General features: G+C 56.1%; 93 protein-coding genes, 1 tRNA gene and 1 riboswitch (2 of these 95 running past the window's edge). Of the genes, 47 read left to right on the top strand and 47 right to left on the bottom strand.

Annotated features, from left to right (window positions below; genetic code table 11):
* The 4 genes from wzzE to trxA form a co-directional block, all read right to left on the bottom strand.
* Nucleotides 1-476, bottom strand: the 5' portion of a protein-coding gene (wzzE, locus tag LH22_RS01530; protein ID WP_038643813.1) for an ECA polysaccharide chain length modulation protein. It extends 574 nt beyond the left edge of the window; 476 of the gene's 1050 nt are visible here — the first part of the coding sequence; it begins with the start codon at nt 474-476; the stop codon falls past the left edge of the window.
* Nucleotides 477-512: 36 nt separating this feature from the next.
* The gene (wecA, locus tag LH22_RS01535) at nt 513-1589 is read right to left on the bottom strand and encodes a UDP-N-acetylglucosamine--undecaprenyl-phosphate N-acetylglucosaminephosphotransferase (protein WP_038649742.1); all 1077 of its coding nucleotides are present in this window, start codon (nt 1587-1589) and stop codon (nt 513-515) included.
* 278 nt (nt 1590-1867) lie between these two features.
* Nucleotides 1868-3127, bottom strand: coding sequence for a transcription termination factor Rho (gene rho, locus LH22_RS01540; protein ID WP_034827837.1), 1260 nt, complete (start codon nt 3125-3127; stop codon nt 1868-1870).
* A gap of 343 nt (nt 3128-3470) precedes the next feature.
* Nucleotides 3471-3803 (bottom strand): thioredoxin TrxA, encoded by a 333-nt coding sequence (gene trxA / locus LH22_RS01545; RefSeq protein ID WP_003851963.1) that lies wholly within the window; start codon nt 3801-3803, stop codon nt 3471-3473.
* 116 nt (nt 3804-3919) lie between these two features.
* On the opposite strand from trxA, the gene rhlB reads away from it, so the two are divergent.
* Together rhlB and gppA are read left to right on the top strand one after the other, a co-directional pair.
* A complete protein-coding gene (gene rhlB, locus LH22_RS01550) occupies nt 3920-5215 on the top strand; it encodes an ATP-dependent RNA helicase RhlB (RefSeq protein ID WP_038643814.1) in 1296 nt (431 codons plus the stop codon).
* Nucleotides 5216-5222: 7 nt separating this feature from the next.
* Nucleotides 5223-6707: a guanosine-5'-triphosphate,3'-diphosphate diphosphatase gene (gene gppA, locus LH22_RS01555; RefSeq protein WP_038643815.1), complete on the top strand. Its 1485-nt coding sequence runs from the start codon at nt 5223-5225 to the stop codon at nt 6705-6707.
* A gap of 158 nt (nt 6708-6865) precedes the next feature.
* On the opposite strand, the gene rep is transcribed toward gppA, so the two are convergent.
* On the bottom strand, nt 6866-8887 hold the full coding sequence (gene rep / locus LH22_RS01560; protein WP_038643816.1) for a DNA helicase Rep: 2022 nt from the start codon (nt 8885-8887) through the stop codon (nt 6866-6868).
* A 196-nt stretch (nt 8888-9083) separates the two neighbouring features.
* Here rep and ppiC point away from each other — a divergent pair, with 196 nt between their 5' ends.
* Nucleotides 9084-9365 (top strand): peptidylprolyl isomerase PpiC, encoded by a 282-nt coding sequence (ppiC, locus tag LH22_RS01565; protein ID WP_034827827.1) that lies wholly within the window; start codon nt 9084-9086, stop codon nt 9363-9365.
* Here the strand turns inward: ppiC and LH22_RS01570 are convergent, their stop codons facing one another.
* Both LH22_RS01570 and pdeH read right to left on the bottom strand, forming a co-directional pair.
* Nucleotides 9366-11426 carry an AsmA family protein gene (locus LH22_RS01570; RefSeq protein ID WP_038643817.1) on the bottom strand — a complete coding sequence of 687 codons (2061 nt, stop codon included), beginning with the start codon at nt 11424-11426 and terminating at the stop codon, nt 9366-9368.
* A 61-nt stretch (nt 11427-11487) separates the two neighbouring features.
* Nucleotides 11488-12261: a cyclic-guanylate-specific phosphodiesterase gene (gene pdeH / locus LH22_RS01575; protein WP_038643818.1), complete on the bottom strand. Its 774-nt coding sequence runs from the start codon at nt 12259-12261 to the stop codon at nt 11488-11490.
* Between the two features lie 284 nt (nt 12262-12545).
* Between pdeH and LH22_RS01580 the strand changes: the two genes are divergently transcribed.
* Both LH22_RS01580 and LH22_RS01585 read left to right on the top strand, forming a co-directional pair.
* Nucleotides 12546-13478 carry a sugar kinase gene (locus LH22_RS01580; RefSeq protein ID WP_038643819.1) on the top strand — a complete coding sequence of 311 codons (933 nt, stop codon included), beginning with the start codon at nt 12546-12548 and terminating at the stop codon, nt 13476-13478.
* 422 nt (nt 13479-13900) lie between these two features.
* Complete coding sequence (locus LH22_RS01585; RefSeq protein ID WP_038643820.1) at nt 13901-14773, top strand: alpha/beta hydrolase; 873 nt, start codon at nt 13901-13903, stop codon at nt 14771-14773.
* A 280-nt stretch (nt 14774-15053) separates the two neighbouring features.
* Here the strand turns inward: LH22_RS01585 and LH22_RS01590 are convergent, their stop codons facing one another.
* The 6 genes from LH22_RS01590 to bcsE all read right to left on the bottom strand — a co-directional run bounded on the left by LH22_RS01590 (nt 15054) and on the right by bcsE (nt 23894).
* Entirely contained in the window at nt 15054-16568 is a 1515-nt protein-coding gene (locus tag LH22_RS01590) for a M16 family metallopeptidase (protein ID WP_038643821.1), read from the bottom strand.
* Nucleotides 16569-16813: 245 nt separating this feature from the next.
* Nucleotides 16814-18094: a dicarboxylate/amino acid:cation symporter gene (locus LH22_RS01595; RefSeq protein WP_038643822.1), complete on the bottom strand. Its 1281-nt coding sequence runs from the start codon at nt 18092-18094 to the stop codon at nt 16814-16816.
* A gap of 230 nt (nt 18095-18324) precedes the next feature.
* Nucleotides 18325-20337, bottom strand: a complete 2013-nt coding sequence (hmsP, locus tag LH22_RS01600; protein ID WP_205624991.1) for a biofilm formation regulator HmsP — start codon at nt 20335-20337, stop codon at nt 18325-18327.
* A gap of 181 nt (nt 20338-20518) precedes the next feature.
* A complete protein-coding gene (bcsG, locus tag LH22_RS01605; RefSeq protein WP_038643824.1) occupies nt 20519-22159 on the bottom strand; it encodes a cellulose biosynthesis protein BcsG in 1641 nt (546 codons plus the stop codon).
* A complete protein-coding gene (gene bcsF, locus LH22_RS01610; RefSeq protein WP_038643825.1) occupies nt 22159-22347 on the bottom strand; it encodes a cellulose biosynthesis protein BcsF in 189 nt (62 codons plus the stop codon). The genes bcsG and bcsF overlap by 1 nt, the downstream gene beginning before the upstream one ends.
* On the bottom strand, nt 22347-23894 hold the full coding sequence (bcsE, locus tag LH22_RS01615) for a cellulose biosynthesis protein BcsE (RefSeq protein ID WP_038643827.1): 1548 nt from the start codon (nt 23892-23894) through the stop codon (nt 22347-22349). The genes bcsF and bcsE overlap by 1 nt, the downstream gene beginning before the upstream one ends.
* A gap of 193 nt (nt 23895-24087) precedes the next feature.
* Here bcsE and bcsR point away from each other — a divergent pair, with 193 nt between their 5' ends.
* The 5 genes from bcsR to bcsC are packed head-to-tail and all read left to right on the top strand — an operon-like array spanning nt 24088 to nt 33404.
* Entirely contained in the window at nt 24088-24282 is a 195-nt protein-coding gene (bcsR, locus tag LH22_RS01620) for a cellulose biosynthesis protein BcsR (protein WP_038643828.1), read from the top strand.
* A complete protein-coding gene (gene bcsQ, locus LH22_RS01625) occupies nt 24282-25013 on the top strand; it encodes a cellulose biosynthesis protein BcsQ (RefSeq protein WP_038643829.1) in 732 nt (243 codons plus the stop codon). The genes bcsR and bcsQ (LH22_RS01625) overlap by 1 nt, the downstream gene beginning before the upstream one ends.
* A complete protein-coding gene (bcsA, locus tag LH22_RS01630) occupies nt 25010-27625 on the top strand; it encodes a UDP-forming cellulose synthase catalytic subunit (protein WP_038643831.1) in 2616 nt (871 codons plus the stop codon). Before bcsQ (LH22_RS01625) ends, bcsA (LH22_RS01630) begins: the two co-directional genes overlap by 4 nt.
* 9 nt (nt 27626-27634) lie before the next feature.
* Complete coding sequence (bcsB, locus tag LH22_RS01635; RefSeq protein WP_081946705.1) at nt 27635-29938, top strand: cellulose biosynthesis cyclic di-GMP-binding regulatory protein BcsB; 2304 nt, start codon at nt 27635-27637, stop codon at nt 29936-29938.
* Nucleotides 29931-33404 (top strand): cellulose synthase complex outer membrane protein BcsC, encoded by a 3474-nt coding sequence (gene bcsC / locus LH22_RS01640; protein WP_038643834.1) that lies wholly within the window; start codon nt 29931-29933, stop codon nt 33402-33404. Before bcsB (LH22_RS01635) ends, bcsC begins: the two co-directional genes overlap by 8 nt.
* 100 nt (nt 33405-33504) lie before the next feature.
* Here bcsC and LH22_RS01645 read toward each other — a convergent pair whose 3' ends face one another.
* The 18 genes from LH22_RS01645 to LH22_RS01730 form a co-directional block, all read right to left on the bottom strand.
* The gene (locus LH22_RS01645; protein WP_038643835.1) at nt 33505-33807 is read right to left on the bottom strand and encodes a BrnA antitoxin family protein; all 303 of its coding nucleotides are present in this window, start codon (nt 33805-33807) and stop codon (nt 33505-33507) included.
* A complete protein-coding gene (locus LH22_RS01650) occupies nt 33788-34087 on the bottom strand; it encodes a BrnT family toxin (protein ID WP_038643836.1) in 300 nt (99 codons plus the stop codon). Before LH22_RS01650 ends, LH22_RS01645 begins: the two co-directional genes overlap by 20 nt.
* Before the next feature lie 216 nt (nt 34088-34303).
* Nucleotides 34304-35308, bottom strand: a complete 1005-nt coding sequence (locus LH22_RS01655; RefSeq protein ID WP_038643837.1) for a glycosyl hydrolase family 8 — start codon at nt 35306-35308, stop codon at nt 34304-34306.
* 9 nt (nt 35309-35317) lie between these two features.
* Nucleotides 35318-35764 (bottom strand): cellulose biosynthesis protein BcsD, encoded by a 447-nt coding sequence (gene bcsD, locus LH22_RS01660; protein ID WP_038643838.1) that lies wholly within the window; start codon nt 35762-35764, stop codon nt 35318-35320.
* Entirely contained in the window at nt 35765-39568 is a 3804-nt protein-coding gene (locus LH22_RS01665; protein ID WP_038643839.1) for a cellulose biosynthesis protein BcsC, read from the bottom strand.
* An 11-nt stretch (nt 39569-39579) separates the two neighbouring features.
* Entirely contained in the window at nt 39580-42123 is a 2544-nt protein-coding gene (gene bcsB, locus LH22_RS01670) for a cellulose biosynthesis cyclic di-GMP-binding regulatory protein BcsB (RefSeq protein ID WP_038643840.1), read from the bottom strand.
* A complete protein-coding gene (bcsA, locus tag LH22_RS01675; protein WP_052059330.1) occupies nt 42120-44225 on the bottom strand; it encodes a UDP-forming cellulose synthase catalytic subunit in 2106 nt (701 codons plus the stop codon). The genes bcsB (LH22_RS01670) and bcsA (LH22_RS01675) overlap by 4 nt, the downstream gene beginning before the upstream one ends.
* 62 nt (nt 44226-44287) lie before the next feature.
* Entirely contained in the window at nt 44288-45088 is an 801-nt protein-coding gene (gene bcsQ, locus LH22_RS01680) for a cellulose biosynthesis protein BcsQ (protein WP_038643842.1), read from the bottom strand.
* A complete protein-coding gene (gene bcsO, locus LH22_RS01685) occupies nt 45079-45855 on the bottom strand; it encodes a cellulose biosynthesis protein BcsO (protein WP_038643843.1) in 777 nt (258 codons plus the stop codon). Before bcsO ends, bcsQ (LH22_RS01680) begins: the two co-directional genes overlap by 10 nt.
* 476 nt (nt 45856-46331) lie before the next feature.
* Nucleotides 46332-47339: a dipeptide ABC transporter ATP-binding subunit DppF gene (gene dppF / locus LH22_RS01690; protein WP_038643845.1), complete on the bottom strand. Its 1008-nt coding sequence runs from the start codon at nt 47337-47339 to the stop codon at nt 46332-46334.
* Nucleotides 47329-48315: a dipeptide ABC transporter ATP-binding protein gene (gene dppD, locus LH22_RS01695; RefSeq protein WP_038643846.1), complete on the bottom strand. Its 987-nt coding sequence runs from the start codon at nt 48313-48315 to the stop codon at nt 47329-47331. The genes dppF and dppD overlap by 11 nt, the downstream gene beginning before the upstream one ends.
* Before the next feature lie 12 nt (nt 48316-48327).
* Nucleotides 48328-49230 carry a dipeptide ABC transporter permease DppC gene (gene dppC / locus LH22_RS01700; protein WP_034827779.1) on the bottom strand — a complete coding sequence of 301 codons (903 nt, stop codon included), beginning with the start codon at nt 49228-49230 and terminating at the stop codon, nt 48328-48330.
* Nucleotides 49231-49240: 10 nt separating this feature from the next.
* Complete coding sequence (dppB, locus tag LH22_RS01705) at nt 49241-50260, bottom strand: dipeptide ABC transporter permease DppB (RefSeq protein ID WP_038643849.1); 1020 nt, start codon at nt 50258-50260, stop codon at nt 49241-49243.
* Nucleotides 50261-50583: 323 nt separating this feature from the next.
* Nucleotides 50584-52194: a dipeptide ABC transporter periplasmic-binding protein DppA gene (dppA, locus tag LH22_RS01710; RefSeq protein WP_038643850.1), complete on the bottom strand. Its 1611-nt coding sequence runs from the start codon at nt 52192-52194 to the stop codon at nt 50584-50586.
* A 1322-nt stretch (nt 52195-53516) separates the two neighbouring features.
* Nucleotides 53517-53593: transfer RNA gene (locus LH22_RS01715), tRNA-Pro, on the bottom strand.
* A 125-nt stretch (nt 53594-53718) separates the two neighbouring features.
* Nucleotides 53719-55410, bottom strand: a complete 1692-nt coding sequence (eptB, locus tag LH22_RS01720) for a kdo(2)-lipid A phosphoethanolamine 7''-transferase (protein ID WP_038643851.1) — start codon at nt 55408-55410, stop codon at nt 53719-53721.
* A 259-nt stretch (nt 55411-55669) separates the two neighbouring features.
* Nucleotides 55670-56098 carry an organic hydroperoxide resistance protein gene (locus LH22_RS01725; RefSeq protein ID WP_038643852.1) on the bottom strand — a complete coding sequence of 143 codons (429 nt, stop codon included), beginning with the start codon at nt 56096-56098 and terminating at the stop codon, nt 55670-55672.
* A gap of 97 nt (nt 56099-56195) precedes the next feature.
* Nucleotides 56196-56660, bottom strand: a complete 465-nt coding sequence (locus LH22_RS01730; RefSeq protein ID WP_038643853.1) for a MarR family winged helix-turn-helix transcriptional regulator — start codon at nt 56658-56660, stop codon at nt 56196-56198.
* A 61-nt stretch (nt 56661-56721) separates the two neighbouring features.
* Here LH22_RS01730 and LH22_RS01735 point away from each other — a divergent pair, with 61 nt between their 5' ends.
* Nucleotides 56722-57315, top strand: coding sequence for an HD domain-containing protein (locus tag LH22_RS01735; RefSeq protein WP_038643854.1), 594 nt, complete (start codon nt 56722-56724; stop codon nt 57313-57315).
* A 43-nt stretch (nt 57316-57358) separates the two neighbouring features.
* Here LH22_RS01735 and LH22_RS01740 read toward each other — a convergent pair whose 3' ends face one another.
* The 7 genes from LH22_RS01740 to LH22_RS01770 form a co-directional block, all read right to left on the bottom strand.
* Nucleotides 57359-57655: an HTH-type transcriptional regulator gene (locus LH22_RS01740; RefSeq protein WP_034827767.1), complete on the bottom strand. Its 297-nt coding sequence runs from the start codon at nt 57653-57655 to the stop codon at nt 57359-57361.
* A 369-nt stretch (nt 57656-58024) separates the two neighbouring features.
* The gene (gene uca, locus LH22_RS01745; RefSeq protein WP_038643856.1) at nt 58025-61624 is read right to left on the bottom strand and encodes an urea carboxylase; all 3600 of its coding nucleotides are present in this window, start codon (nt 61622-61624) and stop codon (nt 58025-58027) included.
* An 80-nt stretch (nt 61625-61704) separates the two neighbouring features.
* Nucleotides 61705-62340 carry an urea amidolyase associated protein UAAP2 gene (locus LH22_RS01750; protein WP_038643857.1) on the bottom strand — a complete coding sequence of 212 codons (636 nt, stop codon included), beginning with the start codon at nt 62338-62340 and terminating at the stop codon, nt 61705-61707.
* A complete protein-coding gene (locus LH22_RS01755; protein ID WP_038643859.1) occupies nt 62340-63047 on the bottom strand; it encodes an urea amidolyase associated protein UAAP1 in 708 nt (235 codons plus the stop codon). Before LH22_RS01755 ends, LH22_RS01750 begins: the two co-directional genes overlap by 1 nt.
* A gap of 11 nt (nt 63048-63058) precedes the next feature.
* Entirely contained in the window at nt 63059-63820 is a 762-nt protein-coding gene (locus tag LH22_RS01760) for an ABC transporter ATP-binding protein (protein WP_038643860.1), read from the bottom strand.
* Nucleotides 63821-63834: 14 nt separating this feature from the next.
* On the bottom strand, nt 63835-64647 hold the full coding sequence (locus LH22_RS01765; RefSeq protein ID WP_034827756.1) for an ABC transporter permease: 813 nt from the start codon (nt 64645-64647) through the stop codon (nt 63835-63837).
* 14 nt (nt 64648-64661) lie between these two features.
* The gene (locus LH22_RS01770) at nt 64662-65720 is read right to left on the bottom strand and encodes a putative urea ABC transporter substrate-binding protein (protein ID WP_038643862.1); all 1059 of its coding nucleotides are present in this window, start codon (nt 65718-65720) and stop codon (nt 64662-64664) included.
* Between the two features lie 63 nt (nt 65721-65783).
* A riboswitch (guanidine-I (ykkC/yxkD leader) is annotated at nt 65784-65878 on the bottom strand.
* A gap of 409 nt (nt 65879-66287) precedes the next feature.
* On the opposite strand from LH22_RS01770, the gene LH22_RS01775 reads away from it, so the two are divergent.
* From LH22_RS01775 to LH22_RS01830, 12 genes are all read left to right on the top strand, one after another.
* Complete coding sequence (locus LH22_RS01775; protein WP_038643864.1) at nt 66288-67010, top strand: FadR/GntR family transcriptional regulator; 723 nt, start codon at nt 66288-66290, stop codon at nt 67008-67010.
* Entirely contained in the window at nt 67007-68002 is a 996-nt protein-coding gene (locus LH22_RS01780) for an ABC transporter ATP-binding protein (RefSeq protein WP_038643865.1), read from the top strand. The genes LH22_RS01775 and LH22_RS01780 overlap by 4 nt, the downstream gene beginning before the upstream one ends.
* On the top strand, nt 67999-69060 hold the full coding sequence (locus LH22_RS01785) for an ABC transporter ATP-binding protein (RefSeq protein WP_038643866.1): 1062 nt from the start codon (nt 67999-68001) through the stop codon (nt 69058-69060). Before LH22_RS01780 ends, LH22_RS01785 begins: the two co-directional genes overlap by 4 nt.
* Nucleotides 69061-69078: 18 nt before the next feature.
* Nucleotides 69079-70596 (top strand): ABC transporter substrate-binding protein, encoded by a 1518-nt coding sequence (locus LH22_RS01790; RefSeq protein WP_052059332.1) that lies wholly within the window; start codon nt 69079-69081, stop codon nt 70594-70596.
* 17 nt (nt 70597-70613) lie between these two features.
* Nucleotides 70614-71555, top strand: coding sequence for an ABC transporter permease (locus LH22_RS01795; protein WP_038643868.1), 942 nt, complete (start codon nt 70614-70616; stop codon nt 71553-71555).
* A gap of 2 nt (nt 71556-71557) precedes the next feature.
* The gene (locus LH22_RS01800) at nt 71558-72439 is read left to right on the top strand and encodes an ABC transporter permease (protein WP_038643869.1); all 882 of its coding nucleotides are present in this window, start codon (nt 71558-71560) and stop codon (nt 72437-72439) included.
* Between the two features lie 9 nt (nt 72440-72448).
* Complete coding sequence (locus LH22_RS01805; RefSeq protein ID WP_038643870.1) at nt 72449-74047, top strand: gamma-glutamyltransferase family protein; 1599 nt, start codon at nt 72449-72451, stop codon at nt 74045-74047.
* A gap of 274 nt (nt 74048-74321) precedes the next feature.
* A complete protein-coding gene (locus tag LH22_RS01810) occupies nt 74322-75035 on the top strand; it encodes a DUF3053 domain-containing protein (protein WP_038643872.1) in 714 nt (237 codons plus the stop codon).
* A gap of 478 nt (nt 75036-75513) precedes the next feature.
* Nucleotides 75514-77448, top strand: a complete 1935-nt coding sequence (locus LH22_RS01815) for a PTS mannitol transporter subunit IICBA (RefSeq protein ID WP_038643874.1) — start codon at nt 75514-75516, stop codon at nt 77446-77448.
* 94 nt (nt 77449-77542) lie between these two features.
* Nucleotides 77543-78691, top strand: coding sequence for a mannitol-1-phosphate 5-dehydrogenase (gene mtlD / locus LH22_RS01820; RefSeq protein ID WP_038643875.1), 1149 nt, complete (start codon nt 77543-77545; stop codon nt 78689-78691).
* A gap of 76 nt (nt 78692-78767) precedes the next feature.
* Entirely contained in the window at nt 78768-79301 is a 534-nt protein-coding gene (locus LH22_RS01825; RefSeq protein WP_038643876.1) for an MltR family transcriptional regulator, read from the top strand.
* Between the two features lie 88 nt (nt 79302-79389).
* A complete protein-coding gene (locus LH22_RS01830) occupies nt 79390-79752 on the top strand; it encodes a YibL family ribosome-associated protein (RefSeq protein ID WP_038643877.1) in 363 nt (120 codons plus the stop codon).
* 7 nt (nt 79753-79759) lie between these two features.
* Here LH22_RS01830 and LH22_RS01835 read toward each other — a convergent pair whose 3' ends face one another.
* From LH22_RS01835 to LH22_RS01845, 3 genes are all read right to left on the bottom strand, one after another.
* Nucleotides 79760-80764: a VirK/YbjX family protein gene (locus LH22_RS01835; protein ID WP_052059334.1), complete on the bottom strand. Its 1005-nt coding sequence runs from the start codon at nt 80762-80764 to the stop codon at nt 79760-79762.
* Nucleotides 80765-80955: 191 nt separating this feature from the next.
* A complete protein-coding gene (gene sodA / locus LH22_RS01840) occupies nt 80956-81573 on the bottom strand; it encodes a superoxide dismutase [Mn] (protein WP_038643878.1) in 618 nt (205 codons plus the stop codon).
* 187 nt (nt 81574-81760) lie between these two features.
* Nucleotides 81761-82786, bottom strand: a complete 1026-nt coding sequence (locus LH22_RS01845; RefSeq protein WP_038643879.1) for a LacI family DNA-binding transcriptional regulator — start codon at nt 82784-82786, stop codon at nt 81761-81763.
* Between the two features lie 294 nt (nt 82787-83080).
* Here LH22_RS01845 and LH22_RS01850 point away from each other — a divergent pair, with 294 nt between their 5' ends.
* From LH22_RS01850 to alsE, 4 genes are read left to right on the top strand one after another with little or no spacing between them, the layout of a single operon-like run.
* The gene (locus LH22_RS01850; protein WP_038643880.1) at nt 83081-83521 is read left to right on the top strand and encodes a PTS sugar transporter subunit IIA; all 441 of its coding nucleotides are present in this window, start codon (nt 83081-83083) and stop codon (nt 83519-83521) included.
* A gap of 18 nt (nt 83522-83539) precedes the next feature.
* A complete protein-coding gene (locus tag LH22_RS01855; RefSeq protein WP_034827725.1) occupies nt 83540-83806 on the top strand; it encodes a PTS sugar transporter subunit IIB in 267 nt (88 codons plus the stop codon).
* Between the two features lie 29 nt (nt 83807-83835).
* Nucleotides 83836-85098, top strand: coding sequence for a PTS ascorbate transporter subunit IIC (locus LH22_RS01860; RefSeq protein WP_034827723.1), 1263 nt, complete (start codon nt 83836-83838; stop codon nt 85096-85098).
* Between the two features lie 51 nt (nt 85099-85149).
* Nucleotides 85150-85830, top strand: a complete 681-nt coding sequence (gene alsE, locus LH22_RS01865; RefSeq protein ID WP_038643882.1) for a D-allulose 6-phosphate 3-epimerase — start codon at nt 85150-85152, stop codon at nt 85828-85830.
* Nucleotides 85831-85939: 109 nt separating this feature from the next.
* On the opposite strand, the gene LH22_RS01870 is transcribed toward alsE, so the two are convergent.
* On the bottom strand, nt 85940-87280 hold the full coding sequence (locus LH22_RS01870; RefSeq protein WP_038643884.1) for an aspartate aminotransferase family protein: 1341 nt from the start codon (nt 87278-87280) through the stop codon (nt 85940-85942).
* A gap of 172 nt (nt 87281-87452) precedes the next feature.
* On the opposite strand from LH22_RS01870, the gene LH22_RS01875 reads away from it, so the two are divergent.
* A complete protein-coding gene (locus tag LH22_RS01875) occupies nt 87453-88229 on the top strand; it encodes a DeoR/GlpR family DNA-binding transcription regulator (RefSeq protein ID WP_038643885.1) in 777 nt (258 codons plus the stop codon).
* Here the strand turns inward: LH22_RS01875 and fdhD are convergent.
* On the bottom strand, nt 88226-89008 hold the full coding sequence (gene fdhD, locus LH22_RS01880) for a formate dehydrogenase accessory sulfurtransferase FdhD (RefSeq protein WP_231638497.1): 783 nt from the start codon (nt 89006-89008) through the stop codon (nt 88226-88228). The genes LH22_RS01875 and fdhD overlap by 4 nt on opposite strands.
* Nucleotides 89009-89313: 305 nt before the next feature.
* On the opposite strand from fdhD, the gene fdnG reads away from it, so the two are divergent.
* The 9 genes from fdnG to LH22_RS01930 all read left to right on the top strand — a co-directional run bounded on the left by fdnG (nt 89314) and on the right by LH22_RS01930 (nt 99469).
* Nucleotides 89314-92361 (top strand): formate dehydrogenase-N subunit alpha, encoded by a 3048-nt coding sequence (gene fdnG, locus LH22_RS01890; protein WP_156102772.1) that lies wholly within the window; start codon nt 89314-89316, stop codon nt 92359-92361.
* 10 nt (nt 92362-92371) lie between these two features.
* Nucleotides 92372-93271 (top strand): formate dehydrogenase subunit beta, encoded by a 900-nt coding sequence (fdxH, locus tag LH22_RS01895; RefSeq protein ID WP_038643888.1) that lies wholly within the window; start codon nt 92372-92374, stop codon nt 93269-93271.
* Nucleotides 93271-93912, top strand: a complete 642-nt coding sequence (gene fdoI / locus LH22_RS01900) for a formate dehydrogenase cytochrome b556 subunit (protein ID WP_038649757.1) — start codon at nt 93271-93273, stop codon at nt 93910-93912. Before fdxH ends, fdoI begins: the two co-directional genes overlap by 1 nt.
* Nucleotides 93912-94838: a formate dehydrogenase accessory protein FdhE gene (gene fdhE / locus LH22_RS01905; RefSeq protein ID WP_038643889.1), complete on the top strand. Its 927-nt coding sequence runs from the start codon at nt 93912-93914 to the stop codon at nt 94836-94838. The genes fdoI and fdhE overlap by 1 nt, the downstream gene beginning before the upstream one ends.
* Nucleotides 94839-94967: 129 nt before the next feature.
* A complete protein-coding gene (locus tag LH22_RS01910) occupies nt 94968-95579 on the top strand; it encodes a glutathione S-transferase (protein WP_034827706.1) in 612 nt (203 codons plus the stop codon).
* Between the two features lie 13 nt (nt 95580-95592).
* The gene (selA, locus tag LH22_RS01915; RefSeq protein ID WP_038643890.1) at nt 95593-96972 is read left to right on the top strand and encodes an L-seryl-tRNA(Sec) selenium transferase; all 1380 of its coding nucleotides are present in this window, start codon (nt 95593-95595) and stop codon (nt 96970-96972) included.
* Complete coding sequence (gene selB / locus LH22_RS01920) at nt 96969-98819, top strand: selenocysteine-specific translation elongation factor (RefSeq protein WP_038643891.1); 1851 nt, start codon at nt 96969-96971, stop codon at nt 98817-98819. The genes selA and selB overlap by 4 nt, the downstream gene beginning before the upstream one ends.
* A 109-nt stretch (nt 98820-98928) precedes the next feature.
* Nucleotides 98929-99213, top strand: a complete 285-nt coding sequence (locus tag LH22_RS01925; protein ID WP_038649760.1) for a type II toxin-antitoxin system ParD family antitoxin — start codon at nt 98929-98931, stop codon at nt 99211-99213.
* Nucleotides 99179-99469, top strand: a complete 291-nt coding sequence (locus LH22_RS01930; RefSeq protein WP_038643892.1) for a type II toxin-antitoxin system RelE/ParE family toxin — start codon at nt 99179-99181, stop codon at nt 99467-99469. The genes LH22_RS01925 and LH22_RS01930 overlap by 35 nt, the downstream gene beginning before the upstream one ends.
* Before the next feature lie 50 nt (nt 99470-99519).
* On the opposite strand, the gene glyS is transcribed toward LH22_RS01930, so the two are convergent.
* Both glyS and glyQ read right to left on the bottom strand, forming a co-directional pair.
* On the bottom strand, nt 99520-101589 hold the full coding sequence (glyS, locus tag LH22_RS01935; RefSeq protein ID WP_038643893.1) for a glycine--tRNA ligase subunit beta: 2070 nt from the start codon (nt 101587-101589) through the stop codon (nt 99520-99522).
* Nucleotides 101590-101598: 9 nt separating this feature from the next.
* Entirely contained in the window at nt 101599-102510 is a 912-nt protein-coding gene (glyQ, locus tag LH22_RS01940; protein WP_034827699.1) for a glycine--tRNA ligase subunit alpha, read from the bottom strand.
* 342 nt (nt 102511-102852) lie between these two features.
* Here glyQ and LH22_RS01945 point away from each other — a divergent pair, with 342 nt between their 5' ends.
* From LH22_RS01945 to LH22_RS01990, 10 genes are all read left to right on the top strand, one after another.
* Nucleotides 102853-103245, top strand: coding sequence for a RidA family protein (locus LH22_RS01945; protein ID WP_038643895.1), 393 nt, complete (start codon nt 102853-102855; stop codon nt 103243-103245).
* Entirely contained in the window at nt 103245-104216 is a 972-nt protein-coding gene (locus LH22_RS01950) for a D-2-hydroxyacid dehydrogenase (RefSeq protein ID WP_038643897.1), read from the top strand. Before LH22_RS01945 ends, LH22_RS01950 begins: the two co-directional genes overlap by 1 nt.
* Before the next feature lie 86 nt (nt 104217-104302).
* A complete protein-coding gene (locus tag LH22_RS01955) occupies nt 104303-105199 on the top strand; it encodes a transporter substrate-binding domain-containing protein (RefSeq protein WP_038643898.1) in 897 nt (298 codons plus the stop codon).
* A 76-nt stretch (nt 105200-105275) separates the two neighbouring features.
* On the top strand, nt 105276-106802 hold the full coding sequence (locus LH22_RS01960) for an amino acid ABC transporter permease/ATP-binding protein (RefSeq protein ID WP_038643899.1): 1527 nt from the start codon (nt 105276-105278) through the stop codon (nt 106800-106802).
* The gene (locus tag LH22_RS01965; protein ID WP_038643900.1) at nt 106789-107829 is read left to right on the top strand and encodes an alpha-hydroxy acid oxidase; all 1041 of its coding nucleotides are present in this window, start codon (nt 106789-106791) and stop codon (nt 107827-107829) included. Before LH22_RS01960 ends, LH22_RS01965 begins: the two co-directional genes overlap by 14 nt.
* Nucleotides 107829-108752, top strand: a complete 924-nt coding sequence (locus tag LH22_RS01970) for an ABC transporter substrate-binding protein (RefSeq protein ID WP_038643901.1) — start codon at nt 107829-107831, stop codon at nt 108750-108752. The genes LH22_RS01965 and LH22_RS01970 overlap by 1 nt, the downstream gene beginning before the upstream one ends.
* Nucleotides 108752-110128 carry a dihydroorotase gene (locus LH22_RS01975; RefSeq protein WP_038643903.1) on the top strand — a complete coding sequence of 459 codons (1377 nt, stop codon included), beginning with the start codon at nt 108752-108754 and terminating at the stop codon, nt 110126-110128. Before LH22_RS01970 ends, LH22_RS01975 begins: the two co-directional genes overlap by 1 nt.
* 14 nt (nt 110129-110142) lie before the next feature.
* Nucleotides 110143-110904, top strand: coding sequence for a GntR family transcriptional regulator (locus LH22_RS01980; protein WP_038643904.1), 762 nt, complete (start codon nt 110143-110145; stop codon nt 110902-110904).
* A 36-nt stretch (nt 110905-110940) separates the two neighbouring features.
* Nucleotides 110941-112056 (top strand): mandelate racemase/muconate lactonizing enzyme family protein, encoded by a 1116-nt coding sequence (locus tag LH22_RS01985; protein WP_038643906.1) that lies wholly within the window; start codon nt 110941-110943, stop codon nt 112054-112056.
* A 312-nt stretch (nt 112057-112368) separates the two neighbouring features.
* Complete coding sequence (locus LH22_RS01990) at nt 112369-113364, top strand: acyltransferase (protein WP_038643908.1); 996 nt, start codon at nt 112369-112371, stop codon at nt 113362-113364.
* Here the strand turns inward: LH22_RS01990 and LH22_RS01995 are convergent.
* Nucleotides 113349-114281 carry a GlxA family transcriptional regulator gene (locus LH22_RS01995; protein ID WP_038643909.1) on the bottom strand — a complete coding sequence of 311 codons (933 nt, stop codon included), beginning with the start codon at nt 114279-114281 and terminating at the stop codon, nt 113349-113351. The genes LH22_RS01990 and LH22_RS01995 overlap by 16 nt on opposite strands.
* A 231-nt stretch (nt 114282-114512) precedes the next feature.
* Nucleotides 114513-115343 carry the 3' portion of a xylulokinase gene (gene xylB, locus LH22_RS02000; protein ID WP_038643910.1) on the bottom strand. 612 nt of this gene lie beyond the right edge of the window, so only the last 831 of its 1443 coding nucleotides appear in the window; its start codon lies off the right edge, out of view — the gene reads right to left on this strand; its stop codon occupies nt 114513-114515.

The following is a 115343-nucleotide window of genomic DNA, read 5'->3' on the forward strand; positions in this document are numbered from 1 at the left end:
ATCAGCTTAATGTTATCCAGTGTGTTATGCGCCGCATCCGCTGGTGTGAACTGAATATTGGTAATCAAATCGTCCAGCAAAGCCGCATCGTTGTGTGTATTGCCACTTTTGCGGCTTTTGAAGTAATCGGTCTGCTGCCAGAAATCACGGCGCGTGTCCCAGGAGGCCAGTTGCATGGTGAACTCCTGATAGACCTCATCCATCACGGTGGGTGCGGGCGTGTTGAGATTGAGCGTGTTGTTACGCACATCAAGGTTATTAAGGAATTGCTGCTGCACGAAGAAGTCACCCAGCATATTCACCGTCGGGCGATCGGTCGTCGCGGTGGTGCTCCATGCCTGTTTCATCAGCATCGAGGCAAGCCATGCCAGTAAGGCAAACAGCAGCGCAAAGCCGATAATCCAACGCTTACCGCGCCAAAGCGTGCAGCCCAGGCCGCGCACATCCAGTTCGTTCTCCACAACGACAGAGGTCATAACAAAAGTCCTTATCAGGGTACTGATCGGGGTAACTTATTTTTTATCTTCGCCACTGCTTTGCCAGCGGCGTTTAATGCGACGGATTTTGCGCGCCACACGCCACGCGTGTTTCAGGCAGTAGCCGTAAAGGAAAAACGCCATCAGGAATAACACCAGCATCACCCACTCGGGGATGAAAGCAAGGTACTCGCCCAGCACGCCGATACCGGCTAAAAGCGCAGCAGCCACGGTGATCAGTACAAAGGCCTGGCGGGAGGTGAAGCCGGCACGCATGATCAAATGGTGAATATGCTGGCGGTCAGCTGAGAACGGACTCATCCCCTTACGCAGGCGGCGATACATAATCGCCACCATGTCCATCAGCGGAATGGCAATCAGCCAGAGTGCCGTGACCGGCGTAATCGGATGGCTCAAACCCTGGGTGGTTTCCAGCAGGATCCAGATAATGGTGAAGCCAATCATGGTGCTGCCGGCATCGCCCATAAAGACCTTGTAGCGGCGACCAATCAGACCCAGGTTAAGCAAAATGTAGGGGATGGTGGCGGCAATCATGGCAAAACACCACATAGCGAGGCTGGTCTGACCGTCGAAATAGAGGATGATGCCCATGGCGGCGAAGGTCACACTGGCCAATCCACCCAACAGGCCATCAATACCATCGACCATGTTAAAGGCGTTAATGGCCGCCCAAACGGCGAACAGTGTAAGTACGTAGCCAAATGGCCCAACAACCAATTCCACCGGACCAATGATAAATCCGAGGCTCAGCAGATACAGTTTTGCGCCGACCATCATCACGATGGCCACCGCCGCTTGTACTAATGCGCGGATTTTAACGCTGATATCGAACCGATCGTCCAGTGCACCCACCAGCACCAGCACCCCTGCGCAGCAGAGGAAAAGTGCCGCGTGAGGCAAATAATAATCTGAAATAGCGAAAGCAAAGCAGATCCCCGCATATACGGAGATTCCACCCACTAACGGAATGGCGCCATGGTGTCGTTTTCTTAAATTAGGTGTGTCTACCAGCCCAATTTTTTTAGCGGCTTTACGGGCAAAAAATAGGAACACTAAAGTAAACAGAAAAACAAAACCAAGCTCAGTACTCATAGTGAGTAAATTCACGTTAACGCTCTCAGCTAAAATCATCGACAACAATAAGCAAGATTCTTGCCATTGCCGTATATCCCTTGTCCGAATTCTGCCCGGGAAAAATCTTATTGCTGAAAAAATCAGCACATTTCTGGCACAATCATTATATTTCTTCCTGACTGGGCTAATCCTAATGCCCATAAAAAAAAAACGCCACGTTAAGACGTGGCGTTAGCAATAAATCCTGGCAAATTGTGCGAAAGAATCGCTTCGCTTAGCGATTCAATTTCGCCAACTTACGAACGCTTCATCATATCGAAGAATTCGTCGTTGGTTTTGGTCATCGCCAGCTTATTGATGAGGAACTCCATCGCATCAATTTCACCCATTGGATGGATGATTTTGCGCAGGATCCACATTTTCTGCAGCTCTTCCTGCGTGGTGAGGAGTTCTTCTTTACGGGTACCGGAGCGGTTGTAATCGATCGCTGGGAATACGCGTTTTTCAGCAATTTTACGCGACAGGTGCAGTTCCATGTTACCTGTACCTTTAAATTCTTCGTAAATCACTTCGTCCATCTTCGAACCGGTATCAACCAGCGCAGTCGCGATGATGGTCAGGCTGCCGCCCTCTTCCACGTTACGTGCTGCACCGAAGAAACGCTTCGGACGATGCAGGGCGTTGGCGTCCACACCACCGGTCAATACTTTACCGGAAGCCGGTACCACGGTGTTGTAAGCACGCGCCAGACGGGTGATGGAGTCAAGCAGGATAATAACGTCTTTCTTGTGCTCGACCAGGCGCTTAGCCTTCTCGATCACCATCTCAGCGACCTGAACGTGGCGTGAAGCCGGTTCGTCGAAGGTGGATGCGATGACTTCGCCTTTCACCAGACGCTGCATCTCGGTCACTTCTTCCGGACGCTCGTCAATCAGCAGCACCATCAGCACGCAATCCGGATAGTTGTACGCAATGCTCTGTGCGATGTTCTGCAGCAGCATGGTTTTACCGGCTTTCGGTGGTGCCACGATCAGACCACGCTGACCGCGACCAATCGGCGATGCCAGATCCAGTACGCGAGCGGTCAAATCTTCGGTTGAGCCATTACCGCGCTCCATACGCAGACGATTGTTTGCGTGCAGTGGCGTGAGGTTTTCGAACAGAATCTTATTACGCGCGTTTTCCGGCTTGTCGTAGTTAACTTCGTTAACTTTCAACAGCGCAAAGTAACGTTCACCCTCTTTTGGCGGGCGAATTTTACCAGAAATGGTGTCACCAGTGCGGAGGTTGAAGCGGCGGATTTGGCTGGGAGAAACGTAGATATCATCGGGACCGGCGAGGTAGGAGCTGTCTCCAGAGCGGAGGAAACCAAATCCGTCCTGCAATATCTCCAGCACACCATCACCAAAGATGTCTTCGCCACTTTTCGCATGCTGTTTAAGGATAGAGAAAATAATATCCTGTTTACGCATACGTGCCTGGTTTTCCAGACCCATATTTTCGCCGAGGGTAATCAGCTCAGAAACCGGCGTGTTCTTTAATTCGGTAAGATTCATAGTGAGGGTTCTTAAACTCGGGGTAATTCTCGAAATGATTGTCGTGGGTGGTATGGCAAAAATTCCATGCCGTTAATGGCTCTTTTTCAACTCTGCTCGACGATTATCGTCTGATGTGGCGATAGGAAACGAAGAGATGGTCGAAAGGTGATGCCGAATGTGCTAGTCATCAGATTGCCAAACCACGATAACGTTCAATGCGAGCAGGGTCTGACAAGGGAAAACTTTAGATGCAAACTACAAGGTAAGTGCGTAATGCAGTGAGGTCAACTTAACACGCCTGAATGGAGACGTCCAGCAGTGGCGAAAAAATTCACCACTGCGGAACAACACCGCGCCGGGCTTAGGCCAGGTTAGCGTTCAGGAACTCTTTCAGCTGACCTTTAGACAAGGCGCCTACTTTGGTCGCAGCCACTTCACCGTTCTTGAACAGCAGCAGTGTCGGGATACCACGAATGCCATATTTAGGCGCAGTGCCCGGGTTGTCATCAATGTTCAACTTGGCGATGGTAAGCTTACCGTCGTACTCTTCTGCGACTTCGTCGAGAATTGGGGCGATCATTTTGCAAGGACCACACCATTCAGCCCAGAAATCTACCAGAGTGACACCGTCGGCTTTCAGCACGTCAGTGTCGAAACTGTCATCGGTCAAGTGAACGATTTTATCGCTGCTCATGTTTAACTCCAAAGATTGTGCCTGGCGAATTGGCGTAAAATATACCAACGTAGGTTGACTTTATTTCATCGGATACGCTTTCGTAAAGCGCTAGTAAGCTGATATTCTACCACACTATGAGCAAAACACACTTAACTGAACAGAAGTTTTCCGACTTCGCCCTGCACCCACAGGTGGTTGAAGCCCTTGATACCAAAGGCTTTTCTAACTGCACGCCTATTCAGGCGTTGGCACTGCCTTTTGCGCTTTCAGGGCGTGATGTTGCGGGTCAGGCGCAAACCGGTACCGGCAAAACGATGGCGTTCCTGACGTCAACGTTTCATCATCTTCTTTCTCATCCAGCCGCTGAAGGCCGCCAGATTAATCAGCCGCGTGCGCTGATCATGGCCCCGACGCGTGAACTTGCTGTGCAGATCCATGCCGATGCAGAGCCGCTGTCGAAAGTCACGGGTCTGAAACTGGGTCTGGCTTATGGCGGTGACGGCTACGACAAACAGCTAAAAGTGTTGGCCGATGGCGTCGATATCCTGGTGGGCACCACCGGTCGCCTCATCGACTATGCGAAACAAAATCACATCAACCTCGGCGCCATTCAGGTCGTGGTTCTGGATGAAGCGGATCGCATGTTCGATCTTGGCTTTATTAAAGATATCCGTTGGTTGTTCCGCCGCATGCCGCCGGCCACCCAGCGTCTGAGCATGTTGTTCTCGGCTACCCTCTCTTACCGCGTACGTGAACTGGCGTTTGAACATATGAATAACGCTGAATACGTGGAAGTGGAACCGGAGCAGAAAACCGGCCACCGCATCAAAGAAGAACTTTTCTACCCTTCGAATGAAGAGAAGATGCGTCTGCTGCAAACCTTGATCGAAGAAGAGTGGCCCGACCGCGCCATCATCTTCGCCAACACCAAACACCGCTGTGAAGATATCTGGGGCCATCTGGCCGCGGACGGTCACCGTGTAGGTCTGCTGACGGGCGATGTGGCACAGAAAAAACGTCTGCGTATTCTGGATGACTTCACCAAAGGTGATGTGGATATTCTGGTCGCGACCGACGTTGCGGCGCGAGGTCTGCACATTCCTGCCGTGACCCACGTGTTCAACTACGATCTGCCTGACGACCGTGAAGACTACGTGCATCGCATCGGTCGTACTGGCCGCGCGGGTGCCAGCGGACACTCCATCAGCCTGGCGTGCGAAGAATACGCACTCAACCTGCCAGCGATTGAAGAGTACATTGGTCACGGTATTCCGGTGAGTAAGTACAGCAGCGAAGCACTGATGAGTGAGCTGCCTCCGCCGAAACGTCTGCAGCGCAGCCGTTCTGGAAACGGCCCACGCCGTGGCGGGAACAACAGCAACCGTCGTAGCGGCGCGCCGCGCAATAACAACCGTAAACGTTCGAGTTAAGCACACCATGCTGAGCGCATCGTCACTTTATGCTGCGATTGATTTAGGCTCTAACAGCTTTCATATGTTGGTGGTGCGCGAAGTGTCCGGCAGTATTCAGACCATTGCGCGTATAAAGCGCAAGGTGCGTCTGGCTGCCGGTCTGGACAAAGCCAATCACCTCTCCGCCGAGGCGATGCAGCGTGGCTGGCAATGTCTGAAACTCTTCTCTGAACAGCTGCAAGATATTCCCCCCGAGCAAATCCGCGTGGTCGCCACGGCTACGCTGCGTATTGCTGAAAATGCCCAGGACTTCCTGACTCACGCCGAAGAGATCCTTGGCTGCCCGGTGAATGTCATCAGCGGCGAGGAAGAAGCACGCCTGATTTATCAAGGTGTTGCTCATACCACTGGGGGTTCCGATCAGCGCCTGGTGGTGGATATCGGCGGCGGCAGCACCGAGCTGGTCACCGGCGAGGGTTCGCACGCGACCACGTTGTTTAGTTTGTCGATGGGTTGCGTCACCTGGCTGGAACGCTACTTTGGCGATCGTCACCTGGCGAAAGAAAATTTCGAACAGGCTGAATTAGCGGCCCGCGACATGATTCGTCCGGTCGCGGCTGCACTGCGCGAAAAAGGCTGGCAGATCTGCGTCGGCGCTTCAGGCACCGTGCAGGCATTGCAGGAAATTATGGTTGCGCAGGGCATGGATGAACGCATCACCCTGAGCAAGCTGCAGCAGCTAAAACAGCGGGCGATTCAGTGCGGCAAGCTGGAAGAGCTGGAAATCGAAGGATTGACACTCGAGCGCGCGCTGGTGTTTCCCAGCGGCCTGTCGATTCTTATCGCTATCTTCCATGAACTTAGCATCGACAGCATGACGCTGGCCGGTGGCGCACTACGTGAGGGGTTGGTGTACGGCATGCTGCATCTGCCGATTGACCGCGACATTCGTAGCCGCACGTTGCAAAACGTCCAGCGCCGCTTCTCTATCGATGTGGAGCAGGCAAGCCGCGTGCGTCAGCTGGCTGAAAGCTTTTTCCGCCAGGTGAGCACGGCCTGGAAGCTGGATAACCGATGTCGCGATCTGCTACTGAGCGCCTGTTCGATTCACGAAATTGGCCTGAGCGTTGATTTCCGCCAGGCACCGCAGCACGCCGCTTACCTGATTCGCCATCTCGATCTTCCCGGCTTTACACCTGCACAGAAAAAAATGCTCGCCTGCCTGCTGCAGAATCAGAGTGGCAGTATCGATCTCGCTTTACTGACGCAGCAGAACGCTGTGCCACCACGTATGGCGGAACGCTTAAGCCGTTTACTGCGTCTGGCGCTAATCTTCTCTAGCCGACGTCGTGATGACACGCTGCCTGCGGTACGTTTACAGGCGGATGATGATGCGCTGCACCTGACACTCCCCGCAGGCTGGCTGGACGCGCATCCGCTGCGTGCCGAGTTGCTGGAGCAAGAGAGTCATTACCAGTCTTATGTGCACTGGTTGCTGACTATCTCTTGATCAAAGCTGCTGCGCTTGCTGATGCTGCGTTGAAAAGCTCCCGCCAAATGCTCATTTACGGCATGTAAACGCCGCTTTGCCGGGAACTTTTCGCCTTGCCTCCGCTACGCTCGCAACGGTTCTCGCCAGAGGCCTGGCCTGAACGAACGGCGGGGGATTTACCCCTTCTTCGCATTCTCCAGCATCGCACGTAAACCCGCGACGCGCGTCTGCCCGGTTTTCACCCGCTCCTCGGCGCTGATCACTTTTTTCTCGCGCTCCCACACCACATCATCCTGAGGTAGCTCCATCAGGAAGCGGCTCGGTTCCGGGCGGACCAGTTCACCATACTGACGACGTTCACGACACAAGGTAAAGGTCAGCTCTTTTTGCGCGCGGGTAATGCCCACATAGGCCAGACGGCGTTCCTCTTCGATGTTGTTCTCATCAATGCTGCTCTGATGCGGTAACAACCCCTCTTCCATACCGACCAGATAAACATACGGGAACTCCAACCCTTTGGAGGCGTGCAAGGTCATCAGCTGTACCTGGTCGCTCTCCTCATCGCTCTCACCGCGTTCCATCATGTCGCGCAGCGTGAAGCGCGTCACCACCTGCGCCAACGTCATCGGCTCATTCAGCTCATCGCCCTCCAGCATCTCCGTCATCCACTGGAACAGCGTGTTGACGTTTTTCATGCGCATCTCGGCGGCTTTGGGGCTTGGCGAGGTCTCAAACAACCAGCTTTCATAATCGACACCGCGAATCAGATCGCGTACCGCATTCACCGGTTCGCGTTCTGTCAGCTGGATAATCTCATTCAGCCATTGAGTAAAACGCTGCAGATGCTCCAGTCCGCGCCCGCTCAGCGTCTGTTCCAGTCCCATATCGAAGCTGGCATTGAACAGACTTTTATTGCGCAGGTTGGCCCATTCACCCAGCTTCTGCAGCGTGGCGGGGCCAATCTCACGACGCGGAGTATTGACGATACGCAGGAAGGCACTGTCGTCTTCCTGATTGGTCAGCACGCGCAGATAGGCCAGCAAATCTTTGATTTCCGGGCGCGAGAAAAACGAGGTGCCGCCAGAAATACGATAGGGGATACGGTTTTGCATCAGCTGCTTTTCAAAGACGCGCGACTGGTGGTTGCCGCGATAGAGAATCGCATAATCTTTGTAGGCGGTTTTGTTGACGAAGTGGTGGGCAATTAACTCACCGGCCACCCTCTCGGCCTCATGATCTTCATTGTTGGCACTCAGCACCTTCAGCTCGCTGCCCTCGCCCAGCTCAGAGAACAGGCGCTTCTCAAACACATGCGGATTATTGGCAATCAGGATGTTAGCTGACTTCAAAATGCGCTGGGTTGAGCGATAGTTCTGCTCCAGTTTCACCACTTCCAGCGCCGGAAAGTCCTCTTTCAGCAACACCAGGTTTTGCGGCCGCGCGCCACGCCAGGAGTAAATTGACTGGTCATCATCACCTACCACGGTGAAACGCGCCCGCGCGCCCACCAGCAGTTTCACCAGCTCATACTGGCTGGTGTTGGTATCCTGATACTCATCCACCAATAAATAGCGAATACGCTGCTGCCAACGCTCGCGCACTTCCTGATTGCGTTGCAGCAACAGCGTCGGCAGTGCAATCAAATCGTCGAAGTCCAGTACGTTGCAGGATTTCAGATGCTGGTCATACAGCTGATAGCAGTGGGCAAAAATCTGGTCGCGCTGGGATTTGGCCAGGCCAGCCGCACCCTGCGGATCGACCAGGTCATTCTTCCAGTTGGAAATGGTGGAAATCAGCTGCTGCAACAGCGTTTTGTCTTCCTCCAGCCACAGTTTAGTGAGGTCTTTCAACAGCGCCAGCTGATCCTGATCGTCGAACAATGAGAAGCTCGCTTTCATCCCTAACGCTTTGTATTCACGTTTAATGATCTCCAGTCCCAATGTGTGGAAGGTGGAGATCATCAGGCCTCGCGCCTCTTTGCGTCCGAGCGTTTGCGCGACACGCTCTTTCATCTCGCGCGAGGCTTTATTGGTGAAGGTGACTGCAGCGATATGGCGCGCCTGATAGCCACACTCGCGGATCAGGTGGGCGATTTTATTGGTGATGACGCGGGTCTTACCCGAGCCTGCACCGGCCAGCACCAGGCAGGGACCGGTGACAAATTCGACAGCACGTTGTTGGCCGGGGTTTAAACGCATAACGGAATATCACTCAACTAATGAAAAGGAGATCCCCTGACGATTTCGCATGGCAGGAATATGGACAGGTGAGCGACTCCCGGAAACTGACTCAATCAGTCACCGTATCAAGCATACGCAGCCAACGCACCTGCAATTTGAAGTAGGACGGGGATATAATGCGCCGAACATTATACATACATACAGAGACACCAACATGGCGAAAACCGCGGCAGCTTTGCACATCCTCGTCAAGGATGAAGCGCAGGCCAAATCCCTGCTGGCCCAGCTGGAAAAGGGCGCAAACTTCCAGCAGCTGGCAAAAAAACACTCCACCTGCCCATCAGGGCGTAACGGTGGCGATCTGGGCGAATTCCGCAAAGGCCAGATGGTGCCCGCCTTTGATAAGGCGGTGTTCTCCTGCCCGCTGCTGCAGCCTTACGGGCCGGTGAAAACCGCCTTTGGGTATCACATCATCAAAGTGCTGTGGCGTAACTGATCACTTTTTACTTTTCATCTGCTGCAGCACATTACTGCACTGATTGGCATCAGTATCACTGGGTGAAATCAGTGCCAGCAGGGCTGCGGCCGGTGCCACCACCGCGCCCAGCGCTACTGCGGCGGCGCCACGTGCGATCAGCGGCCCGGCTTTCACGCCGGCATCCGGATTTTTGAAGGTGCCACGCACATACAGCGGCGAACGCAAGGTGATGATACGAATGCCTTTGCTCTCTGGATTAATAGATAAATCCAGCCCTTCATTGGCAAAGTTAACGTTGCCGGTGACATTAATCACCGCATTCTCCGTATCCAGCACAAACACTTTCGGCGTGGCGAGACCCTGACGGATAGTGAGGTCGGTGGCGGCACAGTTGATGCGCACCTCATCATCGCCAAACAGTTTGCCGACCACATAGTTACCGACATTCAGGCCGGCAATTTCCATCAGACTACGGCTGATCAATCCATCATTCATCAGCAGTTTCAGTTCACCGTTGCTGGTCCCCAGAATATCCGCTACCGAGTTGCCGGTACCGCTCAGGCTGGCATCGCCGTTTAACTGACCCAGGCTGCGCTGCATCGCCGTGACATTCGGGAACAGTTGACGCAGTTGCAGCTTACGCGCATGCAAATCCGCGCGACCGCGCATCGGGCTTTTATCCCCTTCCAGATGAATGGTGGAGTTGATACTGCCGCCCGCCATGCCGAAGCGCAGCGGATCGAGCAGCAAGTCACCGTTTTTCAACTGCAGATGGGTATAAAGGTCGCTAAGCGGCAGCTTGCTGCTGTGTTCGATGCGTTTTCCGCTGAATTTCACATCCGCATCCATCACGTCCCAGCTTTTGGTATCAAACTTGTCATGCGGCAGCACGCGATCGGCCGGTTGAGTCGAAGCGTCACCGCGCTGGGCTTTGGCCTGCTGGGTTTTCTCACTGCCCTTGCCCGAATTCACACCAATCAGCGGGCCTAAATCCGCCATGCGCAACTGGTTCGAGGTTAATTCTCCGGTCAACGTTGGGCGCGGTTTCACCTGGTGATAAGCCAGCGAACCGTGAATATCGCTATCGCCAATATGACCATTGAAGTTTTCGTAGCGGAACAGCGGCCCTTTCTCTTCATTGAAGCGCGCGATCAAATGGCCGTCAGTTTCGTACGGCGGCGTATCAGGCAGCAGCACGCCAGTTAAACCGTACAGATTCGCCAGCGTATCGCCAGCAAAGCGCAGACGCACATCCAGCCCGCCGAGATTTAAAGGATCCTGCAACGTCCCGTCAACGCGCACGCGCGTGGTGCCGTTGCGCACATCCACCTGCAGTGGGAACGGTGTGGTTTTGCTGCGCAACGAGAGCATGCCGCCGATCTTACCGTCGCCAGTCAGTTTCTGATTGTTGTAGGTTCCATCCGCCTGCCAGCCAAAGACAAAATCGCCCGCGCCTTTCTGCTGGTCGTTACCGCCCGCTACCTGCGCGTAAGGCACCGGTTTACCCAGTGGATTAAGGGTGACGGTCACATCGGCTTTATTGATGGCATCGCGATAACGAATCTGGCCTTTATCGAAGAGAATATTATCGAGGCGGAAAGACCAGGCAGAAGGCGGCGCATTGGCATCGCTGCTCTCGCTGCTGGCTAAGTTAAAGGTCCAGTTATTCTTTTTATCCGCCGTCTGCACCAGCCGCGCATCGGGCAGCTGCATTTTAATCCATGGCAGATAAACCTGTTTATGCAGGAGCGCCAGCGGCGCAAGCGTGGCTTCAACGCGCTGCAAATGCACCATGGTGACATCGGGAATATTCGGCGGATTGCCCAGCATAATGTCATCGGCATGCACCTGCGGCCAGGGCACCCAACTGCGCCAACCGGGTTCTTCGCGATTGCGCACCCAGGCAACACCCAGATCGCCACGAATGGCGAAAGGCCGGTTTAACTCAGTGGAGACTTTTTGGTTGATGGTTGGCTTCAGGCGGTTCCAGTCAAACGTGGCGATAATCACCACCACCACCACAACCAACAACAATAAAATCCCGAACACCCAACTCAGGACTTTTCCCGTACGTGACATTCTGCTTCCTCCTTGCCCTCAACGTCTCACATAACTGTAGTCGAGACGTTGCGGATCGGGATCAGGGAAGCTCGAGCGCCAGGGATTCCAGCGTGCTGAAGGGAACAGGTCGCGAGAAGAAATAGCCTTGTGCCGCCATCGCAGGCGAATTACGCACCTGCTGCCACTCCTCTTCGGTCTCCACGCCTTCAACAATAACGCCGTTGCAATAGCGATTGATCAACGCCAGCAGCATGGAGAACAGCGAGCGACCTTCATCGGTAGAGCGCAGCAGCATGAACAGTTCGCGCGACAGTTTAATGTAGTCATAGCGCAGCTCAGTCAGCGCAGAGAAGTTTGCCATGCCTGATCCAAAGTCATCGAGCCACAGCGGCCCCAGCTCAGGCATCTTCGCCACCATCTCTTCCTGCGGCAATGCATGGTGCTCCGTGAGTTCAAAACGCACCCAGGGGAGCTGCGTAATCAACTGGCGGATATCGTCATGCTGCTCAATGGCCAACAGCGTCGGACCATCAATATTCACCGAGGCCACCAGCTGACGCTGACTGAAAAAGTGTGACCACTGTAATAACAGCTCAAGCTGTTCCTCGACGACATCAAGGCGCTGCGCGATAGTCAGCGCATCAAAATAGGTTTCGGGCGACAACCTTTTCTCTGGTGCGGAGGGGTGTGTCACCGCAGTCAGTAATTCAATAGCCAGTAAACGGCCGGAGACCTGGTAAATCGGCTGGAAAGTATAGAATCGTTGGCACTGCTGCCAGAAGAAACGCGTTTCCTGTTGTTGCTCCAGTTCAATTGAAATAGGCAGCCGATGACTTAAATTGTTCATCACCATGGTTTTTTCCTGGTAGGTGGTGGGTGCCTGCAAATTGTTTCTCAGCGGCAAGTATCGGCGAGTAACACGATAACTTTATTGGTCTCAGCCACCTCACGAGCAGTTGAGTGTATCAGCGCGTTTCAGGCTTAATCGGCAAAACAAGCGGCGCTTTGTCCGTTAAATCGCCGTGGAGAGAGGGTTCAGGCACCTTAAGTTAAATTAAAACGTCGTTTTAAAAACCATTGACAGCTGCCATACCAGACGCGAGACTCGAGGGCAGAATTCACTACAGGCCGAAGACCATGACGCAGAAGAACATTGCCATCATTGGCGAATGCATGATTGAGCTATCCGAAAAAGGTGAGAACATCAAACGTGGCTTTGGCGGTGACACGCTAAACACAGCGGTTTATCTGGCACGCCAGTCAGATAGCCAGCAGCTGCGGGTGGACTATGTCACCGCGCTGGGCACAGACAGTTTCAGTGACCAGATGATCGCTGCCTGGCAGCAGGAGCAGGTTCACACCCAGCTCATTCAGCGCCTCGACAATAAAATGCCGGGCCTCTACTTCATTGAAACCGACGAACACGGCGAACGCACCTTCTGGTATTGGCGCAATGATGCCGCTGCACGCTTCTGGCTGGATGGCCCAGAGTCTGACGCAATTTGCGCCCAGCTGGCCCACTACGATTACCTCTATCTCAGCGGTATAAGCCTGGCGATTCTGCCAGCCACCAGCCGGGAGAAACTGATGGCACTGCTCAGCACCTGTCGCCAGAACGGTGGCAAGGTCATTTTCGATAACAATTACCGTCCACGTCTGTGGGCAGACAAATCTAGCGCGCAACAGGCTTATGCCGAGATGCTGCATCATACCGATATCGCCTTCCTGACGCTGGATGATGAGCACCTGCTGTGGGGTGAGCAGCCGCTGGACGCAGTGATTGCACGCACGCGCGAAGCCGGTGTGCAGGAGATTGCCATCAAACGCGGTGCCGATTCCTGTTTAGTGGCGATAGGCGATGAGCCGCTGCGTGAAGTGCCCGCCATCAAGCTGGCTAAAGAGAAGGTGATCGACACCACGGCCGCAGGCGACTCTTTCAGCGCCGGTTATCTGGCCGTGCGTTTAGCCGGAGGAAGTGCAGAAGATGCGGCCGCGCGCGGTCATCTCACCGCCAGCACGGTGATCCAACATCGTGGAGCCATTATCCCTTTAAGCGCTATGCCGCAGTAACCCTCCTGTCAGCATTTTCCAGCGGCGCTATTTCAGGCACGACGCCTGGCGCCGCTGGATATCTGTTGGCGCCAGGCGTTCACTTTGCCGCTGTTGATTTGATAATCACGACTTACGCAATGCACAGGATAATTTGTCTTAAACCACGACATTACACTGCGAATTTCAACTAACCTCGCCAGCGATCCATCTTTGGCTCATATCCGCCCTCGCCAGTTTAGCAACTCTTACCATATCAATTTAAATTCAATAGATTACGGACAGAAATCGGGCCGCCAGGCATAGTCCGAAACTGCAGAAATGGTGGGTTTTCGGCTGGACGCCAGCGCGAAAACAGACCATGTTTTAATCAATAACAGCAGGACGCTGTTAATCCGGCCGCGAACAAAATAATGACAACACGACTCGCTCAGGACTGATTTATGCACACAGAAATCATTAATATCTGGCCACACGGTGATGCGCCAGGCGCGAGTGATTCGCGCGCTCAGCCGCAAATCGTCGATCTCGCCAAAGAGTACGAACCCTATGACCGCGCCGCGACCGGCGTGCGTTGCCCTGAAATGGCGATCTGGCACCCGGAAACCTCCAACGGCATTACGCTGCTGGTCGCGCCCGGCGGCGGCTATCAGCGAGTGCTGATTGACCGTGAAGGCAGTGCCCTCGCCACGTTCTTCACATCGATGGGTTATACGCTGGCAGTGATGACTTATCGCCTGCCCTACGATGGCCACCACGAAGGTCCCGATGCCCCGCTGGCCGATGCACAACGTGCGGTGCGCGTGTTGCGCGATCGTGCGCAGCGCGGCATGAACGGTAAATATATTGTGATGATGGGCTTCTCAGCGGGTGGGCATGTGGCTGCCAGCCTGGGGACGCGCTTTGGTGAGAAAATTTATCCGGTGCAGGATCAGGCCGACAGCTTCTCGCCGCGCCCGGATGCCATGGTGCTACTCTACCCAGTGATCAGCATGCGCGAGGGTTTGGCACACGAAAGTTCGCGCACTCGCCTGCTCGGCGCATGGCCGGATCAGAGGTTGATTGATGCGTATTCAATGGAAACGCGCGTACATGCGCAGACACCGCCAACGCTGCTGATTCACGCTACTGATGATGAAGCGGTTTCGGTGAACAACAGCATGGTGTTTTTCAGCGCCCTGCGTGAACACAAGGTGCCGGTGGAAATTCACTTTTATCAGAAAGGCGGCCATGGATTTGGCATTCGCGGCGTCGACGATCTGCCCCTCGCCAGTTGGCCGATGCTGGTCACCGAATGGCTACGCGCTAAGACCTAATCCCCTTCATACTTTGCACTGCAGCGGCGTTGGCCGCGCGCGTTCGCCCCAGTCACTGGCTTAAGTCAGCGCCTGGGGATGAACACACTTGCCGCCTTGCTGCAGCTCAAATTATTTCGGGGATAATTCATGCCCTGAAACGCAGCTACGATGGCTGCATGGATGCGCTGTTCAAAAGCACCCCAAGGCGCTTTTGTGCTGCCACTCAAATTATTTTGGCGATCTCATGTGCCATGAATTATAAGACTCGATAACTCGACCATGAATGATAAAACCTGTGTCATGACGATGGTTGAGCCGGGTCGGTCGCGCTCGCGCTGCCGTTACTTTCCGGTTTAGCTTCATCAGAAGCCGCCGGTGCTGCAGGAGCATCCGGTACCTTCATCACTTTATCCCAGCCGTCCTGCAGCATCTTCACGTTGGTCTCAGCTTCACCTTGTGGTTGAATCAGCACCATCGTCAGTTCCTGCGTCAGCTGCTGGCGCAATTCCTGATTCAGCTGATCACGCGTCAACCCACTGAGAAACGCCTGACGCAGCTTTTGATACTGCTCCGGCGCAATATCCACCACCGCATTCTGCTGCGAGCGCAGACGCTGCCCCATCAAGATATCGGTATCCGTGCGCGCATAGGTGGCGAACAGCTTATTCAGTTCCAGCAGCTTCTGCGCCATCAGCGCATCGAACTCATCCTGCGGTAAACCTTTATCTCGCACTGCCGCCAGTTCTTTCGCCACCTGGTTCATGTTCTGCGCCAGCGATGCGTTCGGGCTGTCCATGTTGATGGAACACTGCGCACGCTGGTACAGCACGCGGCAATCAAAGCCCACCTGCACGCTCTGTGCTTTGCTGTCCGCCAGTGCGCGTTGCACATGCCAGAACAGCGCTTCACGCGCCAAATCACTCTGCCAATAGTGCTGTAAGTTTTGCGAGTCACGAATCGGTTGCCACGGCGTATCCCAGACCAGCGACAGGCGATCCTGACTCATCCCGCCATTGACCAGGTTGACGGGCTGATGTGGCAAAGGAGACAGCGTAGGCAGCGCTGCGGGCGCCACCCGTTTACCCTTCAGCACGGAGAAGGTTTTGTTGATTTGTTCTGCCATGCTGCGGCTGTCAACGTTGCCCACCACATACAGGGTCATGCCATCCGGCGTGTACCACTGCTGATAGAAGCTGTTGAGCTGTGCAATATCGACCGGCGCGCGCGGCTGTTCGCCCGGATCGTGCGCCAGCATCGCGGAACCCTTGAGACGGTAACGCCACCAGACATCCTGGGTATTTGGCGGCCAGGTGGCGATGGGATCGGTCGCGGTCAGCGCGGTTGATACCACCTGCTCATTGATGGTCATTTTCCCTGCGGTTGCCGCCAGCCAGTTCAGCGCTTCTTTCAGCAGCTCCGGGCGGTTGTTAGGCAAGCTCAGGTTGTATTGGGTGTAATCGTACGACGAGATCGCTGGCGGCAACGGGCGTTGCGGATCCATGGCTTGCTGCCACAGTGCACGCTGCTGATTGGTATCCAGCGCGGTGTTGTGCACCATTGCCAGACGCGGTATCAGATGGCTGAAACCGGTTTGCTGAGCGCTCTCCACCAGTGAACCGGTGTTAACAATCAGACGTAATTCAATACGATCGCTTGGACGTTGTGGCGTGGTGAGTAACTGCCAGCTAAAACCATTGTCCAGTTTGCCTTCCTGCCACGCGGGATCGGGCTGGAGTGTCTCGGCGTGCGCGCCAAAGCCGGATGCCGCAAGGATTAATCCGCCAACCAAAAGTCGAATTCTGGTGCCCTGCATGTGAACCCCTACATAAACAGATCAACGCTCGTTATCGCGACATGTGCGGTCACATCTTTGGTGACCGGCGCGGCCATTAGCCGCCACGTTTAATGAAGAACAGACTCTTTGACCACAGGAAGGTCAGGATGTCGCGCAACGAGGTAAAAAATCGGGAAAAAAATCAATGGGGTTTATTATGCAAATGCCCGCTGTCAGGGCAAGCGACAGCGGGCATTTCTCGGGAAATTAACGCAAATAGGCGATCAGACGCTGGTTTGTGAGGCGTTATTGACCTTTTTCGCTGAAGAAAGCGTCGCTTTCATCTGCTTCTCATCCAGCTGACCGACCCACTTCGCCACGACAACCGTCGCCACGCCGTTACCCACCAGGTTGGTCAATGCACGCGCTTCAGACATAAAGCGGTCGATACCCAGAATCAGCGCCAGACCTGCTACCGGCAAATGTCCGACTGCAGACAAGGTGGCCGCCAGCACGATAAAGCCACTGCCGGTCACGCCCGCTGCGCCTTTTGAGGAGAGCAGCAACACCACTAACAACGTGATCTGGTGGAAGATATCCATGTGCGCATTGGTGGCCTGGGCAATGAATACCGCCGCCATGGTCAGGTAAATCGAGGTGCCATCAAGGTTAAAAGAGTAACCCGTTGGAATAACGAGACCCACCACCGATTTCTTACAACCCAGCTTCTCCATCTTGTCGAGCATACGCGGCAGCGCAGATTCAGATGAAGAGGTACCCAGCACGATCAGCAGCTCTTCTTTGATGTAGGCAACAAATTTGAAGATGTTGAAGCCGGCCCAGCGTGCAATCAAACCTAACACCACCACCACAAACAGCACGCAGGTGATGTAGAAGCAGATGATCAGCTGACCGAGCTGCACCAGTGAGCCCACGCCGTATTTACCGATGGTAAACGCCATGGCACCGAAAGCACCGATAGGCGCGAGGCGCATAATCATGTTGATCACGCCGAAGATCACTTTCGAGAAGCTCTCAATGACGTTAAACATCACGGTTCCGGCGTTACCCAAGCGATGCAGGGCGAAACCAAACAGGATGGCGAACAACAGCACCTGCAAGATGTTACCGCTGGCAAAGGCACCGATCACGCTACTCGGAATGATATCGAGCAAGAAGGCAATAACGCCCTGATCCTGTGCTTGCTGGGCGTAAACCGCCACGGCTTTGGCATCCAACGTCGCGGGATCAACGTTCATGCCCGCACCCGGCTGCACCACGTTAACCACCACCAGGCCAATAATCAGCGCGATGGTGCTGACAATTTCAAAGTAGAGCAGCGCGACTGCGCCAGTCCGTCCAACTGCTTTCATGCTCTCCATGCCGGCAATACCGGTCACCACCGTACAGAAAATCACGGGGGCGATGATCATCTTGATCAGCTTAACGAAACCATCGCCAAGCGGCTTCATTTGCGCGCCTAACTCAGGATAGTAATGGCCCAACAGAACGCCGATGCCGATGGCAACCAGCACCTGAAAGTAGAGGCTTTTGAACAGTTTCATAACAGGTGTCCAGGTATAGACGGAATTCACCGCCGTTATTATGGAGAACGCATGCGGCAAGCCGCCTGGAAGCGAAAAACCTTACCGATTGCGGGAAAATAACACTCCATTAACAGGATTAATATACCCTTACATTCCTTACAAAAGTTACAAAACTCTAACTATGAACTGAAACGCTTCAGCAAACCGCTTGATAGCAATTTCGTGAGTAAAATCAATAAACAATGTGATTATTCAGGATGTGACGAGCTGTCAAGCCAGCGTTGGTTGAAGACGTTGAGAGAGAGCGCTTCAGCGTATAAGTAGCCTTGCCCTATCGTAATTCCGCGTGCCAGCAGCCAGTCTCGCTGCTCATCGGTTTCCACGCCTTCAGCAATAACATCAAGATGAATGATGTCCGCAATCGCCGCGACAATACGCACCATGGTGTCATCATCCGGTAGCGCCGCAACAAAACTGCGGTCCATCTTCAGCTTGTTCACCGGCAGCGCTTTAAACTGATGCAGGTAATTGAGATTGGAATAACCCATGCCAAAATCATCCAGCGCCACGGCCACGCCGGTTTGCTGCAGTGAACGCAGCAGCGAAATCGCTTGCTCGGCATCGCCAATCTGCGCGGTTTCGGTAATTTCCAGCACGAAATTGCCAGGTGCAATACGATGGCGCTCCAGCAAGCCCTGCAAATGGCTCACCATGCTGGGGTCACGCAACTGCACTGCCGAAATATTGACGCTCAGCGGAATATTGATACCCAGCTTCTGCCACGCGGCAAGGATGCGGCAGGCTTCTTCAAACACCCAGCGCCCAATCGCGGAAATCACCCCAATCTCTTCCGCGCTGGCAATAAACTCTTCTGACAAACCATAGCTGCCATCCGGCATACGCATACGCAATAGCGCTTCCGCACCCGCCAGCTCACCGGTTTGCATATTGATTTGCGGCTGCAGGTAAAGTGCAAATTGACCATCCTGCAACCCCTGCAGGATATCGTGCTCCTGCGTCAGGCGTTTTTGCGCCCGCTCAGTCAGCGCCGGATCAAAGAACAGAATCTGGTTTTTGCCCTGATGACGCGCCGACATCATTGCCGAGGTCGCGCGGTCGAGTTGCTCGCTGGCGCTGACAACGCTGTCATCATGCAGCGCCAGACCAATACTGGCGTTTGGGCGCAGTTGTAACTGATGTAAATTCACCGGCTGGTTGATGCGAATCATCAGGTTACGCGCAAGGCGCATGGCGCGGAACGGGTTGTGCGCACGCTTCATCAGTAGCGCGAAATCACTGGGTCCGGTTTGCGCCAGCAGGGTGTGATCGTCAACGGTGCTGCGAATCTTCTCCACCAGCGTCAGCATCAGGGTATCGCGCTGTTCATCACTCAGTACACCGTTGGCTTCCTGCAGCGTTTCGATACGAATCACCATCAATCCCCACGGCTGACGGCTATGGCGATGGCTGGCGTGCTGATCCAGTAACGCAAGGAACAGGGCACGGTTGGGCAGGTCGGTCACAGCAAAATGGGTGGTCATGCGACTCATTTCATCATGAATCGACTCCAGCACCTGCTGATTGCGATTGTAACTGCGAATCAGCATACCGATTTCATCGTCGCGATGATTATTCGGCAGATCGAGCTTGTGCGTGAGGATGGCCTGCGGCGGCAACTCCTGCAAATCACGCGACAGATTACGTAACGGGTGAACAATCAAGCGATTGATACACCAGCTAATCGACACCGAGAGGATCAGCGCCAGCAGCAAATAGGTGGTGATCATCGTCGATAACGTGCTCAGCAGAAACTGATAAACGCGCGACGAGTCAGCCTGCAGCACCAGATAGGCAATCGGTTTGGGCAGCCCGGTGCGTTCAACTGAATAGAGCGGTAGGGTAATTTGCACCGGCAGCTCAAACAGACGCGCCACAAAACGCGGCACCGGTTTTTCCGGCACAAAATCGGCGTGCAGCGCCTGAAACGCATTCGGCAATACCACATCGGCACGAGACAGGATGCCCGCCGGTTTCAGTGTATTAAGGATGCGTTCGGCTTGCGGAATATCGCCTTTCAGAACGGCTTCTGACAGCGGTTGGCGCACCGTGTGCGCGATATTTTCCATCTGCTGGGCGTAGTCAATCCTGCGCTGCTGCACAAAGTGGAATAACTGGATGACGATAAAAATGCTGATGGTCACCATTGCCACGGCGGACACCGTTGCCATCTGTTTTATCGTTAACGAGCGACTAACGCGCAACAAAAACCTCTCCCGGCGGCTAAAGCCGTGTATTTAGATGAAATGCGCAGCGAGTATATCGCAGGTGAGCATTGTTATGCGCCGGGATAAAGTCGAAAAAAGGCAGGAAGGGCGAGATAAAGTGGTGATTAGGAATTGTGCACGTTAAAGTCGCGGCGCAAAGTTTGCGCCGCGACCCCAACTATTGCGGATAAGGCACCCAATCGCCGCCGTTCAGACGAATCCAGGGTTTACCCTGATACATCATCACCACCGCATTATCATTCTCGGACACCACCGGTGATTGCGGCAAATTATCCGCTAACATCGACATATTGACGTTCGGGGCGTTAAATACCTGACCATCCACCACACGGGAAATGATTTCGGAAATCGCCAGCAGGCTGGTTGGCGTATCAATGCTCAACGGCTGCCCCTGATGCGGCGCTTTCATCCCGACAAATTTAATGCCCACCGGTACATGCGTAATGCCTGGGCTGGGAATATCACGCAGACCGGACATCTGCATTTTATCGCCCTGCAGTGCAGCACCGTGCTCCGGCACCACCAACACCATCACGCGGCGACCCGATTTCTCCAGATTGGTCAGGAACGTATCCAGCTGATCAAACAGTACTTTAGCGCGCGGTTGCCAGTCAGCGGTACGCGTGCTGCCGAGCTCGCGCGTGCCGTCATGCAACGGAATCAGGTTGTAGAAGGTGGCACTGCGCGCATCGCTGCTTTTGGTGCGATCGTCGAGCCAGCGCTGCATCAATTGACCGTCATTAAACACCGGCGAACCATCAAACGAAGTCAATTCTGGTGCTATTCCCGCTTGTGACATCAGCGGTGCCTGCAAATTGCCCTCTTCACGTAACTCTTTGAGATAGTTACCAAACACGCCGGTATGATCCATCATCAGTTCCTGCTTAAAGCCCAGCTTCGCCAGATTATCAAACAGATAGCAGCGCTGGTCGGTGGCCTTATACAGATTGGAGTGTGAAGTCTGGCCGCAGCTGGCACGCAATAAACGGATCCCCGCCGGACCGCTGTAGCCGGTGGCTGAGTTGTAGTTGTTCAGCAGAATATCGAAGTGTTTCCACAAGGGATGATCACGCAGCTGGGCCACATCCATATCCGACCAGGACAGCGAACAGATGTTGATCACTAAAATATCAAACGGCTGCGAGTCCGCGGGTAGCGCATCCGGGAAATGGGTCGCGCGCTGGCGCTCACTGTCGTAGAAGCGATTGAGCCAGGACGTCAGATTGGCGCTGGTCGGCGGTGCTGACTGGTCCAGGCCATCCGGTGCTTTGGTTGCCGCAGGTGGGTTGCTCAGTCCCACTTCCGGGGTCGCCGCTTTGGTTGGCAGCAGATTCATCGCCGGTCCGGCAATGGTCAGCACGTTAAGCCAGATCAGCATCAGTGACACCAGCACTGTGATGCGAATCCACTGGGCGACAAACAGGTACAGCACCAGCAAGACAAAGCCTGCACCGATCATCTGCCAGTTAATAAAGCGCTCCAGTAGATCGAGCAGATAAGCAGAGGAGAAGCCCGCAACCTGGCTGCCCTGGCTCATGATTGATTCCAGCCCCGGCAGCCAGGTGTCATGCCAGAACAGCGCGAAGCCAATCGGCAGCGAAATCCAATGGCGCACACGGTGCAAACGACGTGACGGCAGCGGGAATAGCAGCCAGGCCAGGAACACCAGATTGCTCAGCGCATGAAAATTCAGGTAGCCGTACCACAACAGACCAAATTTGATCAGGAAGTAGAAATTCCAGCCGCCGAGACCGCGCCACCACGAAGCGTGCAGCGTCGAAGGTTTGTTATCACTCATTACGGTTTGGTATCCGTTTTCGCAGATTTGCGTTGCCACTGCCCTTCCGACTTCAGCGCACGCGGTGGCAGCAGACGCATCAGCAGGCTGGTGCTACTGCGCGGTAACCAGCGCACGAACAACGATTTCAGGAACAGTAAAATTAATAACAGCAGGATCGCCACCTGCACCCAATCCATCAGTGTCATTAGCGGCGATCTCCATCGAGGTTGAGAATAATGGGCTGCGGGGTTTGCGCCCCACGCAGGTTAGCAGCGGACACCTTATTCGCCTGAGGGACTTCAATGGGCGCCATCGGCACTTCACGCTGCGCCACGGGCGTCAGCTGACGAATCTTGTGCACTTCCGATAAAATCTGGTTGTCCTCAAACCACACCACGCGATTACTGAACAGCTCATCGTGCGGCAGCGAGAAAATCGATTTCAGCGCGATATCCAAATCGTTGAAGCGACAAGATGACAGGAACAGATAGATGCGATCGTTAATCAGCGTCACCAAATCACCGAAACGACGCGGCTTGCACAGCGTCAAAATTTGCTCGGGTTTCAGCTGTGGCACCGGACGCAATGCCACCATCAGCCCTTTGTCGTTTTCCGGCAACAGCGTATTGCTCATCAGCTGCTGCACCGCCGCGCAGAAAGACTCCAACTGCAGATACCCTTTTTGCTGCAGCGGCTGGAGTGCCTGCATCAGCGCGGGCAAGTTGGCCGGAACATGACGCGTAAACTGCTGGCCCTGAATCCCTTCCAGCGTGGTGAGAAAGCGTGACAGCGTTTGAGCGCCGGGCACGATGGCATTCACGCCACACGCCAGCAACAATCGCTCATCGCTATACCTAAGACTGGTACTGATTTCGCGCACCACGATCTTTAATGCGTTGCCGCGCGAACGGCGCAAACTGTGGACCATTTTTGCCAGGGCATTAATGTCCTGGTTATGGGCCAGACTAAAAATGACCGTGGCGGCGTTGGCCTGTTGTGCACGCGAGAATACGCTTTCATTATCGCTAAACAGTTGCCACTGGCTGGAGAGTGGCGGTGCGCCTTCCAGCACCCCTTCTTGTGCCAGAAACTGATTTTCATCATTAAGGCTAAGAGGGGTGGTTTGTTCAACGTCATTAATGGCAATGAATTGATTCTCATTACAACTCAAGCGAATCGCACGGTCAGCCAGTAATTTGTCTGCGGAGTACCACCAGTTAATTCGATATTGCCAACTATCCTGTCGGAATTCTAAATGTGCGACACCATCAAGTTGGCGAAAATAACGCTGTAGATGGTTACGCAGATGAATAATTGACGCCCCCGAGGTGATCAATAACAGCGTGATTTGTTTTTTGATCAACAACCGCCGCATGCGTTTAACCCAGAGCGTCAGCTCATCCTCGGATAATTTACTCCACTGCGCAGCGTTGCTGTAAAACAGCACTAAACCACTTCGGCTATTCAGCACACGCGCGAAATCATTCTCCAGATGCTGCAAGCTGGCTTTATTGGCCGGCAGCGAAAATAAGGGAATGCGCGCCGGTCCTGTCAGTGGGTCCGGCGTCAGTAATGACTGAGGCTTCTCATCTGAACTGACCAGGGTTGCCGCCTGTTGATGGCTCACCACCTGACGCAGCAGTACCCGCGCGTCTTCCTGACGCTGACTGGTAATCCAATAAAACCCCGGATTTTGCAGGGTAACTAATTCCTGCTGAACCTGTTGTAGGCCAAGCGCATAGCGATTTTTCATATTTGTTTCGCGATCAGAACAATCCAGGCTAGTTTAATATAGACGGCGACCATTGGAACTGCTGAAATAAATAAAACCTGCGCTATCTCAAATGATATCGATTTTTGCATAGTCTGCGCATTTTGCCGGGTTTAAACTTAACAAAAAATAGAACCACAATTCATCCATTGCTGTTTTTTGGTGGCAAAAAGTAATGAAAACAGAGAATGCCTTTTCGCTGATCGCGTCAACTACTGAAGATCAGGATGACATTAATACCCTGAGCGAAGCCTTTTCACTACAGGCATTTCGCTACATTGATATTGCCCGCGAAGAGCGACTGAATAGTCTGCTGACACGCTGGCCGCTGCTGCGTGAATTATCTGCCGCTCAGGAGCCAGAACGCTAATGCCGGTTATTGCCTTACAAGGTTTGCGCGGCGGTTGTGGCGCAACATCACTCAGTGCGGCGCTTGGCTGGGCGCTTAATGCCTTACAGGAGTCGGTGCTGGTCATAGATTTTTCCGCCTCGAATCAACTGGCCGCCCATTTTAATCTAGCGCTCAATCACACCCAGGGCTGGGTTCCCGCACTGCTGGAACAGCAGCCGTGGCAGCAGTGCGCGCAGCGCTATCAAACCGGTCTCGATTTCCTGCCGTTCGGCGTGCTAACCCCTCAGCAGTGCTTAAGTCTGCAAAATGCCGACGAACAGCTTGCTGCGCCGTTGCTGAAGGCGCTGCCGGCCCTGAAATCACACTATCGCTGGGTGATCTTCGACCTTCCAGCGGATCTACTGCCGTGGCAACGATCCTTCGCCATTCACGCCGATCGTCTGTTGCAAGTGCTATCGCTGGATGCCAACTGCCAGTTGCGGTTGCACCATCCGCGTTTTTTGCCGCATACGCTGTTTTTGATTAATCAATTCAACGCCAACAGCCAGCTACAACAGGATCTGCATCAACTGTGGCTGCGCACGCTGAAGAACCTGATTCCGCAGGTGATTCACCGCGATGAAGCACTGGCAGAAGCATTGATGATGAAACAACCGGTGGGCGAATATCGTCCTCATGCACTGGCGAGCGAAGAAATCAATACGCTGGCGAACTGGCTAATACTGAACGTTGCGGGTGGTGCGGCGTGAATCCGTTGCGCTGGCTGCTGGTACCTCAGGCCTGGCAGGCGCTACAAAGCCGTGCCCGCGTGGCTCGCCAGCATGGCGCGGGCCGCTTAACCGTGATGTTGCATCTGCTCTGGTGCGTGCTCGCCTGGTCGCTGCTGCGGCTGGAAACGCCCGGCTGGCAGCGCTTGTTGCAACAGCGTCAGCGATACTATCCGCAAATCTCACCGCTGCGTCCTCGCCCGTTAGACGTTCTGCGTTACGCCATGCAGAGCCTGTGGCTGATGCTGGTGTTACCGCTCGATAACAGCGCACGCAGCGAGCGTAAACGGTTTAACGCGTTTGGCCCACTTTTCCGCTGGCGTCAGCAGTGTTATCAATGGCTGGGAGCGCTTCCCGCACGCATGGCGAAAACGGGCGTTCATCTGCGTACCGGACAGCTCTTGCAGAAACTGCCACCGCGTATACGCCAACTGCTGTTTATTGTCGCGGCGATTGTCGCCAGCCTGCTGGCGCTGTTGTGTATTTCACAGCCGTTTGGCATCACCACGCAATTTGTCTTCGTACTTCTGCTGTGGGGCCTGGCAATGATGGTGCGCCGCGTGCCGGGCCGCCTCTCCACCATCATGCTGATTGTGCTGTCGCTCACTATTTCATGCCGCTATTTGTGGTGGCGCTACACCGAGACCCTGAACTGGGACGATCCGCTGAGTCTGACATTCGGTCTGCTGCTGATTGGCGCTGAAACCTATTCGTGGACGGTATTGGTGCTGGGTTACTTCCAGACGCTGTGGCCACTGAATCGCCAGCCCGTTTCAATGCCGCCGGAAATCACTTCCTGGCCCAGCGTCGATATTCTGGTGCCGACTTACAACGAGCCGCTGAGCGTGGTGAAACCGACCATTTATGCCGCAATGGGCATCGACTGGCCGCAGGACAAGCTCAACATCTATCTGCTGGATGACGGCACCCGTGAGGAGTTTCGCGAATTTGCCGCCAGCGTGGGCGTCAATTATGTGGTGCGCCCCACCCACGAGCATGCCAAAGCGGGCAACATCAACCATGCATTGAAAGTGGCCTGCAGCAGTGATTACGTGGCGATTTTTGACTGTGACCACGTGCCGACCCGCTCCTTCCTGCAGCTGACCATGGGCTGGTTCCTGAAAGACCACCGCCTGGCGATGCTGCAAACGCCGCACCACTTCTTCTCACCCGATCCGTTCGAGCGTAACCTCGGTCGCTTCCGCCAGACGCCGAATGAAGGCTCGCTGTTCTACGGCCTGGTGCAGGACGGCAACGATACCTGGGATGCAGCGTTCTTCTGCGGCTCTTGCGCCGTATTGCGCCGCACCGCGCTGGATCAGATTGGCGGCATTGCCGTTGAAACTGTGACCGAAGATGCGCACACCTCGCTGCGTCTGCATCGTCAGGGATATACCTCTGCCTATATTCGTATTCCGCAGGCGGCGGGCCTTGCCACCGAGAGTTTGTCCGCGCACATCGGCCAGCGTATTCGCTGGGCGCGCGGCATGGTGCAGATTTTCCGCCTCGACAATCCACTGATGGGCAAGGGCTTAAAGCTGGTACAGCGGCTGTGCTACGCCAACGCCATGTTGCACTTCCTCGCCGGGATTCCGCGCCTGATCTTCCTGCTGGCTCCGCTGGCGTTTCTGCTGTGCCACGCCTACATCATCTACGCGCCCGCACTGGCGATTGCGATCTATGTGCTGCCGCACATGGTGCACACCAGCCTGACTAACTCACGCATTCAGGGACGCTGGCGTCACTCATTCTGGAGTGAAGTGTATGAAACGGTGCTGGCGTGGTATATCGCGCGTCCCACCACCGTCGCGCTGTTTAACCCGCACAAAGGCAAGTTCAACGTCACGGCGAAAGGCGGCCTGGTCGAAGAGCGTCATCTCGATTGGGTGATCACCAAGCCTTATATGATGCTGGTGCTGTTGAATATTGCGGGTATCGGCATGGCGTTCTGGCGCATGGCGTATGGCCCAGCCAACGAGATGCTCACCATCTGGGTGAGCCTGGTGTGGGTGGTATACAACATGATTATTCTCGGCGGCGCCGTGGCGGTTTCAGTGGAAGCGCGCCAGATTCGCGAAGCACATCGCGTCGAGATTGCCATGCCCGCCGCCATTGCACGTGAAGATGGCCATATGGTGCCGTGCACCCTGCGTGACTATTCAGATGGCGGTGTGGGTGTCGAACTGCGTGAAGCGGATGCGCTGAAAGAGGATGAGCCCGTGTGGCTGCTGCTGCGCCGTGGCCAGCAGGAATTCAGCTTCCCGTGCCAGGTACAACGCGTATTCGGCCGACGCGCCGGTATTCGCCTGCATCAGCTCACCACTCGCCAGCATATTGAATTTATCCAGTGTACCTTCGCCCGTGCCGATACCTGGGCGCTGTGGCAGGACGGCTTCCCGGAAGATAAACCGGTGCAAAGCCTGGCCGATATTATGGTGCTGGGTTTCAAAGGTTACCTGCGTCTGGCGGAGTATGGCCCTGTCCCATTGCGCCGTCTGTTCCGGGCACTGACTTCCCTGGTGAGCTGGCTGGCGACACTGCTGCCACAGGGCATTGGCCGCGCACCTGCGGCAATCAAAACCGATTTTTCATAAGTTGATGATATGACCATGACGAGAAAACTGAGCTGGTTTACTGCCCTGCTGCTGGGCACCGCAACGCTGGCACAGGCCGCGCCGCAGCCTTCCGCTCCTGAAGCGCCGCGCACCAGTGCACAGATACCGCTGCCAACAGTCAGCCAGCCGCTGGATGCCAATGCCCCGCTGCGCGACAGCCAACTGCTGTTTAATCAGGTCGCGCCTCCGCCAGGCAGCATGACACTGCGCGGCACGGAGCCCACCAGCCAGATTGAGTTCGGCGTGCGCAGTGATGAAGTGGTGACTCGCGCCTTGCTGACGCTCAGCTATCGCCCTTCACCCGCGCTGATCCCGACGCTGTCGCAGCTCAAGGTCTATCTCAACGATGAACTGGTGGGGCTGGTCACCGTCACCGCCGATCAGCTGGGCAAAGAGAATCAAACCCAGTTGCCGATCGATCCGCGTTTTATTGGCGATTTTAACCGCGTGCGCCTCGAACTGGTGGGTCACTACGCCAACGTGTGTGAGAACCCGGCCAACAGCACCATCTGGATGGATATCGGTAAAGAGAGCAAGCTCGATCTGACGCTGCAAAAACTGCCGCTGAAGAACGACCTGTCACACTTCCCGGAACCGTTCTTTGATGCGCGTGACAGCCGCCCGTTGCAGTTACCGATGGTGTTCAGCAATCAGCCTAACCTGCTGCAGCAGCGCGCGGCGGGTATTTTGGCTTCGTGGTTCGGCAGCAAAGCGCAGTGGCGTGGTCAATCCTTCCCGGTACTGTATAACCAGTTGCCGAAAGAGCAGCATGCGGTGGTGTTTGCCACCAATGACCATCGCCCTGACTTCCTGAAAGATCTGCCACCGGTGGAGAAACCCACGGTGGAAATGGTGAGCCAGCCGGACAATCCCTACGAAAAAATGCTGCTGATCCTCGGCCGGGATGACAACGATCTGCTGACTGCCGTCGAAGGCATTGCCCAGGGCGAACTGCTGCTGCGTGGTGATACCTCGACCATCGACAGCGTGAAAATGCTGGCACCGCGTCAGGCCTATGATGCGCCTAACTGGGTGCGCACCGATCGCCGCACCACATTTGCTGAACTGACGCAGTATCAGAACCAGCTGCAGGCCGATGGTTTACAACCGAATCCCATCAGCCTGACGCTGAACCTGCCGCCCGACCTGTTCCTGGTGCGCGCGCGCGGCATCGACATGGATCTGATTTACCGCTACACCTCGCCGATCCAGCAAGATGGATCGCGTCTGGCGGTGCATCTGAACAATCAGTTCATGCAGGATTACCCGCTGACGCCGAAAGACACGGCAGGTCAGCAGATCATGCACATTCCGCTGATGCAGGGCCTGCAAGACAGCAACCGCCAGCTGACCATCCCGGCGCTGCGCCTCGGCGTCGTCAACCAACTGCGCTTCAGCTTTGATTACGCTAACACCTTTATCGGTGGCACCGCCGACGGTCGCTGCGAAACCGTCACCGCTGTAGGCCATCATGTGGTGATCGATGACAACTCCAGCATCGACTTCTCCGGCTATCGCCACTACATCGAAATGCCTTCGCTGGGTGCTTACGCCAACGCCGGTTTCCCTTACAGCCGCTACGCCGATCTGGCGCAGACGCTGGTGTTAGTGCAACCGAAACCTGCCAACGGTGAAGTCAGCACCATGCTGAACGCGCTGGGCGCTATAGGTGCACAGACCGGCTATCCGGCGCTGCGCGTGCAGATGAGCGATGACTGGAAACAGGCAAAAGACAAAGACGCTGACCTGCTGATGATCGGCGGCATTCCGCAGGATCTGCAGGACGATAAGAAGATCAACCTGCTGGTGAATGCGGCGCGCAGTTGGATCAACATGCCATCGCGTCCGATTACCGCGCAGAACGTGCCGGTGTCCGCCAGCGATCGCGCGGTTGAAAGCCAGACCGGTATCAGCTCACGTGGGCCGATGGGGGCGATAGTCGGCTTCCAGTCGCCGTTTAACGATCAGCGCAGCGTGGTCGCACTGTTAGCCGACAGCCCGCGCGGCTGGGATTTGCTGAACAATGCCTTGCTCGACAGTGGCAAGCGCGCCGCTGTGTTCGGGTCTGCCACCATCGTGCGTGAATCGGGCGTCACCAGCGTGCGCGTCGGCGATACTTACTTCGTCGGCCATCTGCCATGGTGGGAACGTTTGTGGAACCTGCTGGCGACCCACCCGGTATGGCTGGCGATTTGTGCCGTCGTGGTGGTGATTCTGTTTGCTCTGATGGCATGGCGCCTGATGCGCATGGTGAGCCGTCGCCGCCTGGCCGAGCTGGAAGACGATGAATAAACTGCCACTCGGGCTGCTGATTGCCAGTATCCTGGCGGGCTCCGGCATGGCTGCCGAGGGTCCGCAGGTGTCACCGGTGGCATGGCTGCTGATGCAGATTCGCACCGGTGAATCCACCAACAAGTATGATTTGGTGCAGCAGTCGCTTTATCGTCTGGAAAAAATCGACCCTGATAACCCGCAGGTGCTGGCCGCGCAAATCCGCATGGCGCTGCGTCAGGGCGATCAGGCTAAAGCGCAGACGCTGCTCGATGAACTGAAGAAAGTGGCGCCCAATGACGTGGCAACGCGTGAATCGGAAACCGGCCTGCGGCTGATGAGCGCTGAAGGGCGCCAGCAACTGCAGCAGGCGCGTTTACTGGCCACGGCAGGCCGCGTAGAAGAAGCCAAAACGGCCTGGGATGACCTGTTCCACGGCGTGTTCCCGGATGTGAATACCGAACTGGAATACTGGCGGCTGGTGGCGCGTTTACCCGGTCAGCAGCCCACCGCTTATCGCCAGTTGCAGGCGCTGGAAGCACGTTATCCCGGCAACATCGGTGTAGAACTGCAGCTGGCGCGCATGGCGTTTGATAACAATCAGCCCGGCGAGGCGCTGGTGCAGCTGCGTCGTCTGGCCAATCGTGACGGCGGACGTGATGCCGCCTCCGAACTCTGGCTGCAGCAGATTCAAAATCAGCCGGTGTCAGAGGGCACGGTGGCCACTTTGAAGCAGTATTTGCAGGTGTTTACTTCCGGTGATGCGCAACAGCGCGGCGAGGAAGAGCTGGCAAGACAGCAGAAGCTGCTGGCCGATCCCGCCTATCGTCAGCGCATGCGCGGGCTGGCGCTGGTGGATGCCGGCGGTGGCGCGGGTGCCATTGCGTCACTCAACGCCGCGCTAAAAGCCAACCCGAATGATGCCGAGCTGATGGGCGCGATGGGTCAGGCGCAGGCGCGAGCGAATAACCGCGCAGCGGCGATCAGCTGGCTGCAGAAAGCGATTCAGGCCGGGCAGGCCAGTACACAAGTGGGCAAATGGCAGTCGCTGTTGCAAACCAATCGTTACTGGCTGGCGATCAATAACGGCGACGATGCGCTGAAAAAGGGTGATTTAGCGAGCGCGGAACGCCAGTATCGCAGCGCGCAGGCCATTGATAATCGTGACAGTTGGGCGTTGATTGGCCTCGGTGACGTCGCTCAGGCGCGAAAAAATGATCCCCAGGCAGAACAGTACTGGCAACAGGCACTGCGCCTTGATCGCAGCAATACCACCGCCGTGCGCCGACTGGCTGCGCTGTATCAGCAGCAGTCCCCTGCCCGCGCCATGGCGTTTATCAATGCCCTGCCCGCCGCGCAACAGCGGTCACTGGCCGAGACGTTGCGATCGCTGCGCAGCGACAGCCTGCGTGCTGAAGCGGATGCGCTGGCGCAGCAAGGTCAATGGCATCAGGCGGTGGTGAAATACCGCCAGGCCACACAGGACAACCCCAACGATATCTGGCTCTCTTACCGTTTAGCCGGCGCGCTACGCAGCAGCGGCGAAGAAGCCCAAGGCGCTCAGGTGATGGATGCTATGGTGCGTCAGCACGCGCAGGAACCCGCCGCGCTCTATGCCTGGGCGCTGTGGCTCTCGTCCGGCGATCAGGATGATGCTGCGCTGGCGGCACTGCATCGCCTGCCGGAAACGCGTTGGGACAGCAATATGCATGAGCTGGCGGATCGCTTAACGCAGGATAAAGTGTACGCCCGTGCCAGCGAGCTGCACGCCAACGGCAATGAATCTGCCGCGCTGGCACTGTTGCAACAGCAACCGGCCTCAACGCGACGTGATATCACCCTGGCGGATTGGGCACTGGAACGCGGCGACGCGAAAGCGGCGCTGGCGAGTTACCAACGTGTACTGCAGCAGGATGCGACCAACAATGATGCAGCACTGGGCCGTATCGAAGCACTGATCGCCCTGAAACGCCCAGACGAAGCTCGTCAGGCGCTGCAGGCTTTACCCTCCAGTGTAGCGCAGCAAAATATCAACAGCGGACGCCGCGTGGCGCTGGCATGGCAAAACAGCGGCGACACGGCGCATGCGCAGCAGCTTTTCAACGATTTAAAAACGCGCGCCGCCAAAGAAGCCCCCTCGCAAAGCAAAGCGTTGGTCTATCGCGATGCGGCACGTCTGGAAACTCAGCAGCAACAGCCTGATGCGGCGCAGCAGGACTATCGTCTGGCAATGACGGCCAGCGGTATCAGCGCCGACGCGCCGCAAGATAATGACAGCTACACCCGTTTGACGCGTAACGACGCCAGCGATGACTGGCTGAAGCGCGGTATTCGCAGCGATGCCGCCGATCTCTATCGCCAGCAGGACACCACCTTCACGCTCGAACAGGATTATTCGCGTGATAAAGGCACCGGCGGTATCTCCGATTTCACCGCACATACCACCATGATGCAGGCGGAGACACCGCTGGCCGACGGGCGCAGCTTTGTGCGCGTCGATCATGTGCTGGTATCAGCGGGCACCTTCTCCACCAGCAATGGCAGCCACAGCGAACGCTTTGGTAGCTGCAATGATGATAACTCCGGTGGCTGTAGCCGCGACTTTACCCAACGTGATGAAGGCACGGCGATAGGCGTTGGCTGGCATAACGATCGCTGGTCTGGCGATATCGGCACCACACCGCTCGGCTTTGAAGTCACTAACTGGGTAGGCGGTCTGAGCTGGAAAACCGACGTTGATGATATTGGCGTGACGTTCACCGCTTCACGCCGACCGATCTCCAGCTCGCTGCTGGCCTATGCTGGTGCACGCGATCCGGCGGCCAACGGCGGCAAAACCTGGGGCGGCGTAGTGGCAACCGGTGGTTCGGTGGGGCTGAGTTACGATCAGGGCGGCGCGAATGGCGTATGGGCCGATATCAGCGCCCACCAAATTACCGGGGAAAATGTCGCAGATAACAGCCGTGAACGCCTGATGGCCGGCTATTACTACAAACTGATCAACGAAGATAATCGCCGCGCCACCGTCGGCCTGAACAGCATGCTGTGGCATTACCAAAAAGACCTTAGCGACTACACCTTCGGCCAGGGCGGCTACTACAGTCCGCAGCAGTATTTCTCGCTGGCGGTGCCGGTCACTTATCGCCAGCGCACTGAGAACTGGTCGTTTGATCTGGGCGGCTCGGTCTCCTGGTCACAATCGCAAACCGACGGCCAGCAGCGATATCCGGTCAATCCTGGCTTTATGCTGGCTTCCAACCCGACCTCCGACAGCAGCTCCGGCAACGGTTTCGGTTACACCCTGCAAGCCGTGGTAGAACGCCGCATCACGCCACACTGGTCAGTCGGTCTCGCCATGGATATTCAGCAAGCCAAGGATTACACCCCAAGCCACGGCTTGATCTACATGCGTTACTCAATGGGCGGCTGGAACGGCGACATGGATATGCCACCACAACCGCTTGAGCCGTATGCGGATTTTAAATAGTTGACCCGACTCAATGTTGACTGAATGATGCACCCGGTTCGGTAGCCATCATGGGGGTGACTAAAGTTCACCACCATGATGTGCCGAATCCATCGCGTGGCTATTTGCTTTGCAGCTCTCGCATCATGGCGGCGCGCAAAATCGCATTCAAGCGCGTCTGGTAACCTTTCCCTGGCGCTTTCAGCCATTCCAGAACATCGGCATCAATCCTCACCGAGGCTTGCGTTTTTACCGGACGATAGAAGCGGCCGCGCGTAGCTGTGCTCCAGAAGGCGTCGTCTAACGGCGCAATGTCCTCAAAATCAATGTCTCCGTCCGCTTTTTGACTCAACGCTTCCAGTTCCAACTGCTGTTTATCTGTAAGCGGCGGCAGTTCACTGCGTTTAACTCTGATTTTGCTCATATCGCCTCCTCTCATTTCGCGTTGCAGAACGAGCACTGATGATCCTGACAATCTCGGTACCCTGTTCAAATCTGACCGTATGGGCAACCAATACGATGAGATAACCCGACACACTACCCAACGTCTGCCAGCGATATTCGCCGTTTTCAACGCGATCCTGACTAGCGATGTGATAAGGGTCATCAAAGACTCTGGCTGCAATTTCAAAGCTGATGCCATGCTTGCGGATGTTGGTTTCCGCTTTGATGGTATCCCATTCAAACTCCAATTCCGTTTGCATTTTAGCATACACTTTTGTCTATACATTTTAGCATGACAAATTCACATGTTGGTTTATGGCTCAGCATTGATCAAGATCAACGCGCTTCAGGTTATTGTCTTGAAAAAGATAAACAATGTGAGCTGCTACGTGAAATTTAGACATAAAAAAAGCCGCACTCCATCAATGAAGTACAGCTTTTAAAATGTGCGTCCTCGCGACGCAACCCGAGATTGGCTAACGCTTTTCCTGATACGCCAGCCAGGTCAGTAACTGCAAGCTGGCGGAGAAGTAGTTCTGATCCGGCGCCAGACGATCGCTGAGATAACCGGTTTGATTCAGGGTCAGATCGCGAACCGCCAGCAAACCGCCTTCCATATTGTAAGGCGCAGGGGTGTTGGCGAGCACGTCAAACCAGGCCGGTGTCGTCTGGCGATCATAACCCTGCCAGACGCGCTGGAATGGCACAAGACGCAGGCTCTGCGGGTCATACCACCAGATGTTGAGTGGAACGCGTATGGCATCGTAGCTAAAGCGATTGGAATAACCCACCGCCGGTGCCACCGAACCATCGGCATTCAACGCCACCCAATCCAGCGGCAGACCGGTTTTGCCGAAGTGCATATCACCGAGCAGTTCCATGCCGTCGTCGATCAGGTTATTCCATACGCGCAGATGGCTACGATCGGCAAACGCCTGCCAGGCGGCAAACAGGAAATAAGAGGGATTCAGCACCACATAGCTGTTTTTGTTGAAGCCCTGTGCTCCAGGCAACATCACCGTGTGGCCGCCAAACGTGATGACGTTTTGTTTGACGATGGCGCGCTGAATACGGTCAGAAGTTGACTGATAATCACCGCCCCACTTTTGGCCTGCGCGCTGCAGTGCCCACGCAATCAGCACATCGCCATCAGAGGCATTGTTCTTGTCGGCAATCGGGTCTGAAGCACCCGGCGTGTAACGCCAGTAGAACAGATCGTTTTGCGGATTACGCAGATGGGTACGCGTCCACTTCCACAGCAGATCAAACGTGGTGCGGTCGTCGTTCGCGACCGCCAACAGCATGCCATAACCCTGACCTTCGGTATGACTGACATTGTTGTTGGCCGTATCACTGATACGTCCATCGCCGCTCATAAAGCGGCCTTTGAAGGTGCTCCAGCCATCTGCTGCAGCCTGGGCGCTGAAAAACATCACCATGAAACACAGCATCCATAGACGCCAGAAGCGCATGACTCTCATCAAACAATCCTATTGATATCGGTAATGCAGCGTGTTGCCGTCATTCTTCTCGAAGGTGACCGGCGCCACAGCGCTGCCGCCCTGTGCCTGCAGCCACTGTGAATAAACACCGGCCAGCACGGCGCTCATCGCCAGCTGCCAGCGCTCTGCACCCACCTTGCTGTCGCCCTGCGGCAGCGCATGGTGCTGAATCAGAATGGCATTTTCCAGCGGCTGAAGCTGGGTGAAACCCCAGCTAAAGCGCGCCAGTTGCAGATTCATCTCGCGTTCCAGATCCTGCACGGTGCGCGCTTCCGCTAAAGGATAGCGCGCTGCCAGCGATGCGCCCACATTGTTGAGAAAGCCTTCGGCTTCCTCGCCCGCGTTGTCCAGCATCCCTTCAATCATCACGCTGACCAGATCAAACCAACCCGGCTGATGCGGATGGCTGACGCGCGCGGTTGCCTGCTCACTCATTTAGTTGTCTCCGAACAGATAACGGAAGTACAGATTCGCTGTGCTTTCGTTGTAATCGCCAAAGGTGTCGTAGCCTAATTGCCCACCCACAGTGACATCTTTGTTGATCTTATAATCCGCACCGGCGTGCAAGTTATAGCCAATGCCATTCTTGCTCTCGCCGCTGTAATACGCGCTCTTCACGTAACCCTGATCGGCCAGGCTCTGCATTTGTGCCTGGTAAGTCGGATCGTTCGGGAAGTAGGCGCTCTTATCCTGGCTGTAGGATTGATAACCCACCGAACCACCCACGTTCACTTTCAGATCGTCGAACTTGCGGGAGAACTCGATCGGGAACGAGACCGATGCATAGTTCTGCGGGCTGAAGTAACCGCCCTGACCGTAGCTGAAGTAACTCAGGTTTTTCGAGTAATCCATCCACGACAGGCTCATGCCCACTTTCAGTTCGCGGTCGTCGTAGTGGAACGGACGCACATACGCACCGGCAGTCGCCTGCACGCTGTTGTTACTCGCCACGTTTTCGCCAATGTAGCTGTACGCGCCACCGCCGACATAGAAACCAGCATCGCCGTTATCATAGCTCAGTAAGGCATTACCGCCGTTTTTGGTCACGCGACCCCAGCGCTTACCGCTGGTTTTATCTTCCACGCCCACATAGGAGAGCAGGCTGTCGGTCATCGCGCGACGTTCACCGGTGAGGATCAGCGTCAGGAAGTCAGTGAGTTTCGGTGACCACTGCACGCCTCCCACCAGGGTACTCAAATCCTGTCCGAGTGGCGTACTGCCGAGGTCAATCTTGTAGCTGTCGCCTTTCAATGCCAGGTTCAGCTCAACACCCGTAGCTTTCTGCGAATCAGTGGATGAAGACGGAACATCGTCAATTTTGGCATCGCCTGACGCCACCACATTACCCTGCACCAGGGCATTGGTGCCGAAACGACGCCACGCATCGCCCGCCGCACTGCCCGCCGTGAGCGAGACAGGTGTCATAGTAAAGTCAAAGCGCGATTCGCCAAACGGGACGGTGGAGAACGTCAGTGGCGCTTTGGCTTCGGTCAGTTTGCTCAGACCCGATTCGCCGTCACGACCACGTATCTGCATGCCGCCCTGAATCCAGGTGCCGGTTTTCTCTTGCAGATCGTCCATCATACTGTCGATCTGGCGCAGCGTCTGGCTCTGCTGGATAGCGGGGGTATTGCTGGCCAGCGTGGTCCCCGTTGCGCTGCTGGTGACATCCGGTGACGATTGCCATGGCATCACCGCGCCATAGGCAGACGGAGAACGTCCCACCGGCGAAGTACCACGGTTGATGAACGGGTTATCCGCCAATGCCAGACCACCCACGCTTGGCGTATCACCATTAGTGGCGCCCTGCAGACCAATCAACTGGCCGCGCGCGCTGCGCAGATAGCTCATGGCCTGGCTGTGATTGCCGTTGGCTTCGGCCACGCGCGCCAGTAACAGCTGGCGATCCGGTGACTGCTCATTGTTCAGGCCTCGTGTCAGGGTATTGGCTTTATTGACGTCATTGTTGGCCAGTGCCACGTTGATGGCACCGGTACGCGCATCTTGCGTTGGCGTATCCTGGGTCATCAGGTAGTCATACACCACACCCGCTTCTTTGTTCATCTTGCCGGACTGATACAGTCGCGCCATGGCGAACATCAGATCGCGGTTCTGTGGATCGTGCTGCAATGCACCCACCAGCTTGTCGTAAGCCGCGGCGTACTGCTTCTGCTCACGCAGACGATCCACTTCGTTGATCACGTAACCGTTGCGAATACCCGCCAGCTGCGTGGGCGTACTGCGCGCCTGCAGCTCCGGGCTGCTGAGGAAGCTCTGCGCTTCGGTATTCAGACCCGCCTGGTTGAGCACCGCGACCTGTGCAGCGTAATCACCGGCGTTCCCCTGAATACCGCGCTGCATATTGCTGCGCACCACAGAGACAGCGGTGGTGAGATCGCCCGCTTTCGCCAGCTTCTGTGCCAGATTACCGGCATCCACCGGGTTGGACGGAGGTGACGAGGCCAGCGCACGCAGGGTATTCGCCGCTGCAGCATTGGAACCCTGCGCCAGATACTGATCGGCGGTGGTCATCTGCAGGTTGAAGTTCACACGCTGCGCCAGTTCGCGCATATCGCTGCTCTTGCTGCCGTTCGGTATGCGTGACAACAGCAAACTCGCCTGCTGCCAGGCGCCGCTTTCGCTGGCGTTCAATGCGCCGGCATACAGCTCTGCCGTGCTGGCGCCGCTGCGCATTGACGGCTGCATGATATTGGCGGCCATCATGCTATCGCCCTGCGCACGATAAATACGCGCCAGGTCGAGTCGCAGCCAGCCATCGTTGGGATAACGCTGAATCCCGCTGTTCAAAGTGGCAATCGCCGCACTGTTATTGCCTGCCGCCAACTCACGCTTGGCCTGCGCACGGATTGGATCGGTGCTGCTGCCGCGCGGAGCCACACTCTGGCGTACGCTGTCCGGCAGTGATGCCAGCAGCGTGTTCGCTTCGGCGCTGCGGTTCTGCTGACGCAGCACGTAGAACAGGCCTTCTTTGGCGTTGCGGTTATTCGGGTCGCCTTGCAGGATGGAACGATAGGTTTGTTCCGCCTGGTCGAGTTGATTGCTGCGACGCTGCACGTCCGCGCGGAACAGCTTAGCTGAAACGCCTTTCTCGCCATCGGCCTGCGCCAGGGGTTCACTCAAGGCTAATGCCTGCGCGCTGTCACCGTTTTTCAGCGCCTGCTGCGCGGTGGCCAACTGGGCATAGAAGCGCGCATCGGCTGCCTGCTTCTGGCGCGTCTCGCTCTGATCGCCGCCCATCTGCGCGGCGCGCGTCAGATAATCTGCCGCTTCCGCATAGCGTCCGGCACGCTGGGCCACATAGCCCATCCCTGCCAGTGCATCGGCATCCTGAGGGTTTGCCTGCAGCACTTTCTCAAAGTTGTTCTGTGCGTTGCTGACGTCACCACTGTTCAGTGCGGTAAAGCCCGCCCCTTTCTCAGCACCACCGACATTTTTACGGTAGTAATCCATCACCGCATTGTCCTGCGGATGGCGCTGCTGCCAGGTCTGGTACAGGGAAGCATCGGACGCCTGCGGCCCGAGCCACAGCAGCGCCTGGCGCAGTGAACGGTCAGCGTCTTTATTGCCATCCGCCAGCGTGCCCAGCAGATCAATACCCTGACGACGGGTTGATTCCTGATAGGTCAGTGCTTTGCCGAGTGCCAGCTTCGCGCCGGTATCTTGTGGATGATCGGCCGCGAATTGGCGCAGCGCTTCGACCGCCTGCGGCAGCAGCGAGCGGTCTCCGGCCATGGTCAGGTAATATTCCGCCGCCACGCTCGGTGGTGGCTCATTGCCATTAAAGGTATTGCGCCAGGTCTGCAGCGAAGCCGCAATATTGCCGCTGCGGGCCTGCTGCCGCGCTAACGATAGCTGCGCCTGCGGAATGGTTTGCAGCTGACGCGCATTATCCAGTTCGGTGAGGTGCGGATCGTTCGGCGATGCGGCACTCAGGCGCGCGCGCCACTGCGCCGCTTCCGCGCTGCTGCCGCTTTGCTGGGAATAGAGCGCCAGCAAATAAAGCGCTTGAGTGTTATTGGGTTCCACCATCAACACTTTTTGCAGCGAAGATTTGGCCAAATCGTCATGCGCTTTCTGATGCCAGTAAGCCGCCTGATCAAACAACGCTTGTAACGCAGGATTGGTGCTCTCCGCCGCCAGCAGCGGCTGAGAGAACGCCAGTGCCCCACCCAGAATCAGGGCATGACGAATACCGGCACTCAACAGATTTTTTTTCATTGTTTTTATCCTTACTTCTTGCCGGACTTGCTATCAGCTTTCGGGTTGAGGCGTCGCCATGCATGACGCTTCAGCATCGCCCATGCGCTACCGCCGACCAGCGTTGCCAGCAACAGAGCCGCCAGCGCCATCAGCACCGAGTGCTGGTTGGCATACCACACCACCATCATGTACCACGGCATTTCGCCACTCGGGAACTGTGGGCCGACGCGGAAACTGCGGATACCGTTTTCATCGGTGATGATGGCGGTATCGCCACGAATGCCCGCGTTAATGCGCGCCGAGTTGAGATCTTCATGCAAACGCAGCAGCTGTTGATCGCTGGTTGCCACCGTCATCACCACCAGACGATCGGCATTCCACGGCGAGCGGTAGCTGACAAAGCCACGCCAGGCTTCGTTGGAGGAGAAGTAACGATCGGCATCCAACTGCTGAAGATTCCAGTCGCCGGTCAGCCAGCCACGCAGCTTGTCCCAGGTCGTCGGATCTTTCACGCCCAACGTATTACCGCTGGTCTGATAAGGCGTGTTAGCCAGCATCTGCTGATTGAATTCACTGTTCTGTGTGGTGCTCACCGCCAGCAGATCGCTGTCCTGCAGGCGTGTCAGGTTAGTGCCACCATTTGGCAAGCCAAACAGCACCTGGTTCTGCACTAGCGGTACACCGGTCGCGTTACCCGCACGTGAAGACATATCCAGCAGCGTGGAGATCTCCGCATCGGTCGGTTTTTCTGGCAGCAGCAAGGTGGTCTGCGAGAAGTCCGCCAGACGCGAGAACGGGAACGATGCGCCAACGAAGTACGACAGGTTCGGCAGCATGGTGAAGTGACGCGTGTGGCTCAGATCGATCCACGAATCATCTTCGATGCGGCTCTTAATGTTGTTGTTGAGCAACACACCACAGGGCGCGTCCGCTTTCGGTTTGATGTTGAAGTACAGCGCCAGCTGGTTATCACCGTAAATCAGATACGGCTCCAGCTTCAGGGTGTAGTGCTCCTGACGGGCGTCGCCGCCCAGACGATGCCAGGCGCTCTCCAGCAAGCCGACTTTGTTTACGGTCAGGTTGCGCAGGAAGGTGCCGTTAAGCATCACGTTGAGGAACGATTTGTTCTCATCAATCCAGCTTTCCGACGGGAAGCGGTAGTGCAGCTCGACCGGAATGGTGTCGCCATCCCACATGAACAAATCGGGTGCCGCGCGGAAGTTCACGCTCAGCGCATCGTGCCAGATGCCGGTGGTGGTCAGACTCTGATCTTTACGCAGCAGCTCGCTCAACCGCACCGGGCGGGTGGTGTTGATCCAGCGCGGCGCGTCATACGGCTTACGCAGGCCAATCGGCTGCGGCTGCACGTTCAGACTGCTGGCATCGGTCGCCAGCGGTTGCGTGGTCAAACGGTTGGCCGCCTGACGCAGCTGAGCATCATCCGCGCCGACCACTAACAGCAGTTTGTAAACCGGGTTGTTCGGGTTATCAATCACCTGCAACAGCGGTCCGTTGGTGGCAGGCAAAGTCACAGAACCGATCTTCTCACCGGGATGGCCAATCAAAATGCCGTTGTGCTCAGGCAGATCGCCACGTACCACCGGGAAACGAATGCCGCGATAGTCCGATTGAATACCCATCCATGATGCCACTAACGCCGCCGCGCTGATGCTGTCCGGCGTGGCATTGGCGGCAAAGCCGAAGGTCACGCTGGCTGGCGTCATACGCTGCGCATCCATAAACGGACGCGGGAAGTTGCGCAGGCTGGTGCCGATATTCAACTGCTGGCCTTCGAGGCTCAGCGTGGTTTTCGGCAAGATGGAGACCTGATACTGCTGCGCACTCTCTTTTTCGCACAGCAGTTTGTCAGCATCGTTAATTTTGAAGCTGAGGTTGTTGCTTGAAACCACCATCGCTGCCGGAATATCCAGCTGATAGTCGCTGACATCACTGTCGCTCGATCCCAGTGGCAAGGTGCCCAGCGGCTGACCGTTTAGCATCAGCTGCAACGAGGTATTACGCGCCGCCAGTGCTGCTGAAACGCGCAGCGACAAATTCAGGCGCGCGTTGGTGATCACTTCATCGCTCGGCAGAGTAAACATGATACCCGATTGCAGCTGACCGCCGGTTAAGGTGATGCCCTGCGGCTGGCCCATCTGCGCCACGGAAATGGTGCTGCTGATAGGTTGATTGAGCATCGCAGAAGCGGAAACCACGGGTGCGGCGACTGATGCCGCAGGTGCCACATCAGGCAGCACCCTCTCTGGCGCTGGCGTGGTAGCAGGCAGCTCCGCCTCTGGTGCAGCCGGGTTTGTGGCGTTGGCTGCTGGCATATCCATCGCAGCCGGGGCACTATTTTCAGTCGCTGGTGCATTTTCAGTGGGCGCATAAGGTGTTGCACCCGCCGCCTGCTGCAACTGGGCATCCGCTTCACTCTGGATGCCTTGCGGTGGCGGCACGTTGGACAAGGCCGAACTATCCTGCGTTACCGCAGGAGTTTCTGCCCAGGCCGGGGCGAGCATCAGCGCCGTCGCCAGCGAGCTTGCCAGCAACGTTTGCGTCAAATTCTTCATACTGCGCTGTCCTCTTTCACTGCCGACTGGTTGTTACGCTTACGCTTCTCACGGCGATCTTTCCAGGTCAGCCAGAACAGCTCAAATACGGTACGAATAATGGTGCCCAGCGATACCAGCGGGTTGTCCTGCTTATACTCCGGCTGGATCCACGCATCGGCGCGCGCCAGTACCACACGCACCAGCTCACGACGACGCGATAGCGGCATATCACCAAAGCGCAGACGAATGGTCTCTTCATCGCCGGAGATTTTGCTCACCGGAATAGTGATGGCACCGGATTTCAGCAGCAGGTCAATCTCTTCAATTTCATCATGCTCATGACGATTGTCCGGCGCATCCAGTTGCGCGCCGCCCATCGACAGGTCGCTGGTTTGGGTGCGTGATGAGATACCGCTGGCGTAGTGAATCACCGCCGGAATCTGCACGTCGATACGAATGGTTTTACGTACCTGTTTGGTTTCGCGCGCCACGGCAATCGCCGCCATCAGGATGATCAGGCTGAACACCGCCCAGCCGACGTTGAGGGCGATAACATAAGGGTCAACACCGAAGTAATCATGTGCCGTTGCACGTACGACGCCCGCGACGATACCAATGGTCAGCAGTACCGCGACAATCACATGGGGGCGGACGATGTGGAAATCGAAGAAGCCCTGATCCAGCAAGCCCCCTTTATCCGTTACGTTAAATTTACCGCGCTTAGGTGCCAGCATGGTCAGCAACGTCGGGATCACGAGGTGGAAGCACATCACGGTTTCGTAGATTTCACCCCAGAAGGTGTAACGGAACTTGCCGTTCATGCGGGAGTTGACGTACAGCGACATCACCAAATGCGGCAATACGTAGGCGAAGATCAGCGACGCCGACGAGTGAATGATGTTCAGGTTGAACAGCAGGTACGCCAGCGGCGCGGTCAGGAATGCCACGCGCGGCAGACCGAACTGGAAGTGCAGCATGGCGTTGAGGTAGCAGAGGCGCTGCTGCCATTTCAGACCACGGCCAAACAGCGGATTATCCACACGGAAGATCTGCGTCATGCCACGTGCCCAGCGGTTACGCTGAACCACGTGCAGACCGAGACGCTCAGTTGCCAGACCCGCAGCCAGCGGAATCGCCAGGAAGGCAGACCCCCAGCCCAGACGCTGCATTTTCAATGCGGTGTGCGCATCTTCGGTCACGGTTTCCACCGCAAATCCACCAATCTCTTCCAGTGCGCTACGGCGAATCACCGCACAGGAACCGCAGAAGAAGGTCGCGTTCCAGTTGTCGTTACCCTGCTGAACCGGGCCGTAGAACAAAGCCCCTTCGTTCGGGATCGTCCGTGCCGCACGCAAGTTACGTTCAAACGGGTCCGGTGAATAGAAATAGTGTGGCGTCTGCAACAGCGCCAGCTTGGGATCGTTCAGGAACGGACCGACGGTCGCCTGCAGGAAAGTACGCGTGGCGACGTGGTCACAGTCAAAGATGCAGATCAGCTCACCCTTGGTGATTTTCATCGCATGGTTGAGGTTACCGGCTTTCGCATGGCTGTTGTCGTCGCGGGTGATATAGCCCACGCCCACATCGGCGGCAAAAACCGCAAACTCACTGCGCTTGCCATCATCCAGCAAATAGACCTTGAGTTTGTCACGCGGATAATCAATACACTGGGCCGCCAGCACGGTATCACGGACAACGTCGAGGCTTTCGTTATAAGTCGGGACATAGACGTCGACAGTGGGCCACAGGCTGGTATCGTCCGGCAACGGTTCAATGGTGCGTTTTAATGGCCAGGTAGTTTGCAGGAAGCCGAGAATCAGAATCAGCCAGACATACAGTTCGGCCAGATATAAGCCGATACCGAGAATCGCTTCAATCTCGGAATTAAACTGTAGCGTCTCCGTGGTGCGCCACCAGATATATCGGGTCGACATCAGCGCAGAAAGGATAACCATGATGACGGTTATTTTGCGGCTTTTGCTGAAGCCCAGTAAAAACATCATCCCGATGCTGATTAAGCCAAAAATATATTGTTTTTGGCTGTCCATAGGCGTGATGACGATTACCGCAGCCACAGGTGCAAGCACCAGCAGCAGCAGGTAAAACCCGAGTTTACTCATGATTCACCCTAAAGAAGCTGTGTTGTTATTATTGCTAATACCGCCAGGCAAATGCCTGGCGATTAATAATGGCTGCGGATAGGTGCCTGAACTTCACCGTTACCCACGGTAATATTCAGGATATTGGCTACGCGCTTCGCCACCAGTTCGATATCAAAGGCTGCGGCTGATGCCGGGCTGAAATCATAAACTGATTGTTGTGAAGCATTGGCTTCCGCGACGCTTTCATCACGATGAACCACGCCTAATAAATTCTCGCCCAAACGCTGCTGCATAAAGCCAGTGACTTCACGGCTAATATTGCGGCGATTGTCACTTTGGTTAAGTACGAAATAATGACCACACTTATTATTGAGTGGCTGACCTATCATGCGGTCATTTTCAATTTGTGGCAGTAAAGAGACCGAGGCGGTATCTGCCAGCATCACCACTAAATGCATATCGGCCAAAGCGGCCATGGCTTTAAGTGCCGGACCTGGGCCTGGCGGGAAATCGGCAATAATGACCAGTCCCGGATAATTTAAAACCGTGTCCAGACCGCGGCGCAGGAAATGTGGATCTTTAATCAGGTTCTCTTCAAAACGCTCACGCTGATCTTCGGTCACATCGCCATAAGGCATGACGAAAATATTACCGCCGGTGGTGAGGATGGATTGGCTCCAGTCGGCCTGCTCTTCGGAGCGCGCAACAAAGCCGCGACCATCATTCAGCGGCACACCAAAATGCAGGCGCAATGCGTTCTGGACATCGAAATCGATTGCCAACACCTTGCTGCCAGCGCGAGCCAGACTCCATGCAAGGTTGGCCGCCATGGTGGTTTTCCCTACTCCCCCTTTTGGCGAGCACACACAAACTAACGGCATAGCGCAATCTTCTCCAATAGCGGTTTTAAGGGTGTTTCTTTCGATAGATTAGCAGGTTCCGTTGCACGCGAACGGAACAGGGCACCAAAACGAGAGGGTGCAGAAGCGGCCGGACGCGCCGGTTCAACCGGAGCGGCAAAGGTAGACGCGGGTGCACTGAACGTTGATGCAGCCTGCGGCGCTTCAGCCGATGTCGCGGCAATCGGTGCGGCTAAAGGCGCTGGAGCAGGGTTCGCTACAGGTGCGGGAGCCGGCGTCGCTGCGGGTACCGCAGCGATAGGTGCGGATGCAGATAAAGGTGCAGCAGCCGGTTTCGCTGGCGGCGGTGGAAACAGCGACGTCGTGGCCTGACGCTCAACATGGGTCGCTTTCGGTGCCTGTGAGATGACAGAGGGCGCCGGTTTAGCCGCTGGTGCAGGCGGGAAGAGAGACGAGACTCCCGCAGGCGGCGCGGCTGGTGCAGGTTCTGCAGGCGCAGTGGCCGCCAGGCTGTCGAGAATCGAACCGCGTGAAGTGCTGGCCGCAGGTGAAATTGCCGCCGGTGCAGCAGCGGGTGCGCTGAACTCATCACCGCGAATCGGCTGCGGCTGTGGCAGGTCAATACGCTGGCCGCTGCCTAACTCAGGCTCATTATCGGTCGCTAATTGGCGGATGATCGCCCACTGGCTGTGATCCGCTTCCTGCGATTGCCCAGACATATCCTTAAAAGCGATATCGAGCGTTTTGGTCTTTTCTTTAAAACGCTGCAGATCGTCGTAATTCTTCATGATCAGAGCCTGTAAAAGCGGGAGGGAATTTTCCGCGAATATATCACACACACTAAAAGAGAGTGAGGGAATTCTGATTACAAAAACGGCGTATTCAACAAAAGACTTTTATCAATATGATTGAAAATCTGGCAATGCAAAAAGCGTGCAGATATTTAAGGCCGGAGATTTATTAATATCGATTAACTGAAATAATAACGACAAAAACATTCACCTAAGCTACTGATATGAAGCAGAAGTGGTTCAAGTTGCGGATTTAACAGGTGCGTGATTATGCTCACATAATCCTGCCGCTATTCAGAATTTGCCTTAACGATTTAACCCTTAATCAGGACCAATCGATTACTGATGCACTGGAGTAATACATTTCCAGGCGCTTCCGGCAGAAACATTTTTCGCGTTAGCATCCCTGAAGTATAACGCAGGAAAAATTAAAGGCTCCCGCAGGAGCCTTTATTCATTTTTGGCGTTATTAATTACACGCCCACCGGCTGATTCTCGTCCTGATCCACCGCGAAACAGGCAATTTGCTGTTCGCCATATTGCTTCAGTTTGGGCTGCAACTGGACGCAGGTACCAAAACGGCGGCGGCAGCGCGCGTTAAACGCACAGCCCGGCGGCGGATTAAGTGGACTGGGCAGTTCACCGGTCAATTTAATCCTTTCACGACGCTCATCTGGATTCAAACGTGGCGTGGCTGACAGCAATGCCTGCGTATAAGGATGACGCGGATGACTGAAAATAGCCTCTTTGCTGCCTCGTTCAACGCAGCGACCTAAATACATCACCATCACTTCGTCAGCGATATGCTCCACCACCGACAAATCATGAGAAATGAACACATAGGACAAACCCAAATCCTGCTGCAAATCCATCATCAGGTTGAGCACCTGCGCACGCACGGAAACATCGAGCGCAGAAACCGGTTCATCGGCGATCAGCACGTCCGGATCGAGCATCAAACCGCGCGCGATGGCGATACGTTGGCGCTGACCACCAGAAAACATATGTGGATAGCGATCGTAGTGCTCGGTTTTCAGGCCCACCTTCGCCATCATCTCCAGCGTTTTCTCGCGACGTTCCGCTTTGGTCAGTGAGGTGTTAATCACCAGCGGTTCTTCGAGAATCTGGCTGATTTTTTTGCGCGGGTTAAGCGAGCCATACGGGTTCTGGAACACGATCTGGATTTTCTGACGACGCAGTTTTTGCGCCTGTGGATCGTGTTTCAGCAAATCCTGACCGTGCCAGTAAAGCTGGCCTTCGGTCGGCGTCTCAATCATGGTCAGCAAACGGCCAAGCGTGGATTTCCCACAGCCCGATTCACCCACCACCGCCAGCGTTTTACCGCGTTCAAGGTTGAACGACACGCCATCCAGCGCTTTCACCAGACGTTCCTGGCCAAACAGCCCTTTCTTCACCGGGTAGTGTTTTTTCAGGTCGATCGCCTGCAGCAGGTAATCCTGCTGAGTATTATTAAGACTCATAAGTCGGTCTCCCGGCATCATCCAGTGGGAAATGGCATTTAGACTGGCGACCCGGAATGTCACGCAGTTCAGGTTCTTCACGACGGCAGCGTTCGGTCACATACGGACAGCGCGGATTGAGCAGACAGCCGGTGGGACGGTCATATTTGCCCGGCACCACACCCGGCAGCGAAGCCAGACGCGCTTTATCTGCGGCAAACTCCGGCAGTGCGCGCAGCAACGCCTGAGTGTACGGATGACGCGGCGCTTTAAAGATGTCTACCGCTTTACCGCTCTCCACGACCTGGCCGGCGTACATCACGATGATGTGCTGCGCGGCTTCTGCCACCAGCGCCAAATCGTGGGTAATCAGAATCAGCGCCATGTTCTCCTGCTTCTGCAACTCCAGCAGCAGTTCGATGATTTGCGCCTGAATGGTCACATCCAGCGCCGTCGTCGGTTCATCGGCAATCAGCAGCTTAGGTTTGCAGGCAATCGCCATGGCGATCATCACGCGCTGGCTCATGCCGCCTGACAGCTGATGCGGATAAACATCCAGACGAGAGGCCGGATCGGGAATACCGACCTGATCCAGCAAGTCGATAGCACGCTGACGACGGGTGCTTTTGCTACCGCCCTGATGCACCTTCAGCGCTTCCATGATCTGGAAGCCCACGGTGTAGCACGGGTTGAGGCTGGTCATCGGGTCCTGGAAGATCATCGCCACTTCCGCGCCCACCAGCTGGCGGCGCTCTTTCTCAGAGATCTTCTGCAAATCGCGCTGGTTGAACTCCAGCTTTTCCGCCATTACGCGGCCGGGATAATCAATCAGTCCCATGATCGCCAGCGAGCTGACCGACTTACCAGAGCCGGATTCACCCACAATTCCCACCACCTGGCCTTGTTCAACCTGGTAGCTGATACGGTCTACTGCACGGAACGGTGTCTTTTCGTCGCCGAAGTGCACCGACAGTTTTTCTACATTTAATAGTGCCATCTCGGTGCCTCTTTACTGCTTGAGTTTCGGGTCGAGTGCATCACGCAAACCATCGCCCATGAGGTTGAATGCCAGCACGGTGAGCAGGATGACGACACCAGGGAACGTCACTACCCACCAGGCACTTTGCGCATACTGCAACACGTCGGAGAGCATGGTGCCCCACTCCGGCGTTGGCGGTTGCGCCCCCATTCCGAGAAAGCCCAACGCCGCCATATCGAGGATGGCGTTGGAGAAGCCTAATGATGCCTGCACGATCAGCGGTGCCAGGCAGTTAGGCAGAATATTGACGAACATCTGGCGCAGCGTACCGGCACCCGCCACGCTGGAGGCGGTGACGTAGTCGCGGTTCACTTCCACCAGCACCGCTGCACGCGTCAGACGGATATAGTGCGGCAGCGCGACGAAAGTAATCGCCAGCGAGGCGTTGACAATCGACGGACCAAAGATCGCCACCAGCACCAATGCCAGCAGCAGACTCGGCAGCGCCAACATGATGTCGACCAGACGCATGATTACCGCATCGACGACGCCGCCGAGGTAACCCGCCATCAGGCCAAACACCACGCCAAGGATCAGCGACAGTACCACCACCAGACAGCCGACCAGCAGCGATAAACGTGCACCGAACATCAGGCGTGACAGCACATCACGGCCTACGTCATCGGTGCCAAAGATAAATTTCCAGCTGCCGCCTTCCTGCCACACCGGCGGATGCAGCAGCGCATCTCGGAACTGCTCTGACGGCGCATGCGGTGCCAGCACATCGGCGAAGATGGCGATCAGCAGCATCAGAATGATGTAAACCAGGCCAATCACCGCGCCTTTATTACGTTTGAAGTAGTGCCAGAATTCCTGAATCGGGGTCATCGGCTTAGGTGCAGCGCTTACGCTTGCGGGATCAACAGTTGTCATGATGCCCCCCTTATTTCTTATGTCGAATGCGCGGATTGACCACGCCGTACAACAGATCAACCAGCAGGTTGACCACGATGATCAGAATCGCCACCAACAGCACGCCGCCCTGCACCACCGGATAGTCACGACGCTGCAATGCTTCGATCAGCCAGCGACCGAGTCCCGGCCACGAGAAGATGGTTTCCGTCAGAATCGCGCCCGCCAGCAAAGTGCCGACTTGCAGACCGATCACGGTGACCACTGGCAGCATGGCGTTACGCAGCGCATGCACCACGATGACGCGCATACGCGTCAGGCCTTTAGCGCGCGCGGTACGGATATAATCCTCACCCAGCACTTCCAGCATTGAAGAGCGCGTCATACGCACGATCACCGCCAGCGGGATAGTCCCCAGCACGATGGCCGGCAAAATCATGTGCATCACCGCATCTTTGAAATCGCCCTCTTCACCCCACAGCAGCGTATCAATCAGCATAAAACCGGTGAGTGGGTGGCTATCGTCGAGGAAAATGGTGTCGCTAATACGCCCGGATACCGGCGTCAGGTTGAGCTGCACCGACACCAGCATGATCAGCATGATGCCCCACCAGAAAATCGGCATTGAGTAGCCAGTCAGTGAAATACCGACTGCGGTGTGGTCAAACACCGAACCGCGTTTAACTGCCGCCAGCACGCCCACCGGAATGCCCACCGCAATGGCGAAGATCATCGCGCAGATGCCGAGTTCCAGCGTGGCTTTGAAGCGGGGGACGAACTCATCCCAGACCGGGATGCGGCTTTTCAGCGAGATGCCGAGGTCGCCGTGCAGCACACCATTGATGTAGGTGATGTACTGTTTCCACATCGGCTGGTCGAGGCCAAATTGGGCCATCAACTGGGCGTGGCGCTCGGGAGAGATACCGCGTTCACCCGCCATGATCAGCACCGGGTCACCGGGGATCAGATGGACAAACGCAAAGGTCAGTAAGGTAATACCGATGAACGTTGGGATGACAAGGCCCAGACGTCGGAGTATGAATTGCAGCATAAGCCGGATTCTCAGTCATTTCCCGTGGCGTTGCCGCCAGGGACTACATTGCTCACAACACGCAATCGACAACGTCGTTTGCGACGCAAGAAGCGCTTCAAAATCCCCGTCATACTTCATGCTGCATCTGCGTTGGCTGCGTTCGCTCATCCCAGTCACTTACTTGAGTAAGCTCCAGGATATTCACGAAATTGCCGCCTTGCTACAGCGTGAATTATTGAGGGTATATAAGAAATTAACCGGAAAAAAAGTGCGGAGACCGGGCGGCAAAGGTGCCGCCCGAGGGCCAGCAGCGCTGGCCCAGACCGCGATAATCCGAAAGGTTATTCCTGGATATCGACGTTTTCGAAGTGATGTTTACCTAATGGATCAACCACATAGCCAGTCACTTTCTTGCTCACCGGTTCATACACGGTAGAGTGAGCAATAATCAGCGCCGGAGCCTGGTCATGCATCACGACCTGAGCCTGTTTGTAAAGCTCAATACGTTTGTTGTGATCGGCTTCAGCACGTGCAGGCTGAATCAGATCTTCAAACGGCTTGTAGCACCAGCGTGAGTAGTTAGAACCGTCTTTAGCGGCGGCACAGCTAAACAGGGTGGCGAAGAAGTTGTCTGGATCCCCATTGTCACCGGTCCAGCCCATCATGACAGTCTGGTGTTCACCGGCTTTGGCGCGTTTCAGGTACTCGCCCCACTCGAAGGTGACGATCTTGGCTTTCACGCCAATTTTCGCCCAGTCAGCCTGAACCATTTCCGCCATGCGACGGGCGTTCGGGTTGTAAGGACGCTGTACCGGCATCGCCCACAGGTCGATGGAGAAACCATCCGGCATGCCGGCTTCTTTCAGCAGTTCTTTCGCCTTGGCAGGGTCGTAAGCGTAGTCTTTCACCGCATCGTTGTAGCCCCACATGGTTGGTGGGATCAGGTTTTTCGCGGCCTGGCCAGCGCCCTGATACACAGCGTCGATGATGGCTTGTTTGTTCACCGCCATGGTCAGTGCCTGACGCACTTTCACGTCATCCAGCGGCTTTTTCTCGGTGTTGAATGACAGGTAACCGACGTTCAGACCAGGCTGTTCCATCAGGTTGATTTTGTCATCTTTTTTCATGCTCGCGATGTCAGCCGGGTTTGGATACGGCATGACCTGGCACTCACCTTTCTGCAGTTTGGCGTAACGCACAGAAGCATCAGGGGTGATAGAGAACACCAGACGATCAATTTTCGGCTTGGTGCCCCAGAAGTCTGGGTTCGCTTTATACAGAATGCGCGAGTCTTTCTGGTATTGCTGCAGCACGAATGGACCGGTGCCCACTGGATTCAGATCCAGCTTCTCTGGCGTGCCGGCTTTCAGCATGTTGTCAGCGTACTCTTTTGACAGGATTGAGGCGAAGTCCATACCGAGGTCGGCAATGAACGGCGCTTCAGGACGGCTCAGGGTGAAGCGTACGGTGTAGTCGTCAACTTTTTCGATTTTCTCGATCAGCTTAGGCATGTCCATGCCTTCGAAGTATTCGTAGCTGCCGCCCGAAACACCGTGGTACTTGTTGTTTTTGTCGAGCTGGCGCTCGAAGGAGAACACGACGTCGTCAGCGTTGAAGGTACGAGTTGGCTTAAAGTCTTTGGTGGTTTGCCACTTCACGCCTTTACGCAGATGGAAGGTATAGGTTTTACCATCTTCGCTAACGTCCCATTTTTCTGCCAGACCCGGCTGCAGCTCGGTAGTACCGGTTTTGAACTCAACCAAGCGGTTGTAGATCGGCACGGAGCTGGCATCGTAAGTGGTACCCGATGTGAAGAGCTGCGGGTTGAAGCCTTCCGGCGAACCTTCTGAACAATATACGAGGGTTTTCGCCTGGACACCCGCGGCAACAGTCATAGCAATCAGGCTAAGACCGACCTTCAGCATCCTGGATTTAGCCAGGGAGTTGATCATGTTTTGCTCCATTGTGATGTGATGTTGTGTGCGTCGCCCGACCTCTGAATTTTTTTATGCGGTTCGGGCAGCATGCGAGTGGTTTATTTTGTCATCCGGTAGCCAACGGCTCCTCAGAATCGCCCTACTCTGCATGTTATTGACGCATCAATTTGTCAACAGTTGCAAAGAACGTCAATACAAGGTGGGGTTATTTACACAGAGTGTGAGTAAGTGCAAGCAACGATAAAAAACAGGGTTATGGCGCTGAGCCAAAATTTAAAAAGGTGATAAAGCGCGCAATGCCGCGTGATTGTCTGGCTATGCAGCCAAATGACAGTGATTATCACCGCTAAAAAACACACAAAAGTTATTGGTAAACGTCGAATAACTGAACGATTCGTCGTGCGTTATGACGTTCAGGCAGCGAAATATGCTGGTGTAATGGCATAAGAAATCAGCAAAAAGCATTAATCGGTCATAAGAAGAATGTGTCGCGAATTAAGCGTGCAGGGTTGATTGCGCGAGGGGTCGAGTCGGTAAAGTTGGAATAATGGCGGGTAAATATGATTTGTTGGATGGGATGGGTGAATTAGAAGGTTAGGTATAAACATCATCGCTTTTAAACGGTGCGTTGCTCAGGGAAGGCGGTTCGATCGCAAAGACGGCGTAAATACATCCCTGTTGCCTCGGCCGCCGCATCCCTGCGGCGGACGCTTTGCTCCCCGAACCGCCTTCCCATCGCACATCAGCAAGGGTGCCGCTGTGTTGAAAAGCAGCACACTCAGAAGCAGTAGAATGTTTTCATTTAGCAGCACGCACAGAACCAAATGTTAGCTTCCCAAAACGCGCACAGAATCAAATGAAGGAGGGAATGCGGGGCCGCGGAGTAAAGCGTTACACGCCAGGGATGGCGTGTGTCGAGCGATCAGGGATGAGACAGCGACTTTACGCAGCGGCCCCGTATTCACTCCTGGCGGCACCGGTTCCGCTTTTAAACCCCGCACCGAATCAACAACTACGCCACGAGAAATAAACACAAGACCGAATGTCAGCTTCCCTAAACGCGCACAGAATCAAATGAAGGAGGGAATACGGGGCCGCGGAGTTAAGCGTTACACGCCAGGGATGGCGTGTGTCGAGCGATCAGGGACGAGACAGCGACTTTACGCAGCGGCCCCGTATTCACTCCTGACTGCACCGGTTCCGCTTTTAAATCCAGTACAGAATCAACAAATTCGCCTTTGAAACCACACGCAGAACCATCTTCCATCCTGAGGGCACCGATTCCACGATCGACAGACGAAAAAAAACCTGCTTTTTCAAGCAGGTTTCTTCAAATATGGTCGGCGAGAGAGGATTCGAACCTCCGACCCACTGGTCCCAAACCAGTTGCGCTACCAAGCTGCGCTACTCGCCGATGGGGGCGAATATTACTGCTCCCCCCGGAGAGCGTCAATCCCTTTTCCGTAAAATCCGCCCGATCGCCTGGAAAGCAAACAGCGCCGCAAAAAGCCCTGCCGCTCAACACCTTCCAGAAAACCCTTACAACGCTTTAGCAGGCGTCGCCGCGGGTGCCTGACACCAGTTATTCGCCGCTTTAATTCCGCCATCCGGCGAACTGTAACCCAGGCAGCCTAAAATGGTATCGAACAACTCAACATGACGATGGGTTTTCCCTACGCGCTGCTGCGCCTGCAAACGCTCGAAGTTACTGCGGTTGGTGGGATCTTCAAGATATTTATCAGAGGCCCAAACCATCATCGGCACGCGGAACTGCTCCGGCGGAGCCATCTCACGCGGCGTGCCGTGCAAGTGCATATTATCGCTGATCGACTCACCATGATCAGCGGCATAAAACACAATTGCCTTCTTATCACGTAGCTGATCGAGCACGCTATCCAGCATGGTATCGACGTACAGAATCGAGTTGTCATAAGCATTGATCAACTGCGCTTTGCTACAGGTCTCATCCACGCCCATACATTCCGGCTGATAACGTGCGAAGCTGCGCGGATAACGCTGAGAATAAAGGTAATGCGAACCTTTGGTGTGCAACACCACCAGATGCTTACCTTTCGGGAAACGTTGCAGTGAAGCTTGCAGTTCCGGCACCAGCAGCATGTCATCCACCGCTTTACCCTGATTACGCTTCTCAGAACCAATCTGCTCACGGAACGAGAAATTATTCACATCGGCGTTATCGTAAAACCACACTTCACTCTGCATGGCGAACAGCTCAGACGTAAAGCCCAGCTCCTTCATCACGGCAAAAACGTTCTGCTCTTTCAGCGTGCGGCCAGGGTTATCCATGGTGCCGCCTTCACGCACAAACATGCAGCGCAGCGACAATTTGGTGGCGGTATCACAAGACTCACCACGGAAAGCGACCAGGTTTTTCTCTTTGGAAAGCTTCGGCGTGGTATCGCGGTCATAGCCCAGCAAACCCATGTGGTCCCAGCGCGTGGTCTCGCCAATCACAAACACCACATAGGTATCATCAATGCCTGGCGGTGCCACGTAAGTAAACTTCTTCGCTGGATCGAGCAGCTCTGCTCCATCCACCTCTTCATCAACTTTGGTCCAGGCAAATAGCCCTAATGCCGCTATCCAGTTAGAAGGCAGATACGAGTGTGCCACCACCCCGCCGTAACTTGGCAGGTCGATATTGGTGATCTCTTCATTCACTTTTTGCAGTTTGTCGAAATAGCGAATCGGCAACCAGACCAGCGCTACGCTCAGCAGCATAATCACCGCAGGCTTCAGACGCTGGCCCGGCGTTTTTAATTGCTCAATCAACGTCTGGCTGAGGTTATTGCGCCAAATCATCAGCAGCGGCAGCGCGCTGACCAGCACCATCCACATCACAAAGCGCATGCCGACCACCTCTTTAGAGAGATCGACATCAGTGGTCATCACTGAGGCCACGATGCCGTAGCCGATCACCACATTAAAGAAAGCCATGTAATAGGCGGCAGCCACGGAAATCACCACGGTTAACGTGGCAAGGATGCGATAAACCCACTTACCACCCAGCGATAGCAGACGCATCAGGAAAAACGTCAGCAACACCGCAGCCGTCACTTCGGCTACCGCAGAAAGCCAGTTAGAGAGCGTGGATTTCGTTAAGAAGCCGTCAAATCGGCGATAAAAAATGGGCAAATTCAACAAGATGCCGAGATAGAGCGCAAGCAACAGCGACAGCTTTTGCTGCGTTAACGTTTTGATATAATTCATTTACTTATTCATTCCTGACCCGGTGTCAATAAACCAACCTTAAATGTGACTATTTAAAGTCAATAGAGTTCGTCCGTGAGCGAGAAAAGCGCAAGCAGCGAGCAGGAACGGGACGAATCTGAACCGGAACGGCAATGAAGGCGCATGCAGCGCAGCAGTAGAACATTTAACCAATGGTAAGACCAGACAATAATTGATCTGACCCCATAAAATGATAAAAGGCCCCTGACGGAGCCTCTTTTTCCAACTGGCTGCGACCTTAGCGAATGATGTTCAGGGTCACATCAATATTGCCACGGGTCGCGTTAGAGTACGGGCAAACAATGTGTGCCGCATCCACCAGCTTCTGCGCTTCTGCTGCATCCATTTCTGGCAGATGGATATTCAGTTTGGCTTCAATACCAAAACCGGTTGGGATTGGGCCAATACCTACTTCCCCTTCAATCCACGCATCTTTCGGCATGGTGATTTTGTCGCGACCCGCTACGAACTTCATCGCACCCAGGAAGCACGCTGAGTAACCCGCAGCGAACAGCTGCTCTGGGTTAGTGACTTCACCGCCTGCGCCGCCCATCTCTTTTGGCACGCCCAGTTTCACATCCAGCACATTGTCAGAAGAAGTCGCACGACCATCACGGCCGCCAGTGGCTTTGGCTTTTGCGGTATAAACAACTTTATCTAAAGACATGATAACCTCACTATTCACTATATAATCGCGCACTATATATATACGCAGTTTTTGACATTGATAGTCAGAATGCCGCCTTGACGACATCCGTCATACTTTATTTGGCGCGGTTGAGATTGGCGCGCAAATCGTCGAGCTGATTTTTTAATGCAATCAATGTGTCATCGTCGCAGGCCGTGGCGCAGCGCACCGCTTCGGGAATGCTTTGTGCCCGTTCACGCAGCGCATGACCTTCATCGGTCAGTGTCACCACCACCTGGCGCTCATCCCGACGCGAACGCTGGCGGCGCAATAAACCTGCGACCTCCAGACGCTTTAACAGCGGCGTCAGGGTGGCTGAATCAAGAAACAGCTGCTCGCCAATCTCAGATACTGTCACATCATCCTGATTCCACAACACCAGCATCACCAGATATTGCGGATAGGTAATTTCCAGCTCAGCCAGCAGCTGGCGATAGACTTTGTGCATCGCGAGGTTCGCGGAATAGAGCGCGAAGCAGAGATGTTGATCAACCTGGAGTGGCATCTGCTGCACTTTTTTGTCATCTTGATTACTGTTCATGCGATTCAATATAGATAGCGCGCTAGATAATTGCAAGCAACTTTATTCCGGAGCGTTAAAGATGCGTGATTCACTGGAAGAACAAGCGCGCCGTTATGCCACGCAAGCACATGCTGCTGCGGGCCAGCGTCGCAAATACACCGATGAACCTTACATTGTGCACCCGGCAGCGGTGGCCGAACTGGTACGCAGCGTCACCGATGATGAACAGATGATTGCCGCCGCGTGGCTGCATGACACCGTTGAAGATACCCCGAGCACCTTACAGGACATTGAAAGCCATTTTGGTCCGCGCGTCGCAAAGCTCGTCGATATGCTGACTGACAGCGCGCAGCCCGAGGCGAAAAACCGCGCCGCGCGTAAACTGGCGCACTTCCGTCATACCGCCGAAGCCTGTCCCGATGCGCAAACCATCAAGCTGGCCGATATCATCGATAATACCCGCGCCATTGTGCATTTCGATCCCGACTTTGCGCGTATCTACCTGATTGAAAAAAAGGTACAGATCCAGCTGTTGAATGAGGGAAACCCGCAATTATGGCAGCAGGCTGAGCAGATTATTCAACACGGCATTGATCAACTGGCGCAACCTCCGCACAGCGTGCCAGAGAGTTGGTTTTTGAAACAGGCGGCTAAATACGGCGGATTAAGCTAAAAAAAACCCGCCGTGCAGGCGGGTCAGAGAACCGATAGTCTTCTTACTCGAGTAACTGCCGTCCCAGATAGGGGTTTGCTTGCAGCAGTTTCATCAGTTTACGCGCCGTAGCGGATGGGCGCGTGCGTTGCGCCTCCCAACTTTTTACAGATGAAACGCTCACCCCCATCACGCGGGCGAACTCATCCACCTGCATGCCGGTCATTTCGCGTAAACGCTGTGGCTCGGGAACGGATACTGCGTTGAGTGTAATTTCTGATACGGAAGGCTGTGCATCACGTGTCAAAACAATCTGCTCAAGGCTACTCAATAACTCGACCATTGGATCTTTTATTTCCATAGAGAACTCCTTAAAAACTCACTATGAAGCACGTGAAAGTAGAGAGGTAAGCGCCACCAGGCGCTGAAACCCGGCCAAGTCAGGCTGTATCCCGCAACGGTCTTCCCTTCGTCCTTTTGTTTACTGAGGCGTTGGCTGCTCTCGTCCCCCGAGACACTTACTGTAGCAAGCTCACGGGATGGCTTCATTTGCTGCCTTTCTGCACCCAAAATGACTGTGGAGATTGATTGTTTTAGTAAACCGTTACGGGACACAGCCTGTTGCACACTGCGAAAAGATGGCATAGCAATGCAACAATCAGCCGGGTTACTAATTATGGGTCAGATCCCCGGCTTTGCTGCCTGATTACTGATTATTTTTTATTCTTACTTATGCCGCAGAAGGATCGATCACCATAAGCAATTGACCCGCCTGCACTTGTTGCCCAGCCTGGCGATAGAAACAATGGATTTTTCCACTGACTGGCGCCACGATCGGGATCTCCATCTTCATGGATTCGAGTATGCCTACCGTGGCACCCGCTTCAATCTCACTGCCTTCGTCAACCAACCATTGCCACACGCTGCCCGCCACCTGGCTCTCTACCGGGCTACACCCTGCAGGCACCGTAATTTCTTCTGCACGCTGTTCCTGTAACTGGCTGTCGAAGGTAAATTGCCCTTCGGCGCGCCAGCGTGCCAGCTCACTGTCAAAAGCCTGCTGACGCTGTTGCTGGAAGGCGTCGATTTCACCAGCCTGCTCCACCAGCATCGCCTGATAATCTGCAAGCCGGAATTCGCCCTCTTCGCTACGCAGCGGATAGTCACCCCACGGGAAACGCTCGCGAATGCTGAGCAATTCCTCGGCGCTAACCGGATAAAAGCGGATTTGATCGAAAAAGCGCAGCAGCCACGGCTGAGTGAACGCAGCGGTCTGCCGATCGCGATTCCACATCTGCATGGTGCGCCCGACAAACTGATAACCGCCCGGCCCTTCCATGCCATAGACGCACATGTAAGCGCCACCAATACCTACCGAGTTTTCCGCTGTCCAGGTGCGTGCCGGATTGTACTTCGTGGTCACCAGGCGATGACGCGGATCGAGCGGCGTCGCCACGGGTGCACCGAGATAGACATCGCCCAGCCCCATCACCAGATAGGCGGCGCTGAACACGATCTCCTTCACCTCATCAATGTTGGTAAGGCCATTGATGCGGCGGATAAATTCAATATTGCTGGGGCACCAGGGCGCATCAGGGCGTACAGACTGGCTGTAGCGGGTAATCGCCTCACGGCAGGCCGCATCGTCCCAGCTGAGCGGCAACCATACGGTGCGTGAGGGCACTGAGGCCTCGCTGAGGTCGCCTAACTCTCTATCAATGTGCAAAATTTGCGCCAACAGCTTACTTCTCACACAGCACTGTGCATCGTAGTGCACCTGCAGCGAACGAATGCCCGGCGTTAATTCCAGCTGACCCGGCAGCGGATGGGCTTGCAGCTGTTGCATCAACGCGTGCACGCGGAAACGCAGGGCGATATCCAGCATCAAATCGCCATATTCAACCAACAGGAAACGGTCACCTGCCGCACGCACACTGAGCGATGGGCGGCCATTTTCTGCCGCCTGATGGTGCAATAGTGGATCAATAAGGGGCAGCGCAGCGTTCACTGTAAGTGGTACGGATTGCAGTTTGATGATCGCTTCACGCTCTGCCTGCGCCAGTTGATCTGCACTGTTAAGATCGATCGGCAGGAAGCGCACATGATCCCCGGCTTTGAGCTGTCCGAGCTTCCACAGATCGGCTTCGATCACCGTGGCCGGACAGACAAAGCCACCGAGTGAGGGGCCGTCCGGGCCGAGGATCACCGGCATATCACCGGTAAAATCCACCGTGCCGAAGGCATAGGCGTTGTCGTGAATGTTGGAGGGATGCATACCCGCTTCACCGCCGTCGCTGCGTGCCCAGGTCGGTTTGGGGCCAATCAGGCGAATGCCGGTACGGCTGGAGTTGTAGTGCACCTGCCACTCGGCGGCAAAGAACTCCGCGATATCATCATCGGTAAAGAAGGTCGGTGCGCCGTGCGGGCCATAAATCACCCGCAGCAGCCATTCGCCGTTAAGTTCCGGCACCAACTCGCCAGGCAAGTCTGCCGTTGCCAGCACCTGCGGATCGGCAAGATGCAACACATCGCCCGCACGTAAAGCGCGCCCGGCATGACCGCCAAACTTGCCGAGCGTAAAGGTGCTGCGGCTGCCGAGATAGCGCGGCGTATCCAAGCCCCCTGCCAGCAGCAGATAGCTGCGGCACCCTTCGCTGATATCGCCCAGCGTCAGGGTTTGCCCGGCCTGTGCGGTGACAATCTGGTGCATCGTTAATGTCTGCTGATCCAGCTGCGCGGCAATCGGTGCCCCGGTGATGACAAAGCTGCACGTCTGGTTAAAACGCAGCGTGGGGCCACGCAGGGTGATCTCCAGTCCCGCCGCCTGCGCGTCGTTTTTCAGCAGGCGGTTCCCCAGCTGGAACGCGCGGCTGTCAAACGGGCCAGACGGCGGCACACCCACGTGCCAGTAGCCGACGCGGCCAGGCGCATCCTGCACCGTCGTTAAGGTGCCGCCGCTGAGGATATCCAGCGTAGGCGGTTGCCACTGCACGCCGCCCAACGTGGCGGTGATGATGCGGCCTTGCTGGACTTCTGGCAGCGAACAGAGATGGCGCAACCACAGCAGATTGGTTTCGATACCGTACAGCTCGGTAGCGTCCAGCGCCTGCGCCATGCTGCGCAATGCCACTTCACGGCTGGCCGCATGCACAATCACTTTTGCCAGCATCGGATCGTAGAACGGCGACACCTCCATGCCGGTTTCCACGCTGCTGTCGATGCGCAGCGTGGCGTCTTCACTTTCCGTCGGAAACTTAACGTGACTAAGCAAACCGGCACTGGGCTGGAACTGTTTGGCCGGATCTTCGGCGTACAGGCGCACCTGTATCGCATGGCCCTGCGCCTCAGTCGATAAGGTGTGCAGCGGCGGCAACGTTTGCTGCGCCAGCTCCACCATCCAGCGTACCAAATCCACGCCATACACCATTTCAGTGACGCCGTGCTCCACCTGCAAACGGGTGTTCACTTCAAGGAACCAGAACTGCTGGCTGGCATCATCGTAGACATACTCCACGGTGCCTGCGCTGCGGTAATTGACCGCGCACGCCAGACGCACCGCCGTGGCCTGCAGTTCGGCGCGAACGGCCGCACTCAGTCCCGGCGCGGGTGTTTCTTCCAGCACTTTTTGGTTGCGGCGCTGGGCGGAACAATCACGCTCGCCAAGGGCGATGACGTTGCCGGCCCCATCGCCTAAAATCTGTACTTCGATGTGACGCGCGCGGGCGATAAATTTCTCTAAAAATACGCCATCGTCGGCGAAGTTGTTGCCTGCCAGACGTTTCACGCGTGTAAATGCGGCGTTAAGCTGCTCGGCATCATCGCAGCGCTGCATGCCAATACCGCCGCCACCGGCGGTGCTTTTCAACATCACCGGATAGCCAATCTGTTCCGCCATGACGTGTGCTTCGTCCAGCGAAGTCAGCAAACCACTGCCGGGCAACAGCGGCACCTGATTTTCCTGTGCCAGCGCACGCGCACGATGTTTCAAACCAAATGCCGCCATCTGTTCGGTCGTTGGGCCAAGGAACTGCACGCCGGCCGCTTCACAGCGCGTCACAAACTCGGGATTTTCACTGAGGAAACCGTAGCCGGGATGCACCGCCTGCGCCCCGCTCTGTGCGGCAATTTCCAGTATTTTTTGCTGATTGAGATAAGTGTCTCGCACCTGCCCTTCGCCCAGCGACCAGGCTTCATCGGCCAGTCGCACATGGCGCGCGTGGCGATCGGCTTCGGCATACACCGCAATCGCGCGGATGTTCATGGCTTGCAAGGTACGGATGATGCGCACGGCAATCGCGCCACGGTTGGCAATCAATACGCGATCAATCATGAGTGAAATCTCTTATTACGGCAGGTCGTCCTGCGTGGACAATGACGGCAAAAAACGGGTCGTCCCGTTGCGTCAAAGCATCACCACACGCTGACTAAGATCGGCGTGGGGTTGTACCCGTTACAGGGATTGTTGAGCTGCGGGCAGTTGGAGATCAGCACCAGGATGTTCATCTGCGCCACCATCTCGACGTATTTGCCCGGTGCAGAAATGCCATCGGCAAAGGTCAGACCGCCGTCGTGCGTCACCGGCACGTTCATAAAGAAGTTGATGTTGTGGGTGATATCACGGCGCGTCAGGCCGAATTCCGGTTTTTCGGCCACTGCCAGCATCCAGCTATCGCGGCAGGAGTGCATATGACGCTTCTCCAGGTCGTAGCGCACGGTGTTGCTCTCACAGGAACAGGCACCGCCCAGCGTATCGTGGCGGCCACAGGTATCGGCGGTGATCGTCAGCATCGGACGATCTAAGTTGGAACGCAGCACGCTGCCTGCACTCAGAAACACATTTTTTTGCCCGCGCAGCGTATCGCTCATGCTGTAGCGTTCGGCAGTGTCGTCGGCATTGAAAAACAGGGTATCGGCAGCCTGATTACCTTCCAGATCGGTGATACGCAACGTCTGGCCCGCTTCGATACGCTGCAACCAGTAATCACCGGCATTCACCTGCTGCTGGAATGGCGCTTCGGCGGGATTGAGTAAGCTTTCAGTGATCATCAGATTTCTCCTTGCAGCTGATAGAGCGCGTTGTTGCGCAGACCGCGCTGGTTCTCACCACGCGCCAGGCAAATTTCCGGCAGTGGCGCGCGCTGGGCGTTCAGTGCGATCTGCACCGGCTGGCGCGGATATTCGCTGCTGGCATTCAGCGGATGCGGGCAGGTGTGCAGGATCACTAACGTGTCCATGGCGAAGCGCAGCCGCACCTGTGCGCCAGGTGCACCCTGCTGCTCCAGTTGCAGCGCGCCGTTATCATCGGCGCGCACCCTGGCAAACAGGTTGAGGCAAGAGGCCATATCACGCTGGCCGAGGCCGTATTTCGCCAGCTCGACGAGGAAACTGTCGTAGCCGTTTTGATGGCGCAGATTGCGCGCCTGCTGATAGTCGCTGGTGCCGAAGCGTGCGGCAGTTTGCTCAGCATTTAAGGTGCCGCAAACGCTCTCATGCCAGCCGAAACTGTCTTCTTCGATGCCGCAGAAAATGCGCCCCATATCGGAATAAAGGCAGTGCCCGGCTGTCAGACGGAAGGTGTGCTGGCACTTCAACGTATCGGGCGCGTTGTAGCGCTCCAGCAGATTTTCCGGGTTGTAGAACAGCATGCCGACGTTGGCGCCGCCTTCAATATCGGTCAGTGTCAGCGCGGTGCCGCTGCGCATCACCAGCGACCAATGCGATCCCGCCGGTAACAGGGTTTGATAAGCATTCATGTGGTGCTCCTTTAAGCCACCTGCGGCTCAGACGGCAGGCCAGCAGCGGGCTGGTCGTGGTCGAGTGGCAGATCGTAAGTGATAGTCGCGCCCCAGGCTTGCGGCGCGTGCGGGTCATGACGCAGTTTGTCGAACACCAGCAAGCGCGAAGCCAGGCTGAAGCCCTCTTTCAAATCATGCGTGATCATAAAAATGGTCAAGTTATGCTGCTGCCACAGGCGGGTAATCAGCTGGTGCATCTCGCTGCGAATGCCAGGATCGAGCGCCCCAAAGGGTTCGTCGAGCAGCAGGATACGCGGCTGTTTCATCAGCGCCTGTGCCAGCGCCAGGCGTTGCTGCATGCCGCCCGAGAGCTGGTGCGGGTATTTGTTTTGCGCATGCTCCAGGCCAACCTGCGCCAGCATTGCCTGCGCACGCTGACGTATCACCTGGCGCTTTTTACCCCACACACGTCCCAGCCAGCGGGCGGTGCTGAACTCTTCCGCCAGCATCACGTTGCCGAGCACCGTCAAGTGGGGAAACACCGAGTAGCGCTGAAACACCACACCGCGATGGGCATCGGGTTCATCGGGGATCGGTTCGCCGTCCAGCAGAAGTTGCCCTTTGGTGGGCGATTCGGTGCCGAGCAGCATGTTGAGAAAAGTGGTTTTGCCACAGCCGGATGCCCCGACAATCGCCACAAATTCTCCCTCTTCCACATCGATATTGAGTCGCTCCAGCACCACCTGTTCGCCGTAGTGTTTTTCCAGATTTTTCAGTTGCAGTAATGGCATCGCTCGATCTCCCGTTATTTCGCGTGATACCACGGCCAGCAGCGACGGCTGATCAGCCGCAGCAGCAGGTCGAGCACAAAGGCCAGCAGCGCGATCCACGCCACGTACGGCAAAATCACATCCATCGCCAGATAACGGCGCATCAGGAAGATGCGGTAACCCAACCCTTCAGTGGCGGCAATCGCTTCGGCAGCAATCAGGAACAGCCACGCCGACGCCAGCGACAGACGCACCGCATCCAGCAGACGCGGCATCAGCTGCGGCAGGATCACGCGCCACAAAATCTGCGCGCTGTGCCCACCGAGTGTCTGCGCTTTCACCAACTGCTCGCGCGGGATTTTCTCCACCTGCAGCTGTAAATCGCGTGCAATCAGCGGGGTAATGCCGATCACGATCAGCACCACTTTCGACACTTCTCCCAGGCCAAAGCAGATAAACAGAATCGGCAGAATCGCCAGCGGTGGCACCAGCGCGACGACCGTCACCAGCGGTGCCAGCACTGCCCGCACCACCGGCAGCGCGCCGGTGAACAGGCCAATCGCCAGCGCCAGCAGTGCGCTGATCGCCACGCCGCTCAGCAGACGCATCAGGCTAGCAGCGGTGTCGGTCCACAGCAGGTATTCCCCGGTACGCGGGCTGGGCTGAAACGCCATGCGACTGATGGCGTCCCCCATCGCGTTAAACCCCGGCAACAGTTTGTCTGCGGCGTTCAGGCTGAGACGCGCATCCGACGCGAACAGATAGACCAGCAGCAGCGCCAGCAGCGGCAGGATGCCAAGCAGCAGGCGACCGAGCGGCAGCGGTTGGTAGTTGATCAATTTACGCATCGGCATCGTCTCGCTTATAGCTGACCCGTAGCGGCCAGTTTGGTGAACTCATCGGTGAAGCGCAGTTTCACGTTGTTGGTATCGCCCCAGTTTCCTGCTGGCGTTTCCACGCCCACCACATCAGCACTTGGTGCGCCTTCGCCCAGTAATCCATGCTTGAAGGAGAACTCTGCGACCAGCTGCATGGTGGCTTTCAGCTGCGGGCTATCGACAAAATCGAGGGTGGTTTTGGCATCGCTAAACAGGTGGGTGGCGGCCAGCTGCTGATCGAAGCCTGCCAGATCGGTGCCGGAAGCCTGCGCCATTTGCGTGCGGGCAGCTTTGGCACTGTCACTCGCACCGGACATGGTTTTCAGGGTTTCATACCAGGCACCGGTCAGCGCCTTGCCCAGCTGCGGATACTTTTTCAAGGTGGCGGTATTCACCACCAGCAGATCGAGGATTTCACCGGGGATTTGTGCTGAAGAGAAAATCAAATGGCTGTCCGGCTGCTTCTCAGCTTCGGCCAGCAGCGGGTTCCAGGTCACGATAGAGTGCACGTCCGAGGTGCCAAATGCCGCCACCAGATCGGCATCCGCGGTGTTCACCACTTTGACATCCTTCTCGCTCATGCCAGATTTCTCCAGTGCACGCGCCAGCAGATAGTGAGACACAGAGAGTTCGACCAGATTGATCGGTTTGCCTTTCAGCGAGGCAATGTTGCCTTTGCCTTTCAGCAGAATGCCGTCATTGCCGTTGGAGTAGTCGCCGACGATCAGCGCGGTGCTGTCCACGCCGCCGGTGGCAGGAATGGTCATCGCATCCATGTTGGTCATGGTGCAGCCGTCAAAGCCACCGGCGGTGTACTGATTCACCGACTCGATGTAGTCATTGACCTGCACCAACTGGATATCGATGCCGTATTTATCGGCCCATTTTTTCACGATGCCGCTTTGCTGGGCGTAATCCCACGGCATCCAGCCCGCGTAAATGGACCAACAGATCTTGAAGGAGGGTTTGTCGGCAGCCAGCGTATTGACGCTGAACAGTGCGACGGTGCAAAGCAACAGCAAGCGAAGGCAGGCTTTGATCATGATGGTTCCTCTGGCGTTAACGGGCGAAAAAAAAGCAGGAGGCGGCGAGCAACGATCTCGCTTTCCTCCCGGGCTTTTGTCCCGCCGTGTAACCGTCAGAGGACGGTCGGTCACTCTCGGACCAGCATCTTTCGACCGGAACCCTAGTGACCCATTGCAAATTGTCTGGCGACGTCGGTTACCCGCTATCGCTCCTGCATCTGTTTAAACACATTCAAAAAAAGTGCCAATATTTCAAGGTAATGAAATTAAACACTATTTAGATAAACGACTTCCTTACCCTCCTGTGTATTGCACAGCCATGCAGCGCAGGCGCACCAAATTGAAGCGCACACCCTAGGGCGAATATTGATGCACCTCTCAGATTTAAAACGAAGCCCGAAAAAACTTTTACTTACTCTTCAAAGGGTTATTTCTGTCATGTGGTTGTCATTTTTGAACCAATCCAATATTGGTTCACTTCTTGCCTAAGCTGAGAAAGCCGATTGCTCAGCCTTTCATCAGTAAAAGTGCTGGTTAATCCGGGATTACCGATCTTTTTCTGATGATTAAACAGGCGAACCAATCATGAGTCACACGTCAGATAACGCGCGCAACTCCAGTTCTGCTCTGGAGCAACTGCGCCAACTGATCCAGCAACAGGAGCAGCAGCCCGACCGCGCGTTGCCTACGGAACGTGAACTGGCGGAGCGCTTTGGCGTCGGACGCCGTGAGATTCGTCGCGCGCTTGACGTGCTCGAAGAGGAGGGGCGCATCTGGCGCAAGCAGGGCAAAGGCACCTTTGTTGGCCCGGCGGCACCGGTACAGCCGCTGGCGCTGCACGATTTGCCGCAGCAGTCGAACCTGCTGGAGGTGATGGAAGCCCGCTTGCAACTGGAACCCGGATTGGCGCGACTGGCCGCCCTGCGCGCCAGTAAAGAGCAGATCGCGCTGATGAAGCGCCTGCTGGAACGCATGAATGGCATCACAGCCCCGGAGGATGGCGACCAGCACGAACTGTGGGACAGCGCCTTTCATCGCGCCATCGCCGAAGCTGCTGGAAATCGCCTGATGCTGGGATTATTCGACGCGGTAGATGCCGTGCGCCGCGATCCAGGCTGGCAGCATCTGCGTGTGCAGGCGCGCACGCCCGCCCGCCTCAACAATTACGACGACCATCACCAGCGCCTGGTGAATCACATCGCGCAACGCCAGCCCCATGAAGCCGCTGCTGCGATGCGCGAACACTTACTGGCGCTGCAACAGGCGCTGCTTGAAGCGCTTTACAGCCATCAAGAGGAGACGCCATGAACGATCACCCGGTGCTTAGCGTTCGCAACCTGCGCGTGCAGTTTCGCGGTTCGCCCGTCACGGTATTGGACGACATCTCTCTGACGCTGCATGCCGGTGAAACGCTGGCACTGGTTGGGGAATCGGGCTGCGGCAAAAGCATCACCTCACTCACCCTGATGGGCCTGCAACCCGCCAGTGCGGAGATTTTACAAGGTGAAATGCAGTTCGACGGACGCAGCCTGCGCGATCTCAGCGCCAGCGACTACGCCAGCCTGCGCGGCAATCAGCTGGCGATGATTTTCCAGGAGCCGATGACCTCGCTCAACCCGGCCTTCACCCTCGGCGACCAGCTCAGCGAAGCGGTGATGCGCCATCGCCACGTCAATCGCCGCACCGCGATGGAAGCCGCGCTGACCATCCTGCAAAAAGTGCAGATTCCTGCCCCGGAGATGCGGCTGAAAGCCTATCCTCACCAGCTCTCTGGCGGCATGCGACAACGCGTAATGATCGCCATGGCATTGATTAACAATCCTAAGCTGCTGATTGCCGATGAGCCAACCACCGCGCTCGACGTCACCATTCAGGCACAGATTCTGGCGCTGCTGAACACCCTGAAACAGGAAACCGGTACCGCCGTATTAATGATCACCCACGACCTGGGCGTGGTGGCCGAAGTCGCGCAGCGCGTCGCGGTGATGTACGCCGGCCAGGTGGTGGAGACCGGCAGCGTGGAAGCGATTTTCAACGATCCCCAGCATCCGTACACCATTGGCCTGATGGGGTCGATTCCCAGCCTGAGCGCGCGCAGCGGCCCACTGGCGACCATTCCCGGCCAGGTTCCGCTGCCGGATAACATGCCTGCGGGCTGCCGCTTTGCCAATCGTTGCCCGTTTGCCGAACTCCGCTGTCAGCACAACCGCCCAGCGCTGCGTGCACTGGCGAACGATCATCAGGTCGCCTGTTTCCGCGCCCCACTGGAACAGCATGTCACGCTGGGAGAGACCGCATGAAACCGATTTCAGAGTGCCGCGATTTAAGCAAAACCTTCGCCGGGCCCAACCGCTTATTCAAACGCAATCGCGGCGTCACGGCGGTGGATCGCGTGTCGTTACAGGTGATGCCGGGCGAAACGCTGGCCATTGTCGGCGAGTCAGGATCAGGCAAATCGACCCTCGGCCGTTTGATGCTACGCCTGCTGGCGGCCAGTGCCGGAGATGTGTTTTATCAGGGCGAAAGCATTACCGATGCCAGCGGCGCACGCCTGAATCAACTGCGTCGCGAACTGCAAATCATCTTTCAGGACCCCTTTGCCTCGCTCAATCCACGCATGACGGTGCAACAGATTGTCGGCGAGCCGCTGTGGCTGCATGAAAAACTGAGCCGAGAGGCGCGCCATGCTCGTGTTGCGGAACTGCTTCGCACCGTGGGTTTACCGGCGGCCTGGGCAGAGCGTTATCCGCACGAATTTTCCGGCGGTCAGCGTCAGCGTATCGGCATCGCCCGTGCCCTCGCCTCCCAACCCAAATTGCTGCTGGGCGATGAGCCGGTTTCCGCCTTAGACGTTTCCGTGCAGGCGCAGGTGGTGAATCTGCTGGAGAGCCTGAAACAGCAGTTTGGCCTGACGATGATCATCGTGGCGCACGGTCTGGCAGTGATTCGCCATATGAGCGATCGCGTGGCGGTGATGTACCTCGGACAGATTGTTGAAGTCGCCACCGTGGACGAGATTTTTGACGCGCCGCTGCACCCCTATACCCAAGCGCTGATCGCCTCCGCGCCGCAGATGCAACCCGGTGTCAGCCGCCAGATTCCAATGTTGCAGGGCGACCTGCCCAATCCAGCCAATCCGCCCAGTGGCTGTCGTTTTCACACCCGCTGCCCATGGGCGACAGCAGATTGTCGTCAGTTTGAACCCATTAACCAGGTGCTGAGCGGTGGCCGCCAGATTGCCTGCCATCGCTGGCAGGAAATTAACCGCGATCGCAGCGTTATCACTATCGCACCACCTTCTGCCGCCTTTTTACGTCGCCGCGCGCTGTTTGAGCAGGCGGTCAAACAACAAGCCTAACCCTCTGGAGATTCGCCTGTGAAGAAAGCTCGTATTACGTTAATCACGGCCTTAAGCGGCCTGCTCTTGCTCGGTGCCAGTGCACACAGTCAGGCGGAAAGCGTGATTCGTATTGGCCTCGGTGCCGACCCGGACATGCTCGATCCACATCTGGCGCGCACCTATTACGGACGTTTTGTGTTTGCCGCCATGTGTGACCGCTTGGTAGATGTCGATGAGAAACTGAAAGTGGTGCCCGGCCTGGCAACCGATTGGGCGTGGAGCGATGACGGCAAAACCCTGACCATGAATCTGCGCGAGGGCGTGACCTTCCAGGATGGCGAGAAGTTTGATGCCAACGCGGTGAAGTTTAATATCGAGCGCGCGCTAACGCTGCCGGGTTCGCTGCGTAAAAGCGAAATCTCCTCTATCGACAGCGTGGAAGTGAGTGGGCCAATGCAGGTGAAGTTCCACCTGAAAACGCCCGATGCCGCGCTGCTCAGCCAGCTCACCGACCGTGCGGGCGCCATGCTGGCACCGGAAGCGGCCAAAAAACCAGATTTCGCGACGCATCCGGTCTGCTCCGGCCCGTATCAATTCGCCAGCCGCGTACAGCAGGACCGTATCGTGCTGACGCGGTTTGAAAACTACTGGAATAAGAGCGCTTATCACTTCGATAAAGTGATTTTCCTGCCGATTCCGGATGCCTCGGTGCGTCTCGCCAACCTGCGCGCAGGCGATCTCGACCTGACGGAAGGCGTCGCGGCCAGCGATGTGAAAACGGTAGAAGGCGACAGCAAGCTGGCGCTGGCCAAAGTCACCGGCCTCGGCTATCAGGGCATCACTTTCAATATCAATAACGGCAAGGTAGACGCCAACAGTCCACTGAAAGATCCGCGTGTACGCGAAGCCTTTTCGCTGGCGATTGACCGCGACGCGCTGAATCAGGTGGCGTTTGAAGGGTTATATACCCCGTCCAACCAGGCGTTCTCACCGGTCAGTCCCTATCACGTTAACACCCCAGTCAGTACGCGCGATGTGGAGAAAGCCAAAGCATTGCTGAAGGCGGCGGGCGTCACCACGCCGCTCAATCTAACGCTGCTGGTCACCAACAACCCAACCGCACAGCAGGTTGGTCAGGTGATTCAGGCAATGGTCGGTGAAGCGGGCATAAACCTCAACTTGCAGATGAGTGAGTTCGCCAGCTTGCTGGATCGTCAGCAGCGTGGCGATTACCAGCTTAGCTTATCCGGCTGGTCCGGCCGTCCCGATCCCGATGGCAGCATCTACTCATTTATCAACAGCAAAGGCACGCTCAACGACGGTCGCTACAGCAATGCCCAGGTTGATGAGTGGTTGAGCGCCGCACGCCTCACCAACGATCAGGCGCAGCGCCAGGCGTTGTACACCAAAGTTGTAAATCAGCTGCAAACCGATATGCCGATTGCCTATCTCTACTTCGAGCCACGCATCTTCGGCATGACAAAAAAACTGCAGGGCTTTAAAGCCTGGCCTGATGGCTTAGTACGCCTCGCGGGTGTGAGCCTGGCGCAGTAAACCGCTGAGGAGCGATGATGCTGGAACTGATTGTTAAACGCTTACTGCTGGCGATCCCCACGCTGCTGCTGGTGAGCATCATGGTGTTTGCGCTGCAAAAGCTGCTACCGGGCGATCCGGTGCTGGCGATGGCGGGTGAGGAGCGCGATCCCGCGGTCATCGCGCAGCTGCGGGCGGAATACCATCTGGATGATCCAATCCCCACACAGTATTTCGCGTGGATCGGTAATGCGCTGAAGGGTGACTTAGGCATGTCACTGCGCACCAAAGAGCCGGTGACCTCGCTGATCGCCAGTAAGCTGCCGGTAACGCTGGAGCTGTCGCTGCTGGCGATGGTGGTTGCGCTGGGGATTGGCATCAGCATGGGCATTATCGCGGCGGTGCGCAAAGACACCTGGGTCGATCACACCACCAATTTTGTCGCGCTCTCCGGCATATCGGTGCCGCATTTCTGGCTGGGCATTCTGCTGATCCTGCTGTTTTCCGTTCATCTGCAATGGTTACCGGCCTCCGGCTTTGTGCCCATCAGTGAAGATGTGGCGCAGAACCTGAAAACCCTGCTGCTGCCCGCTTTAGTGCTGGGGACGGGTCTTGCTGCCACACTGATGCGCCATACGCGGGCATCAATGATCAGCGTGCTAAAGGCCGATTACATCCGCACCGCGCGCGCCAAAGGTCTGCTGGCCCCCAAAGTGGTGCTGAAGCATGCCTTCCGTAACGCACTGATGCCGATCGTCACGCTCACCACCTTGCTGTTTGGTGAGCTGCTGGGCGGTGCGGTGTTAACCGAGCAGGTTTTCACCCTGCCCGGTTTCGGCAAGATGATTGTCGATGCGGTGTTTAACCGTGATTACGCGGTGGTACAGGGCGTGGTGCTGGTGGTGGCGATCGGCTTCCTGCTACTGAACCTGCTGGCGGATGTGCTCTATCTGTTAATCAACCCGAAAATGCGAGGCTAACCATGAGCGAGGTGTTAACAGCAGGCGCAGTGCCTGCAGTTGCAAAGCCCAACCGCCGGGTGCTGAAGAAATTTCTGCGTAATAAGAGTGCGCTGATCGGCGCAGTGATCGTGCTGCTGTTTGTAGCCGTGGCGTTGCTGGCCCCCTGGCTGGCACCGGCCGATCCGATCAAGGCAAACTTCCTTGCCGTGCGCAAAGTCCCTTCCGCGCTGTTTTGGTTGGGGACCGATGAGCTGGGCCGCGATATTCTGTCGCGTCTAATTTGGGGGGCGCGCACCTCACTTCTGGCAGGCTGCATCTCCGTGATGATTGCCATTTTGATTGGTGTGCCGCTGGGCTTGATTGCCGGTTACTGGCAGGGCTGGTGCGATGGCATTATCTCGCGCTTTATCGAAGCGCTGCTTGCCTGCCCGTTTCTGATTCTGGCGATTGCGTTGGGTGCGTTTCTTGGACCGAGTTTATCCAATGCGATGATCGCCATTGGGCTTTCCGCCATGCCGATCTTTGCCCGTTTGACGCGCGGCCAGGTGATTGCCATCCGCCATGAAGACTATATCGACGGGGCGCGCGCCATCGGTTTGCCGGACCGCTGGATCATCCTGCGTTATGTGTTGCCCAACGTGCTATCACCGATTCTGGTGCAGGCCACGCTGGCGATTGCTTCCGCCATTATTACCGAAGCCAGCCTGTCATTCCTCGGACTCGGCCAACAGCCGCCCTCACCTTCCTGGGGCGCGATGCTGAACACCGCTAAGGGCTACCTGGAGCAGGCACCCTGGATGTCTATTTTCCCTGGGCTGGCGATTTTTCTCACCGTGCAGGGCTTCAATCTGCTGGGCGATGGACTGCGCGACGCGCTTGATCCGCGCAATGACTCACATTAAGGAACCGTTATGAGCGATTTGGATTTCAACGTTAGTTATGCCTCGCACCGCGCCCCAATGATGGGCCGCAATGCGGTCGCCACCTCACAGCCGCTGGCGGCACAGGCGGGAATGCGCATGTTGCAACAGGGCGGTAATGCCGTGGATGCAGCGATTGCCAGCGCGATGGCGCTGACAGTGCTGGAACCGAGCGGCAACGGGATTGGCAGCGATGCGTTTGCCATTATCTGGGATGGCAAAGAGCTGCATGGCTTAAATGCCTCCGGCCGATCCCCCGCCAGCTGGAATGCAGAACGCTTTGCCGGACACAGCACCATGCCGGAAATCGGTTGGGAAGCCGTGACCGTACCGGGCGCGGTTTCTGCCTGGGTGACGCTGGCCGAGCGCTTTGCCACATTGCCGCTGACCACGCTGGCACAACCGGCTATCGAATACGCCCGTGACGGCTTCCCGGTTTCGCCGTTGATCGCCCATCTGTGGCAGCGCGGCTACAACAAACTGAAGTCTCAGCCGGGTTTTGTTGAGTGTTTTGCGCCAGATGGCCGCCCACCGCGTGCTGGTGAGCTGTTCCGTAACCCGGCGCAGGCCGCCACATTGCAGAAAATCGCCGAAACCAACGGAGAAACCTTCTATCGGGGCGAGCTGGCGGAGAAAATGGTGGCATTTGCCGAGCAGCATGGCGCAGCACTCAGCATGGCCGATCTCAACAACCATCGTGCCGACTGGGTGGATCTGCTATCACGCCCGTTTGCCAACGGTTCGGTGCAGGAGCTGCCACCCAACGGTCAGGGCATCGCCACCTTAATTGCGCTCGGAATTCTCGAGCAGTGGGACATCGGCAGCTACACGCCGGATTCCGTGCCGTGGCTGCACTTATCTATCGAGGCGATGAAGCTGGCGTTAGTCGATCTGGATCGCTACGTCACCGACTACGACCATCTGGAGTTCCCGGCAGAACTGCTGCTCAGCGACAGCTATCTTAAACAGCGCGCCCAGCTCATCAATCCTGACCAGGCCGGGGATTTTACCTTCGGCTCCCCGCAGCAGAGCGGTACCGTGTATCTCTCGACTGCCGATGCCAGCGGCATGATGGTTTCGTTTATTCAGTCCAACTATATGGGCTTCGGTTCCGGCGTGGTGGTGCCTGACACCGGCATCAGCTTGCAGAACCGCGGCTGCGGCTTCTCACTCGATTCGCAGCATCCGAATGTGGTGGCCGGTAGCAAACGCCCGTTCCACACCATTATTCCGGCGTTTGCGCTGGATGCGGCGGGACAGCCATTGATGTCGTTTGGCGTGATGGGCGGCCCGATGCAGGCGCAGGGGCACTTACAGCTGGCGCTCCGCATCATGCAGCACAAGCAGAATCCGCAAGCGGCAATCGATGCACCGCGCTGGCGCGTGGAGCAAGGCCGCGCGGTAGTAGTGGAACCGGGCATCGACCGTAATGTGCTGGCAAAACTGCGCGAGATGGGTCACCAGATTACGGTGGAAGATCCACTGCAGAGCTATAACTTCGGAGGTGCGCAGGCGATTGTGCGTGACCCGCAGGGCTTCTACATTGCCGCCACTGAAAGCCGGAAGGATGGGCAGGCGCTGGTGTTTTAAATCACAACCTGGCGGTATCAGTGCGGCCTGCCTGATGCCGCCAGGTGATTTCGGCCTTTAGGTTCAGTTTGTTGCCTGCGTTCGTTGGTGTCGGTGGAGCACAACCTTTAGGGTCGACCACCAGCACATTTCTTTCATTACATTTATCCGGCGCACCAGGGTGCGCGCTTTGCCACAGTTTGCCGCCTCTCAACCCGTTGTACACGCCAGGCCATTGCACTATCCTTTAGGACCATTCCCACCGAATCGAAATTAGCCATAACAGGAGTTCAACATGGCGTCAGGATTATCCCGCATCTGGATGCGTACCGGCATGCTTATGGTCAGCGCACTGGTTGTGCTGCAACTTACCGCCTGTGGCGATAAAGAAGGCGATCAGCGCAAAGCTTTCACCGATTTCCTGCAGAATACCGCGATGCGCAGCGGCGAGCATCTGCCTAGCCTGAGCGAAAACCAGAAGCAGACCTTCGGTAACTACGCGGGCGACTACGCCATTCTGTATGGCTTCTCACAGCAGGCCAATCAGGCGGTTGAGCAAGGCATGCGCCCTGTGGTTGATGAACTGGCCGCGATTCGTGTGCCACAAGATTATCTGACCCGTCGCGACAGTCTGCGTCAGGCGAGCGGCAACCTCAGTGTGCTGTCACAGCAGATTCAGAGCGCCAAAATGCAGGCCGACAGCAGCAAAGCCACGTTGAAGCAGCCAGACGATCTGAAGAAAGTGTATGACAGCGTCTACGCCAAAGTGGTGACGCAGCCGGCAGGTACGCTGATTCCATTGCTGCCTCAGCTGCAGGCGTTGAGCCAGGCGGCGGTGCAAACCGGTGATTATCTGCAGTCGCAGGGCACGCGTGTGACCTTCAATGACGGTGGCGTTCAGTTCCCAACGCAGGATCAGGCCACGCAGTACAACACCCTGATGAGCAACCTTTCCAGCAATGCTCAAGCCCTGACTCAGGCACAGAATGCTGTGCAGGGTGGTTTGTAACCTCGCTTTTAATGCGTTCAGGGGCGACTAAAGGTCGCCCCTTTCCTGACATACTCTTCATCGCATCTTTCAGATTTTTCGTCACTTCCTTACACCTCACTTATCTGCATCGCTATTGTGTGATCTGGCGCATTTTCGACCAAAAATAATTTGTGATCTCAATCACACTTATGAAACAAACCACAGGGCTTCAAAGGTGACTTAAGTCACATTTATCCCGTTGTTTTGCTTAAAATTTCGCCTTCGTACTTTTCTTACACTCTATTTATGTGATCTTCATCACTTTATAGCACCCTGACCACCCCAATTTTGAGTGATCTGCATCACACTTATCCCGAATGCTACGCAGCGTAATAAACTAGTGCTAGAGTCCGCGTGCATACAGTGATGCCACGGCCCGCGCCGGAACGGCTCAATAAAAGTCTTAACAAAAACAACCGCGCTCTTATTGCAGCGCGTCTCAATAAGGGGTGGGTTTATGTCCTCATCAGCGAAGGTCAAGGTCCAGAGCTTTGGTCGCTTTCTGAGTAACATGGTGATGCCAAACATCGGTGCGTTTATCGCCTGGGGTATCATCACAGCACTGTTTATCCCAACCGGATGGATTCCAAACGCAACGCTGGCGAAACTCGTCGGCCCTATGATCACTTACCTGCTGCCATTGTTGATCGGTTTCACCGGTGGACGCCTGGTGGGCGGCGATCGCGGCGGCGTGGTCGGTGCTATTACCACCATGGGTGTGATTGTCGGTGCAGATATGCCGATGTTCCTCGGCGCGATGATTGCCGGTCCACTGGGCGGCTGGGCGATCAAAACCTTTGACCGTATGGTTGATGGTAAAATCAAAAGCGGCTTTGAGATGCTGGTTAACAACTTCTCAGCCGGTATCATCGGTATGCTGTTGGCGCTGCTGGCGTTCATCGGCATCGGTCCATTGGTTGAAGGTCTGTCACACATCCTTGCGGCGGGCGTAAATCTGATGGTGCAGAACAACCTGCTGCCACTGACCTCTATCTTTGTTGAACCGGCGAAAATCCTGTTCCTCAATAACGCCATCAACCACGGTATCTTCTCGCCACTGGGTATCCAGCAGGCCAGCGAAGCCGGTAAATCTATCTTCTTCCTGATTGAAGCTAACCCAGGCCCAGGTATGGGTGTGCTGGTTGCCTACATGATTTTTGGTCGCGGTAGCGCCAAGCAGTCTGCAGGCGGTGCGGCCATCATCCACTTCCTTGGTGGTATCCACGAAATTTACTTCCCGTACGTGCTGATGGCGCCACGTCTGCTGCTGGCGGTGATCCTCGGTGGTATGACAGGCGTGTTCACCCTGACCGTACTGAACGGTGGTCTGGTGTCTCCAGCGTCTCCGGGTTCTATCCTCGCAGTACTGGCGATGACGCCAAAAGGCGCATACTTCGCTAACATCGCGGCCATCATCGCGGCGTTTGCCGTCTCCTTCGTGGTCTCTTCTATCCTGCTGAAAACCAGCAAAGTGAAAGAAGATGACGATATCGAAGCCGCGACTCAGCGCATGCGTGATATGAAAGCGCAGTCTAAAGGTCAGGCCGTTGCGGGTTCTCCGGTTATCGCCGATGCCACCAGTGTTGATGTGAGCCACGTGCGTAAAATCATCGTGGCCTGTGATGCCGGTATGGGTTCCAGCGCCATGGGTGCAGGTGTGCTGCGTAAGAAAGTGCAGGATGCCGGCCTGAGCAATATCTCGGTAACCAACAGTGCGATTAACTCTCTGCCGGGCGATGTGGATCTGGTGATTACCCACCGCGATCTGACGGAACGTGCGATGCGTCAGGCACCGCAGGCGCAGCATATTTCACTAAATAACTTCCTCGATAGCGCGCTGTACAGCAATCTGACTGAACGTCTGATCGCCGCTAACCGCAGTGAAGCACATCGTGAAACCGTGCAGACCACGCTGGCAGACAGCTATGACGATGGCAGCGCTAATTTGTTCAAACTGGGCGCGGACAACGTGTTCCTCGGCTTGAGCGCCAGCAACAAAGAGCAGGCGATTCGATTTGCTGGTGAGCAGCTGGTGAAAGGCGGTTATGTCCAGCCAGAGTACGTTGAAGCAATGCTGGAACGTGAAAAGCTGACCCCGACCTATCTCGGTGAGTCTATCGCTGTGCCGCACGGCACTGTGGAAGCCAAAGATCGCGTGCTGAAAACTGGCGTGGTGTTCTGCCAGTACCCAGCAGGTGTGCTGTTTGGTGAAGAAGCCGATGATGTAGCGCGCCTGGTGATTGGTATTGCCGCTCGCAATAACGAACACATTCAGGTGATTACCAGCCTGACCAACGCGCTGGATGATGACAGCGTGATTGAGAAGCTGGCGAACACCACCAGCGTTCAGGATGTGCTGGATCTGCTGTCAGGTAACACCGCGAAAGCGTAATACCACGTTTTAACTTCCCTGGGGCGGGCAAGCCCGTCCCACATTTCCGGGGCGGATTTGCCCGCCCTTTCGTCATTTGATATGGGTCAAATTTATGAAAGCGTTACATTTTGGAGCAGGTAACATCGGTCGCGGTTTTATCGGTAAGTTGCTGGCTGATGCCGGTATCGAACTGGTTTTCGCGGATGTGAATCAGGTGGTTCTGGATGCCCTTAACGCCCGTCATGAGTATCCGGTTCATGTAGTTGGCGAGCAGGCAAAGGTCGAAATCGTTACAGGCGTTAGCGCAGTGAACAGCACCAGCGACGACATCGTTACGCTGATTGCTGAGGTTGATATCGTTACCACGGCGGTTGGTCCGCAAATTCTGGAGCGCATCGCAGGCGGTGTGGCGAAAGGTCTGGCCAAACGCAGCGACAACGGTAATGTCCGTCCGCTGAATATCATCGCCTGTGAAAACATGGTGCGCGGCACCAGTCAGTTGAAGCAGCACGTATTGAAAGCGCTGCCAGAGCACTATCACGCATGGGTTGAAGAGCACGTTGGCTTCGTCGACTCCGCCGTTGACCGCATCGTGCCGCCTTCTGAGGCCGGCAGCAACGATCCGCTGGAAGTGACAGTCGAAACCTTCAGCGAATGGATTGTGGATAAAACTCAGTTCAAAGGTGAATTGCCAAACATTCCTGGCATGGAGCTGACCGACAACCTGATGGCATTTGTCGAGCGCAAACTCTTCACACTGAATACCGGCCATGCCATCACCGCCTATCTTGGCCAGTTAGCCGGCCACGCCACCATCCGTGATGCGATTCTGGATGAGAAAGTGCGTGCCGTGGTGCAGGGTGCGATGCAGGAGAGCGGCGAGGTGCTGATCAAACGCTATGGCTTTGATGCCGACAAGCACGCCGCTTACATCCAGAAAATCCTCACTCGTTTTGAAAATCCATACCTGAAAGATGATGTTGAACGTGTTGGCCGCCAGCCGCTGCGTAAACTCAGCGCGGGCGATCGTCTGATTAAACCCACGCTCGGCACCCTTGAGTACCAGCTGCCACACGCCAACCTGGTGCAGGGTATCGCTGCCGCGATGCACTACCGCAGTGAAGCCGATCCACAGGCACAGGAACTGGCTGCCCTGTTGGCTGAGAAAGGCCCACAGGCAACACTGGCCGAGATCTCTGGACTGGAAGCCAATAGCGAAGTGGTCACCTCAGTGGTGAGTGCTTACAACGCTATGGCATAATGCGCGCCTTTTAATAGCTCACTCGGGCGCGGTGCCAACCGTGCCCGTCGGCGGTAGCGGAACAATGCAGGCAATAATGGAAGAGAAGCAAGCTTTTGAAAACCGGGTGCTTGAGCGCCTGAACGCCGGTCGATCGGTGAGAAGCTTCCTGATCGCCGCCGTTGAGCTATTGGCTGAAGCGGTCAACCTGCTGGTGTTGCAGGTTTTCCGCAAAGACGATTATGCCGTGAAATACGCGGTTGAACCGTTGCTGCTCGGCGACGGTCCGCTGGGCGAGCTGTCGGTGCGTTTGAAACTGATTTACGGCTTGGGCGTGATTAATCGCCATGAATATGAAGATTGTGAGCTGCTGCTGGCGCTACGTGAAGAACTCGATCACGACACCAGCGACTACCGCTTTACTGACGATGAGATTTTGGGGCCGTTTGGTGAACTGCACTGCGTCGTAGCGTGGCCGCCACAACCTGACTTCACCCGAGACGACGAGGCATTACGCAGTATGCAGCAACAGCGCTATCTGCAGATGGTGCGCTCGACCATGGTGCTGTCACTCACCGAGCTGATATCGCGCATCTCCCACAAGCAAGCCTTTAAGAAGCCGGCCGTTTAGGGGCACTGTCGCGGTCGAATCCGCCCCGCTGCAAAATCGCCCCGTTTTGATGTATCCTTTGCCTGTTTTCCTTAACGAGTTTCCCCTGATGAAAGAACAAGAAAAAGCCGAGATCAAACTGCTCAGTGATCAACTGGACGCATTGAATCGCAAAGAACCCCAGCTGCTGGAATCTGGCGATGCCGAAAAACTCGGCGAGTTGCTGCGTGAAAAAGAGAAGCTGGTGCAGGAAATTGAACGTCTGCGCAGTGTTCGCGATGAGAAGCTGAGCAAAGAAGCGCAACAGCTGCAGAAGCTGGGTTTCAGCCGTGAGATCACCAAGAAAGAACAAGCCAACATGGGCGCATTTAAGAAGAGCGTGCGCGGCCTGGTGGTGGTGCATCCAATGACCGCGCTGGGGCGTGAGATGGGGCTGAAGGTGATGACCGGCTACGCGAAGCAGCCGTTCTGATACCCGATTACGCGGCGTGTGATACGTCGCGTTCTACGCTCTCTTCCTGCAGTGGTTCAGCCCCTGCAACGGGTTCAACCCCTGCGGCCAGCAATACCTGGGTGTTCAACGCATCCAACAGTGCATAGCGACGGCGATACTCCGCGCGTTTCTTACTGGCGATCTCTTCCAGAGCTTTCCTTTCCATCTGCAGCGGCAACGTAAACAGGTCGTCGGCACGGGCTTCACCGCCCAGTGACAGCCAGAACTCGCTGTAGCTGGCAAAGAACTTATCACCTTTACTGTGGCGATAACGCATGCTGCGGAACACATGCGTGGTATCTCCTACCGCGCAAATCGCTTGCACGCCACATTGTTGCGCCAGAATAAATACCGCTTCCATTAACAGACGTTTCGGGAATACGCCATGTGCGGCTTTGGTTGCATCGCGGATCACATCATTTGAGATGTGTTTGCGCGGCCCCTGCAATCCACCAATCAATAATGTGCGCTTGCCCTTTTCCTGAATAATGGAAAATGAGAGCGAGGCAATATTCAGGGTTTGATAATGCAGTGTCAGGGTTATTTCACCTTCACGGTCAAAATGTCCTGGGCAGCAATTAATAGCAAACACCTCATCGTTTTTTCCGTTAAAGGCGGCAATCACATTTAATACCGGACTCAGCAGTAACTGGCGCAGTTTGGTATTATCCAGTTGATCCATCAGCGTGTAATGGTCAAGCAGTGCCTGCGCGCGTTGCGCCACGCTGAAGCCCGCGCGCAGGTAAGGGCGATGCGGTTTAGCCGGCAGCAAACCCTGCATTTTCAGCAGTTGGGGTAGAAATGGCAGTTTCGCTAACTCGTTAAGGTAATTAAATGTTGTAACGGGAAAGATTAAAGACCTTAAAGCAAATTTAAAGCGGAACATACTGCTATTCCATAACTTATCAGGTCTGACTTTTCCGCTAATTAACGGCAAAAACAGGGATGCCGACGAATCTTTATTCGCCACAGGGGTAGTGATAGTAGACATAATTATTTTACTTTCGTGTGATCAACTGCGGCTACTGTATGCCCCAAATTATCAACGACAGGTTAATAACGACCGTAACGGTATTGTCAGAAGAGATAATCTTGAAGTGGTTTAAGAAGTGTTTAGTTTTCGTAAAGAAAAAAACCGGTGAAGCAGCTTCACCGGTTTTGTGCGTTGGCTATCGCCTGAACTTACTTAGCAGCAGCGAAACGTGCAGCCGCTTCGTCCCAGTTCACCACGTTCCAGAATGCTTTGATGTAATCAGGACGTTTGTTCTGATACTTCAGGTAGTAAGCGTGTTCCCACACATCCAGACCGATGATTGGCTCACCGGATGCGCCAGAAATGGCTTCACCCATCAGCGGGCTATCCTGGTTAGCGGTTGAAACCACAGCCAGCTTGTCGCCCTTTTTCACCAGCCACGCCCAGCCTGAGCCGAAACGAGTGGTAGCGGCTTTCTCAAACTCAGCCTGGAAAGCTTCAACGCTGCCGAAATCTTTTTCGATAGCGGCTTTCAGTTCGCCTTGCAGGCTGGTGCCCAGTTTCAGGCCTTTCCAGAAGAAGCTGTGGTTAGCGTGGCCGCCCGCGTTGTTACGCAGTGGACCTTTTTTGTCTGCTGGCAGCTGATCCAGTTTAGCGATCAGTTCTTCAACCGGCAGATTAGCGAATTCGGACCCTTCCAGCGCTGCATTCGCGTTGTTAACGTAAGCCTGGTGGTGTTTAGAGTGATGGATTTCCATCGTCTGCTTGTCGAAGTGTGGTTCCAGTGCGTCGTACGCGTAAGGCAGGGATGGCAGTGAATAACTCATGTTCTTCCTCTCCATTTAGTGTTTTGCAGCATCACCTTAACAGGGTGCCGCGTAAGCAGTCGGATCATTATAGTTAAAATCATGATCGGTAAAAGGGTTATCAATGCCTTAGTAATGATAAGGATTTGATCAATCTGGGAAAAGCACCGCACATAGCGTGACATCTTTTGTCAGCTGGGCCGCAGGGTTAAATCTTGTGCGTACTGGCACGCAACTTCAACTGCACTGGCAGTTCGTTGAGGGCAGGTGGCTCATCTCCCTTCAATGCGGCGAGTAAGCGCTTGCCTGCCATGCGCCCCATCTCTTCATAGGGCAGTACAACGCTGGTCAGCGGCGGCGAGCAAACCGCCGCCAGTGGGCCGCCACCGATACTGGCAATCGCCAGCTGGCTGGGAATTGAGATGCCTGCGGCATGGCAAGCCATGATGGCACCGCACGCCACTTCGTCACTGGTGCAAATCAGCACATCCAGCTCAGGCCAGGTGAGCCGGATCTCAGCCAGCAGGCTATGCCCGGCGGCAAAGGTAGGCATTTTCGGCGAGGTCACCACGCGGTGCGGCGCCTGATTCGCTGCCAGCATGCCACTGTGCCAGCCATTCAGCAGCTGGCGGAAAATCGTGGTATTGGTTTGCGTGCACAACAAGCCGAGATGACGATAGCCGCGCTCGACCAAACTTTTCACCAGCTGGCGAATCGCTTTGGCAAAATCCACGCCGATACTAATTCCCGCAGATTCCTGATGCACACCGCCGATATCCATCACCGGCAGGCCGGAATTACTCAACAAACGATGGGCTTCGGCGGCATTGTCGAAGTTGAAATGCACCATCGCCGCCGGATTATACGAGAGCAGCATCTCGATCAACTCACTCTCTTCCGCCGCCGAGTGGTTGGCTTCCGCCAGCATCATGTTGTAACCCTGCGGACGCAGAATTTCTTGCAGCGCTTCCGATACAATTGCACTGCCCGGCGTGGCGAACGAAGGCACCACCATGGTGATGAGCTTCGACGATGCCGACGCCAGATTACGCGCCTGGATATTTGGCACGTAGGCCAATTCGGCGACAGCCGCATCAATTTTGGCGCGAATTTCAGGTGAGACTTTTTCCGGCATGCGTAACGCACGTGATGCCGTCATGGTGCTCACGCCGACCAAACGGGCAACATCGGCCAGTGTGCTTTTGCCGGTACCGCGCCGTTTTTTCTCTGCCATGCCTTCTCCTATCTGACTTGCTACAAATGCCCGCACGCAGCTTAAAACCAAATGCGCCAACGTGCCACGTTAATCACCACAGATTCGGGCACACCTCACCTGCTGAGCATTTTCAGAATCTCCGAGCATGTCAGGTGCTTGCAACGATGACAAACGGGCTGCACAAAAATGTTAGCGATAACACATTTTTTAACAACATCGGTGTTAGCGCTAACTTTTGCGACAATCATCACAGAAAAGCGGTGAGAAAATCACCTAAAGTGCACTCCATCGACGAATAACCAGGAATTACTGATGCTCACTCAATGGCTGACACCGCAACATATTCGCATCGTAGAGCAGGTCAGCAACTGGCAGGACGCGGTACGTTTATCCGCTGAGCCGCTGCTGGCCGAAGGGGCGATCACCCCGGCTTACCTCGATGCCATCTTCACTTCGCATGCCGAACTGGGACCTTACTACGTACTGGCACCCGGCCTGGCGATGCCGCATGCCCGTCCAGAACAGGGCGCGCGTAAGAATGGTTTGTCGCTGCTGCATGTGAAAAACGGTGTGAGTTTTGCAGCGGATGAAAACGATCCGGTGTATGTGGTGATTATGCTGTGCGCCGTTTCCGGCGACGATCATATCCAGATGATCACAGCATTAGCCGAAGTATTCAGTGACGAATCTCGCCTGCAGCAGTTGCTGAAGGCGGCAACCCTACCAGCGATTGAAGCTGTTATTACAAATTAACCACCAGAGAATCCTATTATGAAAAAAGTCCTGATTGTGTGCGGTAATGGTTTAGGCAGCAGCTTTATTGTGGAAATGAACGTGAAGAAAATTGTGGCGGAATTAGGTAAAGAGGCTGAAGTGGGCCATACCGATTTAACCACGGCGAAATCTGAGCAGGCTGATTTAATCATCAGCGCCAAAGATATTGCCGATCAGTTATCCGGGCATAGCGCGCAGGTATTTGGTCTGACGAATTTATTAGATAACGCCAAAATTAAAGAAATCCTGGCGGAAAATCTGTAATAGCCCGATTTTACTCACATGGAGTAATTATGCTGCAATTTATCATCAAGGATGTTCTCGGAACACCCGCAATACTTGTCGGCCTTTTTTCCCTGATTGGTTTATTACTGCAAAAGAAACCGGTGTCGGATGTGATTTCCGGCACGCTGAAAACCATCATGGGCTTTGTGATTCTTATCGCCGGGGCCAACCTGATTGCGGCAACACTGACTATTTTCAGCCAGCTGTTTGAGCACTCGTTCAATATTCAGGGTGTCGTGCCGAATACTGATGCGATGGCCGCGCTGGCGCAGAAGAGTTACGGCACTGAAACCGCGATGATCATGGTGTTCGGTATGCTGGTGAACATCCTGCTGGCGCGTATCACCCCGCTGAAGTACATCTTCCTGACCGGTCATCACACGCTCTATATGTCAGCGATGCTGGCGGTGATTCTTTCCGTCGGCGGCGTACATGGCTTCTGGCTGGTGCTCATCGGTTCACTGATTCTCGGCACCATGATGGTGGTGTGCCCGGCGATTCTGCAGCCGTTCACACGTAAAATCACCAATTCGGACGATTTGGCGCTCGGCCACTTCGGCTCGACCGGTTACCTGCTGTCTGCGCTGGTCGGTAAAGCGGTGGGCAAAGGCAGTCCATCCACCGAAGAGTTGAAGGTGCCGAAAACCCTCAACTTCCTGCGTGACTCCTCGGTCGCAATTTCGCTGACCATGATGATTCTGTTTATCGCGCTGGTGTTGGTGGCGGGTAAAGAGTTCACCGAAAGTCAGGTGAGCGGCGGTCAGAACTTCATCGTGTTCGCGATTATTCAGTCCATCACCTTTGCGGCGGGCGTTTATATCATTCTCGCCGGTGTGCGTATGGTGATTGCCGAGATCGTGCCCGCCTTCAAAGGCATCGCGGATAAGTTAGTGCCTAACGCCAAACCGGCGCTGGACTGCCCAACGGTGTTCCCGTTTGCGCCGAATGCGGTGATCATCGGCTTCCTGTGCAGTTTCTCCGCCGGTCTGATCAGCATGTTCCTGTGCCCACTGTTTGGTCTGAGCGTGATTGTTCCTGGTCTGGTGCCCCACTTCTTCTGCGGTGCCACCGCGGGTGTTTATGGCAACATTACGGGTGGACGTCGCGGCGCGGTGGTCGGCTCCTTTGTACAAGGGCTGCTGATCTCCTTCCTGCCTGCGATTCTGCTGCCGCTGATGGGCGACCTGGGCTTTGCTTCCACCACCTTTGGCGACGCGGACTTCGGTATTGTCGGCATCGTACTCGGCCACATTATTTCATTCTTCCATTGATGTCATAAACAGCGCCTGCGGGCGCTGGATTATGTAATGAGGAAATAAACAATGAACGCTCAATTTTCACCGTCATTAATGTGCATGGATCTCACCCGTTTTCGTGAACAGATCGAAGCGATGAATAGCACTGCGGCTTTTTATCATGTCGATATTATGGATGGCAGCTACGTTAAAAACATTACGTTATCGCCGTTCTTTATCGAGAATCTGCGTAAGATCACCGATGTGCCGATTGATGTGCATTTAATGGTGAACCACCCGGAAGATATTATTCCGATGTGCATCGAAGCGGGTGCGGATATTATTAGCTTCCATCCAGAAACAGCGAATAACAAAATATTCCGTCTGCTGAATCAGATCAAAGAAGCGGGCCGTCGCTGCGGCGTGGTATTAAATCCGGCGACACCTGCCGAGAGCATTCGTGAGTATGCACATCTGCTGGATAAGGTTACGGTGATGTCGGTGGACCCTGGCTTTGCGGGGCAGAAATTTATCCCGGAAACACTGAACAAGATTCGCCAGCTGATTACCCTGCGCGAAGAGCACGGTTATCACTATCTGACCGAGATTGATGGTTCCTGCAATGCGCGCACCTTTAGGCAGATTGCCGCGTCAGGGGTGGATGTGTTTATCGTTGGCACATCAGGTTTGTTTAATCTGGATGAGGATGTCGCGCAGGCGTGGCAGAAGATGGAAAGCATTTTTGCGACCGAGACCGCAGCCGCCTGACTCTTCGCAGGCCCGCACCCGGAGTAAATTGTGCTGATTATCAGCCGGGTCGCCATGAATGGCGACCCGGTTCATCATCCTGAAACCGCGTTAAGCCAACCGTCCTGATTTACCGACCCAGCTCAGTCAGTGACTTATCCAGCGCACCCACCAGCCAATCAATATCCGATTCCTGGAACGCCAATGGTGGACGCAGCTTCAGTACGTTGCCGTACGGCCCGGCCACCGACGTCAGCACATGGTGATCGCGCAGCTTCTCGGTGAGGTCCAGCGCCAGCGCTTTATTAGGCGTTTTACTCTCCCGATCCTGCACCAGTTCAAAGCCGATAAATAGCCCTGCTCCGCGCACATCGCCAATGCTTTCATGGCGATCCATCAGCTTCTGCAACTCGGCGAGCAGTTTGGCTCCGACCACGCGGCTGTGCTCTTGCAAGCCCTCTTCTTTAATCACCGTCAGGACCGCCTGCGCCGCAGCCATGGCGACCGGGTTGCCGCCAAAGGTATTGAAGTAAGGGATATCGTCACTAAACGCCGCCAGCACATGACTCTTCGCCAGCAGGCCGGAAACCGGAATACCGTTACCCATCGGTTTACCCGTGGTGACCACATCCGGTACCACGCCGTGACGGGCAAAGCCCCAGAATGCATCACCGGTACGACCAAAGCCTGGCTGCACTTCATCGGCAATGAAAATACCGCCGTTAGCGTGCACCACATCCACCGCTTTTTGCAGGAAACCGCGAGGGTTCGGCAAAACACCATCGGAAGAGAAGATTGAATCGGCGAGGAAGCCAGCAAACTTAATGCCGTGCGCCTTCATGTCATCAATCTGTTTCTGGATTTCGTTGGCAAACCATTCACCGAGATCCGGTGTATTGACACGATAAGCATCCGGCGGCGAAACCAGGCGTGTCGTGGCCGCTAGTGGCTGCCCGCTGCCCAGTGCCGGAGAGACGCCAGACGTGAGATCGCTGGTGCCGTGATAGGCTTCCTGCGACACGATGATGCCCGTACCGCCGCTGAAAGCACGCGCCACGCGAATGGCCAAATCGTTAGCTTCTGATCCGGTGCACATATACATGGCACGGTCGATAGCGTCTGGCGTGGTTGCCAGCAGCTCTTCGGTGTAATCGAGAATGCGCTCGTGCAGATAGCGGGTGTGGGTATTCAGCATCTTCATCTGCTGGTTTACCGCTTCGATCACCGCCGGATGGCAGTGGCCAATGCTGGCCACGTTGTTGTACACATCGAGATATTTGTTACCTGCGGCATCCCACAGATACTGCCCTTCACCGCGCACCAGATGCACCGGCTTACGATAAAACAGGCGATATGACTCGCCCAACACTTTGCTGCGCTTGTCTGTTAGCTGGCGGGTTGCCGCATCCAGACCGTCGGCGTGCTCAGCACGAAAACTGTTGGTGTCCATGATGGTGGAACGTGTAGCCATGGTAACTCCCGTTGCGAAGGTGAAAGGGGTGCATGATGTGTGACCGTTGTCACCATCATGCCTGCTTTAACGAGAAATGCAACCAAATACACAAATACAACTAAATACACATGACGCCGTAATGACACTCAGGTAAGCTTAGGCCCAGATTATTACGCTACAGGGAAAAGTCATGCTGCAGGAAACCCGCTTACACCGCATTCGAGCCCTGCTGACCACGCAGCATCAGGTCAGCACCGAGCGCATTATCAATGAGCTGGGTATTTCGCGGGAAACGGCACGGCGAGACATTATTGAGCTGGAAGCGCAGGGTTTAGCCCGACGGGTGCATGGCGGTTTAGTGGCGGTAGATAGCCAGCCGGAAGCACCGCTGCAAGTGCGCCGCAGTGCCCAGGCAAAAGAGAAGCGTTCAATTGCCATAGCGGCTGCGCAGCATTTGCAGCCGGGCCAAACGCTGTTTCTCGATGCCGGCACCACCACCACCATGCTGGCGGAGCAGCTGCGCAGCATGGCCGGCTTAACCATTATCACTAACAGTTTGCAGGCTGCGCTGGCGCTGAGCGCCGCCGAAGAACATGAAACGCTGAATAATCAGGTGATTTTGCTGGGCGGAATGATGATGGCAGGTGCACAGCAGACGCGCGGTGAAATCACGGTCAACGAGATTTACCGCTATCGCGCCGACGTTGCCCTGCTGTCACCGGTTGGCATTGATGCCAAAAATGGCGCCAGCAGTTTCCATCCACACGAAGCGGCGATCGCCCGCGCCATGGCGCAGCAGGCTTCGCGCACCTTTTTACTGGCGGATCACAGCAAGCTGGGGGTGATCAGTCGCACGGTATATGCGCCGATTGGAGACGTGGATTTGCTGATTTGCAACAGCGGCCCCGCCAAACCCGGCGCATTAGCCGCGCTCCAACAGGCGCTGCCACAGGTACAGGTGGTTTAAATCAGGCGCTGTGGATGGCTATACACCGTAGCGCGTCCCGGTTTACTAAATCCTATCAGCGTTAAATGACAACGCTCGGCGACCTCAACGGCAAGTTGGGTCGCAGCAGATACCGCAAATAAAATCTCAACGCCGCACATCGCTGATTTCTGCACCATCTCATAACTGGCGCGGCTGGAGACTAACACAGCACCTTGTTGCCACGGCTGCTGGCTGCGATGCCCCAGCAGTTTATCCAGCGCCACATGGCGGCCCACGTCTTCGCAGCCACCGAGCAATTCCCCCTGCGGCGACATCCATGCCGCCGCGTGCGTGCATCCGGTGAGATTACCGATGGGTTGGTAATTGCGCAGTTGCGCCAGCCCGCTATCGAGGTTCGCCAGATCGAAGGTTTGGGTAAACGGCAGCGGCTGCAGCGGTTTTCCAATCTGGTCGAGCTGTTCCACGCCGCACACGCCACAGCCGGTGCGCCCCGCCATGGCACGGCGCTGCTCTTTCAGTGCCATAAAGCGGCGGCTGGAGAGTTCGATCTGCACTTCGATACCGTTGCAGCCGGGCACCACATCCATGCCGAAGATCTCATCAGGCTTCTCAATAATGCCTTCTGAGAGTGAGAAACCGAGCGCAAACGCCTCGAGATCGTTGGGCGTGGCCATCATCACCACATGGGAAATGCCGTTATACACCAGCGCGATTGGCACCTCTTGTGCCAGCCAGTCGGTTTCAGACGTGCTGATATCACGCCGCTGACGCACCTGCGCCTGCACTGCGCCTGAGATCTCAATCACACTCTGATGACTTTCCTGTGCTTTGACTTTCACTTTGCTCGCCTCGGACAACAACCATATTAAAGCAGTGGTATTATTCTGCTGCTATTCTCACACTGTTAGTTGGGTCATTGTGAACCTCGGCCCAACGCATCACAAAAAAATTTTTGCCCGTCATTCGGATGGTGACAAGGCAGCAAGCCCCTTCAAGTCGGGAGCTTACACCCGTAAGCGACAGAAACGAATGGGTGAAGGTCATGCAGCGACCATTTGAATGACGCAGGCAAATTGTAGCAATGTCGACTCAAGGATTATTCATGAACGTCAGCCGAAGAAAATTCTTCAAAATCTGTGCTGGCGGTATGGCAGGGACATCGGCAGCACTCCTCGGCTTTACGCCAGAGGTGGCGCTGGCGGAAACGCGACAGTACAAGCTGCTGCGTGCCCGCGAAACCCGCAACACCTGCACTTACTGCTCAGTGGGCTGTGGCTTATTAATGTATAGCCTCGGTGACGGCGCGAAAAACGCCAAAGAGACCATTTTCCACATTGAAGGCGATCCAGACCATCCGGTGAGCCGCGGTGCATTGTGCCCGAAAGGCGCTGGCCTGCTGGATTTTGTCCACAGTGAAAGCCGTCTGCACTACCCCGAATACCGCGCGCCAGGTTCGGATAAATGGCAGCGTATCAGTTGGGATGACGCCTTTGATCGTATCGCTAAACTGCTGAAAGCGGATCGCGACGCCAACTTTATCGCGCAAAACGCTGCAGGCGTTACCGTGAACCGCTGGCTCTCATCAGGCATGCTGTGCGCCTCCGCGTCCAGCAATGAAACCGGCTATTTAACCCAGAAATTTACCCGATCGCTCGGCATGTTAGCGGTCGACAACCAGGCACGCGTTTGACACGGACCAACGGTAGCAAGTCTTGCTCCAACATTTGGTCGCGGTGCGATGACCAACCACTGGGTCGACATCCGTAATGCCAATCTGATCGTTGTGATGGGCGGTAACGCCGCTGAAGCGCATCCTGTGGGGTTCCGCTGGGCGATGGAAGCCAAGATTCACAACAAAGCCAAATTGATTGTTATCGATCCGCGCTTCACACGTACGGCATCGGTGGCAGACTTTTACACGCCGATTCGTTCCGGCACCGACATTGCTTTCCTGTCGGGCGTGTTGCTGTGGCTGATGCAAAATGACAAAATCCAGCATGAATATGTGCAGGCGTACACCAACGCCAGCCTGATTGTGCGCGAGGACTATCATTTTGATGACGGCTTGTTCAGCGGCTACGACGAAGCCAATCGCAAATATGACAAAACCAGCTGGAATTACGAGCTGGGCGATGACGGTTTTGCCAAACGCGATGACAGCCTGCAACACCCACGCTGCGTGTGGAATCTGCTGAAACAGCACGTTAGCCGTTACACGCCAGAAATGGTGTCACGTATTTGTGGCACACCAAAAGACGATTTCCTGCATGTCTGCGAGCTGATCGGTGAAACCAGCGCGCGCGATCGCACCACCTCATTCCTGTATGCACTGGGCTGGACGCAACACTCGGTCGGTGCGCAAAACATCCGCACCATGGCGATGATCCAGCTGTTGCTCGGCAACATGGGCATGGCGGGCGGCGGCGTCAATGCGCTGCGCGGACACTCCAATATTCAGGGGCTCACCGATCTCGGCCTGCTGTCGCAAAGTTTGCCAGGTTATATGACGCTGCCGTCGGAGAAACAGACCGATCTGCAAACCTATCTCGCGGCCAATACGCCGAAACCGACGCTACCCGGCCAGGTGAACTACTGGGGTAACTACCCGAAATTCTTTGTCAGCATGATGAAAGCCTTCTTTGGCGACAAAGCGCAGGCCGAGAATAGCTGGGGCTTCGACTGGCTGCCGAAGTGGGACAAGGGCTACGACGTTTTGCAGTACTTCGAGATGATGTCGCAGGGGAAAGTGAACGGCTATTTATGCCAGGGCTTTAACCCGGTTGCGTCGTTCCCGAACAAACGCAAAGTGATCGATTCGCTGTCGAAACTGAAATTCCTGGTGACCATCGACCCGCTCAACACCGAAACCTCGACCTTCTGGCAAAACCACGGCGAGTTCAACGATGTTGATCCGGCGAAGATTCAGACCGAAGTGTTCCGCCTGCCCTCCACCTGCTTTGCCGAAGAGAATGGCTCTATCGTCAACTCCGGACGCTGGCTGCAGTGGCACTTTAAAGGTCAGGATGCGCCGGGCGAAGCGCTGAATGACGGTGAAATCCTCTCCGGTATCTACAGCCGTCTGCGCAAAATGTACGCCAGCGAAGGCGGTGCCTTGCCGGAGCAGGTGCTGAACATGACATGGAACTACCAGACGCCTGATAACCCGGCTTCGGAAGAAGTGGCGATGGAGAGCAACGGCAAAGCGCTGGCGGATGTGTTCGATGACAAAGGCACGTTGCAGGTGAAAAAAGGCCAGCAGCTCAGCAGTTTTGCCCAGTTGAAAGATGACGGCAGCACCAGCAGCGGCTGCTGGATTTTCGCCGGTAGCTGGACGCCAGATGGCAACCAGATGGCGCGGCGTGATAACACCGATCCGAGTGGATTGGGCAATACGCTGAACTGGAGTTGGGCATGGCCGCTCAATCGCCGCATCCTCTACAACCGTGCATCGGCCGATCCACAGGGCAACCCGTGGGATCCGAAACGGCAAATCCTCAAATGGGATGGCAGCAAATGGGGCGGTATGGATATTCCGGACTACAGCACCGCCGCACCGGGCAGCAACGTCGGGCCGTTTATCATGCAGCCAGAAGGCATGGGCCGCTTGTTCGCACTCGATAAAATGGCCGAAGGTCCGTTCCCGGAACATTACGAGCCGTTTGAAACGCCACTCGGCACGAATCCACTGCATCCGAACGTCATTTCGAACCCGGCAGCACGCGTGTTCAAAGACGATCTGGCGGCGATGGGGAAAGCCGAGCAGTTCCCGTATGTCGGCACCACGTATCGTCTCACCGAGCATTTCCACTACTGGACCAAACACGCGTTGCTCAATGCCATCGCGCAGCCGGAGCAGTTTGTGGAGATTGGTGAGAAGCTGGCCAACAAGCTGGGCATCGTGCAGGGCGATACGGTGAAAGTGAGCTCCAATCGCGGTTTTATCAAAGCCAAAGCGGTGGTCACCAAACGCCTGCGCCCACTCGATGTGGATGGCAAAACCGTCGATACCGTCGGCATTCCGATTCACTGGGGCTATCAGGGCATTGCGAAGAAAGGCTTTATCGCCAATACCCTGACGCCGTTTGTCGGTGATGCCAACACGCAAACGCCAGAGTTCAAGGCGTTCCTGGTTAACGTTGAGAAGGTGTAGGAGAACGTAGATGGCTTATCAATCACAAGACATTATCCGCCGCTCCGCCACCAATGGTTTCACGCCTGCCCCGCAGGCGCGTAATCATCAGCAGGAGGTGGCGAAGCTGATCGACGTGACCACCTGCATCGGTTGCAAAGCCTGCCAGGTGGCGTGTTCAGAGTGGAACGACATCCGCGATGAGGTTGGGCATAACGTTGGGGTGTATGACAACCCAGCGGATCTGACCGCTAAATCCTGGACGGTGATGCGCTTCTCAGAAGTGGAGGAGAACGGCAAGTTAGAGTGGCTTATCCGCAAGGATGGCTGCATGCACTGCGCCGATCCCGGCTGCCTGAAAGCCTGTCCGTCCGAAGGCGCGATTATTCAGTACGCCAACGGCATCGTCGATTTTCAGTCCGAGCAGTGCATTGGCTGCGGCTACTGCATTGCCGGCTGTCCGTTCGACGTGCCGCGCCTGAATAAAGACGACAACCGCGTGTATAAATGCACGCTGTGCGTCGATCGTGTCAATGTGGGTCAGGAACCGGCGTGTGTGAAAACCTGCCCGACCGGCGCCATCCATTTCGGTAGTAAAACCGATATGCAGGCGCTGGCGGCAGAACGCGTGGCGGAGTTGAATACGCGCGGCTATGGCAATGCGGGCTTGTATGATCCGGAAGGCGTCGGCGGCACGCATGTCATGTATGTGCTGCACCATGCCAACAAACCGCAGCTGTATCACGGTTTGCCGGAAAACCCGAGTATCAGTCCGGCGGTCACTTTCTGGAAAGGCATCTGGAAACCGCTGGCGGCGATCGGTTTCGCCGCCACCTTCGCTGCCTCGGTATTCCACTATGTCGGCGTCGGGCCGAACCGGGTGGAAGAGGATGAGGACGAGAACCTGCACGAAAAAGAGGAGCGCGAATGATGAAAAAGCGCGATCGTCTGGTGCGCTACAGCGCACCGGAACGCATCAATCACTGGATTGTGGCGTTCTGTTTTGTTCTGGCAGCCCTGAGCGGACTGGGTTTCTTCTTCCCATCCTTTAACTGGCTGATGCACGTGCTGGGTACGCCACAACTGGCGCGCATCCTGCATCCGTTTGTCGGTGTAGTGATGTTCGCCGCTTTTCTGATCATGTTTTTGCGCTACTGGAAACAGAATCTGATCAATCGCGAAGACCTGATCTGGGCGAAAAACATCAATAAGATCGTGCGCAATGAAGAGGTGGGTGATACCGGCAAATACAACTTCGGGCAGAAGTGTGTGTTCTGGGCTGCTATCATCAGCTTAGTCTTGCTGCTGGCGAGCGGAATTGTTATCTGGCGTCCTTACTTCGCCGTGGCCTTTGCGATTCCGCTGATTCGCGCCGCTTTGGTGGTGCATTCGGTCTCAGCTGTGGCATTGATCGTGGTGATTATGGTGCACATTTATGCGGCCCTGTGGGTCAAAGGCACCATTACTGCCATGGTTGAGGGCTGGGTGCCGGCCGCGTGGGCAAAGAAACATCATCCACGCTGGTATCGTGAGCAGCGCCAACGCCAAACACAACAGGAAAAACGTCCCTGATGAGTATTCGCATTATCCCGCAGGACCAGCTGGAGAAAGGCGAAAAAAACACGGCGGAACAGGTTCCGCCGTTACTTTTCCCTCGGCTGAAAAATCTGTACAGCCGCCGTGCAGCGCGTTTACGTGAGCTGGCAGCGAAGAATCCGCTGGGCGATTATCTGCGCTTTGCTGCAGTGATCGCGCAGGCGCAAGACATCGTGCTGTACGATCATCCGCTGCAACTCGATTTGCGCCAGCGTTTGGCCGAAAGCGCCGAACAGGGCAAACCTCCGCTTGATATTCACACCTATCCCCGCGATGCCCACTGGCAGCGTCTGCTGCATTCGCTGATTGCCGAGCTGAAGCCCGAGATGAGCGGCCAGGCATTAGCGGTGCTGGAGAACCTGGAAAAAGCCTCTTCTTCCGAGCTGGAAGGCCTGGCCAGCGCGCTACTGGAGAGTGATTTTGCGCAGGTCAGCAGCGATAAAGCCCCGTTTATTTGGGCAGCGCTTTCGATCTATTGGGCGCAAATGGCAGCGCTGATCCCTGGCAAAGCCCGCGCAGAATACGGCGAGCATCGTCAATTCTGCCCGGTATGCGCCAGCGTGCCGGTGACCAGCGTGGTGCATATGGATGTGGGCCAGCAGGGGCTGCGTTATCTACACTGTAATTTGTGTGAAAGTGAATGGTATGTGGTGCGCAGCAAGTGCTCCAACTGCGAGCAAACGCGCGACCTGCACTACTGGTCACTCGACAGCGAAAAAGCCGCGGTGAAAGCCGAAAGCTGTGGTGACTGTGGCACCTATCTGAAGATGTTGTATCAGGAGAAGGATCCGGCGGTGGAACCGGTGGCCGATGATTTGGCCTCGCTGGTGCTGGATGCGCGTATGGAGCAAGAAGGCTTTGCGCGCAGCAGCCTGAATCCGTTTATGTTTCCTGGGGATTGAGCAAATTGCCGCTGTCCTACGAACTGTCGCGGCACGATTTATCGCGCTGTTTTTGAGCCATACAACAACGTGCGATAAATCGCGCCGCTACAATTTGTGTACCTATCACTGTCGCAAAGGAAACGCCTGATGAAACTGATTGGCAGCTACACCAGCCCTTTTGTCCGCAAAATTTCGGTGATCCTGTTGGAAAAAGGCCTGGTGTTCGAATTTGTTAACCAGTCGCCTTGGGTGGAAGACAGCCACGTGCCGCACTACAACCCGCTGGGCAAAGTACCTGCACTGGTCGACGATAACCATCTCACCTGGTTTGATTCTTCGATTATCGCCCAGGTCATTGAGCTACGCGGTGACGCCCCTGCTCTGTTGCCGGATGACGCCCTGCTCGCTCTGCAGGTACGTCAGCTGGAAAAGCTCGCCGATGGCATCAACGATGCCGCCGTGATGATTGTGCGCGAACAAATGCGCCCCGGCGATCAGCAATCCGAAGAAGTGCTAATGCGTAATCGTGAGAAAATTTTGCGAGGGTTGGATGCGCTGGAAACGGCAGCGGCTCAGGGTGAACTGCTGAACAGCGGTACGCTCAATCTGGCCGATATCGCCACTGGCTGCATGATTGGTTATCTCAACTTCCGTCGGGTGCTGCCTAACTGGTGCGTGAACCGCCCGGCCTTGATCAAGCTGGCCGATACGTTGTTTGCGCGGGAGAGTTTTGCCCGCACCGTTCCGCCTTCCAGCTAAGCTAAGCCACCCGATGAAAACACTGTATTCACAACTGCCGGCTATCGACAGCCTGCTGCGCGATCCCGCGATGCAGCCGCTGCTGCTGCAATCGGGCACTGCGTTTACCACCCGTCAGCTGCGCGCCATGCAGCAAGAAGCACGCACGCATATTCAACAGCATCAAACTTTACCCGGCTGGCATCTTAACTGGCCAGAGGAAGCGCAGCGCCGCGCGCAACAGCAGCAGCAAAGCGCGCTGCGTCCGGTGTTCAATCTCACTGGCACCGTGCTGCACACCAACCTGGGCCGTGCGCAGTTAAGCGCGCGCGCGATTGAGGCAGTCACTGCCTGCTTGCGCCAGCCGGTCACGCTGGAATATGCGCTGGATGATGCGTCACGTGGCCATCGCGATCGTGCGGTGAGTGCGCTGCTGTGTGAACTGACGGGGGCTGAAGCGGCCTGTATCGTGAATAACAATGCCGCCGCCGTGTTGCTGATGCTGGCAGCACTGGCGCCAGGTCGCGAAGTGATTGTCTCACGCGGTGAGCTGGTCGAAATCGGCGGTGCGTTCCGCATCCCTGATGTGATGCGCCAGGCGGGCTGCCAGCTGGTTGAAGTCGGCACCACTAATCGCACCCATCTGAAAGATTATCGTGCTGGCATCAGCGACAACAGCGGTTTGTTGATGAAGGTGCATACCAGCAACTACCAGATTCAGGGCTTCACCCATGCGGTTGCGGAAGCCGAGCTGGTGGCGTTGGCGGCACAACATCAGCTGCCGGTGATCACTGATTTAGGCAGCGGTTCACTCATCGACATGACCGCTTTTCATTTGCCCGCCGAGCCGATGCCGCAACAGCTGATTGCCGCCGGTGTGGATCTGGTGAGTTTTTCCGGCGATAAACTGCTGGGCGGTCCGCAAGCAGGGATTATCGTCGGCAAACAGGCGCTTATCGATCGGCTGCAACAGCATCCGCTTAAGCGTGCTTTACGCGTGGATAAGATGACGCTGGCCGCGCTGGAAGCCACCTTGCAGCTTTACCGCCAACCGGAAACTTTGCGCGAAGCGCTGCCCACGCTGCGTTTGTTGACGCGATCGCCACACGAGATTTTGCAGCAGGCCGAACGACTGATGCCTGCGCTGGAACACGCTTATGGCGCTGATTTTTCCCTTAATATCGCCGCCTGTTCGTCGCAAATCGGCAGCGGTTCATTACCCGTTGAGCGCTTACCGAGTTTTGCCATCACGTTTAGCCCACGTGAATCTCACGGCAGCTCGCTGGATGCACTGGCGCAACGCTGGCGTGCATTATCACAACCGGTGATTGGCCGCATCCAGGAAGGAAGACTGTGGCTGGATTTGCGCTGCCTTGAAGATGAAGCGGCGCTGATACGGACCTTAACCACATGATTATCGCCACCGCTGGACACGTCGATCACGGTAAAACTGCGCTGTTACAGGCGCTCACCGGTGTCGATGCCGATCGCTTGCCAGAAGAGAAACGGCGCGGCATGACTATTGATCTCGGCTACGCCTACTGGCCGCAACCGGATGGCCGCGTTGTGGGCTTTATCGATGTGCCCGGACACGAGAAATTCCTCGCCAATATGCTGGCGGGCATCGGCGGTATTCATCATGCCTTATTGGTGGTGGCGTGCGATGACGGTGTGATGCCGCAAACACGTGAGCATTTGCAACTACTGAGTCTGGCCGGGCAACCTCCACTTAGCGTTGCCTTGACCAAAGCAGATCGCGTGGACGCCGTACGCATCGCCGAAGTGCAGCACCAGGTGGCGGAGTTAACGCAGCAACTGGGCTGGCTGGCGGTACCGCAGTTTGTCACCAGTAGCACCACCCAGCAAGGCATCGACACGCTGCGCCAGCATTTGGGTCAACTATGCGCACCGGCTATCGACACGCACCGCCGCTTTCGCCTCGCCATTGATCGTGCATTTACCCTCAAAGGCAGCGGATTAGTGGTCACCGGCACCGCCCTTTCGGGTGAAGTCAGCGTGGGCGACACCTTATGGCTCAGCAGCCTCAATCGACCCGTACGCGTGCGTTCTCTGCATGCGCAGAATCAGTCAGTCACACGTGCGCAGGCCGGAGAACGCATCGCATTGAATATCGTTGGCGATGTGGAGAAAGACCAGATTGCGCGCGGTGACTGGCTGCTGGCACAACCACAACCCTCGGGCACCCTGCGACTGATCGTGGCGCTGCGTTTGCTACAGCCGTTAAAAAATCCCTCGCAGCCAGTCCATCTTCACCATGCCGCCAGCCATGTGACTGGCAGACTGAATCTGATTGCGGGCGAACTGGCGGAACTGGTGCTCAACGAGCCGCTGTGGCTGGCGGAAAACGATCGGCTGATTATCCGCGACAGCAATGCACAGCTCACGCTCGGTGGCGGACGGGTGCTGCTGCTGAACAGCAAGAAACGCGGCAAGCGCCATCCTGATTATCTTGGCTGGCTGCAACAGCTGGCGGCAGCGGAAGCCGATGAAGAGAGTTTGCAGGCGCACCTGGCACAGCAACCCATCGACATGGCCGAGCTGAGTTGGGCACGCCAGCTGAGTGACGATGCACTCAACAACCTGCTGGACAGCGTGGCGCCCGTGAGACTCGGCAGCGCCATCATGGCTGCGGAACAGGCCAATGACTGGCAGCAGCGACTGCTGGCAGCGCTCACCGCGTTTCATCAGCAGCACCCTGAAGTGCCGGGCATTGGTCGCGATCGCTTGCGTCGCGTGGCTCTTCCCCACCAACCGCCGGAACAGGTTCTCGCACTGATCGATCGGCTGCTTTCACAAGGCCAGTTGCAGCACCGCCAAGGCTGGCTGCATTTGCCTGATTTTGAACCTCGCTTCAATCCCCAGGAAGAAACGCTGTGGCAGCAGGTCGACCCACTGTTCAGCGACCAGCCGCTATGGGTACGCGACATTGCACTGGCGACCCAGCAAGATGAAGAAACCATTCGCAGCCTGCTGCTCACCGCCGCGCGCCTCGGTCATATTACGGCGATCGTCCGCGATCGCTACTACCGCAGCGACCAGATCCAGATCTTCGCCGATCTGATTCGCCAGCGTGACGCCAACGGTGGCAGCACCAGCGCCGCCGATTTCCGCAACCAACTCGGCACCGGACGAAAAATCGCGGTACAGATTCTGGAATTCTTCGACCGCAGCGGCTTCACCCGCCGTCGCGGTAACGATCACCTGTTGCGCGACGCCCGCCTGTTCGACACCCGCACTTAATCCTTCGCGTTGCTTCGCAGTTCTCACTGTAACTGCGCTGCAACGCCGATTCCGCATTGCTCAAAAATGTGCCAGGATGTAATAATATTTCTTACATTGGGACACGATGATGGCACGTACCATGACAATCGATTTAGGTGATGAACTGCGCGAGTTTGTTGAATCTCTGGTGGCGTCCGGTGACTACCGAACCCAAAGCGAAGTGGTGCGCGACTCGCTGCGTTTACTGCGGGAGAAGCAGGCGGCGTCGAGACTAGAGGCGCTGAAAGAATTGGTAAGGCAAGGATTCGAGAGCGGTCCTGGTAAAGAGTGGGACCATGAAGATTTTCTGAGACGAGCAAAAGCCAGGGTGGGCATGTATGAAAAGGAAGATCACGATAAAACCGGAAGCTGATGACGATTTGATGAAAATCTGGATATACGGATATTGGAATTTTGGAGAACAGCTCGCAGACGATTATAACCTTAAGTTGTCTCAGCTCTTCGATAAAATTGCCCTGTTCGACCTTGGGCGAAAACGACCGGATTTAGGTTATCAAATCTACTCACTTCCCTTTGGCCAGCATATTGTGATTTACCGTGCTGAAATTGATGAGATCTTTATAGGTCGAATCTTGCATCACTCCCAGGAAGTCAGTGCCGAATTTTAAAAACAAAAAGGGACGATTTCTCGTCCCTTCGGTTCACTTCAGTACATCACTTACTGCAGCAGTGAAATATCGGCTACCTGCAGGAACAGTGCGCGCAGTTGCGCCAGCAGCGTCAGGCGGTTAATACGCACTTCCGCTTCATCGGCGTTAACCATCACGTTGTCGAAGAAGTTATCGACCGCTTCGCGCAGCTGCGCCAGTTCCACCAGCGCATCCTGATAACGGCCTTCCGCGAAGTACGGCTGCAGTTTGTCACCCAGCGCCGTCACGAAGGTCGCCAGCTGGATCTCGGCGTTCTCTTTCAACAACGATGCCTGCACGCTGTCGTTCAGGGTTTCGGTCGCTTTTGCCAGGATGTTAGATACACGCTTGTTAGCCGCAGCCAGCGACGATGCCGCTTCCAGAGTACGGAAGTGGGAAACCGCTTTCATGCGCGCATCGAAGTCCGCCGGGCGGGTTGGACGACGCGCCAACACGGCCTGGATGGTGTCAACGCTGTGGCCTTCTTCCTGATACCAGGTACGGAAACGACCCAGCATGAAGTCGATCACTTCATCCACCACTTTGCCGTTGCTCAGCTTGCTGCCGTAGAGACGCACCGCTTCCTCGGTCAGGGTTTGCAGATCGAGGGGCAGGTTCTTCTCAACGATAATACGCAGCACACCCAGCGCAGCACGGCGCAGTGCGAACGGGTCTTTATCGCCTTTCGGATGCTGACCAATGCCGAAGATGCCCGCAAGGGTATCCATCTTGTCGGCAATCGCGACAGCACAAGCCACGAGGTTCGATGGCAGCGCATCACCGGCAAAGCGCGGCTGATACTGCTCGTTCAGCGCCACCGCGACATCTTCGGCTTCGCCATCATGGCGTGCATAGTGCATGCCCATCACGCCCTGCGTATCGGTGAACTCGAAGACCATGTTGGTCATCAGGTCACACTTCGACAGCAGACCCGCGCGGGTGGCGTGGTTCACATCGGCACCAATCTGAGCGGCAATCCAGCCGGCCAGCGCCTGAATGCGGTCGGTTTTGTCTCGCAGCGTACCCAGCTCTTTCTGGAACAGCACGGTTTCCAGACGCGGCAGATTATCTTCAAGACGCTTTTTACGGTCAGTGTTGAAGAAGAACTCGGCATCGGCCAGACGCGGGCGCACCACCTTCTCGTTACCGGAGATGATTTGCTGCGGATCTTTCGATTCGATGTTGGTGACGAAGATAAAGTTTGGCAGCAGTTTGCCGTCAGCGGAGTACACCGGGAAGTACTTCTGGTCGCCCTTCATGGTGTAAACCAGCGCTTCGGAAGGCACTGCGAGGAACTTCTCTTCGAATTTAGCCGTCAGCACCACTGGCCATTCCACCAGCGAGGCCACTTCTTCCAGCAGGCTGTCGCTCAGATCGGCGATACCGCCCAACTGCTGCGCCGCCGCTTCCGCATCCGCTTTGATTTTGGCTTTACGGGTCGCAAAATCAGCCACCACTTTGCCGCGCTCCAGCAGCAATTGCGGATACTGATCGGCGTTGTCGAGGGTGAACTCTGGCTCGCCCATAAAGCGGTGGCCGCGAATCACGCGATCGGACTGAATACCGAGAATCGTCGCCGGGATCAACTCATCACCCAACAGCAGCGTCACAGTATGTACCGGACGCACGAACTGCACGTCGCTTGCACCCCAGCGCATCAGTTTTGGAATCGGCAGCTTGCTTAGCGCGGTTGCCACCATCGCGGGCAGCAGTGCCTGAGCACTTTCGCCTTTCACCGAAGCACGGTGCACCAGCCATTCGCCTTTATCAGTGCTCAGACGCTCAGCCTGATCCACGGTGATGCCGTTACCGCGCGCCCAACCTTCGGCGGCTTTGGTGGCATTGCCATCGGCATCAAACGCGGCAGCAATCGCGGGGCCACGTTTTTCCACTTCACGATCGGCCTGCGCTGTGGCCAATTGGGCCACTTTCAGCGCCAGACGGCGTGGAGAGGCAAACCAGCTCACCTCGCCATGTGCTAAACCGGCGCTGTCCAGTTCTGCGGTAAAGTGCGCAGCAAAGGCTTCTGCCAGGCTACGCAGGGCTTTCGGAGGCAACTCTTCGGTGCCAATTTCCACCAGGAAAGTTTTATCGGTCATGGCTGCCTCTTACTTGTTCTTATTGCACATTGGGAAACCGAGCGCCTCACGAGACGCGTAATAGGCTTCCGCCACGGCTTTCGTCAGGGTGCGGATACGCAGGATATAGCGCTGACGCTCGGTCACCGAGATCGCCTTGCGTGCATCCAGCAGATTAAAGCTGTGTGCCGCTTTCAAGATGCGCTCATAAGCTGGCAACGGCAGGGGTTTTTCCAGCGCCAGCAGCTGCTGCGCTTCTTTCTCGTACTGCTCGAAGCAGGAGAACAGGAAGTCCACATCCGCGTATTCAAAGTTATAGGTCGACTGTTCGACTTCGTTCTGATGGAACACTTCACCGTAGGTGGTTTGGCCAAATGGGCCGTCGCTCCACACCAGATCGTAAACACTGTCGACGCCCTGGATGTACATCGCCAGACGCTCAAGTCCGTAAGTGATCTCACCCGTCACTGGCTTACACTCCATGCCGCCCACTTGCTGGAAGTAAGTGAACTGCGTCACTTCCATGCCGTTGAGCCACACTTCCCAACCCAGTCCCCAGGCACCCAGCGTCGGGTTTTCCCAGTTATCTTCCACGAAGCGAATATCGTGCACGGTCGGATCCAGGCCCAGCTCTTGCAGTGAACCCAGATACAGCTCCTGCAGATTGTCCGGGTTAGGTTTGATCATCACCTGGAACTGATAGTAGTGCTGTAAACGGTTCGGGTTTTCACCGTAGCGACCATCGGTAGGACGGCGTGAAGGCTGCACATAGGCGGTAGCCATCGGCTCTGGGCCAATGGCGCGCAGGCAGGTCATTGGGTGTGAAGTGCCAGCGCCCACTTCCATGTCCAGCGGCTGGACGATGGTGCAGCCCTGACGCGCCCAGTAATCCTGCAAGGTCAGGATCAGGCCCTGAAAGGTCTTGGTATCAAACTTTTGCATGTTGAGTACGCGATAAGGGTCGATTAAAAAAGAGTGCGACAGTATACCCTTTGACCGCGGATTGTGCAGCCGGAAATCCTGGCGTGCCGGGGAGTGGTTTTGCCACGGTTTAAGCGACTAAAACCTTGAGATAAGAAAATCGTATACGATTCAATCCGACACCTCCACGAACGCATCATCACTTAATTTAATCCTTAAATTTCATAAAAATAACCACACTATAATCAAATCCTATTAAGTGACACGCATCACCTTTTCGACCCAATGGTCAAATATCGCACATTGACACTTGTATAATCGTATACGAAATTGCGGTGAAACAGTTTTGCTTGGAATTTCACCATGAAGACCGCGATTGCTTATCCAGGAATGAACGCCAGTGACCGCCCAATGGGCCCGGCTCCGCTTTCCGCCGCCGTACTGCACGAACCGATGCTGTTTATCTCCGGCCAGGTGGCGATTGACCCCTACAGCGGTGAGATCAAGGGCAATGACATCGCCAGCCAGACGCGTCAGGTATTGAAAAACGTCGGCGACCTGCTGAGCGAAGCACAAATGACCTTCGATAACGTGGTGCGCGTGACGATCTATCTCACCGACCTCAGCACCTTCAGTGAGATGAACGCGGCTTACAGCGAGTTCTTCCAGTTCCCGTTCCCGGCACGAGCCACCGTTGGCATTCAACTTAACCATCCTGACCTGCTGGTCGAGATGGAAGTCACGGCGATGCGCTAATGCATATTCATATCGAAAACGACGCCAGCGCACCGCAGGCCTTGCATCTGAGCATGCTGCATCTGCAACAGCAGTTGGATGCCCATCCGCAACTGCGCGGTCACTTTACCCTGAGCGAAAACAGCCATGTCGCGCATACCGCAGATTTCCTCGCCACCAGCGACATTCTGTGGAGCGGACGCAAGCTGGCGCTCGATACCTTCAGCGCACCACGCCTCGGCTGGGTGCAGGTGATGTCCGCCGGCGTCGAGCAGTGGCTGACACATCTGCCGCAGGGCGTGACGCTGACCAATGCGTCCGGCGTGCACGGCGATAAAGGTGCCGAGTTCATTTTGATGGCCGCGCTGATGTTCAACTTTGGCATTCCCGGTTTTCTGCAGGATCAGGCCCAACGCCTGTGGCGTCCCACCTTCGGCGGCTGCGCGCGTGGCAAAACGGTCTTGCTGCTCGGCGTCGGCGGTATCGGTACAGCGGCAGCGAAACTGCTGACCGCGCAGGGCTACCGCGTGATTGGCGTGACGCGCAGCGGCCAGTGCGATGCCGACGTAGCGCGTTGTATTCGCATTGATGCGATGGACGATGTTCTGCCGCAGGTGGATGTCCTGGTCTCAACGCTGCCGCTCACGCCCCAGACAGACAGGTTGTTTGACCGCCGCCGTCTCGATCTGCTGCCTGCCCGTGCTGGCATCGTGATTGTCGGTCGTGCCGCCGTGTTCGACTACACCGCGATGCGCGAAAAACTGTGCGCCGGTGAACTGGCCGGTGCGGTTCTGGATGTTTATCCGCAAGAGCCGCTGCCAGTGGACGATGCGCTGTGGAGCACGCCGGGCGTGGTGATGACACCGCACTGCAGCCTGGACGATCACAGTGCCTACCTTGAGGGCTGCCTTGAGGTGTTTATCGATAACCTGGTGCGTTTTCGCAGTGGCCATCCGCTGCGCAACCAGGTTGATGTTGCAAGAGGTTATTGAAGTCGCAGTACCTATAAAAGCCGTAAGACGTTCATAAAACTCAAGGTCATCGCTTACACATTCACCAGCACCAGGGGAACCTTATTATGAAATTTGCACGCATCGCATTACTGATCTCTGGCATCACCGGCACGCTGTTAGCGGGCCTCTCCAGCGCCCATGCCGCCAGCACCGACCCGATTACGCCAACCGCCAGCGATTTTGCGGCGATGGCGCAGTGCAAGGCGCTGCAGACCAAATACCCGTCACTCAAAGGCAAAGATCTGGTGGTAGGCCTGGGTGGCTATACCAAAGGCTTCGAAGCCCCTTCTGAAAAAGACCCAAGCATTATTGAAGGTCTCGATCCTTCGCTGTTCGAACGTATCAGCAGCTGCCTTGGGGCGAAACACAGTTATCAGACCGGTTCGTTCAACGTGCTGCTGACCTCCATCTCCAGCGGTCGTGCCGATATCGGGCCGATGCTGTATGTCACCGATGAACGTCTGAAGCAGATCGCTTTCGTCGCCTCCATGCAGGTGCAGGATGGTTCGATTCTGGCGAAGGGCAACCCGAAAAAAATTATCACTGTGGATGACCTGTGCGGCAAAACTGTGGCCGCCGCTGCCGGTTCTTACGAAGCCAACAAACTGGTACCTGAGCAGAGCGCCAAATGCACCGCCGCCGGTAAGCCAGAAGTCAGCATGCTGATGGTACAGAACACTGACAACAGCATTCAGGCGGTGAAAAGCGGTCGCGCCGACATTTATCTGACTGAAGCCGGTTCCGCCATCGCCATCGCCAAAGCCGACAAAACGCTGGAAAGCGGCTTTACCGTTGACCTGCCGATCATGGTTGGCTTCCCTATCGCTAAAGACAACACCACGCTGCGCAGTGCAGTGATGGATGCGATGAAAGTGATTCAGGAGAGCGGTGCGCAGAAAAAATTGCTGGATTACTGGGGTCAGGGCAGCGCTGCTGAACGCCCGGTTGTTGCACGTGGTTAATGCATAAACTCAGTCGGATCAATTGGGTTGCTGCATCACGGGCAACCCAAGCGATCGCATTGAGGGAGATAACGCCTTGGATGATTTTCTTAAGTACCTGACCTTCCCTTACCTGTGGGAAGGGGCCGTCATCGCTGTTCAGCTGCTGGTCGGCGCATTAGCGGGCGGCATCCTGATTGGCTTTTTCCTGGCGTTGGCCAGCACCTCAAAGCACTGGTTTATCCGCGTGCCGGTGAAAACGTACATCTATCTGCTGCGCGGCACGCCGGTGCTGCTGCAACTGATTCTGCTCTACAACGTACTGCCAGAGTTCGGCCTGCGTTTCAGCCCGTTCACCAGTGCCCTGCTGGCGTTGATGATTAATGAAACCGCCTTCTGCGCCGAGATTATTCGCGGCGGCATTATGTCCACCGATCGCGATCAGAGCATGGCAGCGCAGGCCTTTGGCTATTCGCGCACCAAAGAGATGATCCACGTGGTGATTCCGCAAGCGCTGCGCGCCATTCTGCCGACCATGGGCAATGAAACCGTCGGCCTGCTGAAATCGACCTCGCTGGCTTCCGTCGTGGGCGTGAATGAGCTGACGATGCGCGGCCAGGCCATTGTGTCGCAGAACTTCCTGTTCATTCCGGTACTGGTGGCCTCGGGCGGTATTTACCTGATTCTCTCTACGCTGCTGGCGGGTGGTCAGTGGTGGCTGGAGAAATTCTATAACCTCGACGAACGTGCCCGCCGTGCCCGTGCGCGCCTGGCAAAACTGCCGCCAGAAGCGGACGTGATGTCGATGCAGTTGCCGAAACGTCGCTGGGATACGCAAACCGCCGCGCCGGTGCTGGAAGTAGACAACCTGTGCGTCGAATACGCCGGAAAAGCGGTGCTGAAATCCCTGTCGCTGACCGTGCGTCGTGGCGAAGTCGTGGTGCTGCTCGGTCGTTCCGGTTCCGGTAAAAGTACCCTGCTGAAATCGATTCTGGCGCTGACGCCACGCAGTAGCGGCACCATCCAGACCGAAGGCCACTTTATGGGCAGCGATGAAAACGGCCGCCCTCTGGCTGCGCGTCATCTGCCCGCTAACCGCGCCAAATCCGGCATCGGTATCGTGTTCCAGCACTTCGCGCTGTTCGATCACCTCACCGCGCTGGAAAACGTGATGAGTATTCTGCTGCGAGTGCAGGGTGCCCAACCCGAAATCGCCCGCGCTAAAGCAATGCGTGCCCTGAAGATGGTCGGATTGCAGGATTTCGCCGCCTCACTGCCGCATGAGTTGTCCGGCGGGCAGAAACAGCGTGTCGGCATCGCCCGTGCGCTGGCAGCAGAACCACAAATCCTGCTGTTCGATGAGCCGACCTCGGCGCTCGATCCTGAGCTGGTACGTGAAGTGAACCAGACTATGCGCAGCCTGGCGCAAACCGGCATCACCATGATCATCAGCACACATGATATTGCCTTTGCGGCGGGCGTGGCCGATCGCGTGGTGTTCCTGCAGAACGGGGCGCTGATTGAAGAAGGTCCACCGTCGATTTTGCAGAATCCAAAAACGCCGGCTTTTGCCACCTTCCTTGAACATGAAAATGCCGCGGAGGCTCAGCATGCCAATGCATGATCTTGCCGCTCTTGAACGTCTGGGCGATGCGCTGTTCCGCTATATGCAGGGGCAGCCCGCCGATGCGCTCGCTGACGAACCGGATGCTAACCAGCAAGCGCTGCGCCGTTTTCGCTTGCTGCCGCGTGTACTGCAGGGCAATGAGGCGATCAGCACCCAGACCACCCTCCTCAATGAAAACTGGTCTGCTCCGCTCGGCGTCGGTGCCTTTGCGGGGGATCGCATCTTCCATGAAGAGGGATTGCTGCCGATAGCCCGCGCCTGCAAACGTCTGCAACTGCCGCTGGTGATCTCCGAAGAGACGGTCACGCCGCTGGAGCAGATTGGCGCAGAGTACGATCGCTGCTGGCTACAGCTGCGCGCGGCGGGCGATGTTGGGCGTATCAAAGCTTTGATCGATCAGGCTGCACAAGCCGGATTCAAAAATATCGTTCTCACCGTGCTGGCACCGGTGCATCCGGTGCCGGGATTACAGCCAGGCGGCTTCTCAATTGGTGAAGCGCTCAAACAGCGCGGCTGGCACACCGTCGGCGGCACGCAACCGGGCGTTGAACCCTTGCCGGCCTTTCCGGTGTGGCGCTGGCAGGAAATTGACGAGGTGGCCGCAAACTGCGCTGCGCGTCAACTGCCGCTGTGGCTAAAAGGCATTTTGCATCATGACGATGCGGCACCGGCGGCACAGCACGGTGTGAGCGGCATCATCGCCTCGAATATTGGCCTGCGCCAAAGCGCGCGCTGGTCCACACCGGTCGATCAGCTCGCCGATTTACAGGCGGTCACTCGTCTGCCGCTGCTGCTGGATGGCGGCGTGCGCTGCGGCAGTGACGCGGTGGTGGCGCGCTGCCTGGGGGCTTCACTGTCACTCAGCGTGCGACCGATCATCAGCGCCCTGGTGGCCGGTGGCGAGAGCGCAGTGTTCGATCTGCTCTCCGGCTGGATCAATGAGATCACGGCTATCAGCCACTGGTGCGGTGTCAGCGACATGGCTGCGCTCAATGGCAGTTTTGTCACGGAGGTACGCAGCTGATGCACTCGTTAATCTTCAATCAGGGCGATGCCAGCGAATCACGCATCTATTACTGCGCCCACTACCTGGCCGACAGCCTCGGCTTGTTTGCCGCTGAGCAGTTGCAGGTGAGCTTCACCACCAGCGCATCGGGCGGCCATACCGTGCAAGGCGGGCAAGTGCCGGCGGTGTTGAGCCGCGAAGCGGACCTCACGCTGGGCGGACCGATGGTGGTGATGAAGCATTACCAACAGCACGGCGCTGAGTTGCAGTGCTTTTGCGCTTCGGTCGCCGCCAACCCGTGGTTTCTGGCGGCAGCGCAGGCTCAACCCGGTTTTCAGCTCAGTGATTTGCGCGGTAAACGCGTGCTGGATGTCGGTAACGTCGGCACCGCCACGCTGACCTTCCGCTGGCTACTGTCCCAGCATGGTTTGCTGGATCAGGTGGAGTTGATTGCCGGTAGTGGCGATCAGGCACGGGATTTCGCGGCCGTCGCCAGCGGTGAAGCGGACTATGCGCTGCACGCCATGCATATGCTGGCACCGGCGATTGCCGCCGGACAGCTGAGCAGCATCAGTAGCCTCGCTTTACTGTGCGGCAAGGTGCCGTGGAGCGCCTACATTGCGCGGGCCGATGTCCTCACTGAGAAAGCCGCTGCGTTTGCTGCCTTCTCGCGCGCCATCGAACAGGCACTGGCGTGGATCGCCACGCATGATGCCGCAGCACTGGCGGCACAGGTGCAGCACAGTTATCCCGATTATCCGCTTGATGCGCTAGTCACCGGTTTAGCCGCTTATCAGCAAGCCCACGTCTTCGCGCCCAACGGCCGGATTCCAGCAGTTGAATTTGACCACTTCAGCCAGTTGCTGAGCGCTATCGGCTGGCTGGATCCCTCTCAGCCCGTTCCCTATCGCGAGCTGGTGACGCAAGCAGGAGCAGAGTGATGAAACAATTAATTATCAACGGTTTGGTGGTGACAGAAACCCGCGCTGCACCCGCCGATGTGCTGATTGAAAATGGCAAAATCAGCGGTTTGCTGATGCCGGGTGCCCTCACTGACGGCGTCGATGAAATCATTGATGCGCAAGGTTTAATCATCGTGCCTGGCGCGATTGATGTGCACACCCATTTCACCGGTTCGCATGATTTTCCGGAGCAGGAATTGCGCGAAGGCACGCGCGGTGCGGCCGCACACGGCGTCACTACCATCGTTGAAATGCCACACTCGCTGCCGCCTGCCACCAGCCTCGCCAACTTCACCGCTAAGCAGCGCTGGCTGGCGGACAACTGCTCGGTGGATTACGCCATGTGGGCCGGACTGGATGGCCGCAACGTGCACGAACTGGCGGCGCTGGATCAGGCCGGTGCCCTGGCGTTCAAAGCGTTCCTGTGCAGCGGCGCACCCAACGGCGAAGCCACTGACGAGAAAGGCTTACCGCGCCTCGACGATGATGGTTTGCTGCGTGCGATGCGTGAACTGGCCACCTTTGACGGCTTGATTGGCGTGCACGCTGAGAACCACGACATCTTGATCGGTGCCGGTAGCGAACTGCGCCGCGCTGGACGCAAAGATACCCGCGCGCATGCGCTGGCCGGGCCAGAAATCGCCGAAATCGAAGCCGTGGGTCGCGTCTTAGCGGTAGCGGAAGAGACCGGCGCACGCTGCCACATCGTGCACGTCAGCTCCGCACGCGCCGCCGAAACCATTGTTGCTGCTAAAGGCAAGGTGCGCGCCAGTTTTGAAACCTGTCCGCACTATCTGATTCTGGATGAAGACGATCTGGTACGCATCGGACCGAATGCGCGCTGTGGCCCGCCGATCCGCCCACGCCCGGTGGTCGATGCGCTGTGGCAGGTGCTGCTGCGCGGTGACGTCGACATGATCGCCTCGGACCACTGCCCCTACACCCCGGCACAGAAACAAGCCGGTGAAGCCAGCATCTGGGACGCGGGTATGGGACTAACCGGCGTTGAAACATTAAGTCCGATGTTCTTCAGCGCGGCGCATATCGATCGCGGTCTGGCCCTCACGGAATTTGCCCGCATGACCGCCAGCGGCCCCGCCAAAGCCTTCCAGCTGTGGGGCAAAAAAGGCGCGATTGCACCCGGCTTCGATGCCGATTTGGTGTTTATCGATGCGCAGCAAAGCTGGACCGTGGAGGGGGAAAAATTCCAGGGACTTGGCAAGTGGAGCGCATTTGAAGGGATGCGCTGTCAGGGTAAAGTGGTGCGCACACTTATTCGTGGTGTCACGGTATTCCAGGATGACCAGATGCAGGTTGAACCCGGCTTTGGTCAGTTCGTGACCCGGCAGGTATAAACAGGACAATCACCATGGCAGGAAAATCATCCACCCCAAGCCGTAAAAGCAGCGCACCGCTGGCGCAGGAAGCCGCCACAGACGGCAACTGGCAAGCTGCGCGTCCGCGCACGCTGGTCGATCATGCGGTAGACGCCATTCTCAGCGCCGCCTCGCGCGGATTGATTTTACCCGGTGACCGCATCGCTGAACCGGATCTGGTCGCAAAACTCGGCATGAGTCGCGTGCCGATTCGTGAAGCGCTGCGCATTCTCGAAAGCCAGGGCATCGTCACCAGCGAGCCGTATAAAGGCATTCGTTTGATGGAGATCTCCCATCAGCGGCTGGAGCAGATTATCGATGTGCGTATCCCGCTGGAGACGCTGGCCTGTCGCCGCGCCATTGAAGCAGGTCGTAATGGCACTGAGCAACTGACGCAGCTTTATAAGGGCGTGGCACAGATGCAAACCATGATGCAAAACGACGATGTGTATGGCTTTGCCTCGGCGGACACCGATTTCCATCGCACGCTGTGCAGCTTCGCCCACAACCCGGTATTGAGCAATTTGTGGGAGTCGATCGCACGCCAGCTGACGGTGATTTTCGGCCTTTCCACCATGGGCAAATCGATGAGCGACATCATTGAAGAGCACCAGCGGCTGATCAACGTGTTCGCCGAGGGCGATATCGCGCAGATGACCGATGAGATTGAAAACCACATCCGCATTCAGGCACTGGATGTGGATTACGAGACCTTGATTACGCAGCGCCGACAGCAGCGTTCCGCTGTGGGCTGATGCTTTATTGATTGCCTTTACACCAGGAAAACCACGATGAAGATCACCAACGTTGAAGCGTTTTATCTGCGTCTGCCGGTTATTGAGCAGCGCACCGATAGCTCGCAGGATGCACTGCTAATCAAAATCACCACCGATGCGGGCATCACCGGTTGGGGTGAAGTGGATGGCAGCCCGTATGTCACCAAAGCCATTATCGAAGCGCCCTATTCGCACACCATGGTCACCGGACTGAAATCGCTGCTGATCGGCGAGAACCCGCTGGAGACCGGCCGCCTGTGGAAGAAGATGCACAAAGCCACCATTTACTACGGGCGCAGCGGTGCAGTGCTGCAGGCGATGGCAGGGATTGATATCGCCCTGTGGGACATCAAAGGCAAAGCTCTGGGCAAACCAATTGTTGAGCTGCTGGGCGGCGCGATGCGCGACAAGATGCGCGTTTACTCCTCCAACATGTTCCAGTACAGCGTAGAAGAAACGGTGGCGCGCGCGCAGCACGCCATCGATACCGGCCACACTGGCGTGAAATTTGGCTGGGAGCCGTTTGGCACCGATGAAGCGCTGGATCTGCGCTATCTGGAAGCGCTACGTACGGCGATGGGTGACAAAGTGGATCTGATGCTGGATGTGGGTCATGTCTGGGATGCGAAAACCACCGTGCGCCGCAGCCAGCGCTATGAACATCTCAATTTGTTCTGGATCGAAGAGCCGCTGCACCCGGACAACTATGCCGGTTATGGTCAGGTCTCTGCTGCCTGTCAGCAGCACATCGCCGCCGGTGAGCAAGAGTGTTCGGTGGTGGGTTTCCAGCGCCTGATTGATGAAGGCGGCATCGATATCGTGCAAATTGACCTGACGCGCACCGGCTTTACTCAGGCGATGGAGATCGCCAGCTACGCGCATAGCCGTGGTCGTAAAGTGTGTAACCACAACTTCACCACCGACATCAACACCGCCGCCTCGCTGCACTTCCTGTGTGCGATTGAGAACGCGCTGGTGATGGAGTATTGCGTGGAGCCAGGTGAGATCAGCCGTTCGCTGGCGAAAAATCCAGTGCGCATCGCCGATGGTTACGCGTGGTTGCCGAGCGAGCCAGGTTTAGGTGTGGAGCCGAACGAAGCGGTGATCGAGAAGTTCCTCGTACGCGACTAAGCCACCACAAGGCACACACCGGGTAGCGGCGCGATTTAACCAATGCTCAGCACACGCTCGGTAGCAGCGCGATTTATCGCTCATCAGTTTTATTCGCAAAAGCGGCCACGGTTACACGTGGCCGTTTTTTTCATTTGGGTGAGCATGCCGGCGTGCAGGCATGAGCACCACGGCTATTGCCGGGCTCTCCTCACGCTGCCACCAGACAGCGTCACCCGTAACAGAGTGATCCGAATTTCAGTCCCAAAGGTTGTTGACGCACCGCGCTGTGACTACCCTTCTTCGCACGGACGTATTGCCGACGAGGAAGCCATGTCGCAAAAAATACACTGGATCGACAACTTACGTGCGGTTGCCTGCCTGATGGTGATCGTCATTCACACCACCACCTGGTACATCACCGGGCCAGTGGCCGTCACGGGGTTCAGCTGGGATGTGGCGAACCTGCTCAACTCCGCGTCGCGCGTCTGTGTGCCGCTGTTTTTTATGATCTCAGGCTATCTGTTTTTTGGGGAACGCAGCGCGCAAGGGCGGCATCTGCTGCGCATCGTACTGTGTTTACTGTTCTACAGCGCCGTAGCGCTGGCCTATATCACCTGGCTGACGCCGATCAGCGAAGGCCGCTCGTTGCTGAAATTGCTGCAAAAACCGGTGTTCTATCACCTGTGGTTTTTCTTCGCCATCATCGGCATCTACCTGCTGTCACCACTGATTCAGGTGAAAAGCGTGCAACCGCGCTACGTGGCGCTTTTGGTGATCGTGCTGGCGGTGCTGGCGAATCCCAACACCGTGAGTCAATCGCTGGGCCCCTTCCACTGGCTGCCGGTCAATCTCTACGTCAGTGGCGACAGCATCTATTACCTGCTGTATGCGCTACTGGGACGGGCGATTGGCTGCATGGAAACCGATAAACGTGGCATCAGCTGGCTGGCGGGATTGGGGTTTATCGTCTGCTGGATGGGGATTACGCTCGGGACCAAACAGATGCTGAAAATCAACGGCGCCTTCAACGATACCTGGTATCTCTACTGCGGTCCGCTGGTGTTTATTGCCGCCATTAGTTTGTTGGTGCTGTTCAAGAATGTACTGAACAGCCGCACGCTACCGATGCTGGCAACAATTTCGCGCTACTCACTGCCGATTTATGGCTTCCATGCACTGTTTATTCATTTCTTGCGCACCAACCATTACGACAACATGGCACGTCCGTGGCTGGATCTGCCGTGGGTATTTGGCATCACGCTGATTGGCAGCTTGTTGCTGGCCGTGCTGCTAAAACGCGTGGACAAATATCATCTGGTGAGCTGATCGTCCCAGCGCTGATGCGCGCGACGCAGCTGGCGTGCCGAGGAGAATCCCGCCGCCAGCGCCGCTTTCTCAGCGGCTTCACCCTGCTGCTGGCGCTGGCGCGCAATCACCAAACGCAGCTGTTCATGGTATTCACGCACGCTGATGCCGAGATGCTGGCGGAACAGGCGCGTTAAGTGACGTTCACTGACGTGTGCACGCTCGGCCAGCATGGTGAGCGACCAATCGTGTTCGGGATGGGCAATCATCACGTCCTGCGCGCGGTGAATTGCCGGATGCAGGTGATTGCGATAGCGCAGCCACGGCGACAGTTGTGGATCGTCACCGGAACGCCGGAACCATACCACCATTTCCCGCGCCACTTTCAGCGCCTGCGGTGCACCGCACAGTCGATTGATCAGATGCAATGCCAGATCGATGCCCGCCGTGATGCCCGCGCTGGTCCAGATGCCATGATCTTCCACGAACACGCGGTTATCTTTCACTAACGCAGCCGGTGCGGCGGCTTTCAGGCGCGGTAACACATCGTGGTGAGTGGTGCACTGGACACCATTTAACAATCCAGCCTGCGCCGAGAGCAGTGCACCGGAACAGATGCAGACTAATGTGATGCGTTTAGACTGGATGGCGGACTGTTGTGAGCGTAGCCAGTCGCGCGCGGCAGCAGCAGGTGCCGTATCGAACCAGACTTTGGAGTCATTCACGCCGGGTACCACCAGCAGGCTGTTATCGGGCAGGCTATCGGGCATCGGCGCGATATCCGCGATCGTCATGCTGGTGGAGCAGCGCACGCTGGCTTGCGGGCCGATGTAGTGCAAGGCAAAAAAGCCATCCGCCAGTTGCAGGGTTTCCGCCGGGCCAGTGAGGTCGAGCGCCATCACGCCAGGAAGAACCAGAAAATAGACGGGCTGCGGCATCAAAGTCTCCAGATGGGATGATGTGTTTAGCTCTCCACCTCGGCATGGCAGAGGAGAGCCGTTCGCGGGCTGAGGTCACTTTGCTGCTGTCTCAGCCTTTTTGGCTATCCTCTCCTGCTGATCACGGGCGAGTGCCAGGGACAATTCAGGCCATACAACATAGCCTGAATGGCTCATCATAGCCGAATAAAAGTCAAAGCCACGACCGAATCCGGCCATCACCCAACCGAATCAGGACATCAGCGGTTGGAGCTGCTGATACAGCTGCGCAAACTTCTCGCGCTGCGGCTGATAAGCCTGATAACGAGCCGCATCGGGTTGATGCCGCTGCACCAACTCTGGCGCGGGCCACTCGCTCTGTGGATCGATGGCCAGCTGCGCCAGACGTGCCGCCCCCAGCGCCGGTCCCACTTCGCCGCCGTGGCAATAATCCAGGGTTAATCCGCTGATATCCGCCAGCATTTGCCGCCAGTAAGCACTGCGCGCGCCGCCGCCAATCAGCATCACCGTTTGGGGTTGCACCCCGCACTCGTGCACCGCTTCCATGCCTTCAGCCAGCGCAAAGCCGACCCCGGCCAGCACCGCGCGTGCCAGCTCAGGGCGTCCATGCTGATGAGTTAAACCAAAGAAGGCGCCCTGCGCCTGCGGATTGTTATGCGGAGTGCGTTCACCGGAGAGATAAGGCAGGAACCAGATCGGTGCGGCTTCACGGCTGGCTTTTTCCGCTTCCGCCAGCAGCTCAGGCACGTCTTTACAGCCGGTGAGCGCGGCGGCCCAGTCAAGGCAGGATGCGGCACTCAGCATCACCGACATCAAATGCCAGCGGTTGGGTAGCGCATGGCAAAAACTGTGTACCGCACGCTGCGGGTTGCTGAGGTAACCGTCGCTGACCAGGAAATAGACGCCAGAAGTGCCGAGCGACAGCATGCCCTGGCCCGGCGCCACCATACCGACACCCACTGCGCCCGCGGCGTTATCCCCGCCGCCCGCCACGATCGGCACCGCGTTCATCTTCCAGCGTGCGGCAACGTCAGGTGATAAGGTTCCGGTGATCTGGTTGCC

This window comes from Pantoea rwandensis (genome assembly GCF_000759475.1).
Taxonomy (GTDB): domain Bacteria; phylum Pseudomonadota; class Gammaproteobacteria; order Enterobacterales; family Enterobacteriaceae; genus Pantoea; species Pantoea rwandensis_B.

Coding starts and splice junctions, on each gene's coding strand:
- eptB (WP_038643851.1), bottom strand. CDS start 55,410: ATGAATTATATCAAAACGTTAACGCAGCAAAAGCTGTCGCTGTTGCTT.
- glyS (WP_038643893.1), bottom strand. CDS start 101,589: ATGACCGATAAAACTTTCCTGGTGGAAATTGGCACCGAAGAGTTGCCT.
- LH22_RS01725 (WP_038643852.1), bottom strand. CDS start 56,098: ATGTCTTTAGATAAAGTTGTTTATACCGCAAAAGCCAAAGCCACTGGC.
- LH22_RS01830 (WP_038643877.1), top strand. CDS start 79,390: ATGAAAGAACAAGAAAAAGCCGAGATCAAACTGCTCAGTGATCAACTG.
- LH22_RS01965 (WP_038643900.1), top strand. CDS start 106,789: ATGCCAATGCATGATCTTGCCGCTCTTGAACGTCTGGGCGATGCGCTG.
- ppiC (WP_034827827.1), top strand. CDS start 9,084: ATGGCGAAAACCGCGGCAGCTTTGCACATCCTCGTCAAGGATGAAGCG.
- bcsG (WP_038643824.1), bottom strand. CDS start 22,159: ATGAGTGATAACAAACCTTCGACGCTGCACGCTTCGTGGTGGCGCGGT.
- LH22_RS01835 (WP_052059334.1), bottom strand. CDS start 80,764: ATGTCTACTATCACTACCCCTGTGGCGAATAAAGATTCGTCGGCATCC.
- LH22_RS01980 (WP_038643904.1), top strand. CDS start 110,143: ATGGCAGGAAAATCATCCACCCCAAGCCGTAAAAGCAGCGCACCGCTG.
- fdhE (WP_038643889.1), top strand. CDS start 93,912: ATGAGTATTCGCATTATCCCGCAGGACCAGCTGGAGAAAGGCGAAAAA.
- LH22_RS01845 (WP_038643879.1), bottom strand. CDS start 82,786: ATGGCAGAGAAAAAACGGCGCGGTACCGGCAAAAGCACACTGGCCGAT.
- LH22_RS01910 (WP_034827706.1), top strand. CDS start 94,968: ATGAAACTGATTGGCAGCTACACCAGCCCTTTTGTCCGCAAAATTTCG.
- LH22_RS01585 (WP_038643820.1), top strand. CDS start 13,901: ATGCACACAGAAATCATTAATATCTGGCCACACGGTGATGCGCCAGGC.
- LH22_RS01855 (WP_034827725.1), top strand. CDS start 83,540: ATGAAAAAAGTCCTGATTGTGTGCGGTAATGGTTTAGGCAGCAGCTTT.
- alsE (WP_038643882.1), top strand. CDS start 85,150: ATGAACGCTCAATTTTCACCGTCATTAATGTGCATGGATCTCACCCGT.
- LH22_RS01570 (WP_038643817.1), bottom strand. CDS start 11,426: ATGTCACGTACGGGAAAAGTCCTGAGTTGGGTGTTCGGGATTTTATTG.
- LH22_RS01755 (WP_038643859.1), bottom strand. CDS start 63,047: ATGAATGCTTATCAAACCCTGTTACCGGCGGGATCGCATTGGTCGCTG.
- LH22_RS01970 (WP_038643901.1), top strand. CDS start 107,829: ATGCACTCGTTAATCTTCAATCAGGGCGATGCCAGCGAATCACGCATC.
- dppD (WP_038643846.1), bottom strand. CDS start 48,315: ATGGCACTATTAAATGTAGAAAAACTGTCGGTGCACTTCGGCGACGAA.
- pdeH (WP_038643818.1), bottom strand. CDS start 12,261: ATGGTGATGAACAATTTAAGTCATCGGCTGCCTATTTCAATTGAACTG.
- bcsQ (WP_038643829.1), top strand. CDS start 24,282: ATGCCGGTTATTGCCTTACAAGGTTTGCGCGGCGGTTGTGGCGCAACA.
- LH22_RS01645 (WP_038643835.1), bottom strand. CDS start 33,807: ATGAGCAAAATCAGAGTTAAACGCAGTGAACTGCCGCCGCTTACAGAT.
- dppC (WP_034827779.1), bottom strand. CDS start 49,230: ATGACAACTGTTGATCCCGCAAGCGTAAGCGCTGCACCTAAGCCGATG.
- dppB (WP_038643849.1), bottom strand. CDS start 50,260: ATGCTGCAATTCATACTCCGACGTCTGGGCCTTGTCATCCCAACGTTC.
- rho (WP_034827837.1), bottom strand. CDS start 3,127: ATGAATCTTACCGAATTAAAGAACACGCCGGTTTCTGAGCTGATTACC.
- uca (WP_038643856.1), bottom strand. CDS start 61,624: ATGATTGATCGCGTATTGATTGCCAACCGTGGCGCGATTGCCGTGCGC.
- fdxH (WP_038643888.1), top strand. CDS start 92,372: ATGGCTTATCAATCACAAGACATTATCCGCCGCTCCGCCACCAATGGT.
- rhlB (WP_038643814.1), top strand. CDS start 3,920: ATGAGCAAAACACACTTAACTGAACAGAAGTTTTCCGACTTCGCCCTG.
- LH22_RS01945 (WP_038643895.1), top strand. CDS start 102,853: ATGAAGACCGCGATTGCTTATCCAGGAATGAACGCCAGTGACCGCCCA.
- LH22_RS01580 (WP_038643819.1), top strand. CDS start 12,546: ATGACGCAGAAGAACATTGCCATCATTGGCGAATGCATGATTGAGCTA.
- LH22_RS01665 (WP_038643839.1), bottom strand. CDS start 39,568: ATGAAAAAAAATCTGTTGAGTGCCGGTATTCGTCATGCCCTGATTCTG.
- LH22_RS01985 (WP_038643906.1), top strand. CDS start 110,941: ATGAAGATCACCAACGTTGAAGCGTTTTATCTGCGTCTGCCGGTTATT.
- dppF (WP_038643845.1), bottom strand. CDS start 47,339: ATGAGTCTTAATAATACTCAGCAGGATTACCTGCTGCAGGCGATCGAC.
- LH22_RS01785 (WP_038643866.1), top strand. CDS start 67,999: ATGAAACCGATTTCAGAGTGCCGCGATTTAAGCAAAACCTTCGCCGGG.
- LH22_RS01595 (WP_038643822.1), bottom strand. CDS start 18,094: ATGAAACTGTTCAAAAGCCTCTACTTTCAGGTGCTGGTTGCCATCGGC.
- bcsO (WP_038643843.1), bottom strand. CDS start 45,855: ATGAAGAATTACGACGATCTGCAGCGTTTTAAAGAAAAGACCAAAACG.
- LH22_RS01805 (WP_038643870.1), top strand. CDS start 72,449: ATGAGCGATTTGGATTTCAACGTTAGTTATGCCTCGCACCGCGCCCCA.
- LH22_RS01995 (WP_038643909.1), bottom strand. CDS start 114,281: ATGCCGCAGCCCGTCTATTTTCTGGTTCTTCCTGGCGTGATGGCGCTC.
- bcsD (WP_038643838.1), bottom strand. CDS start 35,764: ATGAGTGAGCAGGCAACCGCGCGCGTCAGCCATCCGCATCAGCCGGGT.
- LH22_RS01795 (WP_038643868.1), top strand. CDS start 70,614: ATGCTGGAACTGATTGTTAAACGCTTACTGCTGGCGATCCCCACGCTG.
- selB (WP_038643891.1), top strand. CDS start 96,969: ATGATTATCGCCACCGCTGGACACGTCGATCACGGTAAAACTGCGCTG.
- LH22_RS01800 (WP_038643869.1), top strand. CDS start 71,558: ATGAGCGAGGTGTTAACAGCAGGCGCAGTGCCTGCAGTTGCAAAGCCC.
- LH22_RS01810 (WP_038643872.1), top strand. CDS start 74,322: ATGGCGTCAGGATTATCCCGCATCTGGATGCGTACCGGCATGCTTATG.
- bcsQ (WP_038643842.1), bottom strand. CDS start 45,088: ATGCCGTTAGTTTGTGTGTGCTCGCCAAAAGGGGGAGTAGGGAAAACC.
- LH22_RS01775 (WP_038643864.1), top strand. CDS start 66,288: ATGAGTCACACGTCAGATAACGCGCGCAACTCCAGTTCTGCTCTGGAG.
- dppA (WP_038643850.1), bottom strand. CDS start 52,194: ATGATCAACTCCCTGGCTAAATCCAGGATGCTGAAGGTCGGTCTTAGC.
- wecA (WP_038649742.1), bottom strand. CDS start 1,589: ATGAGTACTGAGCTTGGTTTTGTTTTTCTGTTTACTTTAGTGTTCCTA.
- LH22_RS01770 (WP_038643862.1), bottom strand. CDS start 65,720: ATGATCAAAGCCTGCCTTCGCTTGCTGTTGCTTTGCACCGTCGCACTG.
- LH22_RS01975 (WP_038643903.1), top strand. CDS start 108,752: ATGAAACAATTAATTATCAACGGTTTGGTGGTGACAGAAACCCGCGCT.
- LH22_RS01860 (WP_034827723.1), top strand. CDS start 83,836: ATGCTGCAATTTATCATCAAGGATGTTCTCGGAACACCCGCAATACTT.
- LH22_RS01760 (WP_038643860.1), bottom strand. CDS start 63,820: ATGCCATTACTGCAACTGAAAAATCTGGAAAAACACTACGGCGAACAG.
- bcsR (WP_038643828.1), top strand. CDS start 24,088: ATGAAAACAGAGAATGCCTTTTCGCTGATCGCGTCAACTACTGAAGAT.
- gppA (WP_038643815.1), top strand. CDS start 5,223: ATGCTGAGCGCATCGTCACTTTATGCTGCGATTGATTTAGGCTCTAAC.
- LH22_RS01730 (WP_038643853.1), bottom strand. CDS start 56,660: ATGAACAGTAATCAAGATGACAAAAAAGTGCAGCAGATGCCACTCCAG.
- LH22_RS01765 (WP_034827756.1), bottom strand. CDS start 64,647: ATGCGTAAATTGATCAACTACCAACCGCTGCCGCTCGGTCGCCTGCTG.
- trxA (WP_003851963.1), bottom strand. CDS start 3,803: ATGAGCAGCGATAAAATCGTTCACTTGACCGATGACAGTTTCGACACT.
- LH22_RS01740 (WP_034827767.1), bottom strand. CDS start 57,655: ATGGAAATAAAAGATCCAATGGTCGAGTTATTGAGTAGCCTTGAGCAG.
- LH22_RS01850 (WP_038643880.1), top strand. CDS start 83,081: ATGCTCACTCAATGGCTGACACCGCAACATATTCGCATCGTAGAGCAG.
- LH22_RS01650 (WP_038643836.1), bottom strand. CDS start 34,087: ATGCAAACGGAATTGGAGTTTGAATGGGATACCATCAAAGCGGAAACC.
- LH22_RS01870 (WP_038643884.1), bottom strand. CDS start 87,280: ATGGCTACACGTTCCACCATCATGGACACCAACAGTTTTCGTGCTGAG.
- LH22_RS01875 (WP_038643885.1), top strand. CDS start 87,453: ATGCTGCAGGAAACCCGCTTACACCGCATTCGAGCCCTGCTGACCACG.
- LH22_RS01990 (WP_038643908.1), top strand. CDS start 112,369: ATGTCGCAAAAAATACACTGGATCGACAACTTACGTGCGGTTGCCTGC.
- LH22_RS01955 (WP_038643898.1), top strand. CDS start 104,303: ATGAAATTTGCACGCATCGCATTACTGATCTCTGGCATCACCGGCACG.
- bcsB (WP_081946705.1), top strand. CDS start 27,635: ATGACCATGACGAGAAAACTGAGCTGGTTTACTGCCCTGCTGCTGGGC.
- glyQ (WP_034827699.1), bottom strand. CDS start 102,510: ATGCAAAAGTTTGATACCAAGACCTTTCAGGGCCTGATCCTGACCTTG.
- LH22_RS01590 (WP_038643821.1), bottom strand. CDS start 16,568: ATGCAGGGCACCAGAATTCGACTTTTGGTTGGCGGATTAATCCTTGCG.
- rep (WP_038643816.1), bottom strand. CDS start 8,887: ATGCGTTTAAACCCCGGCCAACAACGTGCTGTCGAATTTGTCACCGGT.
- sodA (WP_038643878.1), bottom strand. CDS start 81,573: ATGAGTTATTCACTGCCATCCCTGCCTTACGCGTACGACGCACTGGAA.
- bcsF (WP_038643825.1), bottom strand. CDS start 22,347: ATGACACTGATGGATTGGGTGCAGGTGGCGATCCTGCTGTTATTAATT.
- mtlD (WP_038643875.1), top strand. CDS start 77,543: ATGAAAGCGTTACATTTTGGAGCAGGTAACATCGGTCGCGGTTTTATC.
- bcsA (WP_052059330.1), bottom strand. CDS start 44,225: ATGAGTAAACTCGGGTTTTACCTGCTGCTGCTGGTGCTTGCACCTGTG.
- LH22_RS01735 (WP_038643854.1), top strand. CDS start 56,722: ATGCGTGATTCACTGGAAGAACAAGCGCGCCGTTATGCCACGCAAGCA.
- fdoI (WP_038649757.1), top strand. CDS start 93,271: ATGAAAAAGCGCGATCGTCTGGTGCGCTACAGCGCACCGGAACGCATC.
- bcsB (WP_038643840.1), bottom strand. CDS start 42,123: ATGAAGAATTTGACGCAAACGTTGCTGGCAAGCTCGCTGGCGACGGCG.
- LH22_RS01825 (WP_038643876.1), top strand. CDS start 78,768: ATGGAAGAGAAGCAAGCTTTTGAAAACCGGGTGCTTGAGCGCCTGAAC.
- LH22_RS01750 (WP_038643857.1), bottom strand. CDS start 62,340: ATGATCACTGAAAGCTTACTCAATCCCGCCGAAGCGCCATTCCAGCAG.
- LH22_RS01655 (WP_038643837.1), bottom strand. CDS start 35,308: ATGAGAGTCATGCGCTTCTGGCGTCTATGGATGCTGTGTTTCATGGTG.
- bcsC (WP_038643834.1), top strand. CDS start 29,931: ATGAATAAACTGCCACTCGGGCTGCTGATTGCCAGTATCCTGGCGGGC.
- LH22_RS01925 (WP_038649760.1), top strand. CDS start 98,929: ATGGCACGTACCATGACAATCGATTTAGGTGATGAACTGCGCGAGTTT.
- LH22_RS01780 (WP_038643865.1), top strand. CDS start 67,007: ATGAACGATCACCCGGTGCTTAGCGTTCGCAACCTGCGCGTGCAGTTT.
- LH22_RS01950 (WP_038643897.1), top strand. CDS start 103,245: ATGCATATTCATATCGAAAACGACGCCAGCGCACCGCAGGCCTTGCAT.
- LH22_RS01815 (WP_038643874.1), top strand. CDS start 75,514: ATGTCCTCATCAGCGAAGGTCAAGGTCCAGAGCTTTGGTCGCTTTCTG.
- LH22_RS01930 (WP_038643892.1), top strand. CDS start 99,179: ATGAAAAGGAAGATCACGATAAAACCGGAAGCTGATGACGATTTGATG.
- selA (WP_038643890.1), top strand. CDS start 95,593: ATGAAAACACTGTATTCACAACTGCCGGCTATCGACAGCCTGCTGCGC.
- bcsE (WP_038643827.1), bottom strand. CDS start 23,894: ATGAAAAATCGCTATGCGCTTGGCCTACAACAGGTTCAGCAGGAATTA.